The sequence below is a fragment of the Neisseria macacae ATCC 33926 genome (genome assembly GCF_022749495.1).
In the GTDB taxonomy this organism is placed as follows: Bacteria; Pseudomonadota; Gammaproteobacteria; order Burkholderiales; family Neisseriaceae; genus Neisseria; species Neisseria macacae.
Genome location: NZ_CP094241.1, coordinates 2,586,695 through 2,702,037 on the forward strand (window position 1 = coordinate 2,586,695; position 115,343 = coordinate 2,702,037).

At 50.9% G+C, this 115,343-nt stretch carries 92 protein-coding genes and 2 pseudogenes (1 of these 94 cut by a window edge); 53 read left to right on the top strand and 41 right to left on the bottom strand.

Annotated elements, in window-relative coordinates; genetic code table 11:
- The 3 genes from MON40_RS12370 to MON40_RS12380 all read right to left on the bottom strand — a co-directional run.
- Positions 1 to 1,397: the 5' portion of an acyltransferase family protein gene (locus MON40_RS12370; RefSeq protein WP_039862693.1), read on the bottom strand. The gene continues 469 nt to the left of window position 1, outside the view; 1,397 of the gene's 1,866 nt are visible here — the first part of the coding sequence; it begins with the start codon at positions 1,395 to 1,397; its stop codon lies off the left edge, out of view.
- 155 nt (positions 1,398 to 1,552) lie between these two features.
- Entirely contained in the window at positions 1,553 to 2,551 is a 999-nt protein-coding gene (locus MON40_RS12375; RefSeq protein ID WP_003776019.1) for an iron chelate uptake ABC transporter family permease subunit, read from the bottom strand.
- Positions 2,541 to 3,515, bottom strand: coding sequence for an ABC transporter permease (locus MON40_RS12380; protein ID WP_003776017.1), 975 nt, complete (start codon positions 3,513 to 3,515; stop codon positions 2,541 to 2,543). The genes MON40_RS12375 and MON40_RS12380 overlap by 11 nt, the downstream gene beginning before the upstream one ends.
- Before the next feature lie 502 nt (positions 3,516 to 4,017).
- On the opposite strand from MON40_RS12380, the gene ppk1 reads away from it, so the two are divergent.
- Positions 4,018 to 6,075 carry a polyphosphate kinase 1 gene (ppk1, locus tag MON40_RS12385; protein WP_039862692.1) on the top strand — a complete coding sequence of 686 codons (2,058 nt, stop codon included), beginning with the start codon at positions 4,018 to 4,020 and terminating at the stop codon, positions 6,073 to 6,075.
- Between the two features lie 102 nt (positions 6,076 to 6,177).
- On the opposite strand, the gene MON40_RS12390 is transcribed toward ppk1, so the two are convergent.
- The 6 genes from MON40_RS12390 to MON40_RS12415 form a co-directional block, all read right to left on the bottom strand.
- Positions 6,178 to 7,275 (bottom strand): NnrS family protein, encoded by a 1,098-nt coding sequence (locus tag MON40_RS12390; RefSeq protein WP_003776014.1) that lies wholly within the window; start codon positions 7,273 to 7,275, stop codon positions 6,178 to 6,180.
- A gap of 121 nt (positions 7,276 to 7,396) precedes the next feature.
- Positions 7,397 to 8,011: a CadD family cadmium resistance transporter gene (locus MON40_RS12395; RefSeq protein WP_003703682.1), complete on the bottom strand. Its 615-nt coding sequence runs from the start codon at positions 8,009 to 8,011 to the stop codon at positions 7,397 to 7,399.
- Between the two features lie 310 nt (positions 8,012 to 8,321).
- Entirely contained in the window at positions 8,322 to 9,014 is a 693-nt protein-coding gene (locus MON40_RS12400; protein ID WP_174263542.1) for an ATP-binding cassette domain-containing protein, read from the bottom strand.
- Complete coding sequence (locus MON40_RS12405; RefSeq protein WP_003776012.1) at positions 9,014 to 9,811, bottom strand: ABC transporter permease; 798 nt, start codon at positions 9,809 to 9,811, stop codon at positions 9,014 to 9,016. The genes MON40_RS12400 and MON40_RS12405 overlap by 1 nt, the downstream gene beginning before the upstream one ends.
- 194 nt (positions 9,812 to 10,005) lie before the next feature.
- On the bottom strand, positions 10,006 to 10,575 hold the full coding sequence (locus tag MON40_RS12410; protein WP_242925926.1) for a hypothetical protein: 570 nt from the start codon (positions 10,573 to 10,575) through the stop codon (positions 10,006 to 10,008).
- A gap of 394 nt (positions 10,576 to 10,969) precedes the next feature.
- Positions 10,970 to 11,947, bottom strand: coding sequence for an ABC transporter substrate-binding protein (locus MON40_RS12415; protein WP_003776010.1), 978 nt, complete (start codon positions 11,945 to 11,947; stop codon positions 10,970 to 10,972).
- 402 nt (positions 11,948 to 12,349) lie between these two features.
- On the opposite strand from MON40_RS12415, the gene coaD reads away from it, so the two are divergent.
- The gene (coaD, locus tag MON40_RS12420; RefSeq protein ID WP_003776009.1) at positions 12,350 to 12,880 is read left to right on the top strand and encodes a pantetheine-phosphate adenylyltransferase; all 531 of its coding nucleotides are present in this window, start codon (positions 12,350 to 12,352) and stop codon (positions 12,878 to 12,880) included.
- Positions 12,881 to 13,048: 168 nt separating this feature from the next.
- Here coaD and MON40_RS12425 read toward each other — a convergent pair whose 3' ends face one another.
- The 3 genes from MON40_RS12425 to MON40_RS12435 form a co-directional block, all read right to left on the bottom strand.
- Positions 13,049 to 13,780 carry a LytR/AlgR family response regulator transcription factor gene (locus tag MON40_RS12425; protein WP_003758320.1) on the bottom strand — a complete coding sequence of 244 codons (732 nt, stop codon included), beginning with the start codon at positions 13,778 to 13,780 and terminating at the stop codon, positions 13,049 to 13,051.
- 278 nt (positions 13,781 to 14,058) lie between these two features.
- Positions 14,059 to 14,946 carry a tRNA glutamyl-Q(34) synthetase GluQRS gene (gene gluQRS, locus MON40_RS12430; protein WP_003776008.1) on the bottom strand — a complete coding sequence of 296 codons (888 nt, stop codon included), beginning with the start codon at positions 14,944 to 14,946 and terminating at the stop codon, positions 14,059 to 14,061.
- A 254-nt stretch (positions 14,947 to 15,200) separates the two neighbouring features.
- Entirely contained in the window at positions 15,201 to 17,369 is a 2,169-nt protein-coding gene (locus tag MON40_RS12435; RefSeq protein WP_003776006.1) for a primosomal protein N', read from the bottom strand.
- A 138-nt stretch (positions 17,370 to 17,507) separates the two neighbouring features.
- Between MON40_RS12435 and MON40_RS12440 the strand changes: the two genes are divergently transcribed.
- The 9 genes from MON40_RS12440 to MON40_RS12480 all read left to right on the top strand — a co-directional run bounded on the left by MON40_RS12440 (position 17,508) and on the right by MON40_RS12480 (position 28,232).
- Positions 17,508 to 18,302, top strand: a complete 795-nt coding sequence (locus MON40_RS12440) for a DsbC family protein (RefSeq protein ID WP_003758306.1) — start codon at positions 17,508 to 17,510, stop codon at positions 18,300 to 18,302.
- Between the two features lie 262 nt (positions 18,303 to 18,564).
- Positions 18,565 to 19,887 (top strand): murein transglycosylase A, encoded by a 1,323-nt coding sequence (mltA, locus tag MON40_RS12445; protein ID WP_003776004.1) that lies wholly within the window; start codon positions 18,565 to 18,567, stop codon positions 19,885 to 19,887.
- A 454-nt stretch (positions 19,888 to 20,341) separates the two neighbouring features.
- Complete coding sequence (locus MON40_RS12450) at positions 20,342 to 21,283, top strand: hypothetical protein (RefSeq protein ID WP_003776003.1); 942 nt, start codon at positions 20,342 to 20,344, stop codon at positions 21,281 to 21,283.
- A gap of 697 nt (positions 21,284 to 21,980) precedes the next feature.
- Complete coding sequence (locus tag MON40_RS12455) at positions 21,981 to 22,448, top strand: lysozyme inhibitor LprI family protein (protein WP_242925927.1); 468 nt, start codon at positions 21,981 to 21,983, stop codon at positions 22,446 to 22,448.
- 455 nt (positions 22,449 to 22,903) lie between these two features.
- Positions 22,904 to 23,416, top strand: coding sequence for an RHS repeat-associated core domain-containing protein (locus MON40_RS12460; RefSeq protein ID WP_242926051.1), 513 nt, complete (start codon positions 22,904 to 22,906; stop codon positions 23,414 to 23,416).
- 475 nt (positions 23,417 to 23,891) lie between these two features.
- Entirely contained in the window at positions 23,892 to 24,182 is a 291-nt protein-coding gene (locus tag MON40_RS12465; protein ID WP_003780711.1) for a hypothetical protein, read from the top strand.
- 26 nt (positions 24,183 to 24,208) lie between these two features.
- Positions 24,209 to 25,321, top strand: a complete 1,113-nt coding sequence (locus MON40_RS12470) for a tetratricopeptide repeat protein (protein WP_242925928.1) — start codon at positions 24,209 to 24,211, stop codon at positions 25,319 to 25,321.
- A 929-nt stretch (positions 25,322 to 26,250) separates the two neighbouring features.
- Entirely contained in the window at positions 26,251 to 26,763 is a 513-nt protein-coding gene (locus MON40_RS12475) for a hypothetical protein (protein ID WP_003780579.1), read from the top strand.
- A gap of 704 nt (positions 26,764 to 27,467) precedes the next feature.
- Complete coding sequence (locus MON40_RS12480; protein WP_242925929.1) at positions 27,468 to 28,232, top strand: hypothetical protein; 765 nt, start codon at positions 27,468 to 27,470, stop codon at positions 28,230 to 28,232.
- Positions 28,233 to 28,384: 152 nt separating this feature from the next.
- Here the strand turns inward: MON40_RS12480 and MON40_RS12485 are convergent, their stop codons facing one another.
- The 6 genes from MON40_RS12485 to MON40_RS12510 all read right to left on the bottom strand — a co-directional run bounded on the left by MON40_RS12485 (position 28,385) and on the right by MON40_RS12510 (position 33,146).
- Entirely contained in the window at positions 28,385 to 29,389 is a 1,005-nt protein-coding gene (locus MON40_RS12485; RefSeq protein ID WP_003775994.1) for a quinone-dependent dihydroorotate dehydrogenase, read from the bottom strand.
- A gap of 131 nt (positions 29,390 to 29,520) precedes the next feature.
- A complete protein-coding gene (locus MON40_RS12490; RefSeq protein WP_003775992.1) occupies positions 29,521 to 30,051 on the bottom strand; it encodes an alpha/beta hydrolase in 531 nt (176 codons plus the stop codon).
- A 10-nt stretch (positions 30,052 to 30,061) separates the two neighbouring features.
- Positions 30,062 to 30,406, bottom strand: a complete 345-nt coding sequence (locus MON40_RS12495) for a hypothetical protein (RefSeq protein WP_003768688.1) — start codon at positions 30,404 to 30,406, stop codon at positions 30,062 to 30,064.
- Positions 30,393 to 31,172, bottom strand: a complete 780-nt coding sequence (locus tag MON40_RS12500; protein ID WP_003758273.1) for an exodeoxyribonuclease III — start codon at positions 31,170 to 31,172, stop codon at positions 30,393 to 30,395. Before MON40_RS12500 ends, MON40_RS12495 begins: the two co-directional genes overlap by 14 nt.
- A gap of 382 nt (positions 31,173 to 31,554) precedes the next feature.
- Positions 31,555 to 32,328 carry a transferrin-binding protein-like solute binding protein gene (locus MON40_RS12505; protein ID WP_242925930.1) on the bottom strand — a complete coding sequence of 258 codons (774 nt, stop codon included), beginning with the start codon at positions 32,326 to 32,328 and terminating at the stop codon, positions 31,555 to 31,557.
- Positions 32,329 to 32,507: 179 nt separating this feature from the next.
- Entirely contained in the window at positions 32,508 to 33,146 is a 639-nt protein-coding gene (locus MON40_RS12510; protein ID WP_003775986.1) for a DUF2961 domain-containing protein, read from the bottom strand.
- Between the two features lie 128 nt (positions 33,147 to 33,274).
- Between MON40_RS12510 and hrpA the strand changes: the two genes are divergently transcribed.
- From hrpA to prfB, 9 genes and pseudogenes are all read left to right on the top strand, one after another.
- Positions 33,275 to 34,669 (top strand): ATP-dependent RNA helicase HrpA, encoded by a 1,395-nt coding sequence (gene hrpA / locus MON40_RS12515; RefSeq protein WP_003775984.1) that lies wholly within the window; start codon positions 33,275 to 33,277, stop codon positions 34,667 to 34,669.
- Positions 34,670 to 34,769: 100 nt separating this feature from the next.
- Positions 34,770 to 35,897 (top strand): PIN domain-containing protein, encoded by a 1,128-nt coding sequence (locus tag MON40_RS12520; RefSeq protein WP_003775982.1) that lies wholly within the window; start codon positions 34,770 to 34,772, stop codon positions 35,895 to 35,897.
- Positions 35,898 to 35,988: 91 nt separating this feature from the next.
- Positions 35,989 to 36,261: pseudogene (locus MON40_RS12525) on the top strand (phosphoethanolamine transferase); the annotation flags it as partial.
- A 69-nt stretch (positions 36,262 to 36,330) separates the two neighbouring features.
- Positions 36,331 to 40,509, top strand: a complete 4,179-nt coding sequence (locus MON40_RS12530) for a GNAT family N-acetyltransferase (RefSeq protein ID WP_242925931.1) — start codon at positions 36,331 to 36,333, stop codon at positions 40,507 to 40,509.
- Between the two features lie 263 nt (positions 40,510 to 40,772).
- Positions 40,773 to 42,515 carry an AAA family ATPase gene (locus MON40_RS12535; RefSeq protein ID WP_242925932.1) on the top strand — a complete coding sequence of 581 codons (1,743 nt, stop codon included), beginning with the start codon at positions 40,773 to 40,775 and terminating at the stop codon, positions 42,513 to 42,515.
- A 55-nt stretch (positions 42,516 to 42,570) separates the two neighbouring features.
- Entirely contained in the window at positions 42,571 to 43,422 is an 852-nt protein-coding gene (locus MON40_RS12540; protein ID WP_003767418.1) for a DNA adenine methylase, read from the top strand.
- A gap of 209 nt (positions 43,423 to 43,631) precedes the next feature.
- Positions 43,632 to 45,137 (top strand): SWIM zinc finger family protein, encoded by a 1,506-nt coding sequence (locus MON40_RS12545; protein WP_003775967.1) that lies wholly within the window; start codon positions 43,632 to 43,634, stop codon positions 45,135 to 45,137.
- A gap of 499 nt (positions 45,138 to 45,636) precedes the next feature.
- Positions 45,637 to 46,305, top strand: coding sequence for an XAC2610-related protein (locus MON40_RS12550; RefSeq protein ID WP_003775964.1), 669 nt, complete (start codon positions 45,637 to 45,639; stop codon positions 46,303 to 46,305).
- A gap of 164 nt (positions 46,306 to 46,469) precedes the next feature.
- On the top strand, positions 46,470 to 47,573 hold the full coding sequence (gene prfB / locus MON40_RS12555) for a peptide chain release factor 2 (protein WP_003743167.1): 1,104 nt from the start codon (positions 46,470 to 46,472) through the stop codon (positions 47,571 to 47,573).
- An 88-nt stretch (positions 47,574 to 47,661) separates the two neighbouring features.
- Here the strand turns inward: prfB and MON40_RS12560 are convergent, their stop codons facing one another.
- Positions 47,662 to 48,144 carry a TlpA disulfide reductase family protein gene (locus MON40_RS12560; protein WP_003775962.1) on the bottom strand — a complete coding sequence of 161 codons (483 nt, stop codon included), beginning with the start codon at positions 48,142 to 48,144 and terminating at the stop codon, positions 47,662 to 47,664.
- A 188-nt stretch (positions 48,145 to 48,332) separates the two neighbouring features.
- Between MON40_RS12560 and arsC the strand changes: the two genes are divergently transcribed.
- The 3 genes from arsC (at position 48,333) to gltX (ending at position 50,891) form a co-directional block, all read left to right on the top strand.
- The gene (gene arsC, locus MON40_RS12565; RefSeq protein WP_003775959.1) at positions 48,333 to 48,692 is read left to right on the top strand and encodes an arsenate reductase (glutaredoxin); all 360 of its coding nucleotides are present in this window, start codon (positions 48,333 to 48,335) and stop codon (positions 48,690 to 48,692) included.
- Positions 48,693 to 48,714: 22 nt separating this feature from the next.
- Complete coding sequence (locus MON40_RS12570) at positions 48,715 to 49,386, top strand: YdcF family protein (RefSeq protein WP_003768329.1); 672 nt, start codon at positions 48,715 to 48,717, stop codon at positions 49,384 to 49,386.
- Positions 49,387 to 49,496: 110 nt separating this feature from the next.
- A complete protein-coding gene (gene gltX, locus MON40_RS12575) occupies positions 49,497 to 50,891 on the top strand; it encodes a glutamate--tRNA ligase (RefSeq protein ID WP_003761051.1) in 1,395 nt (464 codons plus the stop codon).
- A gap of 57 nt (positions 50,892 to 50,948) precedes the next feature.
- Here gltX and MON40_RS12580 read toward each other — a convergent pair whose 3' ends face one another.
- From MON40_RS12580 to MON40_RS12590, 3 genes are all read right to left on the bottom strand, one after another.
- Positions 50,949 to 51,899, bottom strand: coding sequence for a DUF2167 domain-containing protein (locus tag MON40_RS12580; protein WP_003775956.1), 951 nt, complete (start codon positions 51,897 to 51,899; stop codon positions 50,949 to 50,951).
- A 332-nt stretch (positions 51,900 to 52,231) separates the two neighbouring features.
- On the bottom strand, positions 52,232 to 54,622 hold the full coding sequence (gene gyrB, locus MON40_RS12585) for a DNA topoisomerase (ATP-hydrolyzing) subunit B (RefSeq protein WP_003775954.1): 2,391 nt from the start codon (positions 54,620 to 54,622) through the stop codon (positions 52,232 to 52,234).
- Positions 54,623 to 54,825: 203 nt separating this feature from the next.
- Positions 54,826 to 55,404: a UbiX family flavin prenyltransferase gene (locus MON40_RS12590; RefSeq protein WP_003775953.1), complete on the bottom strand. Its 579-nt coding sequence runs from the start codon at positions 55,402 to 55,404 to the stop codon at positions 54,826 to 54,828.
- 159 nt (positions 55,405 to 55,563) lie between these two features.
- On the opposite strand from MON40_RS12590, the gene MON40_RS12595 reads away from it, so the two are divergent.
- The gene (locus tag MON40_RS12595) at positions 55,564 to 56,421 is read left to right on the top strand and encodes a ParB/RepB/Spo0J family partition protein (RefSeq protein ID WP_003775951.1); all 858 of its coding nucleotides are present in this window, start codon (positions 55,564 to 55,566) and stop codon (positions 56,419 to 56,421) included.
- A gap of 176 nt (positions 56,422 to 56,597) precedes the next feature.
- Here MON40_RS12595 and fabF read toward each other — a convergent pair whose 3' ends face one another.
- From fabF to MON40_RS12625, 6 genes are all read right to left on the bottom strand, one after another.
- The gene (fabF, locus tag MON40_RS12600) at positions 56,598 to 57,845 is read right to left on the bottom strand and encodes a beta-ketoacyl-ACP synthase II (RefSeq protein WP_003768942.1); all 1,248 of its coding nucleotides are present in this window, start codon (positions 57,843 to 57,845) and stop codon (positions 56,598 to 56,600) included.
- A gap of 174 nt (positions 57,846 to 58,019) precedes the next feature.
- A complete protein-coding gene (gene acpP, locus MON40_RS12605) occupies positions 58,020 to 58,256 on the bottom strand; it encodes an acyl carrier protein (protein ID WP_003742600.1) in 237 nt (78 codons plus the stop codon).
- Between the two features lie 236 nt (positions 58,257 to 58,492).
- Positions 58,493 to 58,858, bottom strand: coding sequence for a cupin domain-containing protein (locus MON40_RS12610; protein WP_039862687.1), 366 nt, complete (start codon positions 58,856 to 58,858; stop codon positions 58,493 to 58,495).
- Positions 58,859 to 60,412: 1,554 nt separating this feature from the next.
- On the bottom strand, positions 60,413 to 62,593 hold the full coding sequence (gene tdfF, locus MON40_RS12615) for a TonB-dependent iron piracy receptor TdfF (RefSeq protein WP_003775942.1): 2,181 nt from the start codon (positions 62,591 to 62,593) through the stop codon (positions 60,413 to 60,415).
- Between the two features lie 109 nt (positions 62,594 to 62,702).
- Positions 62,703 to 63,026 (bottom strand): cupin domain-containing protein, encoded by a 324-nt coding sequence (locus MON40_RS12620; protein WP_003775941.1) that lies wholly within the window; start codon positions 63,024 to 63,026, stop codon positions 62,703 to 62,705.
- A 701-nt stretch (positions 63,027 to 63,727) separates the two neighbouring features.
- Positions 63,728 to 64,699, bottom strand: coding sequence for a siderophore ABC transporter substrate-binding protein (locus MON40_RS12625; RefSeq protein WP_003775939.1), 972 nt, complete (start codon positions 64,697 to 64,699; stop codon positions 63,728 to 63,730).
- A gap of 236 nt (positions 64,700 to 64,935) precedes the next feature.
- Here MON40_RS12625 and MON40_RS12630 point away from each other — a divergent pair, with 236 nt between their 5' ends.
- Positions 64,936 to 65,892 carry a helix-turn-helix transcriptional regulator gene (locus MON40_RS12630; RefSeq protein WP_003775936.1) on the top strand — a complete coding sequence of 319 codons (957 nt, stop codon included), beginning with the start codon at positions 64,936 to 64,938 and terminating at the stop codon, positions 65,890 to 65,892.
- Between the two features lie 112 nt (positions 65,893 to 66,004).
- Here MON40_RS12630 and MON40_RS12635 read toward each other — a convergent pair whose 3' ends face one another.
- The gene (locus MON40_RS12635) at positions 66,005 to 68,020 is read right to left on the bottom strand and encodes a prolyl oligopeptidase family serine peptidase (protein ID WP_003775934.1); all 2,016 of its coding nucleotides are present in this window, start codon (positions 68,018 to 68,020) and stop codon (positions 66,005 to 66,007) included.
- 130 nt (positions 68,021 to 68,150) lie between these two features.
- Positions 68,151 to 69,284 (bottom strand): molecular chaperone DnaJ, encoded by a 1,134-nt coding sequence (gene dnaJ, locus MON40_RS12640; protein WP_003775932.1) that lies wholly within the window; start codon positions 69,282 to 69,284, stop codon positions 68,151 to 68,153.
- 200 nt (positions 69,285 to 69,484) lie between these two features.
- On the opposite strand from dnaJ, the gene leuS reads away from it, so the two are divergent.
- The 6 genes and pseudogenes from leuS to MON40_RS12665 all read left to right on the top strand — a co-directional run bounded on the left by leuS (position 69,485) and on the right by MON40_RS12665 (position 76,180).
- Positions 69,485 to 72,295, top strand: coding sequence for a leucine--tRNA ligase (gene leuS / locus MON40_RS12645; RefSeq protein ID WP_039862826.1), 2,811 nt, complete (start codon positions 69,485 to 69,487; stop codon positions 72,293 to 72,295).
- A 138-nt stretch (positions 72,296 to 72,433) separates the two neighbouring features.
- Positions 72,434 to 73,225 (top strand): DpnI domain-containing protein, encoded by a 792-nt coding sequence (locus MON40_RS12650; RefSeq protein WP_003775926.1) that lies wholly within the window; start codon positions 72,434 to 72,436, stop codon positions 73,223 to 73,225.
- A gap of 466 nt (positions 73,226 to 73,691) precedes the next feature.
- Positions 73,692 to 74,180, top strand: coding sequence for a hypothetical protein (locus MON40_RS12655; protein WP_039863357.1), 489 nt, complete (start codon positions 73,692 to 73,694; stop codon positions 74,178 to 74,180).
- 99 nt (positions 74,181 to 74,279) lie between these two features.
- A pseudogene (locus tag MON40_RS13615) lies at positions 74,280 to 74,387 on the top strand (IS5/IS1182 family transposase); the annotation flags it as partial.
- 642 nt (positions 74,388 to 75,029) lie between these two features.
- Positions 75,030 to 75,380: a helix-turn-helix domain-containing protein gene (locus MON40_RS12660; protein WP_003756620.1), complete on the top strand. Its 351-nt coding sequence runs from the start codon at positions 75,030 to 75,032 to the stop codon at positions 75,378 to 75,380.
- Positions 75,284 to 76,180 carry an IS3 family transposase gene (locus tag MON40_RS12665; protein ID WP_242925933.1) on the top strand — a complete coding sequence of 299 codons (897 nt, stop codon included), beginning with the start codon at positions 75,284 to 75,286 and terminating at the stop codon, positions 76,178 to 76,180. The genes MON40_RS12660 and MON40_RS12665 overlap by 97 nt, the downstream gene beginning before the upstream one ends.
- A gap of 513 nt (positions 76,181 to 76,693) precedes the next feature.
- On the opposite strand, the gene argJ is transcribed toward MON40_RS12665, so the two are convergent.
- From argJ to MON40_RS12695, 6 genes are all read right to left on the bottom strand, one after another.
- On the bottom strand, positions 76,694 to 77,914 hold the full coding sequence (gene argJ / locus MON40_RS12670; protein ID WP_003775922.1) for a bifunctional glutamate N-acetyltransferase/amino-acid acetyltransferase ArgJ: 1,221 nt from the start codon (positions 77,912 to 77,914) through the stop codon (positions 76,694 to 76,696).
- Positions 77,915 to 77,996: 82 nt separating this feature from the next.
- Positions 77,997 to 78,698 (bottom strand): LrgB family protein, encoded by a 702-nt coding sequence (locus tag MON40_RS12675; protein WP_003775917.1) that lies wholly within the window; start codon positions 78,696 to 78,698, stop codon positions 77,997 to 77,999.
- Positions 78,698 to 79,042, bottom strand: coding sequence for a CidA/LrgA family protein (locus tag MON40_RS12680; RefSeq protein WP_003775916.1), 345 nt, complete (start codon positions 79,040 to 79,042; stop codon positions 78,698 to 78,700). The genes MON40_RS12675 and MON40_RS12680 overlap by 1 nt, the downstream gene beginning before the upstream one ends.
- A 226-nt stretch (positions 79,043 to 79,268) precedes the next feature.
- Entirely contained in the window at positions 79,269 to 79,445 is a 177-nt protein-coding gene (locus MON40_RS12685; RefSeq protein WP_167317425.1) for a hypothetical protein, read from the bottom strand.
- A 29-nt stretch (positions 79,446 to 79,474) separates the two neighbouring features.
- Positions 79,475 to 79,693, bottom strand: a complete 219-nt coding sequence (locus tag MON40_RS12690) for a hypothetical protein (protein ID WP_003775913.1) — start codon at positions 79,691 to 79,693, stop codon at positions 79,475 to 79,477.
- A gap of 18 nt (positions 79,694 to 79,711) precedes the next feature.
- Positions 79,712 to 80,344: a C40 family peptidase gene (locus MON40_RS12695; protein WP_003761092.1), complete on the bottom strand. Its 633-nt coding sequence runs from the start codon at positions 80,342 to 80,344 to the stop codon at positions 79,712 to 79,714.
- Between the two features lie 170 nt (positions 80,345 to 80,514).
- Between MON40_RS12695 and MON40_RS12700 the strand changes: the two genes are divergently transcribed.
- A complete protein-coding gene (locus MON40_RS12700) occupies positions 80,515 to 82,158 on the top strand; it encodes an ABC1 kinase family protein (protein ID WP_003775911.1) in 1,644 nt (547 codons plus the stop codon).
- Between the two features lie 75 nt (positions 82,159 to 82,233).
- Here the strand turns inward: MON40_RS12700 and trpC are convergent, their stop codons facing one another.
- Positions 82,234 to 83,016, bottom strand: coding sequence for an indole-3-glycerol phosphate synthase TrpC (gene trpC / locus MON40_RS12705; RefSeq protein WP_003775910.1), 783 nt, complete (start codon positions 83,014 to 83,016; stop codon positions 82,234 to 82,236).
- 316 nt (positions 83,017 to 83,332) lie between these two features.
- Between trpC and MON40_RS12710 the strand changes: the two genes are divergently transcribed.
- Both MON40_RS12710 and MON40_RS12715 read left to right on the top strand, forming a co-directional pair.
- Positions 83,333 to 83,920 (top strand): YdcF family protein, encoded by a 588-nt coding sequence (locus tag MON40_RS12710; RefSeq protein WP_003775906.1) that lies wholly within the window; start codon positions 83,333 to 83,335, stop codon positions 83,918 to 83,920.
- 281 nt (positions 83,921 to 84,201) lie between these two features.
- Positions 84,202 to 85,245 (top strand): sulfate ABC transporter substrate-binding protein, encoded by a 1,044-nt coding sequence (locus MON40_RS12715; RefSeq protein ID WP_003775904.1) that lies wholly within the window; start codon positions 84,202 to 84,204, stop codon positions 85,243 to 85,245.
- 243 nt (positions 85,246 to 85,488) lie between these two features.
- On the opposite strand, the gene pilC is transcribed toward MON40_RS12715, so the two are convergent.
- On the bottom strand, positions 85,489 to 88,758 hold the full coding sequence (gene pilC, locus MON40_RS12720; protein ID WP_242925934.1) for a PilC family type IV pilus tip adhesin: 3,270 nt from the start codon (positions 88,756 to 88,758) through the stop codon (positions 85,489 to 85,491).
- 388 nt (positions 88,759 to 89,146) lie between these two features.
- Here pilC and carA point away from each other — a divergent pair, with 388 nt between their 5' ends.
- From carA to MON40_RS12770, 11 genes are all read left to right on the top strand, one after another.
- Entirely contained in the window at positions 89,147 to 90,277 is a 1,131-nt protein-coding gene (carA, locus tag MON40_RS12725; protein WP_003775897.1) for a glutamine-hydrolyzing carbamoyl-phosphate synthase small subunit, read from the top strand.
- A gap of 75 nt (positions 90,278 to 90,352) precedes the next feature.
- Positions 90,353 to 90,610, top strand: a complete 258-nt coding sequence (locus MON40_RS12730; protein WP_003765608.1) for a SemiSWEET family transporter — start codon at positions 90,353 to 90,355, stop codon at positions 90,608 to 90,610.
- 73 nt (positions 90,611 to 90,683) lie between these two features.
- Positions 90,684 to 90,818 carry a hypothetical protein gene (locus MON40_RS13395; RefSeq protein ID WP_003775895.1) on the top strand — a complete coding sequence of 45 codons (135 nt, stop codon included), beginning with the start codon at positions 90,684 to 90,686 and terminating at the stop codon, positions 90,816 to 90,818.
- Positions 90,819 to 90,889: 71 nt separating this feature from the next.
- Complete coding sequence (locus MON40_RS12735; RefSeq protein ID WP_003775893.1) at positions 90,890 to 91,264, top strand: hypothetical protein; 375 nt, start codon at positions 90,890 to 90,892, stop codon at positions 91,262 to 91,264.
- Positions 91,265 to 91,518: 254 nt separating this feature from the next.
- On the top strand, positions 91,519 to 91,908 hold the full coding sequence (locus MON40_RS12740) for an endonuclease domain-containing protein (protein ID WP_039862824.1): 390 nt from the start codon (positions 91,519 to 91,521) through the stop codon (positions 91,906 to 91,908).
- Between the two features lie 228 nt (positions 91,909 to 92,136).
- Complete coding sequence (locus MON40_RS12745; protein WP_242925935.1) at positions 92,137 to 92,457, top strand: hypothetical protein; 321 nt, start codon at positions 92,137 to 92,139, stop codon at positions 92,455 to 92,457.
- Positions 92,458 to 92,963: 506 nt separating this feature from the next.
- The gene (locus tag MON40_RS12750) at positions 92,964 to 93,833 is read left to right on the top strand and encodes a DUF4238 domain-containing protein (RefSeq protein WP_242925936.1); all 870 of its coding nucleotides are present in this window, start codon (positions 92,964 to 92,966) and stop codon (positions 93,831 to 93,833) included.
- Positions 93,834 to 93,856: 23 nt separating this feature from the next.
- Positions 93,857 to 97,072 (top strand): carbamoyl-phosphate synthase large subunit, encoded by a 3,216-nt coding sequence (gene carB, locus MON40_RS12755; protein ID WP_003775891.1) that lies wholly within the window; start codon positions 93,857 to 93,859, stop codon positions 97,070 to 97,072.
- 216 nt (positions 97,073 to 97,288) lie between these two features.
- Positions 97,289 to 100,837: an AAA domain-containing protein gene (locus tag MON40_RS12760; protein WP_242925937.1), complete on the top strand. Its 3,549-nt coding sequence runs from the start codon at positions 97,289 to 97,291 to the stop codon at positions 100,835 to 100,837.
- 92 nt (positions 100,838 to 100,929) lie between these two features.
- Complete coding sequence (locus MON40_RS12765; protein ID WP_003756443.1) at positions 100,930 to 101,280, top strand: helix-turn-helix domain-containing protein; 351 nt, start codon at positions 100,930 to 100,932, stop codon at positions 101,278 to 101,280.
- Positions 101,184 to 102,080: an IS3 family transposase gene (locus MON40_RS12770; protein WP_242925938.1), complete on the top strand. Its 897-nt coding sequence runs from the start codon at positions 101,184 to 101,186 to the stop codon at positions 102,078 to 102,080. The genes MON40_RS12765 and MON40_RS12770 overlap by 97 nt, the downstream gene beginning before the upstream one ends.
- 76 nt (positions 102,081 to 102,156) lie before the next feature.
- Here the strand turns inward: MON40_RS12770 and lysS are convergent, their stop codons facing one another.
- Positions 102,157 to 103,668 (bottom strand): lysine--tRNA ligase, encoded by a 1,512-nt coding sequence (gene lysS / locus MON40_RS12775; RefSeq protein ID WP_003775886.1) that lies wholly within the window; start codon positions 103,666 to 103,668, stop codon positions 102,157 to 102,159.
- A gap of 254 nt (positions 103,669 to 103,922) precedes the next feature.
- On the opposite strand from lysS, the gene MON40_RS12780 reads away from it, so the two are divergent.
- Positions 103,923 to 105,068 (top strand): hypothetical protein, encoded by a 1,146-nt coding sequence (locus MON40_RS12780; RefSeq protein WP_039862685.1) that lies wholly within the window; start codon positions 103,923 to 103,925, stop codon positions 105,066 to 105,068.
- A 401-nt stretch (positions 105,069 to 105,469) separates the two neighbouring features.
- On the opposite strand, the gene MON40_RS12785 is transcribed toward MON40_RS12780, so the two are convergent.
- Positions 105,470 to 107,494, bottom strand: coding sequence for an OPT family oligopeptide transporter (locus MON40_RS12785; RefSeq protein ID WP_242925939.1), 2,025 nt, complete (start codon positions 107,492 to 107,494; stop codon positions 105,470 to 105,472).
- On the opposite strand from MON40_RS12785, the gene MON40_RS12790 reads away from it, so the two are divergent.
- The 5 genes from MON40_RS12790 (at position 107,481) to MON40_RS12810 (ending at position 111,041) form a co-directional block, all read left to right on the top strand.
- The gene (locus MON40_RS12790; protein ID WP_167317427.1) at positions 107,481 to 107,648 is read left to right on the top strand and encodes a hypothetical protein; all 168 of its coding nucleotides are present in this window, start codon (positions 107,481 to 107,483) and stop codon (positions 107,646 to 107,648) included. The two genes, MON40_RS12785 and MON40_RS12790, sit on opposite strands and share 14 nt — an antisense overlap.
- 639 nt (positions 107,649 to 108,287) lie before the next feature.
- Positions 108,288 to 108,992 carry a septum site-determining protein MinC gene (gene minC / locus MON40_RS12795; RefSeq protein ID WP_003762201.1) on the top strand — a complete coding sequence of 235 codons (705 nt, stop codon included), beginning with the start codon at positions 108,288 to 108,290 and terminating at the stop codon, positions 108,990 to 108,992.
- A 30-nt stretch (positions 108,993 to 109,022) separates the two neighbouring features.
- Entirely contained in the window at positions 109,023 to 109,838 is an 816-nt protein-coding gene (minD, locus tag MON40_RS12800) for a septum site-determining protein MinD (RefSeq protein WP_003762203.1), read from the top strand.
- A gap of 3 nt (positions 109,839 to 109,841) precedes the next feature.
- On the top strand, positions 109,842 to 110,117 hold the full coding sequence (minE, locus tag MON40_RS12805; protein WP_003765670.1) for a cell division topological specificity factor MinE: 276 nt from the start codon (positions 109,842 to 109,844) through the stop codon (positions 110,115 to 110,117).
- A gap of 3 nt (positions 110,118 to 110,120) precedes the next feature.
- Positions 110,121 to 111,041: a hydrogen peroxide-inducible genes activator gene (locus tag MON40_RS12810; protein WP_003762207.1), complete on the top strand. Its 921-nt coding sequence runs from the start codon at positions 110,121 to 110,123 to the stop codon at positions 111,039 to 111,041.
- A gap of 303 nt (positions 111,042 to 111,344) precedes the next feature.
- Here MON40_RS12810 and tldD read toward each other — a convergent pair whose 3' ends face one another.
- Positions 111,345 to 112,841, bottom strand: coding sequence for a metalloprotease TldD (tldD, locus tag MON40_RS12815; RefSeq protein WP_003775875.1), 1,497 nt, complete (start codon positions 112,839 to 112,841; stop codon positions 111,345 to 111,347).
- 836 nt (positions 112,842 to 113,677) lie between these two features.
- Between tldD and MON40_RS12825 the strand changes: the two genes are divergently transcribed.
- Complete coding sequence (locus MON40_RS12825) at positions 113,678 to 115,051, top strand: Na+/H+ antiporter family protein (protein ID WP_003775871.1); 1,374 nt, start codon at positions 113,678 to 113,680, stop codon at positions 115,049 to 115,051.
- Positions 115,052 to 115,279: a SlyX family protein gene (locus MON40_RS12830; protein ID WP_003742919.1), complete on the top strand. Its 228-nt coding sequence runs from the start codon at positions 115,052 to 115,054 to the stop codon at positions 115,277 to 115,279.
- The last annotated feature ends 64 nt before the right edge of the window (positions 115,280 to 115,343 follow it).

Here is a 115,343-nt window from a genome sequence, read left to right on the forward strand (position 1 = left end):
TTACAGCGGTCGGCGCGGCGGTCGCTGTCGGGCAGGACAAATCCGAACGCGGTGGCGCAGCTGTTGGACGTGATAACGTCTGCTGACCAGCCTTCTTTTTTGCCGACGATGTCGAGGAACGGGCTCAAATGGGCGGCATGCGAATCGCCGATGACCAAAACTTCAGGTTTTTGGTTTGCCGCGCCGACGGCGCAGTCGGTTTTGGTCAGCGTGTCCGCGCAAATTTTGCTTTCATCGGCCTTGTACAAACTGCTTTCAAACGCGGCGGGTTTGGCGGTCATCAGGTAGGTTGCCGCAGGAATCAGCAGCGCGAAATAAGCCGCCATGCTCCATTTGAATTTCGCCGTCGTAAAATTCTTCGCCTTCCGCGCCGGCGTTTCCACAAAATAATAAGACAACACCGACAACAGCAGCATGATGATGACTGCCAGCGCCGATGCGGCAAGCGGAAGCTGCGCGTCCATATAAATGTAGCGCATGAGCGCCAACACCACCCAGTGCCACAAATACAGCGAATACGAAATCAACCCGATAAACACCACCGGCTTGAGGCTCAACAGTTTGGACGTATTGAAACCTTCCTGCATCTGCAATGATTTGCCCGAATAAATCAAACCGCCGACCGCCAGACAGCAAAGCAGCCGTTCGATATTTCCCGCGCCGGGCAGGACGCCGTAGGGCAGCACCAGCGTGGCGGCGATGACCGCCATCATCAGCCATCCGAATAGCGGCGTACTGGCTTTATCGTTTTGTTCGGCAGGCGGAATGAAGGCAAAAAGCGAACCGACAAGCAGCTCATAAGCACGCACATGCGGCAGGAAATACGCCTCCATGCCCAAAGTCGGCAACAGCGCGGAAAACAGGCTGATGACAATCAGCAAAAGGATAAACGTCCGCACATTGCGCCGTTTGCTGATACGGAAAAACAAAATCAGCAACGCGGGGAAAATAAAGTAAAACTGTTCTTCCAACGACAGCGACCAAATGTGCTGCAACGGCTTTTCCGTCGCATCCGCATCAAAATAGCCGCCGCGGCGGGCAAAGAACAGGTTGGCGGCAAACAGCAAGGCATAGACGGCGGATTTGACGTATTGGCGCAAATCGAAAGACAAAAAGAAAATGGCGGCAACGACCGTCGTGCAAAGCAATACACAGGCAAAGACAGGCAAAATGCGTTTGGCGCGGCGTTTGTAAAACTCAAGAAACGAAAAACTGCCGTCGCGAATCTCGCGGCTGATAATGGTCGTGATCAAATATCCCGACAACACGAAAAACATATCCACGCCCAAAAAACCACCCGGCAGCCATTGGGGATCGATATGAAATATGATGACGGATAAAACGGCCAATGCCCGTATCCCGTCCAAATCAGGACGGTATTTCAACACTTTACTCATAGCACGCACCTTGATAGTGATGCTTAATATGAGTAAGAACCCGATATTTAGTTTCATTCACGCCGTCAAATCTAAGGACGTGCAAAACGAAATATCCCGTTTGGAAATAGTGGTTTACGCCATTCGAATTCAGGCTGGGAAAGTTTTCAGACGACCTATCGCTTGCGTTTCAGCACCAAATATAAAAACACCAGCCCGCCCGCAAATTCAACCACTACGCTCAACACCGCCTTCATGCCGAGCAGGTGTTCGAACACGGTTTGCCCGCCGACCAGCAGGATGCCGCCGACGCACACCGTCATCGGCAGCCGCACGCTATGGCGCACGCTCGGGGCAAAATGGTTGGCAAGCGCAGCAGCCAGAAGGCCGAAGAAGCTGACCGGCCCGACCACCGCCGTCGCCGTCGCCACGAGCGCGGCAATCCAAAGCAGCAGCCACAAAGTATTGCGCGTGTAGTTTATGCCCAAATTAATCGTTTGGTCGCGCCCCAAAAGATGGACGTCCAGACGGTGCCGCTCGCGCCAAACCACCACTGCGCTCGCCAGCAGAATCAGCGCGCCCACGCCCAAAAGCTCGCTGTGGATGGTATTGAAGTTCGCAAACATATTCGCCTGCGCCGCCGTAAATTCCTCCGGATCAATCATGCGCGTCAGCAGCGAAGAGAGGCTGCGGAACAAAATCCCGAAAATCACACCGATCAAAATCATGCGCGACAAATCGCGTCCGCTCTGCCGGATGAGCGTGTAAAACAAAAGCAGCGAGCCGCCCATCATCATCACCAGCTCAAAGCCGAACTTGCCCGTCAGCGGCAGCGACGTATAGCCCACCCCGCCCAAAGCAAACAGCAAAAGCGTTTGCAAAAACACATACAGCGAGTCGAAGCCCAAAATCGAAGGTGTAAGGATCGGGTTGTTCGTCAACGTTTGGAAAAGCTGGGTCGAAACCCCGACCGCATACGCCACCAGCAGCAAAGCCGCCAGCTTGGTCAGCCGCAACTGCAACACAAAATCCCAATCGCCTTGGATGTTCAAAGTCAGGAACAAGGTGCAACAAGCGAGCAGCAAGACAAACGCCGCCCACAGCGGACGGGAAGAACCCTGCATAAACGCAACCTTGTTCGAGCGAAGCGCGCTACGCTTGTTTTCAGACGACATGGGCAGGCTTCCTCAACAAAATCCACAAGAACAACACCGTACCCAACACACCGAACACGGTTGAGACCGGAATCTCAAACGGGAACACAATCACGCGTCCCAAAATATCGCACAAAAGCACCAGCGACGCGCCGAGCAAAGCCACCGCAGGCAGGCTTTGGCGCAGCTTGTCGCCCATTAGGCGGCTGATGATGTTCGGCACGACCAGCCCGATAAACGGAATATTGCCGACCGTTACCAACACCAGCGACGTAATCATCGCAATAATCACCAAGCCTACCCACAACACCACCGTCCGGTTCAGACCCAGATTCACGCTCACCGTCTCGCCCAAGCCCAAAATCGTCAGCTGGTCGGCAATCAAATACGCCGCCAACGCCAAGCCGCCCGTCAGCCACAGCAATTCGTAACGCCCCAACAGCACGCCCGAAAAATCGCCCTGCTGCCACACGCTCAACAACTGCATCATCTCAAACTCATACGCGATAAACGTCGTCACCGCCTCGATAACGCCGCCAAAAATAATCCCCACCAGCGGCACCATCAACTGCGCCGTCGGCGGCAAACGGCGTATCAGCATCATAAACACCAGCATGCCCGCCAACGCCGCCACGGCAGCAAATGCCATATTTACCCTTATGTCGGCGTTCGAAAACATCAACCTCATCGCCAACATGCCCAACGCCGCGCTCTGACTCGCCCCCACCATAGACGGCTCGACAAAACGGTTGCGCATCAAAATCTGCATAATCATCCCCGCCACCGCCATCGACGCTCCCGCCAGCACAATCGCAAACGTGCGCGGCAGGCGGCTGACCAGCATCAATTCCGTGCTGTCAGACAATGTCCAGTGAAACACATCCGCCCAGCGGAAATTGCCGACGCCCACAGACAGGCTGACGACAAACAGCACCACCAGCACAAAGCAGTTGATTAAATTTAAAGATAAAGGTTTGACGGACATAAGGGAAAAATAATTCAGATGGAAAAACAAACGCCATAAAGACGATATAGTGGATTAACTTTAAACCGGTACGGCGTTGCCTCGCCTTAGCTCAAAGAGAACGATTCTCTAAGGTGCTGAAGCACCAAGTGAATCGGTTCCGTACTATCTGTACTGCCTGCGGCTTCGTCGCCTTGTCCTGATTTAAAGTTAATCCACTACAACAAGGTCGTCTGAAAACAGACAGGGGCAGTTCGGGCAAAATTCAGACCGGCTTTCGCCCTAAAAAATCGTGCTAACGATACCATTTACTATAAAAATAAACAATATTTGCACAAATAATAACCATTCTTATACACCTCGTCTGAAAACACTTGCCCCATACAAAAAACGCCCCGACAGCCTTTTCAGACGACCTCCCACCCTGCCAACCACCCGCCCATCCAGCACCACTGCCCCGCCCGTCCGAAACGCGTTATACTTCCCAATTGACTGTCCGACCCACCCGCTTCAGGAGAACACCATGCCCGAACAAAACCGCATCCTCTGCCGCGAACTGAGCCTGCTCGCTTTCAATCGCCGCGTTTTGGCGCAGGCGCAGGATGAAAACGTACCGCTTTTGGAACGTTTGCGGTTTTTGTGCATCGTCTCTTCCAATCTCGACGAATTTTTCGAGGTACGCATGGCGTGGCTCAAACGTGCTCAAAAAATGAATCCGCACGAGCGTTTGGACAACGGCACCACGCCGTCCGAAACCATCGCCGCCGTCGCCGCCGAAGCACACGCGCTGATACAGGAGCAATACCGCCTGTTCAACGAAGTCTTGCAGCCCGAGTTGAGCAAACAAGGCATCCATTTTTACCGCCGCCGCAACTGGACGGCAGGACAACAGAAATGGATCGAGCAGTATTTCGACGCCGAACTGCTGCCCATCCTCACCCCCATCGGACTCGACCCGTCGCACCCCTTCCCGCGCCCGTTGAACAAATCGCTCAACTTCGCCGTCGAATTGGAAGGTACGGACGCGTTCGGCCGCCCTTCCGGCATGGCGATTGTGCAAGCCCCGCGCATCCTGCCGCGCGTCGTCCCCCTGCCCGCCGAATTGTGCGACGGCGGCAGCGGCTTCGTTTTCCTTTCCTCCATCCTGCACGCCCACGTCGGCAAACTCTTCCCAGGCATGACGGTCAAAGGCTGCCACCAGTTCCGCCTCACCCGCGACAGCGATCTGACCGTCGATGAAGAAGACCTTAAAAACCTGCGCGCCGCGATTCAAAACGAATTGCACGACCGCGAATACGGCGACGGCGTGCGCCTCGAAGTCGCCGACACCTGCCCGCCCCACATCCACGACTTCCTGCTCGCCCAGTTCAAACTCACCTCCGCCGAGCTTTACCAAGTCAAAGGCCCGGTCAACCTCGTGCGCCTCAATGCCGTGCCCGATTTGGTTGACCGTCCCGACCTCAAGTTTCCCGCACGCGGGGCAGGTCGTCTGAAAGCATTGCGCAAGAACGGCTCCATTTTCAAACTGGCGAAACAGTCGCCCATCCTGCTGCACCATCCGTATCAGTCCTTCGACCCCGTCGTCCACATGATACGCGAAGCCGCCGCCGACCCCGCCGTCCTCGCCGTCAAAATGACCATCTACCGCACCGGCAGCAATTCCGAACTCGTCCGCGCCCTGATGAAAGCCGCCCTTGCCGGTAAACAAGTAACCGTCGTCGTCGAACTCATGGCGCGTTTTGACGAAGCCAACAACGTCAATTGGGCGCAACAGCTTGAAAACGCAGGCGCACACGTCGTTTACGGCGTATTCGGCTACAAAATCCACGCCAAGATGGCACTCGTCATCCGCCGCGAAAACGGCGCGCTCAAACGCTACGCCCACCTCGGCACCGGCAACTACCATCAAGGCACATCGCGCATCTACACCGACTTCGGCATCATCACCGCCGACGACCAAATCACCGCCGACGTGAACACCCTCTTTATGGAAATCACAGGTTTGGGCAAACCGGGTCGTCTGAACAAGCTCTACCAAAGCCCGTTCACCCTGCACAAAATGGTCATCGACCGCATCGAGCGCGAAATCCAACACGCCAAAGCAGGCAAGCCCGCCCGCATCCGCGCCAAAATGAATTCGCTGATCGAACCGAGCATCATCGACGCCCTCTACCGCGCCAGCAGCGCAGGCGTGCAAATCGACCTCATCGTGCGCGGCATGTGTACCCTGCGCCCCGGTGTCAAAGGTCTGTCCGAAAACATCCGCGTCCGCTCCATCATCGGCAGACAGCTCGAACACTCCCGCGTGTACTGCTTCCACAACAACGGCGCAGACGACACCTTCATCTCCAGCGCAGACTGGATGGGGCGCAACTTCTTCCGCCGCATCGAAGTCGCCACCCCCATCACCACGCCCGAACTCAAAGCCCGCGTCATCCATGAAGGCATCGAAATGGCGCTGCAAGACAACACCCGCGCATGGCTGATGCAGCCCGACGGCAGCTACACCCGCGCCCAACCCGAAAACGGCGAACCCGCCTTCAGCCTGCAAGAAAGCTTGTGGGAAATGTACGGCAGATAAAGCGCGGCAACACAAAAGGTCGTCTGAAATTAGTTTTCAGACGACCTTTTGACTTAAGGCGACACAGGGCTTGCGATTAAATAGGGAATGAAACGAAAACGCTCACTCCGGATCGTCCGTAAACGCATTCGCCCGAAATATTGGTACAAACGTCAACAGATAAAGCACGAACACGGCAGCGGTCAGAATCGCGGGAACGGTGATGAAGAATATCGGATTCACGTTCATTAAAACAGCGCGCGAGACGGCGGCGGCGAAGAGGATGGGGACGGCGATGCGGCAGAGTTTGGGGTAGTCGAGTTTGGTAAAGCCGCTGTGCCACAGTCCGGCGGTCAGCCACACCATCATCACGCCGCCCATCATGCCGCCGAGGGTAATCAGGTGCAGGGGCGCGGAGGCGGGCAGGTTTTGCAGTTTCGCCGCGCCTGTCCACAGATAGCCTGCGGCGGCAAAAAGCTGGAGCAGGTAATAGGTACGGACGTAGTGTTTGCGCAAGAGTTCGTGATGGTGCAGTTCGCGCAGCTTGGCAAGCAGGATGAAACCGACGGCGAGCGCGGTAAAACCGGCGGTTTGCGCGGGCAGCCAAAGTTCGGCGGCGGCGTGCAGCAGCAGGAAGGTGATGGCGATGTTTTTATAGACGACGTTGGGAATGAATACGGGGTCTTTCAGACGGCATTCTTTAAGGGCTTCCGCACCCAGAAGGACGCTGACGCGGACGGATACGAACATGACCGCCGCCATGTTCAGATGCACTTGCGCGCGCAACAGGTTCAAATCGCCGCTGACGGCATAGGCCGTCTGAAAAACGGTGAACGCGGCAAGCAACATTAGCAGGGCAAAGTTGTCAGTATTGCGGTCGAGCCAAATCAGCCAAGCGCAGAACAGCAGCAACACCAGCCAATAGGCGGCAACGAAAAACGAAGCGGTTTGCGGCGCAAACGGCAGCAGGACGGATGCGGCAAGCAACAGCGCCGCCAAGACGGTGGCAACGGGTTTCAGACGACCTTTATAGCCCGTCCATTCGAGCATCGCAGCAGTCAGAAAACCGCCGTATGCCGCAGGCAGCATGAGTTCTAAGAAGATTTGGCGGTGCAGGACGATGGCGCCGGGGCTGATGAAAAACACCAACGCGCCGAGTATGGCAAGCACCGCCGCGCCGACGAAAAACGGCCGCATGGGGTGGGTGAAAAATTTATTCATGGCTTGGCTTGATTCTGCATGAAGATGCTTTCGGATATGGATTTATTGGGTGGACAGGGCTGTATCTTTTGCCAAAGAGGCAAGCCGCAAGGTTTGTCAGATACTCAAATGCCCGTATCATTCATATTATTGATATTATTGTTCGAATTGTATTATTTTCAATAATAATAAATAACCCTAAACCAATATAAATAACAGCCATTATCCAACGACTAAACTTCTCTACAATTTCACCAACACCTGAAATATTAGCCAATCTTTGTGCTGTATATACTAAAACAAAAATCAATATTAAAAATACAAGAAGAGTAACTAATAAGTCGACAAGATCTAAAGTCACAAAGTAAGGAACAAAAAGTCCAATATTATCTGCACCACAACTAGCAACTGTAACCAAAGCAACAATACCGACTAATTTTGACAACCCTTTTTCATCCAATTCTTTTTTAGCTCTTTTTTCGCCCTCACAATCGTCGTAAATAGCAACTTTAATACCTAAGTAAATCGGTATTAAACCTAATAAACCCAACACCCATTTTTCCGGAACATAATTCAAAACAAAAGCTAGAAATAAACTAACTAATATTAAAATTACAGAACCTAAATATTGTCCGATATAAATATCTCGATATTCTTTTCTAGTATTTGCTCTAGCAAAAAATATTAATAGTATTACCAACAAATCTACTGCTGTAGCAATATATAAAACAGCAGCAGTAATCACAGTCGAAAACATAAAGCACCTCATAATGAATCCCCTGCCCCTTGGCACCACGGCTTTTTCAAAAACCGAATCGCGTTCGGATAACAGATTCGTATCTTTCGCTAAAGAAGCAAGCCTGCGGCTTGCTTACCCTCTCCCTAGCCCTCTCCCACGGGGAGAGGGAATCGGGCTGCCAAACCCTAACATTTTCAGGTTTACCTGACATCTGATTCCCAATCCTGCACTCTCTGATTTTCAGCAACCTAATCCCCTCTCCCCGTGGGAGAGGGTTAGGGAGAGGGCAACGAACCGCAAGGTTCGTCAGATATTCAAATCCCCCTCATCACTCATAATAATGAATCCCCTGAAACTCCCTTGCCACCACAGCTTCTTCAAAAGCCGAATCGCGTTCAGATAGCGGCGTGGGCAGGGTCATCACGTTTTGTACGTTCATGCCCTTAGTGGAAAGCAGCATGATTTCATGGCTCAGGCGCGCGGCTTCGAAGCGGTCGTGCGTTACCAGCATACACGCCATGCCCTGCCGCTCGATTTTTTCCACCAGCATGGCGACCAAAATATCGCGCAAATCGCGGTCCAAACCGACAAACGGCTCGTCCAGCAAGGCAAGATCGCAGCCGCACAGCAGCAGGCGCAAAAACGCCACCCGTTTCGCCATACCGCCGGACAATTCGGTCGGATATTTGTTCAAATCGCCCGCCGTCAGCCCGACTTTCGCCGCCAGCGCGATGATTTCGCCTTCATCGGGTTTGTCCATAAAAATCGCGATATTCTGCATCGCGGTCAGGTTTTCCGGTAGGCGGTTTTCCTGAAACAGAAAACCCGTTTTGCGGAAAGTATTGCGTATCATGCCCGATTTCGGCGTTTCCAAGCCTGCAATCAGCCGCAAAACCGTCGTCTTGCCGCAGCCGCTCGGCCCGAACAAGGCTTTCACTTCGCCATGTTGCAGGTTCAAACTGAAATCGCGCACGATGGGGTCGCGGAGAATTTCAAAACGCACGTTTTCAAGACAGAGCATCATCTTCTCCACGGCATAAACAAAATTTCCAAAGGCTTGGTAATCAGGTATTCAAACAGCGACACAAACACGATAACTAACACCACATAAGCCATCACCGTCGAAGTTTCCAGCATCGCCCTCGCGTCCGCAATCCGCGCTCCCACGCCTTCGCTCGCGCCCAAGAGTTCCGCCATAATCACCACTTTCACCCCCATCGCCACCGCCACGCCGATGCTGGAAATCACATAGCCCGTCAGATGCGGGATATACAGATAACGGATTTTTTTCAGACGGCCTAATTTATAAGCATCAAACAATTCCTCATGCTGCTTGTTCACGCTCGCCATCCCGACCGCCGCACTCGCAAACGTCAGCGGCGCAACCAACACAATGATGGTAAATAACACGCTCGGATTGCCGAAACCGAACCAAAACAGAGCCATCACCACCCAAATAATCGGCGGCATCGCCAACAAAATCGTAATCACAGGCTTGAACAACGCCATCGCCGTCTTAAAACTGCCCGCCACCAGCCCCGCCGCCAATCCCGCTACCAGCGCAACCGAAATGCCCACCACCGACCGCCACAGCGAAATCCCGATTTCGTTTTCCTGAAAATGTTTCAATAAATCAAACGACTTTTGAAACACTTCCACCGGCGCAGGCAGCATAAACTCGCCGAACACGGCACTACCCCACGCCCACAACGCCACCACCACCATCGCCACGCTCAAACCGGCAAAGCCGCTCCAAAGGTAGTCGATGATGTAAAACACCGCAGACTGCGGTTTGCGGATTTTGTCGGTTTTAATCATGGTTTAGGTGTTGGTTAGAGGGAATGGTTTGGGGACGATAGGTCGTCTGAAAAAGGGGCGGTTAGGTTAGCGGAACGATAACCTAACCGAAACGGCTTAGTTTCCCCAAATGGTGTTTTTCAGACGACCTTGGTTTGGGATTTTGGTGTTTTGTTTAGTCATGAGCAGTGGCTAATCAATCTACACTAAACTTATCATTTCCCACTTTTAGCCCTATCCCATTCACCTTTTAGATATTGTCTCATATTGTTCCTAAATGGCTTTATCCCTTTATAGTAGAACTGTTTTTCCTTCATCCCATTTACTTTATAATGGAAATTTTTCACTTCCTCTCTTAAATTTTCGGCAGATTTAATAATTGTATCATTTGAAATTTTATTAAATTTATCAGTTTTTTCTCCTTCATTAAAATAGAGCAAAAATAAATTATATGTATAGAGAAATTCAGTCCATTTTTCACCCATCTTAGATTTAGTTTCTCCTTCTATTGGTTTATCTATAAATATAATATTTTTCTCCTTATCTATTTTAATGTATTCATCCATCAAACCCTTATATTCGTAAGAAACTCTTATAAAATCAGCTGATAATTTCCTAACATTTTGAATCCATTCAACCCTAGACTTCGCTTTTAAATTAGCATCAATACTTTTTTTGTTATTAAATATCTGCATTATTACCATTATAATGGTTGATAACAACGCAACAAAGGCGGCAATACTACTCCACTGAAAATTACCATTAACATCCCAAAAAATACTCATAGTATTACTCCGTGTTGTTAAATAAACTTATGACTAAATAACCAAACCATCCCTTTTCTCAGGTTTATCTGATAAGCTGGTGGTTAGATTATGATTCTATAGCAAGCGTAGGTTGGGACATGACCCAACATTTCAGGTAACTCGACGGTTTTGTTGGTTTGAACAACCCAACCTACGGTTACTACCTGCCGTCATTCCCGCGCAGGCGGGAATCCAGAGGTTTAACGTTGCTGCAATTTTAAAACATTCCTGCAATATCAGAGACTGGATTCCCGCCTGCGCGGGAATGACGGCTCTTTGTGTACTGTTCGAACTATTATCTGATAGGCCGCCTGAAAATGACAAGGCAGATTTCATGGCTACTCCATTATTTTCAGACGGCCTCTCTCCTCTTTTAAGCCAAGAAGAATCCGTTATCCGGCAGCTTGCCGCCCAAGAGTTTCGGGTTGAACTGCATCAGGATTTCGTAAAACTTCAAAATCTCGTTCTTGACTTCGCTGCCTTTGGTTACCGTCAGCCGCGCACCGTCTAAGCCCATGACTAGGGCGGGTTCGGGGGCGGGGAGATAGTTTTTGCCGATTTTCGCCGCGCTTTGACGGTTGGCCAGTATCCAGTTGAGCGCGTTTTTCAAATCCTGATGGAAGATGTCGAACTGCGCCTTGTGCGCGTGGAAATATTCTTCGTTGGCAATGATGCCCGCCATCGGAATCAGTGGTTTGGTGTCAAACGCCTGCCCCCATGCCTTCACCAAATCAAAGCCGCGCACGACGTTTACACCCATGGTTTTGCCTTTGAGCATACCCGCGCTCGCCATCGGTTCCGGCAAGATGGCGGCGTGGTAGTCCTTGCTCAAAAACAGCCCCACCGCTTCGGGCGGCGTGGCGGTATAAGTGATGCCGACTTTATGCGCGTCGATTTTCAGTTTTTTCAACAAGGCTTGCAGCACGATGTCGGGCATGTCGTTTTTAAACGGCACGAGGATTTTTTTGCCGGCCAAATCCTGCGGCGAGGCAATCGCGCTGCCTTTGCAGACCAACTGCGTGATGCCGTTGGTCAAAATATTGACCATGCCGACTTTCTGCCCTTGGTTGCGCAGGTTTACGCCGACATTGCTCGGACTCATCATCACTTTAAATTGCCCGCTCGCCACGCCCGCACGAAGCTGGTCGGGCGAGCGCCAAACCTTCAGCGACACATCCGCCTGCTTCGCCAGCTTACCCTGCAACGCCGCTACGGCAATGGTTACGCTGGGCATCGCCGGCGCGCCGTACACGGTAAATTGCTCTTTACCGGCTGCCAGCAGCGAAGGCGAAACCCCTGCCGCTGCCAGCGCGGCGGTCATTTTTAAGAAATCACGTCTTTTCAGTTCCATTTTCCAATCTCCATATCGAATCCGTCTGAAATATGGCGGATTAACTTTAAACCAGTACGGCGTTGCCTCGCCTTGTTCTGATTTAAATTTAATCCACTATACAAATGCACTTTCGCCCATTTGCCTAATACGGATAAATTTTGATAATAATTTCTATTTATTATGCTATTAAAGGATTTCGAAGTAAAGGAAGGCTAATCCGGTGTCGCCGCGTTATTGCTTTAAACCGTCTGAAGCAAATCTTCATGCGTTTGATTTCATATCAATCATGTTTTAATGAATGGGTCGTCTGAAAACCCGGTTTCGCCCCAATACGGACTGATTGTGTATTTCAGACGACCTTTTTGACATTCCCGCCCCCGCCCGCTATGCTGACGGCTGCCATCACTCATTCTACTTTCCATGAAAACGATTCCCCCGCGCCGCGCTGTTTACGCAGGCAGTTTCGACCCGCCGACACTCGGTCATCTTTGGATGATAAAAGAAGCGCAGGCGCTTTTTGACGAACTCGTCGTCGCCATCGGCATCAATCCTGAAAAACGCAACACCTACACCATAGACGAACGCCGCGCCATGCTCGAAGCGATTACGGGCGACTTTCCCAATGTCCGCATCTGCGTATTTGAAAACCGCTTCCTTGTCCGCTACGCGCGCGAAATCGGCGCGGGATTTATCGTTCGCGGCATCCGTTCTGCCGCCGACTACGAATACGAACGCTCCATGCGCTATATCAACAGCGACCTTGCGCCCGAAATTTCGACGGTCTTTCTGATGCCGCCGCGCGAAATCGCCGAAGTATCTTCCACCATGGTCAAAGGCTTGGTCGGCCCCGACGGCTGGCGCGACATGATACGCCGCTACCTGCCCGAAGCCGTGTACGACAAAATCGTGCGGGATCACGATAAAACGGCGAATGACGGCGCATCGCAATAAGGTTCGGACAACAGAAAAATGTGTTGCCCCGCCTTATCCTAATCTTATCTATCCGCTACTCTGCCGCCTTGTTACGACTACCGTGCCGGCTCACGACAAGGGGTCGTCTGAAAAACAAAAACCCTGCCAAAAGGCAGGGTTTTTGTTGATGATGGGGCAAATCCGCCATCAGATTTGTTTTTTCAGAATTTTGCGCAGGGTCGCCAATTGGCGGCGGCTGACGGGAAGCGGTTTGGGTACGTCCAAAACCTTCGCGCCCCAAATGGCATTGCTCTCGTCTTCCTCTTCATCCAAGCGGATAAGGCAGTCTAAGGTGTGTCGGAACACGATGGCGTTGCGGTGGATGCGGATTACTTTGTCCCCGAGCAGCTCTTCCCAAGAAACCAGCGTTTTGGGCAATTCGTATCGCTGCCCGTCGCCGGTAATCAGGAATACGGTTTTGTGTTCCGCCAATAAATAACGCGCCTGCTGCCATGGGATTTCAATCATCAGATCACGGCTAAAGACGGTGAAATGGGTGAAATCGTCGGCTTTTTCGCGGTATTTTTCGCCAACACGGTCAAGCGCAGCTTGCAGACGGGTCATTCTGATGGGCTTGAGCAGGTAGTCGGCGGCAGCCAATTCGAAGGCACGCAGGGCGTGTTCTTCATAGGCGGTGGTGAAAATAATTTCGGGCTGGCGTTTGGCACCGCGCTTGATGCGCTCGACAAACTCCAAACCGTTGATTTCAGGCAGGCCGATATCGGCGAATACGATATCTGCTTCATGTATGCTCAACCAATCCAATGCCGGCTGGGCATGGTGGAATACATTAAGCAAGACGACATTGCATTCTTCAAGTAAGACCCGTAAACGCTCTGCTGCCAGCACTTCGTCTTCAACAATAATGGCACTTAACATAATCTTTTTTTCTTTGTTATTTTAAATACGAATGTGAATTTTAAATCAATACACAACGTTCCCGCGTGTTTTCGGTATGTTGAAACATTTTTCTCATACGGTTGCCTCTTTCTGCCGTTTTGGCAGACAGGCCAAACATTCATCTGAAATGAAAGTGGTCTTGAGGTGTTTAGGAATATACCTTAATTCTGTTAACTTTATCCAAAAAACAAGCGATTACTTACAAAAATTAAAAAATTTAAGTAATACCTCAAGTAATTTGTTGCAAATTTACAAATTTACTCCGTGACTATGTCATTACACGGTATCGTCCGTATCTCCCAATGTAAAACCGCCCACGCCAACAATTCTTCGGGTCGGTCAACCTCGGGCGCGTCGGGAAGATTGAGATAACGCATCACTTGCCGCAAAAGCGCTTCGCGCCGGTTCAAATCCAAGGCGGGAGCAAGCGTTTGTTTGGACCATTTCTGCCCCAGCGAATTCACCAGCAAAGGCAGGTGCGCATAATGCGGCGTGTTTGCGCCGAGACATTGCTGCAAATAAATCTGACGCGGCGTGGACACCAGCAAATCCTGTCCGCGCACGATATGTGTGATTCCTTGTTCGGCATCGTCCGCGACCACGGCAAGTTGATACGCCCAAAAACCGTCCGCACGCAGAAGGACGAAATCGCCGATATCGTGTGCCAGATTTTGGGCGTAATAGCCGACAATTTCATCCTGAAAACCGATTATCCTGTCGGGAACGGCAATCCGCCAAGCAGGCGTTTTCCCATTCGCTTCAGGCCTTTGCGCCGGAACACGGCAACGCCCGTTGTACACAAATCCGTCTGCCCCCGCCGTTGCCGCCGCCTGCCAGTCTTTACGGCTGCAATAACAAGGATATACCAGCCCCTCACTTTTCAGACGACCCAATGCCTCTTGATACAACCCGTTCCGTCGGCTTTGGTAGGCGACTTCGCCGTCCCATTCAAAGCCGAACGCTTCCAATGTGTGCAAAATATGCGCGTCAGCGCCCGCCATTTCCCTGGGCGGGTCCAAGTCTTCCATACGCACCAGCCACTTGCCGCCGTTGGCGCGCGCATCGGCATAAGAAGCCAAAGCGGTCAGCAGCGAGCCTATGTGCAGCAAACCCGTAGGGCTGGGGGCGAAGCGTCCTATATACATGCAAACTCCGTATGGAACTCAAAATGGGCGATATGTCGGCAAAGCCTGAACTGCCAACTGCGGCGCAGCATCAGGCTTTCATGCCGCGTATTTTATCGTAGGGCTTTTGTGAAGGCTCAAATGTTTTTCAATGCAGGCGCAACCCTGCCCATCCCGGCCTTGCCGCGTTTCACAAACCAGAAAGATGGTTTAAACAAAAAGGTCGTCTGAAAATGCCTCTTCCGCTTTTGCAGACGACCCCTTCCCTATTCCGCTTACGCTTCCTGCGCGTCCACATCCACCGACCATCTGATTTTGCCGTCGCGGTTTTGCTGCAACACCTGCACCCACAAACTCACGGAGCGGTGCAAATCCTGTCGGGATGTTGATTCAAGGAAGATTTGCGCGCGTTCGCGTTCGGCGAGGCGTACCATCAGCATGGGGGCGGCGCCGAACTGGGAGACGCTTTCGGGCAACAGCGGGGCGAGGGTTTCTTTGGCAGCGTTGAGAAACTCCATCGCATCGGCAACGCGCGGTGCGTCGGCGCGGACGGCGGTCTGGAAACCGAAGGGCGGCATGGCGAACATTTGCCGCTCGTTCAATTCGTTTTCGGCAAACACGGCGTAGTCCTGCGCTTTGACGGCGGCGAAGACGGGATGTTCAGGCAGTTGGGTCTGTATCAACACCTTGCCGGGTTTGTCGGCGCGCCCCGCCCTGCCGGACACTTGCATCAGCTCGGCGAACAGCCTTTCCGGCGCGCGGAAATCCGCGCTGTACAGGCTGCCGTCGGCGTTCAACACGATAACAAGGTTGAGCCGCGCGAAATCATGGCCTTTGGCAAGCATCTGCGTGCCGACCAGAATGTCGATTTCGTTGTCGGCGATGCGGCGGTACAAATCCGCCCAGTCGTTTTTGTGCGCGGTGCTGTCCCTATCGACGCGGACGACGGCGGCCTTGGGCAGGAAGGCGCGCAGGGTTTCTTCGACGCGCTGCGTGCCGTGCCCGACGGCGGTCAGGTCTTGGTTGCCGCAGTCGGGGCATTTGAACGGGATGGGTTCGCGGTGGTCGCAGTGGTGGCAGCGCAGTTGGCGGGCGCGTTGGTGCAGCACCATTTTGGCGGAGCAGTTCGGGCAGCCGAAGGTATGGCCGCAGTCGCCGCAAAACAGCGCGGGCGCGAAACCGCGACGGTTGAGGTACACCAGCGACATGCCGCCCGCTTCAAAATTCTGTTTCAAAAGCTGCAAGGCTTGCGGCGAGAAGCCGTTGTCGAGTTTCAGACGGCCTACGTTGAGGATCTCCACTTGCGGCAGTTGCGCGGCGGTATGGGCGCGTTCGGTCAGTTGCAGCAGGCGGTACGCGCCGCTTTGCGCCTTGTGCCAACTCTCCAAGCTGGGCGTGGCGCTGCCCAACACGACAGGGCAGCCGCTCTGCTTCGCACGCCACACCGCCAAATCGCGGGCATGGTAGCGCAATTCGTTGTCCTGTTTGAACGAGCCGTCATGTTCCTCATCGACCACAATCAGCCCGACATTATCCATCGGCGTGAACACCGCCAGCCGCGTGCCGATGACCAACTTCGCCTGCCCCAACATTGCGCGCAGATAATCCTGCGTGCGCCTGCCTGCCGCCATCTGGCTGTGCAACACGGCAGTCGGCACGTCAGCAAACCGGTTTTCCACCCGCTTCAAAAGCTGCGGCGTGAGGTTGATTTCCGGCAACAGAAACAACACCTGCCGCCCCTGTACCAACACTTTCGCCATCGCATCGAAATACACCTCGGTCTTGCCGCTGCCGGTGATGCCGTACAGTAGAAACGGTTGAAAGCTGCCGAAGGTCGTCTGAATTTCATCGGAAGCCTTCTGTTGGTCGGTATTCAACACAAATTCAGACGGCCTTAAAACGGGTTTCGCCGCTTCCGTCGTTTCAATCCAACCCTGCTCCGCCCAATCTTCGATTAATTTCGCTGCCTGTACATTCACCTGCTTCAACGCCGCCATCGTCATCCCGCCCGACAGCAGCGCGTCCCACAAAGCCGCTTTTTTATTGAACCGAGCCGGCGGCGGCGTTTGCGCCCTGCCCACTTCGTTCAGCGCGTAAAACAACGGCGGCTGCGGCATTTCCACCGCGCGCGTTTCCTTCAAACCCTGCGGCAGCGCGGCAAACACAGCCTGCCCCGTCGGATAGTGGTAATAACGCGACGTAAACGAGAGCAAATCACGCCAGCTTTCGGGCAGCGGCGGCTCGTCCGAAAAGGTCGTCTGAACGCTCAAAATCCGCGCCGCATCCATATCCGGCGCAATATCCGTTTCCCACACAATCCCGACCACGGTTTTGTTGCGGAAAGGCACAAGCACCCGCGTTCCCTGCGGCAGCGGCTCGGAATAGGAATAAGTCAAAAGGCCGTCTGAAAGCGGCACGTTTACGGCGATGCGGTGGTAGATCATACAGGCAAGCAAATCGTTTTTTTGCGTATTTTAACAGCCGAAAGCTATTTTCAGACGATAAATTGAGCCTCAATACAATGCAGGCATGACAGAGGTTTGATACAATGCGGTTTTCTTGACACACGCCTATACTTAAAAATGAAAACCAAATTAATCAAAATCTTAGCCCCCATCGCTCTGATCTCACTGACCGCGTGCGGGCAAACGCCCGTTTCACAGGCAAATGCAGCGCCCTCTTCAGCCGCCAAGCCCGCCGCCCCCGTACAAGGCAAAGTCGGCGAAGCCTTGAAAGCCCGCCTCGAAAAAATTTACGAATCCCAAGGCCTGAAAGTCATCAGCGTCAGCGAAACCCCTATTCAAGGCATTTATGAAGTCGTCGTCAGCGGCAAACAAATCATTTACACCGATGCCAAAGGCGACTATATGTTCGTCGGCGACCTCATCGACGTCAACACGCGCAAAAGCCTGACCGACGAACGCGCCGCCGATTTGAACAAAATCGACTTCGCCTCCCTGCCTTTGGACAAAGCGATTAAAGAAGTACGCGGCAACGGCAAGCTGAAAGTCGCCGTCTTCTCCGACCCCGACTGCCCATACTGCAAACGCTTGGAACACGAGTTTGAAAAAATGACCGACATCACGATCTACAACTTCATGATGCCGATTCCGAGCCTGCACCCCGATGCCGCGCGCAAAGCCGAAATCCTGTGGTGCCAGCCCAACCCGACCCAAGCCTGGACCGACTGGATGCGCAAAGGCCAATTCCCGAGCGGCAAAGCCAATTGCGACAATCCCGTTGCCGAAACCACTTCTTTGGGCGAACAATTCGGCTTCAACGGCACACCTACCCTCGTCTTCCCGAACGGCCGCAGCCAAAGCGGATACAGCCCCATGCCGCACCTCAAAAAAATCATCGAAGACAATCAGAAATAAGATTGGCTTCAAGATACGGCAAAGGTCGTCTGAAAACCGATATACAAGGTTTTCAGACGACCTTTTTCATACCGCCGAAGCAGGCAGGCAAACTGTGTTAAAATCCCAAGCTCTTGAATAAACGGACCAAATATCCCGTCTGCAAATCTGTCCATCCGATGCGAACCGATTTTCTGAGTACATCCCAAGCAAGTCGGCGCAGCCGCTTGATACGTTTCACCCTATCCGGCGGCAGATTTCAGACGACCTTTAAGACAGCATTATGAAAAAACACCTATACCGCATCACACTCCTCACCATCGCCGCAGCCGTCCTCTCCGCCTGCCCGAGCAAACGCATCAAAAACCTTCCCGAAGTCGACACCACCACCGTCAAAGGCCCGGACCGCCCCACCGGCACGCCCGACCCCGCCGGTACCACCGTCAGCGGCGGCGGCGCGACCTACACCGTCGTGTCCCACCAAGAACTGCCGCACTGGAGCACCCAACACTTCGTCAAAAGCCTCCAATCCTTCCGCTTAGGCTGCGAGAAACTGAAAAACCGCACAGGCTGGCAAGATGTCTGCGCCCAAGCCATGCAGACGCCCCTCCACCATTTCCAAGCCAAACATTTCTTCGAACGCTATTTCACCCCTTGGCAGGTCAACAACAACGGCAACCCCGCCGGCACCATCACCGGCTACTACGAGCCCGTCCTGCTCGGCGATGACAAAGCCACAAGCAAAGCCCGCTTCCCCATCTACGGCATCCCCAACGACTTCGTTTCCGTCCCCCTGTCCGCCAATTTGAGGGGCAGCAAAGCCACCGTCCGCATCCGCCAAACCGGTGCCAACAGCGGCGTTATCGACAACAGCGGCACACATACCGCCGACCTGTCCCAATTCCCCATTACCGCCCGCAGCACCGCCCTCAAAGGCAGATTTGAAGGCAGCCGCTTCGTTCCTTATTACACCCGCAACCAAATCAACGGCGGCGCGCTCAACGGCAAAGCCCCCATCCTCGGTTACGCAGAAGACCCCGTCGAACTCTTCTTCATGCACATCCAAGGTTCGGGTCGTCTGAAAACCCCGTCCGGCAAATACATCCGCGTCGGATTTGCCGACAAAAACGAACACCCCTACGTCTCCATCGGACGCTACATGGCAGACAAAGGCTACCTCCCCCTCGCACAAACCAGCATGCAGGGCATCAAAGCCTACATGAAGCAAAACCCCGGCCGCCTCGCCGAAGTCTTGGGACAAAACCCCAGCTACGTCTTCTTCCGCGAACTGACCGGCAGCAGCGAAGCCGGCCCGGTCGGCGCATTGGGCACCCCGCTCTTGGGTGAATACGCAGGCGCCATCGACCGCCACTACATCACCTTAGGCGCGCCGCTGTTTGTCGCCACCGCCCATCCGACCACCAAAAAAGCCCTCAACCGCCTCATCATGGCGCAAGATACAGGCAGCGCCATCAAAGGCGCCGTCCGTGTGGACTACTTCTGGGGCTACGGCGACGAAGCAGGCGAAGTTGCCGGCAAAATGAAAACCACAGGCTACGTCTGGCAACTCCTGCCCAACGGCATGAAACCCAGTTATCAGCCTTAACATCGGCTAAAAAGTCAAAAGGTCGTCTGAAAACCAGTTTTCAGACGACCTTTTCCATATCCAAACCATCCATACCCGCTCTTATAGTGGATTAAATTTAAATCAGGACAAGGCGACGAAGCCGCAGGCAGTACAGATAGTACGGAACCGATTCACTTGGTGCTTCAGCACCTTAGAGAATCGTTCTCTTTGAGCTAAGGCGAGGCAGCGCCGTACTGGTTTAAAGTTAATCCACTATACCAACCATTCACACGACATCTTTACCACTCATCATCACCCATTTGTCCTTTTGGGCTTTTTGATTTATGTTCAGACTTTCATCTAGCAGTATTTAAAAAAATAGACGCCAACCCAAAGATAAGCAAAAAATGAAAAAATTATTATTGGCAGTTGCCTTATTGTCTTTGCGCCTACCTTTAATACAGATTTAAATCGCAAAAAACGGACGATAATCATGCCTAAAAATTGGATAAATAAAATCATTTCATTCACCGCCATCGTCTTCTTATCGGGAGGCCGCATCCCTTTCTCAAAAGAGACACCCAAAGACAACCTGCCCGACACGGTGTCCATTACCCTGCCAGAATCCAGCAAACATTTTGTTAACAAATTTCCTGAAAATTATGCAGGACCTTCTGACGACTCAGAATTTTTTAATGTCAATCAATATGAAATAGACTTTAATCAGGAAAAAACCGTTGTTTTTGAACATGGCAAACATACTTTTAAAATACCTCATGTAAGCAGTATTACCGCATATGAAAATCGAAGTCATAACCCGTTCTTAGGTGTTAATCAATTTGACATGTTTTCTGACCTTGGCAAAAGCAGCAACGTCAGTGACGAAGAAGCAAGACAGAATTTCTATAATCTGATCAGGCAGATGCATCAAGCCGGTTGGACAGATTTGATTTCTCGCAGCGCACCAAGGATTAAGCACGACCGTAAAAATGCTGCCGCCTTTTTTGAAGTGGAAAACAGTAGAATTAAAGCAAAACCGATAACCGGCATTCCCACCGCTATTGAACTAACCCCTGAGGAATGGAAGAAACTGCCCAACTTAGCTCAGATAGGGACTCTATATGCGGAGGGTGTGCTTGTGGAGTTTATGCTTGGTAAGGATAACTCAGAACAATATCGAGACCAATACGGCAACGGTCAGTATGCTCTGAGAATTACTATAAGTGCATATTGGGATTTCCTCCGGTTATATGCACAAGAAGAATTTGGCAAACCAAGCTACCGCGAAGCCTTGGATAAACAGTTCCGCTTACTGGCAAAGGAAAGGAAAAAAATGGAAGACAAAGCCCGCGCAGAAGGCTTTGAGATCGACGAAAGCTATCAAGACCCGCCTGTTCCTCCTTTAATAGCACTCCCGCGCGACGGTTCACGCTGATTGAAACGGGAAAAAGCAAGCGTAGATTGGCTTCAAAAACCCATATTTCGACGATTTGACGGTTTTGCAGAAGTACCCGGCCTATTTACCCTATCGATATAAAAAGTTTTATATATTGGTGATTTAAATGAATTCAAAAACTAAACAGTGGCTTTCAATTTTATTAATGCCACATATACTTACCGCTCTACTCCTAGGGCCGGGCATGCTGATTTATTTTATGGGCGGGATTTTTGGAGTCTACTTGATCTTTCCATATTTAGGCCAAGGCAGATATTTTGACAATTTAATATATATCGGCTTACCAATTGTTTTCATTACTTTAATTTTAGGATTTGTTTTACGGAATAAACTTATCGGACGCCGTTTGGTTTCCTTAGCCATATATCTATGGTTCGTAATCGGTTTTCTCTGTCTTTCTGCTCATTATTAGCAAATAATATAGTGGATTAAATTTAGATCAGGACAAGGCGACGAAGCCGCAGACAGTACAGATAGTACGGAACCGATTCACTTGGTGCTTCAGCACCTTAGAGAATCGTTCTCTTTGAGCTAAGGCGAGGCAACGCCGTACTGGTTTAAAGTTAATCCACTATAATTGTATTGTTAACCCATTTTAGTAAGTGTAGGCTTAGATGGAAACCAAATATTTTAAATAACTGTTTGCCACTATATATATTAAAGGAAGGATTGCGTTGTGATCGCTTTAAATAATAGAGCTTTATTTATTACAATTTGCCTCGCCCCAACTTTTACACTTGGAGATTTACCTGAAACAGTTATTGATAAAGATGCATTAAACAAACCATGCCATGTAAACAGTATAATACAAGAGGATATTCTTGTATGTTTTTCTAAGTCATATTTATTGGCACAGAAAGAATTAAATAATAATTATTCAATTGCTCAAAAGCAGAAAAATGTAAATATAAGAAATTATTTAATTCATCAACAAAGGCAATGGAATAAAAACAAATTTGATAAATGCTTGATATTGCCAGAGAAAGAGGTTGGGAGAGAGGGGATATTTGAATATTTGCAATGTGCTACAGATGCCATTTTAAAGCGAAATAGCTATTTAAAAGAAATTTATGTATGTGGCAACGAACCTTGCCAATTTGAAGAACCATATTTCTTTCAAACTATTGGGCATGATAAGGATTAACAACCCATCCACCCTCAAATTATAAAATAACATTTTTCTTTTTAAATTAATCTATAAAATCTGAATTAGAACCTGGCATTTATCAAGGTCGTCTGAAACTCAACTTTCAGACGACCTTCTTTAGTCCCAAATCTATTCACCCATCACTTTCAGAAACCATCCATACGACATTTTTACCGTTTGTCATTATTTTTTGTCTTACCTATCTTTTTGATTTATTTTTTAATATTTCATCATAAATCATCCAGATCGAGACCTTTTCCAAAATCCCCTAGAGATCTTGGTAGGAATTTAGAGGAATTTGACAAAGATCTCCACCTACAACAGCTCAAGCTCAGACAAGGCACAAGAAATCCTGTATTACCACAACGATCAAATCGGTATAAGGTCATCTGAAACTGGATATACATCAACCCTTCCGTCTGCAGAATCAGCATTATGATGAAGAAACTGGGCTGCATTACAACTTCTTCCGCTACTATGATCCGGAGATTGGGCGGTTTACGCAGCAGGACCCGATTGGGTTAGCAGGCGGGGAGAGCCTGTATATTTATGCGCAAAATACAAAAAGTTGGATTGACCCTTTGGGCTTGGATAAATACGATTGCATAGCTAATGAACAAGCTGGCGGAGGCAGACATGGATATTATCCACCAGGGACTACACAACACAAAAAGTGTGAATATAGATGCGACAACCTAACTACAAAGAAAACAATTTTTGTAATTTCACACTCTGATGAAGCAAGTGAGGGTAGTGTAGGATCAGACTCACGTTCTTGCAAGGGTACTCAGTATTCCCCTGTGCCAGTCACGAATCTTAAAGGTAACGGTTCTACGACTATTATGCATCCTATTGGCTATGAACATTTTAATATTTATACATATGGATTTTGGGGACTTTACGATAGCATGGGAAGCACTAGTGATATTTACAATCAGTTAAAGAAACATGATGGAGTCAAATAATATAACTAAATATTTCAATACGGAAAGCTATTATAAAATATTATTATTACAAATAATATTTACAATACCAGCCTTGATAATATTTATACAATTTATCACTTCAAAACTTATTTTAGGAATATATGGCATATTTTTTTTATATTTTATAGAAATACTAAGCGGAATAATTGGATTATTTTGTTGCATCCTCATCTTATTTTGCAAGAGAAAAAATATTATTGTTATACTAACAAGTATAATTATATGCGAATTCAATATATTTTCCATTCTAAGATTTAATCCTAATGGTATATATAATTATTATTGTCATATATGTGAATATATATTTCAAATTGCATCCTAAAAAAATCCTAAAATTATTTACAATGATTCATTTGAAAAAGCTGTTGGTCTTTCCTCTGTAGTATCAGCAGCCAACCAAGCCAAGGAAGGTAAGTTTAGTGCTTGTGTATACGCAGTAGATGTGACGTCTGGTATGGCAGGAATACGCTTCTCACAATTAAGTTCAAAACTTAAATTAACCGCTGGTGTGGGATTAGCTGCTAGTTCTGGAGCCTTCTCTGACTATATTTGTCAAGGTAAATCAGCAAGTGAAACTCTTAAAGGAGTGCCTGGCAATATTGCAGGTGCAGTAACAGGCGACCGCCTAGGAAAAATAGGTATGGGAGATTTTAGGCAAACTATAGGTTTAGAGATAAAAAAAGAATTTACAAATAGGAGCATAAATCAAGCAGAAAAACTGGGGACACCAAGTAAAAAACGGTAATCTAGAATTGAAATGAGAGATTATTAATGAAAAATAAATTTTTTCTAACAATTTATATTGTATCAATTGCTTTAGCTCTTTCTTCTTGCAATTACTTTGAACAAAAAAAGGTCGTAACTTGTGAGCCAATGGACAGCTTACCTAAGTTAGAACAGTGTGCCCAAAATAATGATATACAGAGCCAATATAACCTAGGAGCGCGATATTTGAATGGCGTGGAAGCACCCAAAGATTTAGAAAAAGCATTTTATTGGACCGAAAAAGCGGCCAAACAAGGTTATACCGCAGCAGAATCTAATTTGGGATGGCTATATTCCATTGGTGGAGGGGGCAAAAAAGATGAAAAAAAAGCAATTGAATGGACACAAAAAGCAATCAAAAAAGGGGATGTAATCGCCTATTCAAATTTAGGTTATTTTTACAGTCATGGGATAGGAGTACCTATTGATTTCAAAAAAAGTGTGGAATATTACCAGATTGCTGCAAATCAAGGAGTAGCAGAAGCCTATCAGAATTTAGGAGTGGCTTACTTAAATGGCAAAGGTGTGCCAAAAAATACCCAAAAAGCTTTAGACATGATGAAGAAAGCTATCGATGGGGGTAGCCAAACTGCTATTTACAATTTGGGAAACATTTATTCTTCAATAGGAAAAAATGAGGAGGCAATTTTGTGGCTTCGGAAGGCAGCTGAATTAAATCTTGTCTTTGCTCAGGCTGATTTAGCAGGAAAGTTGGCTGAAAGCGCCAAAACAGAAGCTGAAAAACAGGAAGCTAAGCAATGGTTAGAAAAAGCTCTGGCTCAAAATGAACCCTACGCTTATGCCGCAGCCGGCGTATTGTACTCTGAAAAAAATAATGTCTTCCCCATCAATGAGAAAAAAGCTTATGAGTATTATATGAAGGCAGCTGAATTAGGAGAAGAACAGGCCCAAACTCTCTTGGCATTGTGGTATTGGGAAGGAAGATATGTACCAAAAGACGAAATAAAAGCAGTGGAATGGTTTGAACGTGCAGCCAATAACGGTGAAATCAAAGCTGCTAGAAAATTAATAGAAATATATGAGCAAGGTAGCAAAAATATTCCAAAAAATAAAGCCAGAAAGCAATATTGGGAAAGCAAACTGACCGTCATTGAGTGAGTAAGCGTAGATTAGGTAAAAAACCTAACTTTCACAAAGGTCTTCCGAAAACTTTTAGACGACCTAATTTAGGTACTTACAGTTGCACCAAAATTGCCACGAAGAAAATGGTTAGTTTGTTATCTAATTCAGATACTGAAATACAAAATTCTCATTTTCGTTTAGGTGTAAAGGTAGGAATGACTTACTTCCCTATGGGCATGGCGCCGCATCATACAAGTTATAAATCATACAGTTGGTTTTTCATACTATTAGAATAGCTAGGGGTAAACTAAAGATATTCATGATCAAATTGGGAATATTAAAAAAATGAAGCAAAAAAATTACTTCTTACTGATTGCTCAAATTTTGCTAAATCTTCCGTCATTGATATTTTTGACCGTATGGCTCATAAAAATAACAATAGTGATGGATGCAGAATTATTTTCATATTTACTTACATTTATTAAATTATCAAGCTATATTGCAAGTCTGTTTTCAGTAGCTACTCTGATAAATTTACTCTTTATAAGAAATATGAAAACCTTACCAATTTCGGTACCCATAAGTATATTTACATTATTATTCAGTGCATATACCTTAAGTTCATATGCCTGCAATTCTTTTTATGGATATTACATGTGTTTGGTTCGTGATTATATTTTTAAAATCATTCACTAAATAACAAGCATAATCCAAATAAGCAAGTGTAAGTTAGATTTAAATAAAGGTCGTCTGAAAAACTTTCAGACGACCTATCAAATACAGATTAAAAAGTAGGCTACTACTCTGGTAATAACGCCTGCAACAAACTGTTTCGATGAGCTATTTAGCTCGTACGAGCTTAGAGGCTTTTCCTCATAGTAATAAGTCTGCTTTGAACTGAATTTCCTTAGTTATCCGTGACAGTCCTTTGATTAAAACTGCAATTCGCCTTAAAAAGTGCATCCATGAAGAAATTTATTAAATTAGCTTTAATCTCTTTAGGCACGCTATCTGCAATCATAGTTATACCATTAATAATATTAATGTTCAGCCATGATCAACATGATGATTTCCATTACAAAACTCCTGATGAGTTTTTAAATTCCAAGTCATTTTCTTGGTACATTGATATTTTTCCCAAAAGCAGTCGCAATATATTCTTGAGGACTTTTATTGAAACAAATGAAATGATCGTTATTTTTGAAACAAATAAAGCGGATGAAATACCCTTTTCTCAACTTTATCCTATAACTTCTAAAGGAATAGACTATTTAAACGACTTCAATATTCCTGCTTCCCAAAAACAACCTTTTTTGGATAATGGTAAATTATATTGTTATTTTTATTCAAACAACTCTCCTTATTTGGTCAGTAAATACTATTCAAACAATCCTGATCTAGTACATTATATGTTTACATCACTCCGATCCGAGGAAGCTTTAGAGCTTTGTCCTTCAAATACCGTTAAAACACATTAGATCAATCCTGATTCAAATACCATCTCAGGTTTAGGTTTCAAAAAACCATTATATTTTCTTCATATACTGAAACATGGGCATCAATTCTATTATTAATATCTACTTGCCAAGTATTGCTTTATTCATTCTTTTTATTTTTCTTGTTATTGAGTGGAAAAACGACGTAGAACTGAGAAAAAGAATGAAAGATATGAATTTCTTTGAAAGAAATTATATTTTCCCTAATTATTTTTATATATATACTGCAATATGGACAATAACTCTATTGATGCTACTTATTCATGAACCATTTTTTTATTTTATGTTTTTATTTTGTTTATTATTCTCTGGAGGATTTATTCATACCGAAAGAAAAACAAGTCAATTGAGAAGTTTTATGTATGGAATGTATTACGGAACTCTATTTGTTCTCATAATCTGGTTGATTAATTTAAAACTGAATATAATTTCTTTACCTGATTAACAGGCAAGTGGAAGTTGTGCTGGAAATCCGACATTTTTAGGTAATTTGATGACCTTACTCCAAACTGCTTGTTTTTTTTATGAGAATATACTTGAATAAACATCGTAATGCTTTATGTAAAGACCCCGTCCTGATGGTAAAAAACTGGGACAGGCATTACGGATAAAGTTTAATGCGGAGAAATCTTGTATGACTCAACCTCAGGTTATTTCAAGCAATTCTCCTTTGAAAAGGAAATATTATGTTTAAAAAATGCATAATATTCATACTTATTATCATATCTTTTTTATTAATCTTTTTATCCAATAATTATTGGACCGACCAAAAACCATATACTTACTGGTTGTACAATACAGTAACTCCGGAACAGTATGACTTGGCTAATAATGTAGGTTATGAATATACTAAACAAAACAATGAAACTGTAAAGCAATTTATATCTGAAAATATTAATTTATTAAGCAATTTAAAAAGATTAGAAGATTTTGAAGAGGACTCATTGTTTTATGTTCAACGGAATGTTCCTAAAGAAACTGACGTACCTGTAACCAGTGCAACGCTCCATTATACTTATGTAATCAAAAAGCCAAATAATGCTGAACGCGGCATATTTGCATACTATTACAGTTATCTATTTAGAAATGATGAGAAGTCATTATGGAATAAGGTATGGATTTATGTTGATATGGAAAATATTTTTTCTTTTACGCCTAAAGACTTTCAAGACGTAGGCTTAAATTTTAAAAGAAAATATTATTTGCAGGACTTACCTCGTGAAGAACAAATCAAATATGATCTTACGCTGACAGTATTTGATGATATGACTGATCAAAAAGTCTATGACCATATAGCACCTACTAATTATGCTTTCTATGAATTTGAGACAGTTAGAAATGGACATAAGCTGAAAGCAACATTTGTTGTCAGTATGAAAAAAGAGTTTGAGAATAAGGCATCAGGTTTACCATTGTCTTGGCATACGCTTTATATAACCCGTGAATCATAAATAGGTAAGTTTTAAAGACGATTAAACTACCTTAATAGTAAATTGTATTAATGGGTTATTGAGATCTGAATTTCCGTTAAAAAGGTCGTCTGAAAACCGTTTAAATCCAGCTAAACCGGTTTTCAGACGACCTCTTATGTTGGAAATCGTGTTTACTTCAACGCTGCCAGACAATCCTTCACTAATGCCGGGCCTTTATAAATCATGCCGCTGTACACTTGGACGGCGGTTGCGCCGAGGCGGATTTTTTCTGTGGCGTCCTTGCCGTTCATGATGCCGCCGACGCCAATAATCGGCAGCTTGCCGTCGATGTGTTCCGCCAATATTTTCAGCACTTGGTTGCTTTTTTCGCGCACGGGCAGACCGCTTAAACCGCCCTGCTCATTTGCGAGCGGATGGCTGCCGAGACTTGATTTGTCGATGGTGGTATTGGTGGCGATGATGCCGTCCATTTCGACGGATTGGACAACGTGGGCGATGTCTTCGATTTGTGCTTCATCTAAATCGGGAGCGATTTTGACGGCGAGTGGGACGTATTTTCCGTGCGCGGCGGCAAGCTGCGCCTGTTTATTTTTCAGGGCTTCGAGCAGCGCGCTCAGTTCGTCGCCGCCTTGCAGTGCGCGGAGGTTTTTGGTGTTGGGTGAGGAAATATTGACGGTAATGTAACTTGCGTGTGCGTAGGCTTTTTCGAGGCAGATTAAATAGTCGTCGGCGGCGTTTTCGATGGGGGTTACGGCGTTTTTGCCGATGTTGATGCCCAATACGCCTTGATAACGGCTTTTTTCGATGTTTTGAATCATGGCATCTATGCCGTGGTTGTTGAAGCCCATGCGGTTGATGATGCCTTGGTGTTCGGGAACGCGGAAGAGGCGCGGCTGCGGGTTACCGGACTGTGGTTTGGGCGTGACCGTGCCAATTTCGAGGAAGCCGAAGCCGAGTGCGCCCAATGCGTCTATGTATTCGCCGTTTTTGTCAAGTCCGGCAGCCAGTCCGACGGGATTGGGCAGGGTGATACCCATGAGTTTGACGGGCTTGGTGCGGTTGTCGAGAATCGGAAGCAAACCGAGTTTGTATACTTTGTTGAGCGCGTCGAGGGTGAAATGGTGGGCTTTTTCGGCATCGAGTTTGAACAGCAGGCTGCGGGCTAAGGAATACATGGGATTCTTTCGGATAATTGGCGAACCGCCGTATTTTACCCGAAACTGTTACTTGCCTGCGAAAAGGTCGTCTGAAACCTGATTTCCAGTTTCAGACGACCTTTTCTGTTTTATCCTTGCAAGTGTTTTGTTCAACTCAAGAGCATTTCCTGCATCAGCTTCATGCCCCATTGCCAGCCGCCGAGAGCGCCGTTGAGCGTGCCGGAGTGCGGCGACAGGAGGAGGCGGGCGTTCCACAGGTTTGCCCGTTCTTCCGCCCAGTTGCGCAGCGTGCCGTTTTGTTCGGCGATGACAAGCGCGGTGCGGCAGGGGCAACGGACGCGCTGGAAGGTGTGTATTTCATCGTCGGGGAAGGCTTCTGGACGCGGCGACACAAGGATGATGTTGACGATTTTTTTCTGTGTCAGGATGTCGGTTTGGTAGAGCCACGCCAGAAAAGCGGATACGCCTGCGCCGTGTGCGACGACGGCGATGTGTTCGCCGCTGATGCCTTCAAACGCCGACTGAAGGTTTGCCTGCCATTGGGTGACGCTTTGGCTGGCGGAAGCGGCAGCGGTTTGGACGACGGGATAGCTGACCGCCCAGCGGTCTATCCACATTTCTGCTTCGTCCGCGTCGCGTATCAAGAAAAGCGTCAGGTCTTCGAGTTCGAAAGTTCGCATTTCAGACGACCTATTTGAGCAAATCTTTGAGCGTAAAGGTAATCAAGAGCACGGCGGGGACACTTAAAACGGCGCAGGTGGCGAGGCAGATCAGGATGTTGGCAATCAACCGCCAGCCTTTCCAGCCGAAACACTTGGCGGCAATCATGAGGCAGGGCAGCGAAAACAGCAGCCACACCAACGCCCAAAGCGGATTGGCGCGGGTCATTTCAACCCAGCCGGACATCCGCGCCAGCATGAATATCGTCCACACCAGCATAGGCAATACAAACGCGGCGACCACCCATGCCGCGCCTATGCCGGTTTTACCGTTCACATTCCAATCGTATTTGCCGAAAACTTTATTGGGCAGCATAGTCGTACTCCACGACCAAAGGTGCATGGTCGGAAAATTTCTCGTCTTTATAAACATGCGCGGACACCGCTTTGGCGGCGAGTTCGGGTGTAACCATCTGATAGTCGATGCGCCACCCGACATCTTTCGCATACGCCTGTCCGCGGTTGCTCCACCAAGTATAGCCGGGATTGTCGGGATAGAGCGTGCGCCACATATCCGTCCAGCCAAGCGTATGGATGACTTTGCCTATCCATTCGCGCTCTTCAGGCAGGAAGCCTGAGTTTTTCTGATTGCCTTTCCAGTTTTTCAGGTCGATGTTTTGGTGGGCGATGTTCCAGTCGCCGCAGACGACAATGTCGCGCCCCTCCGCCTTCATGGCTTCAAGCATGGGATAGAACGCGTCTAAAAAGCGGTATTTCAATTCCTGCCGCTCCGGCGCGCTGGTGCCGCTGGGCAGGTAAAGCGAAATCACCGACAGCTTGCCGAAATCGCAGCGCACAAACCGCCCTTCCCTGTCGAATTCTTCAATGCCCATACCGATTTGCACATTGTCAGGCGCGCGTTTGCTGTACACCGCCACGCCGCTGTAACCGCGTTTTTCGGCGCAATGCCAATGGCCGTGCATCCCGTGCGGATTCTTCATTTCGTCGGACAAATCGGCTTCCTGCGCTTTGAGTTCCTGCACGCAGACGATGTCCGCGCCCGATGCGGCAATGTATTCGTAAAACCCTTTTTTGTAGGCGGAGCGGATGCCGTTGACGTTGGCAGAGATGATTTTCAGCATAATTTTGTGCTTTGGAATATTGGTTTAAGGAAAAAAACGGATTGTAACCGATATAGAGGAATCGCTACAAAACTGCTCTTTCTTTTCGCTGCAACTGTTTTTGTGAACACTTCAACATTGTCTTTGCGAGAGCCGACCATAAAAATAGGTCGTCTGAAAACGGATAACCAAACCGTTTTCAGACGACCTTTCCCCTTGGGGTGGTTCGACGATTCAAAATTTTGTGCTTTTTTCGTTTTTAAATACTTTCTGCTTGAGTAACAAGGCACGTAAGATGACCAACTTTACCGTGCCGTTGCTACACATTTGATATTTATGCCGAAAGTCGTGAAATTTTGAGTGTCTGCACCCCTTGTAAAAAAGTAAATGCAACTTTCACTTTTTATTGTTTTTGGCCGGCAAACGTCCCTACGATTTTACCGACCTGATAAACACCTGCTGTCTCTGCGGCTGCGGAACCGAAGAAACCGCCGTGTATTTCTGCCGTCGGGGTGACGGAAGAAAATCTGTTGCCGTTGATATCCGCATCAACGGTGAGCGTTTTGTTGAAATAGCCGAGGCTGCCACTGACTTTTTTGCTTTCGAAATCGGCAGTCAGACGGCCTGTACCGTATGCCTGCGCCAGAGTACCGCGCACGCTGACGGTCGATACGTCGTAAACCGCCTGTCCGATTTTCGGCATTTCTGCTTCACGGGTAAAATTACCGTTGAAGAAAGCGTAATTGTTTTGCGATTCGGTCTTCACGATGCCGGCAACCGCATCGGGTGTGCTGTGGTGCAGGACGTAATTGCCACCAAAATTGGCAAGGCGTTTATTCTCCGAACCGCCGACACTGTCCCGCCAGCCGTTTTTAAAACTCTCACCTTGTACGGCTGCAAGATCGACCTCTACGCCTTCGACGGTAATCTTGTTCCAATCGGCATGATTGAATGCCACTGCGGAATCAGAAGAATTGGTTCCGCTGAAAAATTGTTTGCCGGACTCCGGTTTTTCCGACTTCGCAGCTACCGGCAATGCGGAAGCTGCGTCTGCCGAGGGCAGGGCTTGGGCAGATTTTGGAGCCTGTGTCGGCGTGGATTGCGTACTGGGGGAAGAGCTGCCGCCACCGCAGGCAGATAGGGCTGCAACACACATCAAAGCAAGATATTTTTTCATAATTTTGTTCTTAAAATTGTTATCTGACGAAGACAGGAACGCATTCTAAGCACAAACAATATGACTTTGTAATAAATATGCCAAACGAGCATTTTTTGCGACCAACGGCAATAATAAAGGTCGTCATAAAGTACACATTTACTTTTCAGACGACCTTCTAGCAACCTTTTTATCAGTGTTCAGCTACATTGTTGGCGCAAAGCTTTGTCACGCTCCATCTGCACATTAATCTTATTCACCAAGTCCTTATCCAACAATTGGCTCTCATAATGATCCTGCACCGCATCCAAAGTTTGGATACAGGCGGCTTTGTTGTTTGCCTGACGGTAAGCATCGGCGGCATCGTTGGCGGCAGTCACTGTTTCAATCGGATTGAGGAAGTCGCCGCACTGTTTCAGATAATTTTGTTTGATGTCCGCAGCCTGTTCGAATTTTCCTGAACGTAAGGTCGTCTGAAAACGGTTTTCCATCTTTTTGACACTTTGTTGCGAACAAACCTGCGGCAACTTGTAATACTCCGACGGGAAAGATACACCCGCGCCGCAATAATTTTCGCAGCCCTCGGCATCCACTTTCACCTCATCCCCCTTGAATTGAAAAGATATTTGGCAGCCTTCCCCATCTTTCCAAACCTTATTCTTATCCATTTTCCCTTGCGCGCCACATATATGCCCGCGTTCGTTGGCAGATTCAATATTGAACTGATTGCCGTTGATTTTCAGCCAGTCGTGGGCAATGGGTTGTTTCGTTCTGTACTCCGCGGCAAATGCCACGCTGCCCATACTCATCGCCAAAACCAAACATAAAATCTTTTTCATAGATATTCCTTTTCATTAAACAATACAGCCTGCCTGCAAAAGGGGGCTAAATAGTACCCATACCGATTAGGCAAAGCCAGTTTGCTATAATACTACCATTTTTATTCTCACCGACATCCGCCCGTACCATGCCCCATCCCGATTTCTCCCAAACCCTCTCCAAAGACCGCCACTTCCTGCAATCCGCCTTCAAAAATCCCAACAAATACGGCGGCTTGTCCAAAGTCGAAGAAAAATACCGAAAATCGCACGAAATCTTTTTGAAACGTTTGGCCACATTGCCCAAACCCGAGTTCGACAACACCCTGCCCGTTCACGAAAAGCTCGAGGAAATCAAAAAAGCCATTGCCGAAAATCAGGTAACGATTATTTGCGGCGAAACCGGTTCGGGCAAAACCACGCAGTTGCCCAAGATTTGTTTGGAACTCGGGCGCGGGGCGGCAGGTTTGATTGGACATACCCAGCCGCGCCGTTTGGCCGCGCGCTCGGTGGCGGAGCGGATTGCCGAAGAGCTGAAATCGGAAATCGGCAACGCGGTCGGCTATAAAGTACGCTTTACCGACCACACCTCGCGGGATGCCTGCGTCAAGCTGATGACCGACGGCATTCTGCTGGCAGAAACCCAGACCGACCGTTATCTCGCCGCCTACGACACGATTATCATCGACGAAGCGCACGAACGCAGCCTGAACATCGACTTCCTCTTGGGCTACCTGAAACAGCTCCTGCCGCGCCGCCCCGATTTGAAAGTCATCATCACCTCGGCAACGATAGACGCAGAACGCTTCTCCCAACACTTCAACGGCGCGCCCGTGCTGGAAGTGAGCGGGCGCACCTATCCCGTCGAAATCCTATGCCGCCCGCTGACCAGCAAAGACGAAGACGACGCGGAAGTAGAGCTGACCGACGCGATTGTCGATGCGGCGGACGAATTAGCGCGATATGGTGAAGGCGATATTTTGGTGTTCCTGCCGGGCGAACGCGAAATCCGCGAAGCCGCCGAAGCCCTGCGCAAATCCACGCTGCGCCGCAACGACGAAATCCTGCCCCTGTTCGCACGCCTATCACACGCCGAACAGCACAAAATCTTCCACCCCACAGGCGCGAAACGCCGCATCGTACTGGCAACCAACGTCGCCGAAACCTCGCTCACCGTGCCGGGCATCAAATACGTCATCGACACCGGCCTCGCGCGCGTCAAACGCTATTCCGCACGGGCAAAAGTGGAGCAGCTTCATGTCGAAAAAATCTCCCAAGCCGCCGCCCGCCAACGCTCCGGCCGCTGCGGACGCGTCTCCGCAGGCGTGTGTATCCGACTGTTTTCAGAAGAAGATTTCAACAGCCGCCCCGAATTCACCGATCCCGAAATCGTCCGCAGCAACCTAGCCGCCGTCATCCTGCGCATGGCGGCATTGAAACTCGGCGATGTAGCGGCATTCCCGTTTTTAGAAATGCCCGATTCGCGGTATATCAATGATGGGTTTCAGGTGTTGCTAGAATTGGGGGCTGTGGAGGTCGTCTGAAAACAAGTAGGATATACACTTCTACCTGACAAAAACCAACAAACAATAAAACTACCGCGCATCTAGATGCCCGACCTACAACATTGCATACGGTAAAAACATGAAACACTTACTCATAGATTTTGAAAACGTCCAGCCACAAAACTTAGACAAATTACCAACTGAAAATACCCATATTTGGCTATTTATAGGTGTATTACACAAAATGTTGCCTATTAGTCTGGTGAAATCCCTGTTGCGTTTCGGCGAACGCGCCCATCTTGTCCAATTGCAAAAAACGGGTAAAAACGCATTGGATTTTTACCTGTCCTATTATCTCGGACAAATTACCGCCACCGACCCCGAAGCCCAAATCGGCATACTTTCGCGCGACGGCGGATATGATGTCCTGGTCGAACATATTTTGGAAACCCAACAAGCCCAAGGGATTGTGCGCCTGGCCAATATAGACGAAGTGCAACATCAGAAAATCACGGCCGCACCGCCGCCGGCATTGTTGGAAAACAGTCTGCAGCCTGAAACCGAGCCCAAACCGCAACAATCGTTGGCACCTTATTTCCAGGCCGCCCTAGTCGCGCTGCGCCGCCCCAACGCTTTCCGTCCCTGCCGCCTGCATAATTTGCAAAAATACCTGAATAAATATGTTTTATGTGATTTGTTTGTCGATAAAACCGAAGAAGAATGCGATATAACGACTATCAAGGTTATCAACAAACTGAAAACACAAGGTTTTATCAACCTTGATGAACAAGAAACCGTGTCCTACCACATCAGCGACAGCGATTTGCTGCAAAAAATCCAACGCTATATTTTGACTCTGCGCCCCAAAACCTATGCCGATTTTCAGGCCGCCGTGCAAAGCCGCGCGGATGCGCTCTGCCTGACGGTCAGCCCCAATGATATTCAGGCCTTCGCTCGGCATTTGCGCGAACAAAACCTGATCCGCCAAGAAAACGGGAAAATCGAATACGCGCCGTTTGCCGAACCTAAACCGCAGCCCGCGCCCAAGCAGCCTAAAAAAATCGTGTGGGAACCTGATGAAACTATTTGGAAAAAAGTAATTGCCGCGTTATCGTTAAAGAACCGTCCCAACAAAACCAAAACTTTACGCAATACAATCCATGCACTCACAAAATCCAATGCACAAGAAACCGACAAACTGCTACAACATTTACAAGACACCCAAATCCTACGTATTGACGGTACTAAAATTGTGTATATCAAGTAGGATGGGAATTTATGTCTGCCCCCTAATCAACCACACAAACCATTTTCAGACGACCTCGTTTGAGAAAAACAATCTGTAACAGATAAACACCTTCAACCAAGATACGGTACATCCCAACAGCTACATCATACCGCTGGTGCTATACAGCCCTGATGCCGCCGTGCAGCAATCCGCCAACCAAGCCTTCGCACCTTGCGAAATTGCCTTCCACCAGCAGCTTTCAACTTTCCTGATTCACACGCTGGGCTACGATATGAAGGTTTCAGGCTGCACCGAAGGCTCGGTAACGGGCAACCTGATTACAGGCGATGCAGGCAGCCTGAAAATCAAAAACGGCAAAGCGGAATATGTTTATCCGCAATAAGGCTGTGCAAAACCTATAAACGATATAAATTGAGACCATGTCGGACACGAACGCCCGACCTACAAGACTATGCAAAACACTAAAAATCAAGCACGCGGCTCAGGCATTCATGCCCGACACAATCCGACAAACGACAAAACCGTTTCAGACGACCGTCAAAACGCTTCAGGCAATATCGTCGCCCCTCCCCGATACCGCCTGACCAAACTCGGCGAACAAATGGCACGTCTGCCCATCGATCCGAAAATCGCGCGCATTTTGTTAGCGGCGAAGAAACACGACTGCATGGCGGAAATATTGGTGATTGCGTCCGCGCTGTCGATTCAAGACCCGCGCGAGCGGCCGCTGGAAGCGCGCGATGCCGCGGCCAAGGCGCATGAGCGTTTTACCGACAAGCAGTCCGATTTTCTTGCCTATCTGAACATTTGGGACAGCTTCCAGCGCGAGCGCGACAAAGGCTTGTCCAACAAGCAGCTGGTGCAGTGGTGCCGCCAATATTTCCTGTCGCACCTGCGGATGCGCGAATGGCGCGAGCTGCACCACCAGCTTGCCCAAACCGCGATTGAAATGGGTTTGACCACCAAGGAAGCCGCTTTCAGACGGCCTCCCGAAGTCAGGCAGCTCACGTCGTCTGAAAATGCGGGCGACCAAGACCTATCCGCCAAACTCAAACAAAAACAACTGGATAAAAAGCAACACCGCGCCCAAATCCGCGCCGCCAAAGAAGCGGGCTACGAACAAATCCACCGCGCCCTGCTCACCGGCCTTATCGCCAACGTCGGCATGAAATCGCCCGACGGCAACGACTACACCGGCGCGCGCGGCAGCCGCTTCCACCTTTTCCCCGCCTCCGCCCTGTTCAAAGCCAAACCCAAATGGGTGATGGCGGCAGAACTCGTTGAAACGACAAAACTTTATGCGCGCGACGTAGCCGCCATCCAGCCCGAATGGATCGAGCAGGAAGCGCCGCACCTCGTCCGCTACCACTATTTCGAGCCGCACTGGGAACAAAAACGCGGCGAAGTCATCGCCAGCGAACGCGTTACGCTCTACGGCCTGACCGTCTTGCCGCGCCGCCCCGTGTCCTACGGCAGAATCGCCCCCGAAGAAGCGCGCGAAATCTTTATCCGCAGCGCGCTGGTGGCGCAGGAATGCGATTTGAAAGCGGACTTTTTTGTCCACAACAAAAAGCTGATTAAGGAAATTACCGAACTCGAACACAAATCGCGCAAGCAAGACGTGCTGGTCGATGACGAAGCCCTGTTTGCGTTTTATCACGAACGGCTGCCCGATTTTTATACGGCGGACGCGGTTTCAGACGGCCTGCATCCTACAAATCCGCAGCAAACCACCCCCTCCCCCGTGGGGGAGGGCTGGGGAGAGGGCAAAACAATTGCCGCACAAACCAACTTTTCCGCAACCTCAGCAAGCCCTCTCCCTAACCCTCTCCCGCAGGAGAGGGAACAGAGTGCCGCCGTTTCAACGGTTTCAGGCAGCCTGAAATCATCCGCAACAACATTCCGCATACGCCCCGCCACACATAATGATGCAGCCCAAATTGCCGAACTGTTCCGCCGCGCCGTCCTGCACATTGAAACAAGCCATTATAGCGACAGCGAAAAAGCCGCATGGATACAGGGCGCGGACAATGCCGCCTTTTGGCAAAAACGGATTGGACGCGGCTGTATCCGATTGGCAGCGCAAAATGACCGCATACTCGGCTTTATCGAATACCTGCCCGAGCAAAATCATTTGGACTGCCTATTTACCGACCCTGCCCACCAGCGGCAAGGCATCGCTTCCGCGCTGTTGTCTGCCGTTTTACCGCAGGCGGATGCAGATAAAACGGTAACGACAGATGTGTCCGCAGCCGCGTTGCCCTTTTTTAAGAAACAGGGATTTATACTGCAACACCAAAACCAAATTCAGCGAAACGGCTCGGTTTTAATCAATTACCGCATGATTTTGCAAACCGACAGCATTGATGCGGCCGCACAAACTACCCCCTCCCCCGTGGGGGAGGGCTGGGGAGAGGGCAAAACAGTTGCCGCACAAACCAACTTTTCCGCAACCGCAGCAACCCCTCTCCCTAACCCTCTCCCGCAGGAGAGGGAACAGGGTACCGCAGCTTCAACGGTTTCAGGCAGCCTGCATCCTACAAATCCGCAGCAACCCTCCCCCTCCCCCGTGGGGGAGGGCTGGGGAGAGGGCAAAACAGTTGCCGCCCAAACCAACTTTTCTGCAACCTCAGCAAACCCTCTCCCTAACCCTCTCCCACAGGAGAGGGGACAGAGTACCGCAATTTCAACGGTTTCAGACGACCCCAAAGCCCAAAGGCTACCTGAAAACTCCCTATGCTACGCCAACGGTCAACCGATACTGCTTGGTGACCGTGTAACGATCGACAGCAGACAATGGCACGGCAAAATCGTTGCCTTGATTGCCGAGCAGCAATGCGACCCGTCCATCGGTTCCGCCGAAAAATGGGCAACATTACAAAGTGGCGTAATGGCGCGATTTGACGAAGCCGGCTTGGTGCATTATCCCGATGCTGAGACTGCCGGCGAACTCATCTTATTGGCACGCGCGGATGCAGCAGATGTCCTAAAATCTCAAAAGCACAACGTAGAATGTGTGGCGCAAGCCACGCACGCGGATTCTAAAGATACGGACAACCGCGTGCGTGAACCGAGTTCACCCACCCTACAAAACTTTTCAGACGACCCCAAACCCAAAACCCCAAAAAATCGTCTGAAACCCCTCCCCCTCGCCGACATCCGCACCTTCCAAGCCTGGCTCAAAACCGCCGAGCGCGACAACCCGCGCCTGTTGTTCCTCAGCCGCGACGACCTCATGCAGCACGCCGCCGCGCACATTACCGAAGAACAATTCCCCAAACACTGGCAAACCGCAGACGGCAAATTCAAACTCAGCTACCGCTTCGAGCCGCACCACCCGCTCGACGGCGTTACCCTCACCCTGCCGCTCACCGTCCTCAACCGCATCAGCCCCGCTTCCCTCGAATGGCTCGTGCCCGGCATGATACGCGAAAAAATCCAGCTACAAATCAAAGCACTGCCCAAACAAATCCGCCGCATCTGCGTGCCCGTGCCCGAATTCATCACCCAATTTTTAAGCCAAAACCCCGACCGCAACGCCCCCATCCTGCCCCAACTCGCCCAAGCCATCGCCAAAACCGCAGGCGACATCCGCATACTGGAGCAAATCAACCAAGACGAATGGGCCGCGTTCAGGCTGCCCGAACACTGCTATTTCAACCTCCGCATCATCGACGACGGCGGACAAGAATTAGCCATGGGGCGTGATTTAATCCAAATCCAACAACAACTTGGCAAAGCCGCCGCCACCACCTTCCGCGACAACACCCAAGAATTCGAGCGCGACAACGTTACCGCATGGGACATCGGCACCCTGCCCGAATCCATCAAATTCGCCCGCGGCAAACAACAGCTCACCGGCTACCTCGGCCTGCAAAAAGAAAAAGACGGCCGCATCGCCCTGCGCCTGTTCGACACGTCCGACGCCGCCGAACAAGCCCACAGATTAGGCGTGATAGAACTCATGAAACTACAACTAAAAGAACAAGTTAAAGACCTGAACAAAGGCATCCAAGGCTTCACCCAAGCCGCCATGCTGCTCAAACACATCAACGCCGACACCCTGCGCGACGACCTTACCCAAGCCGTCTGCGACCGCGCCTTTATCGGCGAAGACGAACTGCCGCGCAACGAAAAAGCCTTCAAAGAACAAATCAAACGCGCCCGCAGCCGCCTGCCCGCCGTCAAAGAAACCCTCAGCCGCTACTTGCAGGAAACCGCCGCCGCCTACGCCGAACTCAACGGCAAACTTGGCAAACACCCGCTCACCCACCTCCTAAGACTACGCCTGCAAACCCTGCTCGCCGCCGGCTTCGCCTCCCGCACCCCGTGGGCGCAATGGCCACGCCTCCCCATCTACCTCAAAGCCATGACCCTGCGCCTCGAAAAATACAGCGGCAACCCCGCCCGCGACGCAGCCCGCGAAGCCGATATTCAAGAGCTGGAACAAATGTGGCAGGAAAAAACCGACGGCTTGGTGAAACAAGGACAACCCGTTTCAGACGATCTCGCCGCGTTTAGATGGATGATTGAAGAATTGAGAGTGTCGCTGTTCGCGCAGGAATTGAAGACGCCGTATCCGGTGTCGGTGAAGAGACTGTTGAAGGTGTGGGAAACGAAGGAGAAATGAATAAAAATGACCCACAAATTTTCGGGCTGCTTGCAAAATGAACAACCTTGCCAACCATCTTAATCAATTACAGAATAAATTTTTACTACCCTTATTCATTATTTAGTACATAATGGAATCAAAAAACAATTTTCTGATACACTTAGGAATAGATAATGCATAAATAAGCATTATTTACCGTAATTTTCACATCAATATAAAACTACAATTACTCTTGTTGTTTTATTAAAAATAGTCTTTGTATCTAAAAAGGCAGCCTAAATATGATTAAACGTATTACCTTTACACAATATCGACGCTTAAAAGCCCCCTTAGAATTAGAATTTTGCAATCATATCAATATTATTTCAGGATTAAACGGGACGTGTAAATCATCTATCCTATATCTCATCAGCAATGCATTCCAAGCAGAAAAATCCACTAATACTCAATTAGTACCCGCAAGTGAATTGAAAGTGATTAACAATATTTCTGCTCAAGTCAATGCAAAAATCGAATTGTTGACAAAAGGTGATAAGGAATACAACGACCCTGCCCCTGGACAGCGTGGTGAATTATTTAAAGTATATTATAGCGATGGGCAGTCTATTGAATTTAGAAGGCACAATAATGCGGACAATGCCCACTCACGCTTTCGGCTCATTCCTCAATATTCATCTTCCCAAAACCAAAGCTTGCCAACCTTACGTACAGTTTATTTAAGTTTAGCTAGATTGCTACCTTTCGGGGAAATGAAGAACGATACTCCTGTCAAAGGGGTAAGAAAAGAGTTGCCTGAAGAATATAATGTAATTTTCTATCAGTTAGTCCAGCATATAACTGGCATCAAAATAATTGAATCAACCCCTCAGATTATCGCAAATATTAAAACTCGAACTGAATATTTGACCGATACTGAAGGCATCGACTCCAATACAGCATCAGTTGGTGAAGATAATGCGATTATTATCTTAAAAAATTTGGTACTGCTTCGCTATTACTACGAAAATGCTCCAAGTCTGCATAATATCGACCAACCTGCGTCCATTTTGTTAATTGACGAAATGGACGCAACGCTTCACCCTGCTATGCAATTGCGTCTGCTTCATACCTTAATTGAATATTCTGAAAGATATAAGATTCAGATTTTCTTTACTACGCATAGCTTATACTTGCTAGAGAAAGCATTAACCCCTACTTATCGCAACCATATCAAATTAAATTATCTTACTCACCAAGGTGATCATGTAACCTTATTACCTGACCCATCTATTCATAAAATTGAGCGTCACTTACAGGAAATTCAAACTGTAAGTTATAGCGCGTCACCTAAAATCCCTATATTTACCGAAGATAATGAAGCGCGTGTCATTTTAAATGCGATTTTTGGCTACTTTGACAGCAGATGCAGATATTTTAGAGATTTAAGAGACAAGTTTCACTTTGTTAATGCCAGTATCGGTTGCGAAATATTGAAAGAAATTTTCAAAGACCAGTATTTAAATCAAAACACCATGAATGCCATTTGTATATTAGATGGTGACAATAACGGTCAGAAAGCAATGAAACATAATATTATTGTATTGCCTGGCAACAAAAATCCCGAACAATTGATTTTTGATTACTACGACGAATTAGCTAACGAACAAAATTTCGAAATGTATCAGACTCAGATTTTTTGGAATACTGATACAGCCTTAAGCAACGGTTTGACCAAGCACCGGTATATTAACTCAATTAAACCGCAAATATCAGCGATTGAAGAAAGAATTAATCAATTGAGACAAGATGGTAAATCTGCATCAGGTGTAAGAAGAGAAAGCAATAAAACTGTTTTTAATGACAATCTCGAAGAATTTAAAATAGTTTTCGATTTTTGGTTGGATAACCATTACACAGAAATAGAACAATTCTACCGGGACTTGCGCCATTGTTTCCGCCAAGTAGCATTGTTGCACAAATTAGACCCAGAACTTTGGCCGAAAAGTGCTCGTTTAAGTGAAAATAGAATACCAGACAATTCTTAATGATGCTGACTTTTTTAGTTTATTATTAAGAATAAAAAATTATTGAGTAAAAAATATGGCAGGCAACCCCAAACCCCTAACACCTTTACGCTATCCTGGCGGTAAAGGGGCTTTTGCTCCTTTTGTAAAATCAGTCATTGAAACAAATCATCTCAAAGGCGGTCATTATATGGAACCGTTTGCAGGTGGAGCAGGAGTAGCATTGGATTTACTCTTTAACGGCTATGTTTCCGATATCCATATTAATGATGCAGATTTGGCCATCTATCACTTTTGGCATGCTATCGTTACTAATACAGATGATTTTCTAGCACTACTACAACAAGCTCCCTTAACTATTGAAGAATGGGAGAAGCAAAAGCTGATTTTAAAACATCCTGAAAACCATTCTGATTTAGAGCATGGTTTTGCAACTTTTTATTTAAATCGCACCAATCACTCTGGTATTTTAAAAGCGGGCGTAATTGGTGGCAAAGCCCAAAATGGTACATACAAATTGGATGCTCGGTTTAATAAAGTCCGTTTATCTAGCCTAATTAAACGTATTGCTAATTATGCCAATAATATTCATGTGTATAACCTTGATGCGCTTGAACTATTAGGTAAAGCAGACAAAATATTACCTTCCCCTGCTTTAATCTATCTTGACCCACCTTACTATATTAAAGGTCATCGTTTGTACCGTAATTTCTATAATCACGATGACCACGTTCAGATTTGTGATGCTTTAGGTACAATTAAAACACCTTGGATTGTTTCATATGATAATTGTAATGAGATTAAGTCTATTTATAAAAATTATTATCAAGAAGAATACATCTTATCCTACTGCGCATATAAAAGAATTAAGGGTTCCGAAGTCATGATTTATGGGAAAAATGTATTGAGACCTAACAGCAAGTTGTAGTCTACACATGATTATGTGTGCGCTTTAGGTACATATTCCATCGGTCTTCCAAACTACTCCCCCTTTCCACTCAAACCAAAGGTCGTCTGAAACCCATTTTCAGACGACCTTTTGCCACTTTGCAAAGCAAAGATTCCGACTACCCTCTCCCCAAACGCCGCCCGAACCAGTAAACTCCCCATATTTCAACAACTTCTTGGAAACCAACCATGCCCCGTATCCACCCGCTCCACCTGTTCCCGCCCCACATCGCCGAACGCGGCCTGCTGTATTTTCAGCAGGGCAAAGTTGGTGCTGTCCAAAAAACTTCTGCAGGGCGTTATCGGGCGGAGGTGTGCGGTTCGGAAAACTATTCGGTATGGCTGAAGCTGGATAGTGATTTGTACATTAAGGACGGGGGCTGCGATTGCCCTTATGGCGGGGCGTGCAAGCATATGGCGGCGTTGTGGTATGCGGTGCGCTCCCAAACGCCGGACGGGCAGCCGGACGAAACCGACGCGCAGCAGCCTAAACAGGGCGGCAATCTGTATCGCCAGCAGCTCTCCCGAATCTTTTCCCGAACCCGATATTATGATTACCACGAAGCCGCCGATTTGGGTATCAGGCTGCAAGACTGGTTGGAAGATGTGGCGCAAGAGGGGACGGCGGCGTTGGCGCAGGCTTTGCCTCTGTTGATACCGCGTTTGCAGGATGCTTTTGAAAAGGCGGACGATTCGGACGGTATGTTGGGCGATGCCATGTATATGGCAATCGACCTGCTGGAAGAGGCGGTCATGGAAAATGTCCCAAAGCGTTTGATCAATTTTTTGGACAAATGTTTGGACGACAGCCGCTATTTTGATTTCTCGGAGGCAGGCAATAAAATCTACCAAATCCGCGCCCGAATCTGGCGGCTGCGCGGCGAATGGCAGGCGTGGCAAGATTATGTGGCTAAACGTTTGGCTGTTACCAAGTCGGGTTGGGAACATGAATTTTGGGCAATCGAGGGCTGGCAGGTTTTGCAGGCGAAAGGCGATACTGCTGCCGCGCAGGATTATTTCAGACGACATCTGCGCCTGCCGAAATTCAGACAAATTGCGGTAGAACAAGCAGTCGGGCAGCAAGATTGGACGGAAGCGGAACGCCTCTTGCGCGAAGGCATCAGCATTGCCGAAGATGAAGGAACACTCGGCACAGCGCACAAATGGAAGCTGCAACTTTTCGATGTATTGAAGGAAACCGGTAAAAATGTACGCGAAATCGCAGCGGATTTGGCGTTTTCCACCAGCCTTTCGTTGCCGCATTACGAAGCGTGGAAAGCCACGTTTTCCGCCGCCGAATGGCCGCATGAATTCAACCGCCTGCTTGCGCGCTTATCGGGTCAATATTCGCTGCGGGCTGAAATATTGGAGCATGAACAGGAATTCGACCGGCTGCTCGCCCTATTGCAGCAACACCTTTCGTTGTACATGATGGAACGTTTTGCCCCGTCTTTCCCCGAGCCGTATCACGACCAAATCGTAGCTTGCTACCTGAAAATCTTTGCGGCTGAAATCAATAAGGCAAGCAACCGTAAGCAATACCGTCAGCTCTTTAACCAATTAAAGATTCTCCGCCGCCAATATTCCGCACAACGGCAGGCAATGGAAGACTTCGCCGACGAAATCAGGGAACGATATAGCGACAAACCGCGCCGGCCTGCGTTGCTGGAAGAATTAGATCGGGCGGGGTTTTAGGGTGCGGGCTGTCTAATTTGGCAGCGTCTCACATTCACACACCAGCACATCACACAAACCTGGAATCTGCGTGCAGCCTTTCTAAACTCCTCCTTCCCTACCAAACCAAAGGTCGTCTGAAATCCGTTTTCAGACGACCTTTACGTCCGTAGGCAATGCTTCCCCGTATGCCGCGCTCCAATCGGTTATAGTGGATTAACTTTAAACCGGTACGGCGTTGCCTCGCCTTGTCGTACTATCTGTACTGTCTGCGGCTTCGTCGCCTTGTCCTGATTTAAATTTAATCCACTATAAATTATGTACACAACGCTTTCCCGCCTATCTATAAACCTTTCCTGCTTTCAGACGACCTTTTGTCATTTTGTAAAGCAAGGATAAGAAAATTATGGAAGAATACCTGTTTGGCTTAATTGCCCTTGCTGCCTGACATGAAGAGGGTTACTCTTCTGCATAATTTTGATTTCATTACCCGGTCGGGGTTAAACGTAAAGGAACTTTGATGAAAAAATACCTCATGCTATTTGCTCTTTTCGCCGCTGCCGGCGCTCAGGCAAAAGAATTTTTCCGTGTGACCGATCTGCCCGACGGCTGGCAGGCGCATATTTCTGTCGAGGGCTGCAAAGACAATCATTGCGGCGGCAAAGGCGCGGTGTTTTTGTATCACCCTAAGAAGGAAACCACAAATGTTTTTAAGAGTGACGACCTGATATTTGAACGCGGCGAAGGCAGCAAAATCTCTGCGGCAAAAAGCCCTTTGATTATGAAAGACTTTACCTTTGACGGACTCAAAGATATTGCCGTTGCGACAGGCAATAAAGGCCCTAAAAACTCTCCTACATACGATATCTACGAGCAAGGCGAGTATGGTGATTTTAGCCAAAGTTATTCACTGACTGAATTGACCAAGAATTACATGGGGATGTTCCGCGTCGACAACAAACAAAAAGCCCTGATTGTGACGAATGAAGTCGACTGCTGCACCCGTATCGAAGAACGCTACCGTTACAACCACGATGAGTATAGTCTGGTGCCGTTCTACTCCCGTTCAGTCGATACCTCTGACGAGGACAAGGTCGTGGTAACTGAAACCCGAACCGACCGTCGTGGCAACGAGAAAACCACTACCCGAACCTACACCCCCGCACAATGGCAGCGTCTGAATAAATAATCCGGTCAGACCGGATATGAATCCGCCACATAGCTGGCGGATAATGCAAACGCAAAGGTCGTCTGAAAACTTGAGATTCAGGTTTTCAGACGACCTTTATCATAGAAAAAAGCCCGCAAATCCCTTACAATACGCCCCTAAAATTTTGAAAGAACACAAGAATCATGGAAGCCGAAGTAATCAACCAGCTCAACAACACCCTGAACGATTTGGAAAAGCGCAGCGAAGACATCCGCGTCTATATGGACTATCAGGGCAAGAAAGACCGATTGGAAGAAGTCATCGGCCTTTCCGAAGACCCTGAGCTGTGGAATGACCCCAAACGCGCCCAAGAAATCGGCAAAGAGCGCAAAATCCTCGAAGGCATCGTGTTGACGCTCGACAACATCGCGTCGGGCATCGAAGACAACCGAATGCTGATTGAAATGACCGTCGAAGAAAACGACGAAGAAGGTTTCGCCGCCGTGCAGGAAGACGTGGCGGGACTGGAAAAACAGATGGCGGATTTGGAGTTCAAACGGATGTTCAACCAGCCCGCCGACCCGAACAACTGCTTTATCGACATCACCGCAGGCGCGGGCGGTACGGAAGCGGAAGACTGGGCGGGCATGCTGTTCCGCATGTACAGCCGCTACGCCGAGCGCAAAGGCTTCAAAATCGAAATCCTCGAAGAAGACGACGGCGAAATCGCGGGCATCAACCGCGCCACCATCCGCGTGGAAGGCGAATACGCCTACGGTTTGCTGCGCACGGAAACCGGCGTTCACCGCCTGGTGCGCTACTCGCCGTTTGACTCGAACAACAAACGCCATACGTCGTTCTCATCCGTGTTCGTCTATCCCGAAATCGACGATTCCATCGAAATCGAAATCAACCCCGCCGATTTGCGTATCGACACTTATCGCGCATCGGGCGCGGGCGGTCAGCACATCAATAAAACCGATTCCGCCGTGCGCATTACCCACGAGCCGACGGGGATTGTGGTGCAGTGTCAAAACGACCGTTCGCAACACGCCAACAAAGCCGCTGCGATGGAAATGTTGAAATCCAAACTGTATGAATTGGAGATGCGCAAACGTAATGAAGAGAAACAAGCGTTGGAAGAAGGCAAGTCCGATGTGGGTTGGGGCAGCCAAATCCGCTCATACGTCTTGGACTCCTCGCGCATCAAAGACTTGCGCACGGGCTACGAAGTCGGCAACACCAAAGCCGTATTGGACGGCGATTTGGACGGCTTCATCGAAGCCAGCTTGAAACAGGGCGTATAAACCTCAAAAGATAAAAAGGTCGTCTGAAAACCAGAGATTTCGGTTTTCAGACGACCTTTTTGTTTTCTCAGTTCGCTTTCAGCCTGGCTTATTTACATTTCTCTTTAGCTGCATTGACGGCGGCGGTCAGGCTTTTTTCGTTGACTTCGCCGGTGATGGTTTGTTTGTAACCGCATTTCGGGGCTTCGACGACGGTGAACGGCAGGACGCCGACGTTGTTGCCGTAAGACTTCATGAAATTGCGGCTGTCCGCGCCGGTATAACGCCAAACATGATAGCTGACGGGGGTTTGTTTCAAGAATTTGCCGATGTTGTCGGAAGTATCCAACGCGATACCGACCATATCGACACTGCCTTTTTTCTGCGCTTTGTACCAAGCGGACATGGCGGGCATTTCCTTACGGCACGGACCGCACCAGGTCGCCCACAGGTTCACCACGCGCACAGGCGCTTTGAGCGATTGCAGGCTTTGCGGTTTGTTGTCGTTCCAGCCTGCCAGCGGGTCGGCGGCAAACGCAGGGGCAGACAGGGCGGCGGTCATCAAAACAGAGGCAAGCAATAATTTTTTCATAAGTTCCATCCTTTGCATCAATCAGATGAACGCATTGTAACCCCTTTCAGCGTGCTGTCTATGGAGAAAATGAAGATGTTGGATTTTAGCGGTAAAAAATGACGATTATTGGGTGATAAGTTGAGGAAATCGCCAAGGCAGCCGATAATAAAGCCCATCAGCAAAATCTAAAAACATTGGAGAACCCTATGTCGTCTGAATTCACGCTCTACCACAATCCCCGTTGCAGCAAATCGCGCGCCGCTTTCGACCTGCTCGAAGCGCGCGGCATCAAAGCCGAAGTCGTCAAATACCTCGACACCCCGCCCGACTTGGCGACACTGAAAGACATTTTCGCTAAGCTGGGCTTGGCGTCCGTACGCGGCATGATGCGCGTCAAAGACGACTTGTACAAAGAACTCGGTTTGGACAAGCCTGACCTCGACAACCAAGCCCTGCTCGAAGCCATCGCAGCCCACCCTGCCCTGCTCGAACGCCCCATCCTGACCACACAGGACAAAGCCGCCATCGGCAGACCGCTCGAAAACATCGAAGCCCTGTTGGACTGAAGCGCGGGAAGGCCGTCCCTACATGATTTCCCTGTTCCGCAGCCGCAACGGCTTGCGCTACTACCTCTTTCGCGGCATAGGCCTGAGTATCCTGTTGGTACTCGGCATATTCGGCGAGGGCGCATGGCAGGTGTACCACACCGGCTCGCAGCCCCTGCCCGGTCATATCCGCGCCGATGCCGCCCTCGTGCTCGGCGCCGCCGCGTGGGACAAACGGCCTTCGCCCATCTTCCGCGAACGCATCAACCACGCCATCACCCTCTACCAAAGCCACCGCGTCGAAAAAATCGTTTTCACCGGCGGAACACCCAAAAAAGGCTACATGACCGAAGCCGAAGTCGGTCGGCGCTACGCCCTCAAACAAGGCATACCTGCGCACAACATCCTCTTTGAAAACACCTCGCGCAACACCTACGAAAATATCCGCAACATCCGCCCGATATTGCGCGCCGAAGGCATCGGAAGCATCATCATCGTCAGCGACCCCTACCACCTCGCCCGCGCCCTCGAAATCGCCTCCGACCTCGACATCGAAGCCTACATCTCCGCCACGCCGACCACGCGGTTCGACCAAAGCAAGGAAAAAAACAAATTCCTGCTTCAAGAAAGCTACGCCCTCTTCCTCTACCGCATCGGCAAATGGAGCGAAAACTTTTGGGACTGGCTGACGATGAGTAAAACAGAAGACGAATAAAGGAAAAAAGGTCGTCTGAAAACCGAATTTTCAGGTTTCAGACGACCTTTCATTGTCCGATTCCGTCTAAAAACAGTAAAATACCCGTTTTAAAAGATTCTGGAGCCATCATGACCGTCAAAACCCGTTTCGCCCCCAGCCCCACCGGCTACCTGCACATCGGCGGCGTGCGCACCGCCTTGTTTTCATGGGCGTTTGCCCGCCATCACAAAGGCGAGTTCTTATTGCGTATCGAAGACACCGACTTGGCGCGTTCTACCGCCGAATCCGTCAACATCATCCTCGACGGCATGAAATGGGTCGGTCTCGATTACGACAACGCCGACAACGTCGTGTACCAAACCCGCCGTTTCGACCGCTATAAAGAAGTCATCGCCGAACTCTTGGAAAAAGGCGCCGCCTACTACTGCTATTGCAGCAAAGAAGAGCTGGAGGCCATGCGCGAGAAAGCCGAAAAAGAAGGCACGGCGACTTACGACCGCCGCTGGCGTCCCGAAGCAGGCAAAACCCTGCCCGAAATCCCTGCCGACGTGCAACCCGTCGTCCGCTTCAAAACGCCTTTAGACGGCGTTACCAAGTGGACGGATTTGGTCAAAGGCGAAATCTCCATTCCCAACGAAGCACTCGACGACCTGATTATCGCCCGCGCCGACGGTACGCCGACCTACAACTTCTGCGTCGTCGTGGACGACTACGACATGGGCGTTACCCACGTTATCCGCGGCGACGACCATGTGAACAACACCCCAAAACAAATCAACATCTTAAAAGCCATCGGCGCGAACCTGCCCGAATACGGCCACCTGCCCATGATTCTCAACGAACAAGGCAAAAAAATCTCCAAACGCAGCGGCGATACCGTCGCCATTACCGATTTCGGCGCGATGGGCATCCTGCCCGAAGCCATGCTCAACTATCTGGCGCGTTTGGGCTGGGCGCACGGCGACGACGAATTTTTCACGATGGAACAATTCATCGAATGGTTTGATTTGAAAGACGTTTCCCCGTCTCCAAGCCGCATGGACTTGAAAAAGCTCTACTGGATAAACGGCGAACACATCAAAATCACGCCCAACGAGAAACTTGCCGAACTCGTCAAACCCCGCCTCGCCCTGCGCGACATTTACGACACGGCAAAACCCGCGTTGGAAGACGTGTTGGCATTGGTCAAAGACCGCGCACAAGACCTGAACACCCTCGCCGACGAGTGCCTCTACTTCTACGTCAAACAAACGCCCGCCGAAGCGGACGTGCAGAAACATTGGGACGACGAAGCCGCCGCCCGTATGCTGCGCTTCGCCGAACGCCTCGAAGGGCTGGAAGACTGGAACGCCGAAGCCATCCACGACCTGTTCAAACCCTTCTGCGACGAAGAAGGCATCAAAATGGGCAAACTCGGCATGCCCCTGCGCCTCGCCGTCTGCGGCACGGCGAAAACCCCCAGCGTCGATGCCGTGTTGGCATTAATCGGTAAGGAAGAAGTGTTGAAACGGATTCGTTCTTAAAACGTTGAAAAGGTCGTCTGAAAATTTTCAGACGACCTTTTTTAGTTTCGCAGAAACTTATTCTTCGCTTTGATTTTTATCTTTTTTGCGCCATAAGCCTTTAAACAGCGCGCCTGCCCCAATCACGCCGACAGCAATCAATTTGCCGAATTTGGCGAGCAATGCGCCTGCAAGAGCCAACAAGCCCAGTTTTTTCGCAGCCAATCCGCCGACTAAGGCAGCCAATCCGTATTCCGCCACTTTGTCGGTCGCGGCATTGAAATCGCTGTAACGCTTGCCTTCGTTGAATTCGATATTGCCCAATAATTCCCGTGCGATAGGTTTGTATTGGTCTACGCTGTTCAAATCGGTGACCATGGTCAGTTGGATAAAGCCTTCGCGGCCGAGCTGGTAAGTGTTGTAGTTGATGGCAGGATTTTGGTCGGGTTTGTTTTTCTCCCAAACGTCAATCGACCAAATCAGGCGATGGGTAGCCGCATCATATTGCGGTTTTTCCACCCAGCCGCGCGTTTCCAATTCAGGCAGGTTGCGGGCGGCACGTTCTTTGTTTTGCTCCTCAGAACCTTCTTTCAGCTGCTTGAGCATGCCTTCGACATCCCATTCTTTGGCATCGTCGTCTTTGATGTAACCTGAATCATTGAAATTCAAATCGACCCACCAAGGGGCTGCGCTGTCTTTATTTTTTTGCTCCGGAATAATCAGCCCGTAGCGGTCGGGATTTGTGCCATTACCCCATTCTTCCATCAAGCTATTGGCGGCATCTTTTTTAATAAAGACCATTTTGGCGGGCAGTTTCAGTTTTGCCTGGTTGCCCAAGTCGATAACTGCCGGGCCGGTGATTGTTTGTTTGGCGATCTCGTCCTCTGAAACAGTTGAAGCATTTTTCGAGTTTGGCGCAGATGCTTCGACGGCTGAAGCAGTATCCGGTTTGGCGGCATACGCAGGCAAGGTTTGGAGGGATAACAAGGCTGCCAAAACAGCGCAGGCAAGACGGTTGCTTTTCATCATGGGGTTTCCATAAAAATGAGTTAAAAAATGCGGACAGCCGAAACACCATACGCTCCAGCGTGACCCAAGAAGGAAGTTTGCAATAATAAAACTACATTTGCATATTAATATGCCTATGATTTGAAAAAAATGCGGATAAAATTTCCGATTGGTCGCAATTTGTTACCCAAAGGTACAGACAGTGGCGTTTTATAGTGGATTATCAGGGCAACAAACCACATGATTCAAATATTTCATGTGGCATGACGCCGCAACGTTCCCACCAATCAAAAAGGTCGTCTGAAAACCGGAAATCCCCATTTTCAGACGACCTTTTCATGCTTCACCCCCTATCAAGCGTCGATATTTTGCGCAATCAAGGCATTGTTTTCGATGAAGGCGCGGCGCGGTTCGACTTCGTCGCCCATCAGGGTAACGAACACTTCGTCGGCGGCGATGGCGTCTTCGATGCGCACTTTCAACAAACGGCGCACGGCGGGGTCCATCGTGGTTTCCCAAAGCTGCTCGGGGTTCATCTCGCCCAATCCTTTGTATCGCTGGATGGACATGCCTTTTTGGGCGTTTTGGAGCAGGATGTTCAGCGCGGTTTCAAAGCTGTCCACGTCGTACTCGTTCTCGCCTTTATAAAGCTTGGCACCCTCGCCGACCAAGCCTTTGAGCGCGGCGGCGGTTTGGGTGAGGGTTTGGTAGGCTTTGCTGTTGAGGAACTTGGGTTCGATGTAGCTGACCATGACGTTGCCGTGCAGCTTGCGGGTGATTTTGATGAAGCGGTTGCTTTCGTGGCCTTCGATGCGTTCGAGGGCGACTTCTTTTTCGTCGAGCAAGCCGGAAAGTTCGGTAACGGCTTTATCGGCGTTTTCAGACGACGTCAAATCAATGGGCGACGCGTGCAGCATGGCGCGCAGGACGAGTTCGTCCACGAAGCGGCTTTCCTGTTCGATAACGGTTTTCGCCAACAGGAATTGTTTGGCGGTATCGGCAAGTTCTGCGCCTTCGATGGTGCGGCCGTCTGAAACGATTTTGGCTTTTTCCAAGGCAAGGCCGAGCAGCCATTGGTCTTTTTCAAGCTCATCTTTGAGGTAACGCTCCTGCTTGCCGTATTTGGCTTTGTAGAGCGGCGGCTGGGCGATGTAGATGTAGCCGCGTTCGACCAGTTCGGGCATTTGGCGGTAGAAGAAGGTCAGGAGCAGGGTACGGATGTGCGCGCCGTCCACGTCGGCATCGGTCATGATGATGATGCGGTGGTAACGCAGTTTTTCGGGGTTGAACTCTTCTTTGCCGATGCCTGCGCCCAGCGCGGTAATCAGGGTGGCGACCTCTTGGCTGGCGAGCATTTTTTCAAAACGGGCTTTTTCGACGTTCAGGATTTTGCCTTTGAGCGGCAAAATGGCTTGGAATTTACGGTCGCGGCCTTGTTTGGCAGAACCGCCGGCGGAATCGCCCTCGACCAGATAAAGCTCTGACAAGGCAGGGTCTTTTTCTTGGCAGTCGGCGAGTTTGCCGGGCAGCCCCAAGCCGTCCATCACGCCTTTGCGGCGGGTAATTTCGCGGGCTTTGCGGGCGGCTTCGCGCGCGCGCGCGGCATCAACGATTTTGCTGGTGATGATTTTGGCTTCGTTCGGATTTTCTTCGAGGAAGTCGGTCAGGGCTTGGTTGATGACTTCGTTGACGACGGGGCCGATTTCGCTGGAAACCAGTTTGTCTTTGGTTTGCGACGAGAATTTGGGGTCGGGCAGTTTGACGGACAACACGCAGGTCAAACCTTCGCGCATATCGTCGCCGGCGGTTTCAACTTTGGCTTTTTTGGCGACTTCGTTGGCTTCAATGTAGCTGTTGATGGTGCGCGTCATCACTTGGCGCAATGCGGTTAAGTGCGTACCGCCGTCGCGCTGCGGGATGTTGTTGGTGAAGCACTGCACGCTTTCCTGATAGCTGTCGTTCCACTGCATCGCACATTCGACGCTCATGCCGTCTTTTTCACCGAACGCGTAGAAGATTTTTTCGTGCAACGGCGTTTTTTTGCGGTTCATGTATTGCACGAAACCTGCCACGCCGCCGGAAAGGGCGAAGCTTTCGTGTTTGCCGTCGCGCTCGTCAATCAATTCGATGTCCACGCCGTTGTTCAGGAAGGAAAGTTCGCGGATGCGTTTGGCGAGGATGTCGAAGCTGTATTCGACGTTGCCGAAGGTTTCCGCGCTGGCGAGGAAGCGCACGGTCGTGCCTTTTTTGTCGGAATCGCCGACAACTTTCAACGGCTCTTCGGTTTCGCCGCGCACGAAGCGGACGAAGTGTTCCTTGCCGTCGCGGTAGATGGTCAGCGTTACCCAATCGGACAGTGCGTTGACGACGGACACGCCCACGCCGTGCAGGCCGCCGGAGATTTTGTAGCTGTTGTTGTCGAACTTGCCGCCCGCGTGCAATACGGTCATGATGACTTCGGCGGCGGAGCGTCCTTCTTTCGGGTGGATGCCGGTGGGCATACCGCGCCCGTTGTCGGCCACGCTGACGGAATTGTCGGCATGGATGGTTACGGTGATTTTGTCGCAATGTCCCGCCAGTGCTTCGTCGATGGCGTTGTCCAATACTTCGAACACCATGTGGTGCAGGCCGCTGCCGTCCTGCGTGTCGCCGATATACATACCGGGGCGTTTGCGTACCGCTTCCAAGCCTTCCAGCACTTGTATGCTGTCGGCGCCGTATTCTTCGTGTTTTTGGTCAGTCATGGTCTTTATCTGTAAGATTTTTTTAAAAGAATTTCTGCTGAGGTCGTCTGAACGACAGTTGGGCGCGCCACCCGGACGGTCAAGCTGTCCGACGGACGGAAATAGACCGCCATTATACCTGATTCTGCTGGAAAATTCAGCAGCTTAGCACGTTTGCGGCGAGCTTCGGGACGGCAAATTGCCGTTATCAAACTGCATCGTCTTCAGTCTGCTTCGGTTTGTCCGCCGTTCCATCTGGGCACGCCCTCGGTCTCGATGCCGAACATGTCCAAAGCATGTGCCACACTGTGGGTAATGATGTCGTCAATGGTTTGCGGCTGCTGATACATGGCAGGGATGGGCGGGAAAATAATGCCGCCCATTTCGGTCACTCGGCGCATGTTTTCAATATGGGCAAGGTTTAACGGCGCTTCACGCACCATCAACACCAACCGCCGGCGTTCTTTCAAAACCACATCGGCAGCGCGGGTCAAAAGATTGTCGCCGAATCCGTGTGCGACGGATGCCAGCGTCCGCATGGAGCAAGGCGCAATCAACATCCCGTCTGTTTTAAACGAGCCGCTGGCAATGCGTTCGCCGATGTGGTTGACGGAATACACGACATCGGCGAGCGCATAGACTTCTTCTTTGGTGTAGCCCGTTTCCAAAGCGCGTGTCATTTCCGCACCTTTGGAAACCACCAAATGCGTTTCGACGTCGTGTGCGCGCAAAAGCTGTAAGGCTTTGACTCCATATTGGAAACCGCTGGCACCGCTGATGCCGATAATCAGGCGTCGGGTCATAAATAATCTTTCTGTGGGTCGTCTGAAAAATAACCGAGGGGGTTCATTATAGTAAAAATCGCCACTTGGAATAACACAGCAATACAAATTGTCGGCGCTTGTGAATATCCGATAGAATACTGTTTTTTCATCCTTAGGGTCGTCTGAAAGGGACACGATATGGCAAAAGCAAAAGGCGGTTTGGGCCGCGGTTTAGATTCCCTGATTTCCAACGGCGTGGACAACAGCAGCAGCGACCGCCTGACTACCGTCGCCATCAACGACATCCAACCCGGCCGCTATCAGGCGCGGGTACAGATGGACGACGAAGCCTTGCAGGAGCTGGCGGATTCGATTAAGGCGCAAGGCGTTATCCAGCCGGTCATCGTGCGCGAACACGGCCTTTCCCAATATGAACTGATCGCCGGCGAACGCCGCTGGCGCGCATCCCAACTCGCCGGACTGACCGAGATTCCGGTCGTCATCAAAACCATCAGCGACGAAACTGCGCTGGCAATGGGTTTGATTGAAAACCTGCAACGCGAAAACTTAAACCCGATTGAAGAAGCGCAAGGTTTGAAACGCCTCGCCGACGAGTTCGGACTGACTCATGAAACCATCGCCAAGGCGGTCGGCAAAAGCCGCAGCGCCATTTCCAACAGCCTGCGCCTGTTGAGCCTGCCCGAGCCGGTCCAAGAAATGCTCTACCACCGCCATCTTGAAATGGGACACGCCCGCGCCCTGCTGACCCTGCCCGTGGTCGAGCAGCTTGAATTGGCGCAAAAAGCGGTGAAAAACGGTTGGTCGGTACGCGAAGTCGAACGCCGCAGCCAAGCCGCCCATCAGGCAAAACAGGAAATCAAAAAAACCATCAGCCCCGATATACGTCGTCTGAACGACGTTTTGACCGAAAGACTGGGTGTTAACGCCGAAGTCAAAACCACCAATCACAAAAAAGGCAAAATCGTCCTCCACTTCGATACGCCGGAAACATTTGAATATCTGCTGAAACAGTTGGGTATCGATTATCAGGCATAAGACGAAAATCAGATATCGATAAAAGCCTTTTCAACCACTTTCCAAGCCGGATTTTGCATGATGCGAAATTCGGTTTTTTCAATGCAGACCAACGTTTAACATGATAAAAAAGGTCGTCTGAAAACCCTTGTTTCAGGTTTTCAGACGACCTTTTGTCTTGTTTCAAACCGCTTCAATCAGTCTTTGAAACGTTTGAACACCAGTGTACCGTTGGTACCGCCGAAGCCGAAGGAATTGGAGATGGCAACGTCGATTTTCGCGTCGCGCGCTTCGTTGGCGCAGTAGTCCAAATCGCAGCCCGCTTCGATGTCTTGTTCGAAGATGTTGATGGTTGGCGGGGATTTTTGCTCGTGTACTGCCAACACGCTGTACAACGCTTCCACGCCGCCTGCCGCGCCGAGCAAGTGGCCGGTCATGGATTTGGTGGAGTTGACAATAACTTTACGGGCATGGTCGCCCAGCGCGCGTTTGAGCGCTTTGGTTTCGTTGGCATCGCCCAACGGAGTGGATGTACCGTGTGCGTTGACGTAATCGACGTCTTCGGGATTCAGTCCGGCATCTTTCAACGCGCGGGTAACCGCCAATGCAGGGCCTTCTTCGTTCGGAGCGGTGATGTGGTAGGCATCGGAACTCATGCCGAAGCCGACGATTTCGGCGTAGATTTTCGCGCCGCGTTTTTTGGCGTGTTCCAATTCTTCCAACACCAGCACGCCCGCGCCTTCGCCGATAACGAAGCCGTCGCGGCCTTTGTCCCACGGACGGGAAGCGGTGGCGGGATCGTCGTTGCGGGTGGAAAGGGCTTTCATCGCAGCAAAGCCGCCGACGCCCAAAGTGCTGATCGCGCCTTCGGCACCGCCTGCAATCATCACGTCCGCGTCGCCGTATTTGATCAGTCGGGCGGAGTCGCCGATGGAGTGCGCGCCGGTGGTACAGGCGGAAACCATGCCGTAGCTGGGGCCGCGGTAGCCTTTGAGGATGGTAACGTGACCCGCAATCAGGTTGATCAACGAACCGGGGATAAAGAAAGGATTGATTTTACGCGCGCCGCCTTCGATAACGGCTTTACCGGTGGCTTCGATGCTGGGCAGACCGCCGATGCCGGAGCCGATGTTCACGCCGACACGGTCTTTGTCGAGGCTTTCCAATTCGTCCAAACCGGCATCGCTGATGGCTTGCAGCGCGGCGGCGATGCCGTAGTGGATGAACACGTCCATGCGGCGGGCTTCTTTCGCGCTGATGTATTGACCGATGTCGAAATCGCGCACTTCGCCGGCGATTTGGCTGTTGATGTCGGATGCGTCAAAGCGGGTAATCCGGCCGATGCCGCTTTTGCCTGCGAGCAGGTTGCTCCATGCGGTGGCGACGTCGTTGCCGACCGGTGATACTTGGCCGAGGCCTGTGATGACTACTCTTCTCTGACTCATGATAATCTCGCTGTTGGTTTTCGGTGGGATGCGGCAAGATGCCGTCTGAAAATGATAATAGCGGTTCGGAATCGGATTCCGGGCGGCTATTATAACGGATTTTTCCCCACATATATAAGGTAACAGCCTCTATTGCGCTAACGCAGCAGAGGCTGGGGTGTTTGGTGCGGCCGATTAGCCGTTGTGGGCGTTGATGTAGTCGATAGCCAGTTGTACGGTAGTGATTTTCTCGGCTTCTTCATCGGGGATTTCGCAACCGAAAGCTTCTTCCAAAGCCATAACCAATTCTACGGTGTCCAAAGAATCTGCGCCCAGGTCGTCTTGGAAGGAAGATTCGTTTTTGACTTCGGCTTCGTTTACGCCCAGTTGTTCAGCAACAATTTTCTTAACTTGTTGTTCGATGTTTGACATATCAGTCGTTCCTTTTGCCTTGCGGCGGGTTGTTTAAGAGAAATAAATTTGTCGGTATTGTACCGAGTTCGGATAGAGTTTTCCATCTAAGTCTGCATTCTAACACAGATTATTCTGGGAAAACCTGTTGTTGTGCATATTAGCATAGCCTGATTTTAACCTACAAGCGGGAATTTGTTTTTGTTTGTCGTCAGACGGTTAGTATTTTTTGCCACCCACCCCGGCTTTTACGGATGTCATTTTCCGTTCCGACCGTTCTCTGTGTCCTTCACCAGCACAATCACCAATTCGCTGTCGTCGGTGGTTTTGATGGCGACATATTCGCTGCCGTCCGCCTTCAGGACGCTGCCCTGCCGCAATTCCTGCCTTTTTCCGCTGTCAAACAAAAATACCGAGCGGCCTTTGGTTTGGGTAACCAGCAGGGTGTGGCCGGGGTGGTTGTGGCGGGGGATTTCCTTGCCTTTGGGCAGGGTTTCACGGATGACGGTGTAGTTGGCGCCTTCAAAGACTTTGCCCGTGCTTTGGGCGATTTCGGCGGCAGGCGCGGCTGCGGCGGAGAGACCGATGAGGATGGCGAAAAGTTGGGTTTTGATGTTTTTCATGATGGTTTTCCTTTGGTTGCAGACAAAATTTATGGCGGACTAAAATCGCAATGATATGGCGTTGCCAACGCCCTTATGTATTCTAGCTGTACACAGCAGGCATTACCGTCTTGTCTCTTATTTTAATCCACTATATGTTTCGGGTGGTTTGGGTCGTCTGAAAGCGGAATATGGCCGCGTTATTTGTTTTCGTAACCGGTTTGATTAGACTCCGTGCGGCGGTTTTCGTTTCGTTCCGAATGCAAGCCTGCGGCTTACTGCCCTCTCCCTAACCCTCTCCCACGGAGAGAGGGGACGGGTTGCCGTAGCCTCGCTGTTTGCCGCATAAACTCGAGTGCGGACTGCCATCGGTCTGAATCTTTGATTCAGCCGCTCGATGCGTGTGCCTGTGGTGCTTCAAAAGGTCGTCTGAAAACGGAGCTTCAACGAAGTGAAAATTTGCCTGAACCCTAAAAGCAGCCTGCAACCCAATCCCCTCTCCCCGTGGGAGAGGGCTAGGGAGAGGGCGGCAAACCAAAGGTTTGCTTGGGCGGTATTTTCAACGTGCAGGCTGCTTTTCGATTTTTTGCAGCTTCGGTTTCAGCTTCGCAGAAACTCTACTTCCTTCAGAAGCTCCGTTTTCAGACGACCTTTCAGTTTTCAGCGCACAGGCTTTGTGAAAGCGTTATCGGCTTTGATGCAAGCCTGCGACTTACTGCCCTCTCCCTAACCCTCTCCCACGGGGAGAGGGGACGGGTTGCCGTAGCCTTGCTGTTTACCGCATAAACTCGGGTGCGGACTGCCATCGGTCTGAATCTTTGATTTAGCCGCTCGATGCGTGTGCCTGTGGTACTCCACGAGGTCGTCTGAAAATGGAGCTTCAACGAAGTGAAAATTTGCCTGAACCTTAAAAGCAGCCTGCAACCCAACCCCCTCTCCCCGCGGGAGAGGGCCAGGGAGAGGGCAGCAAACCAAAGGTTTGCTTGGGCGGTATTTCCAACGTGCAGGCTGCTTTTTGCTTCTTTTGCAGCTTCGGTTTTAGCTTCACAGAAACCCCGCTTCCTTCAGAAGCTCCGTTTTCAGACGACCTTTCAGTTTTCAGCGCACAGGCTTTGTGAAAGCGTTATCGGCTTTGATGCAAGCCTGCGGCTTCACTGCCCTAACCCTCTCCCACGGGGAGAGGGTTAGGGTTGCCGCAGCTTCGCTGTTTACCACATAAACTCGGGTGCGGACTGCCATCGGTCTGAATCTTTGATTCTGCCGCTCAATGCGTGTGCCTATGGTGTTCCAAAAGGTCGTCTGAAAACGAGGTTTCCGAAGGAAGTCAAGTTTCTGCGAAGTTAAAACGAAGTTTTAACGAAGTGAAAAGCAGCCTGCACGTTGGAAATACCGTCCAAGCAAACCTGCAGTTTGCCGCCCTCTCCCTGTCCCTCTCCCACGGGGAGAGGGGATTGGGTTGCAGGCTGCTTTTAAGGTTCAGGCAATTTTTAACTCTTGTTGAAGCTGTACTTTCAAAAGTTGCACTTTAGCTTCGCAGAAACTCCGTTTCCGTCGGAAACTCCGTTTCAGACGACCTTATTTAAACCGATAGGTAAACGCTGCGTTCACTGTCCGCAGTGCGCCGTAGCTGTGGCGGTCGGGCTGGGTGCGGTAGTGTTTGTTGAACAGGTTGTCCACGTTCAGCGACAGTTCGGCATGCGGATTGAAGCGGTAACGCGCCATGATGTCAGCGACGGCGTAGGCTTTTTGGCGGCTGTTGGCGGCGGCGCGGACTTTGGCGGCGGGATTGGGGATGCGGAGCGTGGCAGGGTCGGTGTGGGTTTCGCTCTGCCAGCGCACGCCTGCGCCGATGGTCCAGCCGCTGGGGGCTTCGGGGGTGAAGTGGTAGGCGGTGAAGAGTTTGAAGCTGCGTTCGGGCACGCTGTCGGGGTTCAGGCGGCTGCCATCTTGGTCGCGGGTTTTGCTTTGGCTGTAGCCTGCCTGTATCTGCCATTCGGGCGTGATGCGGCCGCCGACTTCAATTTCCCAGCCGTGGGTTTTGGCTTGGTTGGCGGCGCGGTAGTAGGTGTTGCCGCTCGGGTCGCGTCCCGCTGCGGTGGCGAGGTTGTTTTTACGGGCGCGGTACACGGCGGCGGATGCGTTCAGACGGCCTTCAAGCCATTCGCCTTTGATGCCGGCTTCCAGATTGTTGCCGGTTACGGGTTTCAGGTAGCTGCCGTGTTCGTCTTTTTGCGATTGTGGGACGAACAGGCTGCTGTACGAGCCGTAAAGCGACAGATTGTCGGTCAGGTCGAACACGATGCCTGTGTAGGGGGTGAAACGGTTGGTGCGGATGGTGGGCGTGCCGCCGGTATGGCTGTCGTAGCTGCCGCCGGTGCGGTAACGGGTGTATCGTCCGCCCAAAATCAGCGAAAGGTTGTCGGCGGCGCGGAAGCGGGTGGCGAGATAGCCGCCGATTTGCCGCCTGGTGCCGTATTGCGGGATGGTTTGGGCAAACGATGATGGCTGCGGGTAGGCGCCCGTGCGGGAAAATTCGTAGGCGTTGGGGATGGCGTTGGGGATGATGCTGCGTTCGCCGTATTTGTTGCTGGCGTATTTGTAGCCGTTGATACCCGCGATTAAATCGTGTTCGCGGCCGAACAGGCGGTATTTGCCGGTCAATGACACGCTGGCGCTGTGGGTGCGCGGGTCGGCGTGCCAATAACCGGGAATCAGGTCGGTGGCGGCGGTGCTGTGGTCGATGGAAAGCACGCCTGCCACGCCGTAGGGCTGGCGGAAGCGGCTGCGGGTGTAGTCGTATTCGGCTTTGAGTTTCCAGTCTTGGTTGAAGCGGTGTTCGATGCCGGCGAACAGGTTGAGCGCACGGTGGCGGCTGTTCGACCAATTTGTGGCGGGGTTGTCTTTCGGACCGAAGGCGGTGGCATAACCTTGGCTGTCATACACGGCGTAGCTGAGCGGCGCGTCGGCGGTTTCTTTCGCCTGCTGGTAGTCCATGCCTGCGTGGACGCGGGTTTGCGGTGCGATGTCGTATTCCAAAATGCCGTAGAGTTCGGCATCGCGGCTGCGTTCGCGCTGCCGCCACGAGTCGCCGCGTCCGAAGGTGGAAACCAGGCGGCCGCGCAGCGTGCCTTCGGCGTTCAGGCTGCCCGATACGTCCGCGCCCAGCCCGAAATGTTTGCGGTTGCCCGCTTCGGCGCGGACTTCAAACAATGGCTTGCGGGTCGGGCGTTTGCGCACCAGATTGACGGTGGCGGAAGGCTCGCCCGTGCCGTCCAGCAGCCCTGCCACGCCGCGCACGACTTCCACGCGCTCATAGGCGGCGGTGTTGGCATTGCCCGTATCGGCCAGCGCGTCGGCAACGGGGATGCCGTTGATTTGGTAGTTGGCGATGCGGCTGCCGCGCGCGAACAGGTAGTTGTAGCCCGCGCGGTCGGAGCCGTAAATCTGGCGGCTGGTACCGGTCGCCTGCAATAGGGCGTGGTCGAGCGTTTTGATGTTTTGGTCGCGCATTTGTTGCGATGTGATGACGCTGACGCTCTGCGGGATTTCGCGCAGGGTCATGGGCAGCCCGAGCGGGGTGTGCGTGCCGGAAACGGTGTAGCCGTCGTTGGAACTCGCGGTGCGGTCGGCGGTAACGGTGATGGTCGGCAATTCGGTGCTTTCCTGCGGTTTGGGGTCGTCTGAAACAGAAACATCGGCCTGCGCGTACACGGGCAGCAGGGCGGCAAACAGCAGGGAATATTTGAAGCGTGTCATGGGATTTCCTTTGTGTGTTGGTGTGCGGTGGGGTTGTGCTTTCGGCATATTGAAGGTGCAGGCTGCTTTTAGCTTCGCAAAAACTCAGCTCCCTTCGGAAACTTCGTTTTCAGACGGCCTCGGACGGGTCGGGCAGCTCAATCAGCACCACCGAGCAGCCGTTTTCCGAACGCGGGCGGTGCGACACCAACTTTGGCACGACCGCCATCTCGCCTTCGCGTATCGTCATGCTGCCGCCGTCGGCGAAGTCCACCGCCATGTCGCCCTCCACAGCAAACAGCACTTTGTCGCTGTATCCGTGCGTATGCCAGCCGTAATCGCCCAAAAGTTTGACCAGGCGGAATTGGAACCCGTGGCGGTTGATGATTTCGGGCTGCCAGTATTCTTTGATGGCGGCAAGGCACTGTTTCAGGTTGATGGTTTCGTTTTGCATGGGGTTCTCCTATGGGTTGGGTGGTTTACGATGCGGTTTGTCATTTTGGCTTCGTTGCAGGCTGCTTTCAGTGGGCGGGGTTGTAACGGAAGCGTTATCGGCTTTGATGTAAGCCTGCGGCTTACTGCCCTCTCCCTAACCCTCTCCCACGGGGAGAAGGGACGGGTTGCCGCAGCCTCGCTGTTTGCCGCATAAACTCGGGTGCGGACTGCCATTGGTCTGAATCTTTGACTCAGCCGCTCAATGCGTGTGCCTATGGTGTTCCAAAAGGTCGTCTGAAAACGAGGTTTCCGAAGGAAGTCGAGTTTCTGCGAAGCTAAAGTACAGCTTCAACAAGCGTTAAAAATTGCCTGAACCTTAAAAGCAGCCTGCAACCCCATCCCCTCTCCCCGTGGGAGAGGGCTAGGGAGAGGGCAGCAAACCGAAGGTTTGCTTGGGTGGCATTTTCAACGTGCAGGCTGCTTTTCACTTCGTTGAAACCGCGCTTTAGCTTCAACAAGAGTTAAAATTTGCCTGAACCTTAAAAGCAGCCTGCAACCCCATCCCCTCTCCCCGTGGGAGAGGGTTAGGGAGAGGGCGGCAAACCGTAGGTTTGCTTGGGTGGCATTTTCAACGTGCAGGCTGCTTTTCACTTCGTTGAAACCACGATTTAGCTTCGCAGAAACTCCGCTTTCTTCGGAAGCTCCGTTTTCAGACGACCCCTATTCTTTCCCCGCTGCAACGGGTTCGGCCTTTTCAAACGCCGCCTTCAACTGCTCCGCCGCCTGAATCAACTGCCGCGCGCCGCCCGCGACAATGTAGTTCGCGGCAGGCATGACGATGATTTGCTTGCGCTTCCAAGCGTTCGTGCCGCGTACCAGCGCGTTATCCAACACTTCGACAGCCGCCGGCCCTTCCTGTCCGATGGCGGCGGTACGGTCGATGATGAAAATCCAGTCGGGGTTTTTCTCTTTGATGTATTCGAAGGAAACAGGCTGTCCGTGCCCCTCGTTGCGTAAAGATTCATCCACGGGCGGCAGGCCGATGTCGCCGTGTATCCAGCTTGCCAACCGCGACTGTGTGCCGAAGGCGGACACCTTGTTGCCCGTAACCGACAGCACCAGCCCGCGCCCTTTGCCTTTGGCGGCTTCGCGCGTTTGGGCGAACAGCGCGTCAATCTGCGCCTTCAATTCCGCCGCGCGCGCTTCTTTGCCGAAAATCCGCGCCAGGGTTTCCATCTGCTTCTCGCCGCTGGTGCGGATATTGCCGTTGTCCACCGTCAGGTCTATGGTGGTCGCGTTTTTCGCCAACTGTTCATACGCTTCCGCGCCCGGCCCGCCGGTAATGACAAGCTGCGGATTGTAGCGGTGCAGGGCTTCGTAATCAGGCTCAAACAGCGTCCCCACCGTTGCCGCCTTGTCAAATGCAGGCTGCAAATAATCCACGCGCACCGGCGCGGTGGTTGCGCCCACGTTCACGCCCAATTCGGTCAGCGTATCCAATGCCGCCCAGTCGTACACGGCGACGCGTTCGGGATTCTTCGGCACAACGGCATCGCCCCGCGCGGTCGGCACGGTCAGTGTGGTGGCAGATGTGGCTTGGGATGCGGCGGATACAGTTTTTTCGGCGGCAGGTTCGGGCGAACAGGCGGACAGCAGCACGGCGCAGGCTGCAAGGCAAAAACTCGGTTTCACGGTGTGCGGTTCCTTTGTTGTGCGAATAGGAATGTTTATTATTAAATAAATAATTCGCAGAAACCATGCTGCCGAACGCAAAATTCCCGAAACGGCAAAACAAATTCCCGAAACGGGAAAGGTCGTCTGAAACACGCTTTCAGACGACCTTTCCCGTTTCAACCAATCCCTGCGCTTGATTATTAGCAATAATTCCTATTTAATCCACTTATCAGACAACCCATTCCCATCCGACCATGAACACCGCCGCCATCTACCGCCAGTACCAAACCTATGTCCGCTCCGATAAATCCGGCTGGGCGCTGGACGGCTGCTCCGACAGCGCGCTCATGGCGCAGGCAAAACAGCCCGGTTTGCATCTGGAAATGTGCATCAACCGCTTCGACTCAGGCATCACCCTGTCGCGGATGCGCGGCAGTGGAACGGGTGCGTTTCCCACCGAAATCCACAATTTCAGCCACAACTGCGCCCTGTTCGTCATGGTGTCGGGGCAGAACCGGTTACAAATGGGCGGCAGGGAATACCGCCCGTCTGCCGGCGAAATCTGGCTGGTGCGCGGCGAGTTGGCGGACGTATCCGAAACCCTGCTGCCCGACAACGGCGGCATGTGCGCGCTGCATTTGGATTTTTCGCTGGAAAAACTACGCCGCTGGCACGACGAAGGCTTGCTGGACGAACGCCTGTTTTCGCCGCAAACGATAGGCCGATTCGCCCTGCAACGGCTGGCGCAAAACGCGGCGGCACTGACGGCGGCGGCCTGCCCACTGCTGCAACGCCCGTTCGAATCGGACGGCTTCGGCCTGCTCGCCGACGAAGCCGCCGCGCTGGAACTCTCCGCCCGATTATTGCGCTTCACCTTCCGCCGCCACGACAACGGCTACCGCCGCCGGCGCATAGACGAAGCCGCCGACATCCTGCAAAACGAATTCGCCCGCCCGCTGACCATCGCCGAAATCGCCCGCCGCGTCGGATTGAACGAATGCTACCTGAAACGCTATTTCAAAGCGCAAACCGGCGAAACCGTCGCCGGACGCCTGCGCCGCCTGCGGCTGGAACACGCGCTCGCCCTCATCGAATCCGGCAGCACCGTCCAAGCCGCCATGCACTTTTGCGGCTACCGACACGCGGGACGGTTCAACGAAGCATTCAGGCGGCATTACGGATTTTTGCCTTCGGATGCGAAGAAGTGCTGATGGGGCCGGCGGCATAGATATTTTGATTTGAAACAACCATTAAAAAAGGTCGTCTGAAAAAGCAGTTTCAGACGACCTTTTTTCATTCGCGGCAGCAGTGTCGCTCCCGCCCTTACTCCAAAAATTCTTTCAAAAACAGCAACACGCAGGCGAGTTCGTCGGCGGATTCGCGTTGCGTGCCGTTGCCGGTATGGCCGCCGCCGTCGGGAGCGTAGAGCCACGATTGTGCGGAGGTTTCGCGCAATTTGGCGTAGAACTTGAGCGCGTGGGCGGGATGGACGCGGTCGTCGCTGAGGCTGGTGGTAATAAGCGCGGGCGGGTATGGCACGTCGTCTGAAAGATTGTGATACGGCGACAATTCGCCCAGCCAGCGTTTGCAGACTTCGTATTTCTGCGGGTTGCCGTATTCGTCCGTCCAGCTTGCGCCGGCGGAGAGCAGCGGATAGCGGATCATGTCGGTCAGCGGCACTTCGCACACCAGCGCGCCTATGCTTTGCGGTTCGCGCACGAAGGCGGCGGCGGTAATCAGGCCGCCGTTGCTGCCGCCCTGCAAACCGATGTGTTTGGGCGAACTCATGCCGCGTTCGGACAAATCGCGCACGACGGCAAGCAAATCATCGACGCTTTTGTGTTTGCTGATTCCCTGCGCCGCCTGATGCCAGCGCGGGCCGAACTCGCCGCCGCCGCGTATGTTCGCCAACACGAAGGCGTTGCCCTCTTCCAGCCAGTATTTGCCGATGCTGCCCAGATAATGCGGCAGCTCGGGTACGCCGAAACCGCCGTAGGCATAAACCAGCGTCGGCGTGTCAGGCGCGGCGTTTTTGCCAACGTGGAAATAAGGGATGCGCTCGCCGTCGGACGAAGCCGCCCAAAACTGCCGCACTTCGATGCCGTCTGAAACAAACTGCTGCGGCTGGCGGCGCATGACGGTCAGTTCCATCACGTTCAAATCCAGCGCAAACAGCGTCAGCGGCGTGGTGAAATCGCTGGTGGCAAGGTAAACCACATCGCCGCCCCAAGGCTGGTCGGTCATTTCCAACGCGCCCGAAGGCAGGCGCGGCAGTTCAGCCTCCTGCCATTTGCCGTCGGCAAACCGCCACGCTTTCAGACGACCCTGTACGTTTTCCAGCAGGCTCGCCACCACAAAACGTTTGGTCGTTTCCACGCTTTCCAATGCCTGCGTTTCATCGGGCGCAAACAAAAGCTGCGCCGCCCCGAGTTCGCCCCGATTCAGCTTCACCGCCACCAGCGCGCCGCTCGGATAGCTTCGGTTCGCGCGGTGCCAGTCCTTGCGCAGCGTCAGCAAAAGATGCCCCGCCAGATAGCCGACCACGTCGCAATCGGCGGGCAGGTTCAACGGTTTCGCCTCGCCTTCGGACGACACCTGCAAATACGTCTTGGTGTAAAAACCGTCCGACGCTTCAATCAAATCAATCGGCGAACCCTGCGGATCAAGGTAACGCCACGCGTTCACCATCATCCCGTCTTCGCCGATTTGATACACAGGCAGGCTTTCCTCGAAACTCTTGCCGCGCTCCACCAGCCATACCTCGCGCGGATAGCCCGATTCGGTCAACTGCCGCTCGTCCCAAGCCGGACACACCCACACGCTGTTTTCATCGCGCCACGACACATGGTTTTTCCCCGCCGGAAAATGAAAGCCGCCCTCGACCAACTCGCCCGCCTCCAAATCCACTTCCAGCGTATAAGCCGTATCGCCGCCCGACTTGCTTAAAGTTAACAGCGCGCGGTTGGGCTGCTCCACCAAGTGCGACACCCCGCCCAAATACACATCATCGCCGAGCAGCTCGTCGAAATCCGCCACCGAAAACAGGATTTTCCACTCGGGATAGCCCGAACGGTAGGTCGCCGCCGTACACACGCGGTACACGCCCTTCGGATACTCCGCGTCCTGATGGAAATGGTACATCCGCGCGCGGTGTTCCTGACAAAACGGAATCTGCCGCGTGTCCTGCATCTGCGCCAAAATCCCGTCCGACAGCGCGCGCGCTTTATCGTTTTCCAAAAAACGCGCGCGCGTTTCGGCATGTGCTTCAGCGGCAAAGTTTTGCGTTTCGGGGGCGTCGAGGTTTTCGAAATGGAGATAGGAATCGGGGTAGGATTTCATAGAAGGGAGGTCGTCTGAAAATAACGAAAGCGGGAATTATAACGGGAAAGCCTTGCAGACAGATGAAAAGGTCGTCTGAAAGCCGACGATATCAGCTTTCAGACGACCTTTTACTGTTTTCAAACCCGAATCAGTCAAACAGTTCGCCCACTTTGTCCCAGAACGATTTTTTGCGCGGGGTTTGGCTGCGGTCGAGGCCGGTGGAGATTTTTTCGAACTCTTCCAGCAACTCTTTCTGGCGGTCGGTCAGGTTGACCGGCGTTTCCACCACAACGTGGCAGTACAAATCGCCCGTCGCGCTGGAGCGCAGGGATTTGATGCCTTTGCCTTTAACGCGCATACGGCGGCCGGTTTGCGTTTCTTTCGGGATGCTCAGTTTGACTTTGCCGTCCAAGGTCGGGACTTCGACTTCGCCGCCCAAGGCTGCGACGGCGAAGCTGATGGGCAGCTCGCAATGTAAATCCAAGCCGTTGCGCTCGAAGATTTTGTGTTCTTTGACGCGGACGTTGACGTACAAATCGCCTGCGGGCGCGCCGTGCGTACCCGGTTCGCCTTCGCCGCTCAAGCGGATGCGTTGACCGTCGTCGATGCCGGCGGGAATGTTGACTTCAACGGTTTTGCTGGTTTTGGTGCGGCCTTCGCCACGGCATTTGACGCACGGATCTTTGATTTCCTTGCCTGTGCCGTGGCAGGTCGGACAAGTCTGCTGCATTTGGAAAATGGCTTGGCGGACGTGTACCGTACCGGAGCCGTGACAGGTCGAACAAGTCGATGCGGACGTGCCGGGTTTTGCGCCGCTGCCGTGGCAGACATCGCATTCTTCGTAGGTCGGGATGTTGATGCGTTTTTTGATGCCTTTGGCGGCATCTTCCAACGTGATTTCGACGCCGACCTGCAAATCCGCGCCTTGATAGTTTTGCTGACGGCCACCGCCACCTCCGCCGAACATTTGGCTGAAGATGTCGGAAAAATCGAAGCCCTGCGCGCCGCCGAATCCGCCAAAACCGCCGAATCCGCCTGCGCCGCCGCCCATACCCTGCTCAAACGCGGCATGGCCGTATTGGTCGTACATGGCGCGTTTTTCTTTGTCGGACAAGGTGTCGTAGGCTTTTTGAACTTCTTTAAATTTCTCTTCCGCTTCTTTATTGTCGGGATTGCGGTCGGGGTGGTATTTCATCGCCAGCTTGCGGTAGGCTTTTTTGATTTCGTCGTCGCTCGCACCGCGCGCCACGCCGAGTGTTGCATAAAAATCTTGGTTGCTCATGATAGTGATGGTTGTTGATATGTGTAAAAACTAGGCTGGATATATGGGTGGGGCTGCAAAAACTCAAGAGTCTGAATGCGAGGTCGTCTGAAAAATACCGTTCTGTTTTCAGACGACCTTTGTCAAACCGACCTAACGACAACCTGCTATAATCCATCCTTTATTTTTCCTAACGTTTTCAAGCGAAAAACAGAATGACCATGCAAGAACATTACCAGCCCGCCGCCATCGAGCCTGCGGCGCAGAAAAAATGGGACGACGCCCGTATTTTCAACGTCTCCGAAGACGCTTCCAAACCCAAATACTACTGCCTCTCCATGTTTCCCTACCCCAGCGGCAAGCTGCACATGGGGCATGTGCGCAACTACACCATCGGCGACGTATTAAGCCGCTTCAAACGCTTAAACGGCTTCAACGTCATGCAGCCTATGGGTTGGGACGCGTTCGGTATGCCTGCGGAAAACGCGGCGATGAAAAACAACGTCGCCCCCGCCGCTTGGACCTACGACAACATCGAATACATGAAAACCCAGCTCAAAAGCCTGGGTTTTGCGATTGACTGGGAGCGCGAAGTCGCTACCTGCAAACCCGAATACTACCGCTGGGAACAATGGCTGTTTACCAAGCTGTTTGAAAAAGGCATCGTGTACCGCAAAAACGGCACGGTAAACTGGGACCCGGTCGACCAAACCGTTCTTGCCAACGAGCAAGTCATCGACGGACGCGGCTGGCGTTCGGGCGCGTTGATCGAAAAACGCGAAATCCCGATGTATTACTTCAAAATCACGGATTACGCCGAAGAGCTGCTCAACGATTTGGATAAGCTGGAACACTGGCCGGAACAAGTCAAAACCATGCAGCGCAACTGGATCGGCAAATCACGCGGTATGACCGTGCGCTTTGCCGTTTCAGACGACAGCAAGCAAGGCTTGGAAGGCGATTACGCAAAATTTCTGCAAGTTTATACCACCCGTCCCGACACGTTGATGGGCGCGACTTATGTCGCCGTTGCCGCCGAGCATCCGCTGGCAACCGCCGCAGCCGCCGACAAACCCGAATTGCAGGCATTTATCGCCGAATGCAAAGCCGGTTCGGTTGCCGAAGCCGATATGGCGACGATGGAGAAAAAAGGCGTGCCGACCGGCCGCTACGTCGTCAACCCGCTCAACGGCGACAAGCTGGAAGTGTGGATTGCCAACTATGTATTGTGGGGCTACGGCGACGGCGCAGTGATGGCGGTGCCGGCGCACGACGAACGCGATTTCGAGTTCGCGTGCAAATATGGTTTGCCGATTAAATGGGTTGTCAGCAATAAAGTGATTGATGGCGCGGTAGCACGATTACAAAAAATTGCGGCTAAAAATAACTTACCGTTTGATATTGAATATATTTTTGATTATTCAAAGAATCCAACGCAACGTTTTGCAGATAGAGTATTAGAACAAGTCAATAAGGCAGGCCTTGACGATGAACCGTATTTGAGTGAAATCTTCGGGGCATTGGAAACCATCAGATTAAATTGGAATATGCAGTTCCAAAACAATGAAGATAACTTCCTAGTAAACAGCAACGAATTCAACGGCATGAATTTTCAGACGGCCTTTGACGCCATCGCCGCCAAACTGCAAAGCCAAGACGCGGGCGAACCGAAAACCCAATACCGCCTGCGCGACTGGGGCATTTCGCGCCAACGCTACTGGGGCTGCCCGATTCCCATCGTCCATTGCGAAAAATGTGGCGACGTACCCGTCCCAGCCGACCAACTGCCCGTCGTTTTGCCTGAAAACGTCGTACCCGACGGCATGGGTTCGCCTTTGGCAAAAATGCCCGAATTTTACGAAACCACCTGCCCATGCTGCGGCGAGGCGGCGAAACGCGAAACCGACACCATGGACACCTTCATGGAATCGAGCTGGTATTTCTTCCGTTACATGTCGCCCAAGTTCGCAGAAGGCATGGTATCGACTGAAGCCGCGAAATACTGGGGCGCGGTCGACCAATACATCGGCGGTATCGAACATGCGATTCTGCACCTCTTATACGCGCGCTTCTTCACCAAACTGATGCGCGACGAAGGCTTGGTCAGCGTGGACGAACCGTTCGAACGCCTGCTCACGCAAGGCATGGTTGTCTGCGAAACCTACTACCGCGAAAACGACAAAGGCGGCAAAGACTGGATCAACCCCGCCGATGTCGAGCTGACCTTTGACGACAAAGGCCGCCCCGTTTCCGCCGTCCTCAAAGCCGACGGACTGCCCGTCGTCATCAGCGGCACGGAAAAAATGTCCAAGTCCAAAAATAACGGCGTCGATCCGCAAGAACTGATTAACGCCTACGGCGCGGACACCGCCCGTCTGTTCATGATGTTCGCCGCACCGCCCGAACAGTCCCTCGAATGGAGCGACAGCGGCGTCGAAGGCGCGCACCGCTTCCTGCGCCGCCTGTGGCGCACCGTTTACGAATACCTGAAACAAGGCGGCGCGGTCAAAGCGTTTGCAGGCAACCAAGACGGTTTGTCCAAAGAACTCAAAGACCTGCGCCACAAACTGCACGCCACCACCGCCAAAGTCAGCGACGACTACGGCCGCCGCCAGCAGTTCAACACCGCCATCGCCGCCGTGATGGAACTGCTCAACCAATACGACAAAACCGACACCGGCAGCGAACAAGGCCGCGCCGTCGCCCAAGAAGTATTGGAAACCGCCGTACGCCTGTTGTGGCCCATCGTGCCGCACATTTGCGAAACCCTGTGGAGCGAATTGAACGGCGCTAAACTGTGGAAAGCAGGCTGGCCGACAGTCGATGAAGCCGCCTTGGTCAAATCCGAAATCGAAGTCATGGTTCAAGTCAACGGCAAACTGCGCGGCAAAATCACCGTCGCCGCCGACGCATCCAAAGCCGACCTCGAATCCGCCGCACTCGCCACCGAAGGCGCGGTGAAATTCATGGAAGGCAAACCTGCGAAGAAAATCATCGTCGTACCGGGCAGACTGGTGAACATCGTAGTGTAAAGCCGATCGGCATTGATTGCTGTAATTAAAAAAGGTCGTCTGAAAACTTGGAAACAGGGTTTTCAGACGACCTTTTTAAGGTAGATTGGGTTGTCTACATTACAGACCTCAAATAACTTAAATCTCAAAATCCAAAACATGAATTTATTTTTCGATACCGAATTGGGAAAGCAACAAAATAAAGCAACCCACAAAATCCGTGTAATGAGCGAGACTTGGCTAGAAAAAAACGGCTACTGCCCCTGTTGCGGAAGCAAGCCGATGCAGAGATTTACCAATAACAAACCTGTTGCAGACCTCTTTTGTCCAAACTGTCACGAGCAATATGAATTAAAGAGTAAAAATCAAAAAACTATAGGTAACAGTGTGCCTGACGGTGCATATCACACCATGTTGGAGCGCATCCAGTCAGATACCAACCCCAACTTTTTCTTTCTTGCATATAAGAAAGCAGATTACTCCATACAGCAATTGGTGCTTGTACCTAAACATTTCATAACACCGGACATGATTATTCCCAGAAATAAAGGTATTAAAAACCGACCACACCACATCATGTGCTCCATTAATCTTGTACCTTTACCTGAAAGCGGCAAAATATTCTTAATAGACAATTCCCGCATTATCGAACCCGAAATCGTTCTGAAAAAATGGCAATCCAATCTATTTTTACGCAACCAAAATGCGGAGCGCAAAGGCTGGCTTTTAGCTATTATGAAATGTATCGACCAACTCCCCAAAGAATTCACATTGTCGCAAATGTATGAATTTGAAAACAAACTATCTATCCAATTTCCCCAAAACAACCATATCAAAGACAAAATCCGCCAACAGTTGCAAATTTTGCGTGATCAAAATATGATCGAATTCATTGGTCGCGGACTTTACAAAAAAATCAACAAATTGCACCCAACTCCCAAGGCGTTTTGATTTCAAATCATGATACTGAATTCACAAGGGATATTTATAGTGGATTAACTTTAAACCAGTACGGCGTTGCCTCGCCTTAGCTCAAAGAGAACGATTCTCTAAGGTGCTGAAGCACCAAGTGAATCGGTTCCGTACTATCTGTACTGTCTGCGGCTTCGTCTCCTTGTCCTGATTTAAATTTAATCCACTATAAATACCATATTTAAAACACAACCGGCCGTAGCGTGGGCTTTGCCCACGGATTGTTTTTTAAAAAACAAAGGTCGTCTGAAAGCCTGCATACAGGTTTCAGACGACCTTTTTGCACAGTATGTTTTCGCAGACCAAGCCCGCATCACGAGTTAAGAGAGCTCTTTAAAAGACAGCGGAAAAATGTAGTCCGATATATTAGAATAACCCTCTTTTCCAGACCGACTGGAAATACGTGTTAAAAAATCCCAACAAAGCTGATAATCAAGGAAAAAACATGAAGAAATTTACACTCGCTGCCTTATTAAGTGCTACCCTGCTTGCAGGCTGCTACAGCCTGCCCAAACCCACGATCATAACGATGGAGCAAATCCGCAACCTCGACTACGGACGTTATCCGAGCGACTACGAACAAATCGTCAAACGCCATCTCGCGCGTACCCTCATCGACCCCAATTCCTTGATGCTGGATGGTATTTCCAAGCCGCGCAAATTTGTACGTCTCGAGCGGACCTCCCTTCCGGTAAAAACCGACACACCCATCCGTGACATCCGCGGTTACATTGTATGCGCCCGTATCAATGCCAAAAACAGATACGGCGGCTATACCGGCTGGCAAGAACATGCCTACATAATTTATAACGGGCAACTGTATGAAGATGTGCTCGGCGCCCAGTGTTTCAACCAAGACGAACTTATGGTATCCGTCGAAGCAGGGGCTTACATCAAAGTAACAGAAAATGGTAACGAAATCCAAGTATACTAATAAGCCATACCCTTTACTTACCATCTTGCCAAACCATGAGCGGGCTATTTATATCCGGCCCGCTCTCATTACAAACACGCATTTCCAAAAGTGGAAATTTATAGTGGATTAAATTTAAATCAGGACAAGGCGACGAAGCCGCAGACAGTACAGATAGTACGGCAAGGCGAGGCAACGCCGTACTGGTTTAAATTTAATCCACTATATCCCTCGAACAACAGCCAAGACATCAAAAAATATTCAACAAACCGTAGCGTGGGCTTTGCCCACGAACAGGGTTTGACGACACGCCGGTGTAAAAATAACCGCTTTATTTATAGTGGATTAAATTTAAATCAGGACAAGGCGACGAAGCCGCAGACAGTACAGATAGTACGGAACCGATTCACTTGGTGCTTCAGCACCTTAGAGAATCGTTCTCTTTGAGCTAAGGCGAGGCAACGCCGTAATGGTTTAAAGTTAATCCACTATACATCACAAAGGTCGTCTGAAAACCTTGTTTTTACGGGCGGCAGTGAAACATAGAGCCTGCTCTAAAGGGTGTTTTTTCGCTATCTTCATCCGCGGGCAAAGCCCACGCTACGCTGTAAGTCTGAGATCAAATGTTTGCAAAACGGCTGCCGAGATTCAAAAATGGATTCCCGCCTGCGCGGGAATGACGGCATAGGGGAATTTTTGTTTAATTGATGGGCTGTTTTCGCAGGCAAAGCCGTATTACAGGTTGAAAGCTAACCGTAGCGTGGGCTTTGCCCACGGGTTGTTTTTTTTGGAAAAGCAAAGGTCGTCTGAAAGCTGAACTGCACCCCAAAAGTTGGACATCCCCTCCAACTCACAAGGTGCAGTTTTTTTATGAGCAAATATACATTACACTTCAAATACCAAGCCGTACTCCACTACCTGCATATACGCAGCCAACAACGTACCGCAGACCACTACGGCATTTCCCGAACCCACCTGAGACGATGGATACGCGCCTATCAAGAAGGCGGTATCGGCGCACTCGAACATCCCCAATCCAAAACCATGCCCCAACACCGCAAAAACCCCTTCATCGCAGATAAACCCGACCAAGAAAAAACGCAGGCAGAGCTTATCGAAGAGTTGTGCTATATGCGCGCAGAGGTCGCCTACCTAAAGGAGTTAAAAGCCCTCAGCCAAAAGCAGACCGCAAAGGACAAAGCCAAACCGTCCAAACACTGAGGGCGCAACACCCGCTCAAATACCTGCTGCACATCGCAAACCTGCCCAAAAGCAGCTTTTACTACCACAACCAAGACCGACCCGACCCCGACGAAGCCGACAAAGCCCTCCTTGTCGAAACCTACCGGCGGCATAAAGGACGCTACGGGCAAAGGCGCATTGCCGCCGCATTGGGTTGGAACCGCAAAAAAGTGGCGCGGTTGATGAAGCAGTTGGAACTGAAAGCCCTCATACGGGCGAAAAAAGCCTACCGCCATCCCGCCATGGGCGAGATATCGGAACACCTCCTCAAACGCCGGTTCAAAGCCCGAAAGCCCAACGAAAAATGGCTGACCGACGTTACCGAACTCAAAGGGAAGGACGGCAAACTGTACCTCTCGCCAATCTTGGACTTGTTCAACCGGGAAATCGTCGCCTACGCCATGAGCCGCAGAGCCGACAGCGAAATGGTGAAGGAAATGCTCGAAAAAGCCGCCCCCCGTCTGACTGATAAAGGAACGATGCTTCATTCGGACCAAGGTGTGCCGTACCGTACGGCGGGGTATAGGGAATTGCTTGCGGAGTATTCCATGGTTCAAAGCATGTCGCGAAAGGCGAACTGTTGGGACAATGCGCCGATGGAAAGCTTCTTTGCGGTGTTGAAGACGGAGTGTTTCTATAACGCAGGTGAATTGACGGTAGATGAATTGATGAAGCAGATAGATGACTATATGGATTACTACAACCGGGAGCGTTGCAGTTTGAAATTGAAAAAGCTGAGTCCTGTCGCATACAGAACCCAGCTTGCACAGAGCGCCTGAATAGGCTTTTATGAGTGTCCAAGATTTGGGGGCCAGTTCAAGCCTGCGTACAGGTTTCAGACGACCTTTTATATTTTCGCGGGCATAGCCCGCGCTACCAGTTGAACACTGCTGGAAATATCTTTCTTTTCGATCGTGTTTCCCTTGATGTGGCGCAGTAAACCGTAGCCTGAATCTCTACTAACTGTGTGCGTGGCTACGCCACTCACCCTACCTGCGGGCGGCACAAACTTTAAAACCGACATGTAGGGTGTATGCGGTACGCACGCACGCGTTTTTTTGCCGTTCTCAAACCATTGTTTCAAACTTTCAGACGACCTCAAACGTCGTCTGAAAACCCAAAACTTATAGTGGATTAACTTTAAACCAGTACGGCGTTGCCTCGCCTTAGCTCAAAGAGAACGATTCTCTAAGGTGCTGAAGCACCAAGTGAATCGGTTCCATACTATCTGTACTGTCTGCGGCTTCGTCGCCTTGTCCTGATTTAAATTTAACCCACTATACAATCTGTCCTTACGAGCGGTAGGCTGCGTTGATGGAGACGTAGTCGTGCGACAGGTCGCAGGTATAGACGGTGGCGGCGGCTTGTCCGCGGTGGAGTTTGATGCGGACGGTGATTTCGTCTTTCGCCATCACTGCCTGCCCTTGTTCTTCGGTGTAGCTTGCGGCGCGGCCGCCGTTTTCGGCAACCAATACGTCGTCCAGATACATTTTGAGGATGTCGGTGTCCAAATCGGCGATGCCGGCGTAGCCGATGGCGGCGAGCAGTCTGCCGAGGTTGGGGTCGGAGGCGAAGAAGGCGGTTTTAACGAGGGGCGAGTGGGCGACGGCGTAGGCGACTTGGCGGGCTTCGTCGCGGGTTTTGGCGTTTTCGACGCGGACGGTGATGAATTTGGTCGCGCCTTCGCCGTCGCGGACGATGGCTTGGGCAAGTTCGAGGGCGAGGCTGCCGAGCAGGTCTTTGAGCTGTTTGTAACGCGGGTCGGCGATGTTGTCGATTTCGCTTTGGCTGTTTTTGCCGGTGGCGATGATGACGAAGCTGTCGTTGGTGCTGGTGTCGCCGTCAACGGTGATGGTGTTGAAGGTTTCGTCGGCGATTTCTTGGGTCATCAGCTGGAGGACGGGTTGGGAAACTTTGGCATCGGTGGCGATGAAGGAGAGCATGGTCGCCATGTTGGGATGAATCATGCCGGAGCCTTTGGCGATGCCGGTGGCGCGGACGGTGTGTTTTTCGCCGACGCTGCCTTCGCGCGAGGCGGATTTGGGCACGGTGTCGGTGGTCATGATGGCGCGTGCGGCATCCGCCCAGTCGGCAGGCTGCATTTTGGGCAGGGCGGCGGTGATTTTGCCGACGGGCAGGGGTTCGAGGATGACGCCTGTGGAGAAGGGAAGGACTTGTGAGGGTTTGCAGCCGGTTTGTTCGGCGGTGGCGGCGCAGGTTTCGATGGCGTCGATCCTGCCTTGCGCGCCTGTACCGGCGTTGGCGTTGCCGGTGTTGATGATGATGGCGCGCACGCCGTCTTCGTCGAAGAGATGTGATTTGGCGATGTGGACGGGGGCAGCACAGAAGCGGTTGGTGGTGAAGACGGCACCGACGGTGTTGCCGCCGGAAAGTACCATCAGGGTGAGGTCGGCACGGTCGGTTTGTTTGATGCCTGCGCGGGCGGTGAAGAGTTGGATGCCGTCGATGTTCAGCAGTTGGTCTGCGGTTTTTTCTGTGAGGTTGACTGCCATTTTGCTGCTCCTTTGTTTGGGGTTGCTATGAGTTTGGGTTTCAGACGACCTTTTTGGTTCATCGGGGTCGTCTGAAAAGTGTTCAGAATCCTAATACGGGGATGATAATCGGGGCGATGGCGGCGGTCAGTACGCCGTTGAGGGTCAGCCCCAGCCCTGCGTATGCTGCCATGCGCCGGCTGCGTTCGAGCGAGGCGGCGATGCCCATGGCGTGTGAGGCGGTGCCGAGCGACATGCCGACCGACGAGGGCATGCCGACGGTGTTTTTAAGCACGGTATAACCGGCTATCTGCCCGACCAGCCCGGCGACGATGACGGTGGCGGCGGTAATGGCGGGGATGCCGCCTATGGTGCGGGTGATTTCGATGGCGATGGGGTTGGTCACGGATTTGGCGGCGAGCGAGAGGACGACTTCGCGTTCCGCGCCCAGCCATTTGGCGAAATACATGCCCGTGATGATGCCGGTCACGCTGCCGGCGAGCTGCGAGACGATGACAGGCAGCCACTGGCTGAAGATTTTTTGGCGGTTTTGATAGAGCGGGACGGCAAGCGCGACGACGGCGGGCTTAAGCCAGAAGTCGATAAACTGCGCGGCATCGTGGTACACGGCGTAATCGATGTCGAGGATTTTGAGGTAGGCAATCAGGGTAACGGTGCTGATTAAGACGGGGTTGAGCAGCAGATAGCCCGTCCGCGCGCGGAGGATGAGTGCCAGCGCGTAAACCGCCAGCGTCAGGAAAAGCAGGACGCTGGGCTGCTGCCACAGGGAAAGGATGCCGTCCATCAGATTTTCTCCCGTATCCATTGATGCACCTTGCCCGTTACCAACAGGACGCACACGGTACTGGCGGCGGCGGAAACGAGTATCGACAGCCAACTGTCGGCAATCAAATCCAAATAACTGATGACGGCGACGCAAGGCGGCACAAGGAAAAGCGTCAGGTTTGCCATCAGCGCGTCGGTAAGCTGCTGCAACCACTCGGCTTTCAACCACCCCGCCTGAAGCATGGCAAACAGAATGCCCATGCCGATGATGCTTCCGGGCAATTTGATGCCCGTAAGGTAGGCGGCGGTTTCGCCGAGCGCGAGGCAGCCGAGCAGGACGAGCAAGGCGCGGATGGTGTGCATGGGTCGGGTTTCCTCTATGGTTTGCCACTTTGCAGACGGGCGGTTTATGAATCTTTGTTAATAATTGAATCATAACGCCCTTGGGGTCGTCTGAAAAGTGTGGCTCAGCCCGAATATAGTGGATTAAATTTAAATCAGGACAAGGCGACGAAGCCGCAGACAGTACAGATAGTACGGAACCGATTCACTTGGTGCTTCAGCACCTTAGAGAATCGTTCTCTTTGAACTAAGGCGAGGCAACGCCGTACTGGTTTAAAGTTAATCCACTATACAACATCGATTTGCCGTTTTCGCGCTTATCTGAATCAATCAATGCTGAAACCCAACAAGGTCGTCTGAAAGCATCTTGCCGGCTTTCAGACGACCTTGTCGGGTTGTCGCCCATAAAAAACGGCATGGTCAAAAGCCACGCCGTCGGATAGGGATTTCCGCCTAGGATTTCCGGTAGGGATTTTCCACACCTTCAATCAAGGCTCGCAGGTATTCGCGCAACTGCTTCTCGCTGCATCCCATCAGGAGCGCGTCTTCGAATGCGTCTTGCGCCGCCTGATAAAGCTCGGTCATGTTTTCGGTCATGACTTTCACTTTTTCAGTGCAGGATACGATTTGCCCGTCGTCGTCATACCATTTGGGCATTTCAGGCATACTCACGTTGGTACTTTCCTAGACTTAATTGAGGAAACGGGACGGATCGTTTTTCTTCACGCGGCGGGCGAAGGCGTATTTGGCATTCCAGTATTTGTTGCTGAGGCTGGTAACTTCGATACGTTTGCCGGTACGCGGCGCGTGGATGAAACGGTTGTTGCCGATGTAGAGGCCGACGTGGGAGATTCTGCCGCGACCCATCGTGCGGAAGAACACCATGTCGCCCGGCTGCAATTCGCTACGCGATACGCCGACACCCATTTTTGCCTGTGCGGCGGAAGTGCGCGGGAGGTTTACGCCCATCGAGCGTTTGAAGATATGCTGCATGAAACCGCTGCAGTCGAAACCTGTGGACGCGGATGTGCCGCCGTAGCGGTAGGCTACGCCCAAAAGCCCCATCGCGCTGCTGATGAGTTCGTCTGCATTGTCTGATGACTGTACAGAACTTACGGGTTGGCGGGGAGCGATCGCGGCAGTGATTGCGCGTCCGGGTTGGAGGAGTGCCGGGGAAGCAGGTTGTCTTGCATCTTCAAATTGGTTTAAAACCTGCTGTCTGCTTCTGACGAACGAATCGAGATCGTCGGCGTTTGCAAAATGAATGCCGGACAGCACATAGACCGAAGCCAATAGTGCCGCCAGCCTGGATAAGGCTTTCATGTTTGACTGATTCCATTTTCAGACGACCTGTCTGCCGCCTGCTATTATGTTATTCTGTATCTGGGATATTCAGGCGATTGTATATAAAAAACAGGATGTTTGGCAAAAAAGCATCTGTTATATTGCGTTAAAGCGTTGTTTATAAAAAATTTTGCGAAGATACCCGACCAATGATGATACCTACTCTGCTCGCTATGCGCGACTTTTCCAGAATGCGCGAAATTATTACCGTGCTGACGAAATACGGCTTGGGCGGCTTTGTGCAGCGCATCCGTTTGGGCGCGGCGGGCGGGGACGAAGTGCATCCCGACAGCCGTTATATGAGTACGCCGCGACGCTTCCGCAAAGCGTTTGAGGAGCTGGGTCCGACCTTCGTCAAACTCGGTCAGGTATTGTCCACGCGGGTCGATATTTTCGGGGCGGAGTGGATTGAAGAGTTCGAACAACTGCAAAGCAACGTCGCGCCGATACCATCGTCTGAAATCTATACTTTGGTCGAAGCCTATCTGGGCAAACCCGTTTCCGAAGTGTTTCGCAGCATAGACCCGAAACCCGCCGGCAGCGCGTCGGTGGCGCAGGTACACCGTGCCGAACTTTTAGACGGAACCGCCGTCGCCGTCAAAGTCAAACGCCCCGACATCGAGCCGGTCATTCAGGCGGATTTGCGGATTTTGAACCACCTCGCCAGACTGATGGAATCCGAAATCCCCGAAGTGCGCCGTTACCAGCCCGTATTGATGGTCGCCTATTTTGCCAAGAGTCTGGCGAAAGAAACCGACTTATCGGTGGAGCTGCGCTATATGCAGCGTTTCGGTCAGACCTTTTCAGACGACCCCTTGGTCCGCATCCCCGCCGTCTATCCCGACATTTCCAACCGGCACATCCTCGTACAAGACTACATCGACGGCACACTCCTGAAAGACGCCGACCTCGAAACCATGCCCCACACCTTGCGCAACGGGCTTGCCGGACGGATTACCGACACCCTCTTCACCATGATGCTGCGGCAAGGCTTTTTCCATGCCGACCCCCATCCGGGCAACATCTTCATCAACGACAACGGCGGTATCACCTTCATCGACTTCGGGCTGGTCGGACACCTCGGCAACACCCGCCGCCGCGAAATCCTCAACCTCATCAACGCCCTAACCAACAACGACGCGCTGCTCATCCAATACGTCCTCAGCGACTGGGCGCAGGGCGATTTGCCCGATGAAAACCTGCTCGGCGCCGATGTTTTGGAAATGCTGCTCAACTACGAACACACGCCCATCCGCGACCTGCGCGTCAGCCAAGTCATCAACGACATCACCTCCATCATGCGCCGCCACGGGCTGACCCTGCCCGGCGACCTCGTGATGCTCTTCAAAACCCTCATCACCCTCGAAGGCGTCGTCAAACGGCTCGACGGCAGTATCGAACTGCTCGAACGCGCCAAACCCATCACCGAAGCCGCCGTCAAAGAACAAGCCTCCGCCGCCCACATCGCCCGCAACGCCAAAACGCAACTGCGCACCCTGTTGCAAATGGCGGAGTCGCTGCCGCAAGACTTCTTCAGGCTGACCAGAATGCTGCAAAAAGGCAAATTCGGCATCACCCTAGACCTCAAGCAGTCAGACCGCATCAGCCATCAAATCGACAGCGCCGCCAACCGCCTGACCATGGGCATCGTCACCGCTGCCCTGATTATTGGTTCGTCCATCGTCATGAGTATAGACACCGGCCCCAAGTTTATCGGCTTCGTCGGCTACCTTATCGCCTTCGCCAACAGCCTGTGGATTATCTGGTCGGTGTGGCGGTCGGGGAAACACTAAACTGCCTGCTTCCGAAGCAGACCGCCTCAAAAGCAGGCAAGAAATTTTGTGCTTTGCACACCTTGCGGCACGATATTAAAACAACTTACGCACTTCGGCTTCGATATCCGCCGCCCGCATAAAAGTTTCGCCGATTAAGAACGTATGCACGCCATGGCCGCGCATAAAGTCCACATCGTCTTTGTTTCGGATACCGCTTTCCGTAACGACCGTTTTGCCCGACAGCTCAGGCAGCAGGTCTAAAGTCTGCTGGAGCGTGACTTCAAAAGTCCGCAGATTGCGGTTGTTCACGCCCCACAGCGGCGTGGTCATGCTGCGGCATTTTTCCAATTCGGATTGATCGTGCAATTCCAGCAGCACGGTCAAGCCCAAATCGTGGGCAACGGCTTCAAAATGCGTCAACTGCTCGGCATCCAAGGCCGCCGCAATCAATAAAATCGCATCAGCGCCCCATGTGCGCGCCTGATAAATCTGATAGTCGTCGATAATGAAATCCTTGCGCAACACCGGCAGGCTGACCGCCGAACGCGCCTGTTTCAAATACTCGGGCGAACCTTGGAAATACACTTCGTCGGTCAACACAGACAAACAAGCCGCCCCCGCGCGTTCATAAGCGCGCGCAATATCCGCAGGGTGAAAATCAGGCCGTATCAGCCCTTTGCTGGGACTGGCTTTTTTGATTTCCGCGATAATGGCAGGCAAGTTTTGAGCGTGTTTATTGCGGATGGAAGCAAAAAAGTCACGCACGGGTTCGGCATCGCGCAACTGCGCTTTGACTTCCGCAAGCGGCACCGCCGCTTTTTGTGCGGCCACTTCTTGAGCCTTGGTGGCAAGGATTTTATTGAGGATATCGGTCATAAATGGCTTTCGGTCAATACATGGCGGAACCACGCAAAACAGCAGGCAACCCGATGCCGCCGCTTTTTGCGTCCTTCCATACCGTAAAGGGAAAAATGGTTTATCTTAACATTTACGAGGTCGTCTGAAAAACAGAAGATGGTTTCAGACGACCTCCCGCGATAACAACACAACATACCCGTCCCGTCCGCAACCGAAATCTACCGCCCATCCCGTCTCGCCGGTCAGACAATCTGCATATGCTATGATGTTTCACTGCCGCGCCATCCAACCGATATCCCGCCGCACACACCCGATACACCCAAAGGAATCATTTATGAAAAGATGGATAATATGGGGCTTCCTCCCGCTTCTCCTCATCTGGGCGACCAGCGTGGCTTGGCTGCATTACCAAGCCGTCCAAGCAGAAAAAGCATCCCAAAACATCAAACCCGCCGACATCGCCGTCATCTTGGGCAATTCCGTCAACAGGCGTGGCAAACCCAATCCCTGCCTGCGCTCCCGAGTGGAAGCAGGCGTCGCCCTCTACCGCCAAAACAAAGTCAGCGGATTGCTGATGAGCGGCGGCACGGACGGCGACGGCAGCAATGAAGCGGCAGCCATGCAATCTATGGCGATAGACATGGGCATCCCGCCCGAACACATCCGCATCGAAAACAAATCGGAAAGCACCTTTGAAAACATCGCCCTAAGCGCACCGCTGTTGCAAGACGTATCCAACGTCATCATCGTCAGCGACGCCTTCCATCTCGCACGCGCCGAGTGGCTCGTCAACCGTCATTTGAAAGACAAAAACGTCCAGTTTTACGCTTCCGATTCCTGCGGCGACTCCACGCCCAATTACCTGCGCAAACTCTCTCGCGAAATACCCGCGTGGATTAAAGCCATGATTATGCACCGCTGAATCCTGTCCGTCCGAAGCAGACGGCTTTCGGTTTGGCAAGCAGCGTTCACAGCTAGGCGTTGTCTGCATGGTTCATCATTGACAAAAGGTCGTCTGAAAACCGAAATCCGTTTTCAGACGACCTTTCCGTTATTCATCCCTTCAAACGCCATAACTGAAAACACCAAGCCACATATCGCCGCAAACGCATTTCCGTTATATCCAAAGAAGCAAACAATATTTCCCGCGCGATTCCCACCTTGTTATATTCCCCGCTCAAGTATTTGTCTGATAAGGAAAATATGATGGGACTCAAATCATGGCTGGGCATTATCTTCATCGGCGCGACGGTGTGGCTCGCCTCATGCGGGCAGTCCGGCGGCACGTCGGGCAAAGGCAAACCCGAGCGCGTCGTCATGTTGAATGTATCGTACGACCCGACACGCGAGTTCTACCGCGAATACAACCCGTTTTTCCAACACTACTGGCAAAAAACACACGGACAGGAAGCAGATATCCGCCTCTCCAACGGCGGTTCGGGCAAGCAATCATTGACCGTGCAAAACGGCTTGAAAGCCGATGTCGTAACGCTTGCGCTGGCATCCGATATCGACGCGCTCCATCACAGCAAATCAGGCAGGCAACTCTTGTCGGCAGATTGGCAAAAAGCCCTGCCGCACAACAGCACGCCCTACACTTCGACCATCGTGTTCCTCGTACGCAAAGGCAACCCCAAGCAGATTCATGACTGGGACGACTTGGTCAAAGGCGACGTACAAATCATCACGGCAAACCCAAAAACCTCAGGCGGCGCACGCTGGAATTTCCTATCGGCTTGGGCATACGCACAAGAAAAAGGCGGGGATGCGGCGGCAGAACAGTTTGTCTCCGAACTCTACCGCCGCGTGCCGGTCATGGACGCAGGCGCGCGCGGTTCGACCATTACCTTTACACGGCGCGGATTAGGCGATGTTTTGCTGGTATGGGAAAACGAAGCGCACCTCGCCTTGCAGGAGAATCCGAACCAATTTGAAATCATCACGCCGTCAATATCCATGCTGTGCGAACCACCCGTCGCCGTGGTCAGCGAAGTAGCAAAAGAAAAAGGCACGGAACAAATCGCCAAAACCTATTTGGAAATGCTGTATAGCAAAGAAGCGCAACGAATGGCAGCACGCCATTTCTACCGCCCCACCGACGAAGCCGTACGCGCCGAATTTAAAACACGCTTCCCCAATTTGAAACTGGTCGGCATCGACGAAACCTTCGGCGGCTGGCGCAAAGCACAAGCACGATTTTTCAACGACGGCGGCGTATTCGATAAGATTTACCGACCGCAAAGCTGATTGCATTCAGATATAGTGGATTAAATCTAAATCAGGACAAGGCGACGAAGCCGCAGACAGTACAGATAGTACGGAACCGATTCACTTGGTGCTTCAGCGCCTTAGAGAATCATTCTCTTTGAGCTAAGGCGAGGCAACGCCGTACTGGTTTAAAGTTAATCCACTATAAAACAAAGGTCGTCTGAAAACCTGTTTCCAAGTTTTCAGACGACCTCTTGGTCTTCATACGCTTACACGAATCAATCAGAAAAACAGCTCGCGCCAGCTGATACGTTGCAGACCACAGATACGGCCTTCTACTGTCAGAGACTCCCCCTTATTTAACAGCAGGCTGCGAGTTGCTTTATTGGAGAAGCATTTATTATTTGGCGTACTCGACGTAACTGATAGCTCTTTATCCGTACCCGTACCTCCTGAGTCCCCGTCTGCGGTCACAGGGGAATCATCCAATTTGCTCGGATTGAGGAAGGTAAAGCTGATAACCCCATCCCGAGTCAAACCATTGGCGTATTGCATACCGAAGCCGTCCAATTTTCGGATAACATTATCAGGTGTAAAGCGTGCGTTGCGTGCGTTCAATGCACCTCCATTATCAGCATTCACACCAATGAACGAAGTTTTTGCCACAGTTTTTACACTTGTACTGGTTGGCAAACAAACATCGGCACCAGCAGATTTTTCTTCTGTAACAGAATCATAGCGACGCACAGTCACAACAGCAGTACGCAAGATCATAGTCGGTTTGACGTTTACCCGTTCACCATCACGCAAATCGATTTTCCAACCTTTTTGGGTTTTGGCAACCTGGTTGTTAGTTAGATAAATATAACCTTCTTTTCCTTTTTCTTCAGGACGAAACTCTTGTTGTTGCAAATCACTTTCGGAAGCAGCGGTTACGGTCTGATTCGGTGTCAAATCTTCATAAATACCGTAAATAGACTGCTTGTCTTTATTGGTCAGATCATTTTGATAAATCTCACTGCCCGTACCGAAAATCACGACATATTCGTTTGCTCTGCGGCGGGAAACGGCGGGCGCGGAGGTAATCGGTTTGCTGGGCGAACCCGTAAAGATTTTAACAGCCTTCCAGTTGTCTGGTTTTTCGCCGCGCAGGTCGAAACGATACATATTGCCGCCACGGTCGCCCGCATAGGCAACATCAATTACACCGTCAAAATCGGTGTCCACAAGGGTCGGCGTGGACAGACCGCCTACACCGCCTTCGACTTCGATTTTTTTCAACAATTCGCCCGGTGCTTTACCTGTACCGCTACCGCGTTTATCGCCCGTACCTACTTCCTTGCCTAACATTTCATATATGTATAATGCAGTTTCGTTTTTCGCATCGGTTTTATCTTCAACACGATAACCGCTGGCAAGAAAACCCGCATAGCGAATGTTTTCTTTTGTATCTACACGCCCGTTATCAGCAGGTCTGTTAACTGAGACGCGTCCGATTTGCGGCGTACCGATGGTATAGCCCAATGTGTTTTTCTCACCTTTAATGGTTTCAAACAATGGAACTGTTTTATTCCATTCGGTATCGGCGACATCCAAACCTGTTTTGGTAGCTTTATCTACATTACCACCGATATTCAGGGCATACGCACCACGACCACCTTGCCCCATCGCACCGAACATAAATACGCGCTGAGTATCATTTTCCGGAGTCTGACGCAAGGTAAATCCGCCGTTAATCATATATTCATGATTGGTAATAGACGATGTATAGCTGTCTTTGGCAATATTTTTCAAAACCTTTGCCAAAGTAACTGTTTTCACATTATTGCCGTCTGCGACATCCCGCTCCATTGTCGAAGGAATGTAACTGACTTTCAGCTCATACGGATGATTTGCATCTGACGAGGTTTGGAACAAATGCACCATGCCGTCATTCGCAGCCGCAACCATATATTTCTGACGCTCGATAGTATCGCTGCCAACTTTATATTTGGTCTTATTACCGACAGCAGCAACCGAACCGTCCAAAATATCGCCTAAATCGCGCTGATCACCTTCCCGAATACGGTAAACCTGACTGTACGGTGTGTTTTTCGACTTATCTTGTATTGACTTATCATCACCAACACGACCCGTCCAATTCAGCAAATCACGCCACTCACCCGAATTTTTACCATTATCTGCAACATCAAAATAGGCATTGTTTAAAGTATTATTGGGAATATTATTAATAAAATAAGTACCGGAATCCGTATTAATCAGGGTTTTACGGTTTGCAAACGACGGGTACTGCTTCAACTCTTCACTGCGTCGGCCATCCTTCCCTAATCTTTGGAAAATAATCTGGCTGCTCCAAGAGTTCGTTTTCAAACCGATAACTGCCGACATCCCAGGCAGGCTGCTGCTGGTCGTTGCAGGCGCGGTCGCACCCACATCGTCATAACCCACATTTTTCGTATCAGATTTAATCTGCTCTATAATGTCGTTAAATGCCTTCGACAAACTTTCAGGTTTATCTGCCTCATAATAATACTCGGGGCGGCTGGCAGCCAGCTGTAAATATCTCTTGCCTGAAGGCGTAATACCTTGCCCGAAGCCTACGGTAAAGGTCTGCACCAGTTGTTTGCTGTAATCCGCAGGATCTTTAGGATCGCCGTTCCAGCTTTTACCTGCATCATCCGTTCCTTCGGTTTTAAAATCCTTTTCCGCAAGTTTTTTGCTAAAGAAGGCTAAGCCATCATTTCTATCCCAAGAGGTATCGTACGCTCCCCCTTTTTCATATTTGCAGAAGCCATGAGGTCTAGCACCAAAATAATTATATGCCTCATTGTATAGAATGCTATCCTTATCAAATGGGTTACTTATATATATATTTCTATTGTAATATTTCGAGTAACGATCATAACCATACCCAAAATCAGGTCCTCCTAAATTTTCTCCACTCCTCCTATCCCATAAATTGCAACTAAGGTTAGCATCACCATCCGACATCAAAACCACATATGATTTCTGACAACGGTATTTCACATTCGGCATAACAATTCGACTGACCAACTCGAAATAACGTGAGGTAGTCGGCGTACCTCTATCGGGATTAATACTTTTTACCCTCTTTGCAATTTCAGTCGCTGGAACAGCAAATCCCTCCCTATCCGTAGTATCTGCTCGTCCTGAGTTATTCAACGTTTGCAACGCCCAATTAAACTCTCCACCATGCTTACTTAACACTTGGCTCAAAGCATCTTTTGCAACTGCCATTCGTGATGCATGAGATATATTGCCATTCTCTACTGAAATACGTTTGCCGTTGATAGAGCTCCGCGCCATACTACCTGAATCATCAATAAACAGCATAATATTATGCTTAACTTCAGGCTGTTTATCGATTTTGGTTTCATTTTGCAGATACAGCGGGACTTTGGCGAACTCGCTTGTCGCGGCATTTGCCGCCCCGTTCATCAGGGCGAGCGCGGAGGCGATGCTGTAAATCATCGGACGGATGGAGCCGGGGCAACGTGAAGATTTGTTTTTCATAATGCGTTCTTTTTTCATAAAATCGTCGGTTGACGGATGATGACGTTGTTTTTATTTTCTCGGAATGAGATTCTAACATTTACGATGTCATTTATGTGGGGTTCGGGCTGTTTTTTTTATCTGACGCGGCGAACAATGGCGAAAATGAAACAGGCGGCGCGATTGTAAAGGCAAAATCCGTTGCCACGTCACGGCTTGAACGATATGGCTTTTTGACGTAGAATGCATTGCTTCTACGGTATAGGCAGCTATGCCTGAAAAAGCACGTTACGCAGCAAAATCAAGGCTGCGGGGCGTGTTTTTTTTTAGCCGATATTTTCTCAGGCGGTCTTTTTTGTAAACAATTTTCAGACGACCCCTGCCCGTTTCTGCAAACCGACCATCATCAGGCAAACAGGATTCCATCATGACCACTCCGGCTCTTCTCGTTCTCGCTGACGGCAGCGTATTTCACGGCACATCAATCGGTTACGAAGGTTCGACTTCCGGCGAAGTCGTGTTCAACACTTCCATGACCGGCTATCAGGAAATCCTGACCGACCCGTCCTACTGCAAACAAATCGTTACCCTTACCTACCCCCACATCGGCAATACCGGCACCAACGCCGAAGACGAAGAAAGCCGCAGCGTTTATGCCGCAGGCTTGATTATCCGCGACCTGCCGCTCTTGCACAGCAACTTCCGCGCCTCCGAAAGCCTGCATGACTATCTGGTGCGCAACAAAACCGTTGCCATCGCCGACATCGACACCCGCCGCCTGACCACGCTGCTGCGTGAAAAAGGCGCACAAGGCGGCGCGATTCTGGCCGGCGCGGACGCTACAGTTGAAAAAGCGCAAGAACTCATCGCCGCGTTCGGCAGCATGGTCGGCAAAGATTTGGCAAAAGAAGTTTCCTGCAAAGAAGCCTACGAATGGACCGAAGGCGAATGGGCGTTGGGCAAAGGTTTCGTTACTCCTGCCGAACAACCGTTCCACGTCGTCGCTTACGATTTCGGCGTAAAAACCAACATCCTGCGTATGCTTGCCGCACGCGGCTGCCGCCTGACCGTCGTCCCCGCCCAAACCAGCGCGGAAGACGTGTTGGCACTCAACCCCGACGGCGTATTCCTGTCCAACGGCCCCGGCGACCCCGAGCCTTGCGACTACGCCATCGAAGCCGTGCAAAAACTGATGGCAAGCGGCAAACCCATCTTCGGCATCTGCTTGGGACACCAGCTCATCAGCCTAGCCATCGGCGCAAAAACCCTGAAAATGCACTTCAGCCACCACGGTGCAAACCACCCCGTGCAAGACTTAGACAGCGGCAAAGTCGTCATCACCAGCCAAAACCACGGCTTCGCCGTCGATGCCGACACCCTGCCCGCCAACGCAAGAATTACCCACAAATCCTTGTTCGACAACACCTTGCAAGGCATCGAACTGACCGACAAATCCGTGTTCTGCTTCCAAGGCCACCCCGAAGCCAGCCCCGGCCCGCAGGATGTCAGCTATCTGTTTGACAAATTCATTGACAATATGAAAGCGGCAAAACAATAAGCCGCCTTTTCAGACGACCTCTCAACTCAACAAGGTCGTCTGAAAAATCCCCCCTCAAGTCAGAAAGGAAACCCCATGACTGAAAAACAAATGCGCGTACTCTCCGTCGTCGCCACCCTGACCGCAGTAGGCATGTACGTTTCCTACATCCCGCAAATCCAAAACAACCTTGCGGGCAACCCCGGCTCGCCGCTGCAACCCCTCGTCGCCGCCATCAACTGCACATTATGGGTTGCCTACGGCTTTTTGAAAGAAAAACGCGACTACCCCGTCGTACTGGCAAACGCCCCCGGCATCATTTTGGGCTTGATTACCTTTATCACCAGCTTTTAAAAACCATACCGATTTCATGCCGGTCAAACGCTGACCGGCCTTACTCACCACCATCAACATAAGGATTCACCCTATGAAAAAAGCAGCCCTGTTTATCGCATTAATCGGCGCATTATCCGCGTGCAACACCATCCACTCCGTCGCACGCGACGCCAATACAGCCGTGCAAGCATGGAATGACGACTACCAAAAACAAAACAATCGCTAACACATTACACCAAACCACAAGGCGGTTTGCCGTCAAACCGCCTGAAGAAAACCCATCCATAAAGGCATTTCATGAAAAAAACGGCTTTACTCCTCTGCCTGCTTATGAGCGCCCCCGCATTCGCAGGTGACAAAACCATCGACCTGAAAAAAATCAGCCAACTCGGTGCGGACATCTTCGATTCCGCCACCCAGGGCGTATACAAAACCATCTCTGAAAGTAGCAAAACCATAGCCAACTCAGAATGCGCCATCCCGACAACCGCCGCAGAATTGGAGCAATTTTCCGTAGACCACTGCCTGAAAGAACCCGCCATGGCAGGCAGCATCTACATGGATCAGGCACTCAAGCAAAAAGGGGCGAGGGTCGATGAAGGTGCAAGAAGCCTAGAAAACCTATCCAATAAAATATTAGAAGGCGTGCAAACCATCATAGACATAGAATAAAACCATATTCGACAACTCAGCACCCACCACTCAATACACCATAACAAACTAACGTTCTCAACATTACTGGAAAGCAACCTACCAAGACCTACATACAAAACGCCAAGATTTTTTCAGACGACCTCAAGGATAGGTTGAATTGGCAAGCCCAACGTTTTTGTATGATTACGCGTGCTATGCTGTTTTTTAAGCTAATCTACACTTACTGAAAAAAGATGGTCATCAAGGCGTTTTCCACACCCAATAATAAAAAAATGAACCCGCCCGAAAAACTATTGACCGCCGACAACCCCGCCCTGCATCAACGCGCCAAAGCCATGCGTCAAGAAATGAGCGAGGCGGAAGCAAAATTGTGGCAGCACCTGCGGGCAGGTCGTCTGAACGGCTATAAATTCCGCCGCCAGCAGCCGATGGGAAACTATATTGTTGATTTTATGTGCGTAACGCCCAAGCTGATTGTCGAAGCAGACGGCGGGCAGCACACAGAACAAGCCGCGTACGACCACGTGCGGACGGCATATCTCAACAGCTTGGGCTTTACCGTGCTGCGTTTTTGGAATCACGAAATTTTGCAGCAAACAAACGATGTACTGGCAGAAATCCTGCGTGTGTTACAGGAATTGGAAAAGCAGCCTGCACGGTAGCAGATGGCTGATTTTGATTAAATTATTGAAAATAATAGGGTGCAAGCCGACTGAATTGAGCATTTATAAAGGTCGTCTGAAAAGTAAAAAGCAGTCTGCACAACCTGTTTTCCTTGCAGAACCCTTAACCCCAACAGCCACCCCATCCTCTCTCCCCGTGGGAGAGAGCTAGAGAGAGGGCAACAAGCCGCAAGGCTTGTATTTGGGGGATTTAGGTATTGGGAAAGATTGCCGCCATTTTGGGAATGCCCTCTCCCCAGCCCTCCCCCACGGGGGAGGGAGCGGGTTACAGCGGATTCAGGCGTTGCGGGTCGTCTGAAAAAGAATGCCCGAAACCTCAACGGCAGGAATTTTCCAGGTAGCCTTTTATCGCAAGGCAGATGGAACAAACGCCGCGAGCGTTTTTTCAGACGACCTTTGAACCCATCGGTAGGATGTGTGCCGCAAGGCACGCACGCGGTGGGTTGGGGTTGCAGGGAAAATGGGGAACGCGTGCGTACCACACACGCCCCACATGCGTGGCGACAGCTTGCTGAATTGAGCGTTTAACAGGTCGTCTGAAAAGCAAAAAAGCAGCCTACACAACCTGTTTTCCTTGCAGAACCCTTAATCCCGACCGCCGCCCGGTCCTCTCTCCCGTGGGAGAGAGTTAGAGAGAGGGCAACAAGCCGCAAGGCTTGTATTTTGAGTGGTAGGATATTGGGAAAGATTGCCGCTATTCGGGAGAATGCCCTCTCCCCAGCCCTCCCCCACGGGGGAGGGAGCGGATTGCAGCAAATTCAGGCGTTGCAGGTCGTCTGAAAAAGAATGCCCGAAACATCAACGGCAGGAATTTTCAGGTAGCCTTTTATCGCAAGGCAGATGGAACAAACGTTGCGAACATTTTTTCAGACGGCCTTTGAACCCCTCGGTAGTGTGTGTGCCGCAAGGCACGCACGCGGTGGGTTGGGGTTGTAGAGAAAATGGAGAACGCGTGCTTGCGTACCGCACACACCCTAACATGCGGGCTACGGCTTGCTAAATTTAGGATTATCTAGGAGTCTAGGAGAGTAACCATGAATAAACCACCCGCGAGGCATCATTACGTTCCTCAATTCTTTTTAAAAGCTTGGGGAAATGACCCACATGCTTACAATGTTTCTCAAAAAAGATGGTTTCAAACATCCACTGCAAATATTGCATTAGAAAATAATCTTTACGTCCTAAGTGATGAAATAGAATCCAGTTTTATTACGCCATATATAGATGGGTTCAACTCGGATATTAAATTTGCACAAAATAATCAATGGAAAGATCTTTCTGTTATTCAAAAAGATTATATATACAAATTTATTATATTGCTTGATGCAAGAAACCCAAACTCGATAAAACAAATGAAAGATGGCTGTAAGTCTTTTATTCCACAACTAGAAAAAATACTAAATACCAATAATAGTTTTGAAAAAAACATCCTGAATGGTGCAAAAAATGGAGTTCTTATTCTTGTTCTTACAGCAATTCATGAATTAGGTCTGAATAACTTCATACAATCAGGAAAATCAGCTTCAACTTTTGAAAAATTACAAACATTAATGAAATTTCTTCAACAGAATAATAATTGGCCTTTAAGTTACTTATCTTCTCTGAAAAATAAAAGCGTTTTCTTTGATGAATTTATTATTTCTGATGAAAGTCTTCTATGTTCAAATTCACCTGTTTTTAGACATGGGGAGTATGATAAAAAGTTCACAGTAGCTATTAATTTATCTCCTTCTAAAGCTTATTTTATCAGCAATGAAGATAATTTGATTGAAAAATATAATAATATGAATTATATTGAAAAAATTAATTTTTTCAATATAATGACAATAAAAAAATCTTCATTTGTTTTCTCCAAGAAAAAAAATGAAGAAATATCATTATTTATAGAAAAAGTATTACTTTAAAATATTGAAAGAAAGACCCACCCATGCCCAAACGTACCGACCTAAAATCCATCCTTATCATCGGCGCCGGCCCTATCGTTATCGGTCAGGCCTGCGAATTTGACTATTCGGGCGCACAGGCCTGCAAGGCTTTGCGTGAAGAAGGCTATAAAGTCATTCTGGTGAATTCCAACCCCGCCACGATTATGACCGACCCCGAAATGGCGGATGTTACCTACATCGAGCCGATTATGTGGCAGACGGTGGAGAAGATTATCGCCAAGGAGCGGCCTGATGCGATTCTGCCGACGATGGGCGGTCAGACCGCGCTGAACTGTGCGCTGGATTTGGCGCGCAACGGCGTGTTGGCGAAATACAATGTCGAGCTGATCGGCGCGACGGAAGACGCGATCGACAAGGCGGAAGACCGCGGCCGCTTTAAGGAGGCGATGGAGAAAATCGGCCTCTCCTGCCCGAAATCTTTTGTCTGCCACACGATGAACGAAGCCTTGACGGCGCAGGAACAGGTCGGCTTCCCGACGCTGATTCGTCCGTCTTTCACGATGGGCGGTTCGGGCGGCGGCATTGCCTACAATAAAGACGAGTTTATGGCGATTTGCGAACGCGGTTTCGATGCGTCGCCCACACATGAGCTGTTGATTGAGCAGTCCGTCCTCGGCTGGAAAGAGTACGAGATGGAGGTGGTGCGCGATAAGGCAGACAACTGCATCATCATTTGTTCGATTGAAAACTTCGACCCGATGGGCGTGCATACGGGCGACTCGATTACGGTTGCGCCGGCTCAAACGCTGACGGACAAAGAATACCAAATCATGCGCAACGCAAGCTTGGCGGTATTGCGCGAAATCGGCGTGGACACGGGCGGCTCGAACGTTCAGTTTGCGGTGAACCCTGAAAACGGCGAGATGATTGTGATTGAGATGAACCCGCGCGTGAGCCGTTCGTCCGCGCTGGCTTCCAAAGCGACGGGTTTCCCGATTGCGAAAGTGGCGGCGAAACTGGCTGTCGGCTTTACGCTGGACGAGTTGCGCAACGACATCACCGGTGGCCGTACGCCCGCGTCGTTCGAGCCTTCCATCGACTATGTGGTAACCAAAATCCCGCGTTTCGCGTTTGAAAAATTCCCCGCCGCAGACGACCGCCTGACCACGCAGATGAAATCGGTGGGCGAAGTAATGGCGATGGGCCGCACCATTCAGGAAAGCTTCCAAAAAGCCCTGCGCGGCTTGGAAACGGGCTTATGCGGCTTCAATCCGAGAAGCTCCGACAAAGCGGAAATCCGCCGCGAACTGGCGAACCCCGGCCCCGAACGTATGCTGTTTGTGGCAGACGCGTTCCGCGCGGGCTTCACGCTGGACGAAATTCATGAAATCTGCGCCATCGACCCTTGGTTCTTGGCGCAAATCGAAGACTTGGTGAAAGAAGAGCAGCAGGTAAGTGCAGGCTGCCTGCAAGATTTGGATTTCGCCGGCTTACGTCGTCTGAAACGCAAAGGCTTCTCCGACAAACGCATCGCGCAACTTTTAGGCGTAAAAGAAAAAGAAGTGCGCGAACACCGCTACGCGCTGAAGCTGCATCCCGTCTATAAACGCGTCGATACCTGCGCCGCCGAGTTCGCCACCGAAACCGCCTACCTCTACTCTACTTACGAAGAGAAATGCGAAGCGCGTCCTTCCGACCGTAAAAAAGTGATGATTCTCGGCGGCGGCCCGAACCGTATCGGTCAGGGCATCGAGTTTGACTATTGCTGCGTTCACGCCGCGCTCGCCCTGCGCGAATCGGGCTTTGAAACCATCATGGTCAACTGCAACCCCGAAACCGTGTCCACCGACTTCGACACCAGCGACCGCCTGTATTTCGAGCCGCTGACGCTGGAAGACGTGTTGGAAATCGTCCGCACCGAAAACCCGTGGGGCGTGATTGTGCATTACGGCGGTCAAACCCCGCTCAAACTCGCCAACGCGCTGGTTGAAAACGGCGTAAACATCATCGGCACATCCGCCGACAGCATCGACGCCGCCGAAGACCGCGAACGCTTCCAAAAAGTATTGAACGACTTAGGCCTGCGCCAACCGCCCAACCGCATCGCCCACAACGAAGAAGAAGCGCTCGTCAAAGCCGAAGAAATCGGCTATCCGCTGGTCGTGCGCCCGTCTTACGTCCTCGGCGGCCGCGCCATGCAGGTCGTCCACTCCGCCGAAGAGCTGCAAAAATACATGCGCGAAGCCGTGCAGGTATCCGAAGACAGCCCCGTGTTGCTCGACTTCTTCCTGAACAACGCGATTGAAGTCGATGTGGACTGCGTTTCAGACGGCAAAGACGTCGTTATCGGCGGCATCATGCAGCACGTCGAACAGGCAGGCATCCACTCCGGCGACTCCGGCTGCTCGCTGCCGCCCTACTCGCTCAGCGAAGAAATCCAAGACGAAATCCGCCGCCAAACCAAAGCCATGGCCTACGCGCTGAGCGTGGTCGGCCTGATGAACGTACAGTTTGCCGTGCAGGACGGCGTGGTGTTCGTGTTGGAAGTGAACCCGCGCGCCAGCCGTACCGTCCCCTTCGTCTCCAAAGCCACCGGCGTGCCGCTCGCCAAAGTCGGCGCGCGCTGCATGGCAGGCATTTCCCTGCAAGAGCAAGGCGTGGAAAAAGAAGTCGTTCCCGATTTCTATGCCGTTAAAGAAGCCGTGTTCCCCTTCATCAAATTCCCCGGCGTGGACACCATCCTCGGCCCGGAAATGCGCTCCACCGGCGAAGTGATGGGCGTGGGCGCAAGCTTCGGCGAAGCCTACTACAAAGCCCAACTCGGCGCAGGCGAACGCCTGAACCCGACCGGCAAAATCTTCCTCGCCGTGCGCGACGAAGACAAACCGCTCATCGTCAAAACCGCGCAAAACTTCCAAGCACTCGGCTACGGCGTCTGCGCCACACGCGGCACCGCCGAATACCTGAAAGAGCACGGCATCATCGTGCAGGCGGTAAACAAAGTGCAGGAAGGCCGCCCGCACATCGTGGACGCGATCAAAAACGGCGAAATCGCGCTGGTAGTGAACACCGTCAGCAGCTCGGCGCAGTCCATCGCCGACAGCCACAGTATCCGCCGCACCTCCCTCACCCAACGCGTGCCGCAATACACCACCGTCGCCGGCGGCGAAGCCATGAGCGAAGGCGCAAAAAGCCGCGACCACCTGGGCGTGTACAGCGTGCAGGAGTTGCACGGACGGTTGAAAAACAGAGGCTGAATCTGAATCGGGTTTAGCTTGAACAAAAGGTCGTCTGAAAATAAGGCTTATCTTTCAGACGACCTTATATATTGCCTGCCGAAAGAGACAGTTTCCTTATGAAGCATATTTATCGATATAGCGTATTAAGGCTAAATTAGGCAAGGTGGCGAGGGTACTGGTTTAAACTTAAACCACTTCGTTCAAAATTAGCGTATTCATTAGAAAGAAACCGCCATGCTACAAAACTGGCTGAGATATTGGAAAAGCACCCTGCTTTACTCAGATATCCGACCCATAGAAATTTCACACAACCCTTTTAAGGTGGAAAGCTACAAGGATATAGACACTATTGGAAAAAACCTCGCTAATGAACTATGGTTGGAAAGTGGAAAAGGGAAAAGCACCTCAAAAATCGAAATTCTCCTATGTCCGGCACAATCTCCGCTTACTGTAGAAATGCAGCAACAGAAAAATGAATCAATTTGCTTATTTTGGATTCCTGCGCTGATAGACAGGGAAGGTAGGCTTTCTATATCCATGAATTGGAACAATCGTCCTAAAACACCTTTTTTCATACGGGACTGTTTGACCCCAAATCCATCTAATTTTTATGCCATAGGTTCAGAAAGAAATGCGACTAAAGCGTTAGAACAAGAAAAATTTGATACAAATTCTTGGTCTGAATATTGGGAAAAATGTGAAAGAGTTTTCAAAGAAGTATCAGAAAAATCATTTGAAGAATTTAACAGTTTTTCCGAAAAATCAGTTTACGTAGAGCTGATGCCTTTACGTAATCTCAGCAACAATATTTTAAAATTGTATGATTTTTTGACTGACAAAGACGAGCTTACCAATAATCATCCACTCTTAAACAAGCTCCTTTGTCCTCAAACCGAAAAACAGCCTTACCCTGACGATCATGCTGTTTGGTTCAACACCAATCACATTGGGCAGTTCAGCGGAGAATTTCCGCTTGCCACTTCACAACGAATAGCTCTGCGTGCATTTACCGACAGCCAAACAGGGGATATTTTGGCAGTAAATGGACCACCAGGAACGGGCAAAACCACGTTGTTGCAGTCAGTTATTGCCAATCTGGCAGTGCAGAGTGTATTGAATAACGAGCCACCGCCTCTAATTTTGGCCAGTTCAACCAATAACCAAGCGATTACAAATATTTTAAACGGTTTCTCTCTACCTGAAGAATCCGATTTGCTGACCTCACACTGGCTTCCGGATGTCCCATCGCTGGGACTTTATATGTCCGGACAAAATAAAAGTAATTATCTCATGCACAGCTTAAAAGAAAAAAATCAGACAACCGGTTTTTTTGCCGATTATGAAAAAACCCCCGTGCATGAATTAGAGAAATCATTTCTCGAGAAAGCAGCAAATTATCTTGAAAACAAACCTAAAAATATCACTGAAGCCAAATCCCTACTAAAAAATAAGGTTACCTACCTATGTAACAAAACAAGAGAAGCAATAGACAACCTTGCCCTTTCCGACGAACTGACCAAACACTTGGCACAGCTTTGTACCGAATATGGAGGTAACTGTTTTAGTGATGCTGATCTTTCCCTCAAACGGTTATCTGAAAAAACAGATACAGCTATAACAAACTACAAAACATTTTTACATGAGATCTGTCTTCAAAGAAAAAATCTCCCCTGGTTTTACAAACTGATGCCGTTCTTAGCAAAAGCAAAAGACTCCCGAAAAACATTGTTCCAACGTCTCGCAGCCCAGTATAGCATTGCAGACGACCTAGTTACCAATTGGTCGGATTATCCAAATATCTGCACAAAAACCAATTTAAAACTGACCCAGCTTTTCTGCACAAAACAGGAACTGTCAGATAAACGAGAAAACTTAAATCGTTTGAACGTGGAATGCGCTAAAACAATTGATGGACACGCCGCATTTCTCACAGAATGGAATAGCAGATTCTCAGACAAACTGGAAAGCTTGCATAAAAAAACGGGAGGAGAATACCGGAACCTATCTGCTGTCGCGGACTTGAACATTCGTTTAGATATTTCCTACCGCCATCAGGCATTTTGGTTGGCACTGCATTATCGGGAAGCAGATTATTTGGAACATCTGCGGAATAGGCAGGAAAAAATTACTAAAATGAAAAAAAATGATTCCGAATTTGGCAGTCAAGCCTACAAAAACAATATGCAGCGTTTCGCTTGCCTAACACCATTATTCATTTCCACCTTCCACTCTGCCCCAAAATACAGCCAATATTTTGACAGTAAGAATGCGATAAAGGCCAAACCTTATTATGCTTTATACGACTATCTGATTATCGATGAAGCAGGACAAGTTGCTCCTGATATTGCCGTCCCAACATTTTCACTGGCAAAAACTGCCTTGGTTGTTGGTGATACAGAACAAATCGAACCCGTATGGTCGGTTACTCCCGAAATGGACGGTGTGCTATATCAATACATCCTCAAAGGCGACGAAGAATGCTGGAATTTTCATAGTGCGCAAGGGCGGCTCAGCAGTTCGGGAGCAATTATGAAAATGGCTCAAAATTCCTGCGTCTATAGAAAACAATCTTCAAACGGTATAGTGATGAACGGCCTACTACTTACTGAACACCGTCGCTGCCGGGACAGTCTGATTTCTTACAGCAACGAGTATGTCTACAAAGGAAGCCTAAAACCAATGCGTGGCGACACACCTTCTGCCAACCTAAGCTTTACCAAAACCAGCCGATGCTATATCCATATCGACTACCACTCCGAACGTTTTGGAAAAAGTTACTGTAACCGATTGGAAGCCGAAGCAATTGCCGAATGGATACACAGACATGCACAGGAACTTTGCAAAAAATATGGCAAAAACGGAGAAGACAATTCTCTAGCAGAAATTATTGCTGTCGTCACACCATACAAACCGCAGGTTGCCGCCATCAAAACAGCCTTAAGAAAACGCAACAAAGACTACGCTGAAATTACAGTCGGTACCGTTCATGCCCTACAGGGAGCAGAAAGATTTGTCGTACTGTTTTCGACCGTCCTGTCGCCAGGAAACCCGCCGTATTTCCTCAACAGGAACTACAATATGTTAAATGTCGCGGTTTCGCGTGCTAAAGATTATTTTGTCTTATTTGGCAATATGAATATGTTGCGCCAAACTCGCAATACGCCTGTAGGCAATCTGCACGCCTGGCTGACAGAGAACCCCGATTCGGAATTGGACAACAGTTTTCTTTATGATTTTTTGGGTAAGCAGAATAATGGTGACAAAAAAATATTCTATTACCATAATGCATTTTGCGAGCACATCAATACTTCACAAAGACATGATGAAATCTTAAAAGCTGCGCTTACTAGATGTGCAGCAGGAAAGGAAATCGTGATTGTTTCTCCGTTTCTCTCCATTAATGCCGTAAGTCCTTTAGCACAAAATTTCCAAGATGCAACAAGCAGAAACGTAAAGGTCATCGTCTATTGTGACCGTCGCTTTACTCATGAATACGGACAATGGAAACCCTCTGCACAAAAAGCTAGAGACAAACTGACTGAATGGAAGGTTATTGTCAGAGAAATACACGGCATTCATTCTAAAACCGTTATCTTTGAAAATAACGAAGCAGACTATGTCTTAATCGAAGGTTCATTCAACTGGCTCTCTGCCGTTCGAGATTCTGAAAATAACTACCACAGCTACGAAGCATCCATCCTATTGAAAGGGGAAAACATCAGTAGAAAATGCCGCGAATTAAAAACAATGTTCCAAAAAATGAGTATAAATACCACCCAATAAAGATGTTAAGGTCGTCTGAAAACCAGTTTTCCGGTTTGAACTGCACCCCAAAAGTTGGACATCCCCTCCAACTCACAAGGTGCAGTTTTTTTATGAGCAAATATACATTACACTTCAAATACCAAGCCGTACTCCACTACCTGCATATACGCAGCCAACAACGTACCGCAGACCACTACGGCATTTCCCGAACCCACCTGAGACGATGGATACGCGCCTATCAAGAAGGCGGTATCGGCGCACTCGAACATCCCCAATCCAAAACCATGCCCCAACACCGCAAAAACCCCTTCATCGCCGACAAACCCGACCAAGAAAAAACGCAGGCAGAGCTTATCGAAGAGTTGTGCTATATGCGCGCAGAGGTCGCCTACCTAAAGGAGTTAAAAGCCCTCAGCCAAAAACAGACCGAAAAGGACAAAGCCAAACCGTCCAAACACTGAGGGCGCAACACCCGCTCAAATACCTGCTGCACATCGCAAACCTGCCCAAAAGCAGCTTTTACTACCACCACCAAGACCAGCCCGACACCGACGCAGCCGACAAAGCCCTCCTTGTCGAAACCTACCGGCGGCATAAAGGACGCTACGGACAAAGGCGCATTGCCGCAGCATTGGGTTGGAACCGCAAAAAAGCGGCGCGGTTGATGAGGCAGCTAGGGCTGAAAGCCCTCATACGGGCGAAAAAAGCCTACCGCCATCCCGCCATGGGCGAAATATCGGAACACCTCCTCAAACGCCGGTTCAAAGCCCGAAAGCCCAACGAAAAATGGCTGACCGACGTTACCGAACTCAAAGGGAAGGACGGCAAACTGTACCTCTCGCCGATATTGGACTTGTTCAACCGAGAAATCGTCGCCTACGCCATGAGCCGCAGAGCCGACAGCGAAATGGTGAAGGAAATGCTCGAAAAAGCTGCCCCCCGTCTGACTGATAAGGGAACGATGCTTCATTCGGACCAAGGTGTGCTGTACCGTACGGCGGGGTATAGGGAATTGCTTGCGGAGCATTCCATGGTTCAAAGCATGTCGCGAAAGGCGAACTGTTGGGACAATGCGCCGATGGAAAGCTTCTTTGCGGTGTTGAAGACGGAGTGTTTCTATAACGCAGGTGAATTGACGGTAGATGAATTGATGAAGCAGATAGATGACTATATGGATTACTACAACCGGGAGCGTTGCAGTTTGAAATTGAAAAAGCTGAGTCCTGTCGCATACAGAACCCAGCTTGCACAGAGCGCCTGAATAGGCTTTTATGAGCGTCCAAGATTTGGGGGCCAGTTCAGTTTTCAGACGACCTTTTCCCTATTATTTCCCTACCTTATTCGGGACGCATCTGCGGGAACAGAATCACGTCGCGGATGGTTTGCGAATCGGTCAGCAGCATCACCAGGCGGTCGATGCCGATGCCGCAACCGCCTGTCGGCGGCAGGCCGAATTCCATCGCGCGGATGTAGTCGGCATCGTAGTGCATGGCTTCGTCGTCGCCCGCGTCTTTTTGCGCCACTTGCGCTTTGAAGCGTTCGGCTTGATCTTCGGGGTCGTTCAACTCGGAATAGCCGTTTGCCAGTTCGCGGCCGACAACGAACAATTCGAAACGCTCGGTCAGTCCTTGTTTCGTATCCGAGGCGCGTGCCAACGGGGAAACTTCGACCGGGTAATCGACGATGAAGGTCGGGTTCCACAGTTTGCCCTCGGCGCAACCTTCAAACAGGGCGAGTTGCAGGCTGCCGATGCCGGGGGACGGCGGCAGGCTTTCGCCGTGTTTGACGATTTCTTTTTTCAGCCACTCCGCATCGTTCAACTGCTCGTCGGTGTAGTGCGGATTGTATTTTTTGATGGCTTCGAGAATGGTCAGGCGCTCAAACGGGCTTTCCAAATCGACTTCTTTGCCGTTGTAGCTGATTTTCGCCGTGCCGTTTACCGTGCGCGATGCGTTGCGGATGATGTCTTCCGCCATCTGCATCATGCGTTCGTAGTCGGAGAAGGCTTCGTAGAATTCAATCATGGTGAATTCGGGGTTGTGGCGCACGGACATGCCTTCGTTGCGGAAGCTGCGGTTGATTTCAAACACGCGCTCCAAACCGCCAACCACCAAGCGTTTCAGATACAGCTCGGGGGCGATGCGCAGGTAGAGCGGGATGTCCAAGGCGTTGTGGTGGGTCACAAACGGTTTCGCCGTCGCGCCGCCGGGAATCGGGTGCATCATCGGGGTTTCGACTTCGAGATAATGCTCGTTCACCATGAAATTGCGCACGGATTGGATGATTTGGCTGCGTTTGATAAACGTATTGCGCGATTCTTCGTTGGCAATCAAATCGACGTAGCGTTGGCGGTATTTGGTTTCCTGATCGCTCAAGCCTTTGTGTTTGTCGGGCAGCGGGCGCAGGGATTTGGACAGCAGGCGGATGTCGGACACGCGCACGGTCAATTCGCCGTGGTTGGTTTTGAACAAAGTGCCTTCCGCACCGACGATGTCGCCCAAGTCCCAATGGTTGAAATCGTCCAAAACTTCCTGACTCACGCCTTTGTTGTTCAGATAAAGCTGGATTTGGCCGGTCACGTCTTGGATGGTGGCGAAGCTCGCCTTGCCCATTTGGCGTTTGAGCATCATGCGGCCGGCAATTTTGACGGGAACGGCTTGCGGGTCGAGTTCTTCTTTGCTGATTTCGCCGTATCGGGCGTGCAAATCGGCGGCAAAGCTGTCGCGCTTGAAGTCGTTGGGATAGGCAATGCGCTGTTGGCGGATGTTGTGCAGTTTTTCGCGGCGCAGGGCGATGATTTGGTTTTCATCCAACTGCGGCTCGGTTTGCGGATTGTTTTGTTCGCTCATGGTGTTTTCCGGAAAAATAAATCAGGCGCAATCTGTTTCAGACGACCTGATTGAATCACAAAATTTGCGCATATTTTACGCGATGTCGGTGTTTTTTTCTATCCGGCTCAAAAGGTCGTCTGAAAAACATCGGGCAGGGGTTTCCGGTCAATCCGTTTGGCGGGAAAAAGATACCTGAAATCAAGTTTGGAAAAACATTTGGCTTTTTTGCTGTTATACTCATTCCATTTATTTCAAATCAATATCTGAAGATTATGTACTGGTCTATTCCCGATATCCCCGATACCATCGTCGCCCGCAAAAACAGCAAGTGGAATACCCCTTGGGTATGGCTGACGGTATTGGCTTTGCTTTTCATTGCGGCGTTGATTGTTGTGTTGTGGCTGAAAATCAGCCCGTTTTATCTGTTGATACCGGTTGGCGTTTGGGGCGCGGCTTTGCTGTACCGCTTTATCTTGTCGATGAACCGCAGCGCGGCAGCAGATGCTTGGGAAACCGAAAAATCGAATATCCGCAAAAAATGGACGGATTGGGCGCAAAGAAGCATCGTATTGGTCGATTCGCATACCATCCTGCCCGACCCCTTGTCGCTGCCGGACGTCATTACCCAAGCCTCAGGCGGACGAAATGCCGATCTTTTTCTGTTTCCGCGTGATGAAGACGAAGACCTGTGGCGCAGCGGCTATCCTTACGTTGCCGAACATTTTTACCAAAAATTGAGCGAATTGGCGGAGTATCGGCAGCCTGTGACCCTGCACATCGATGCGCCGGATGAAGAAGCGTATTTGAACTGGCAGCAAAGATTTGAAGAAATCGCCGAAATGGCGGGTGTCCGCGCGACTATCAAGCCTCTGTCTGATGGCGAAAGTTTGATGGGCGATTGGGTGGAAAACCGCCAGTTTGAAGGCATCCATGTGATTTTTTCGGCATGGCTGAACGAAGACGCTTCAGATGCCGAGTTTACAGAAAACGCAACTTGGCTGGCGTTCGCCTCGCCTTATGCCGCCAAACAGAACAAATTGCCCGTCAAAGCCGTTTTGCAGCGCCCGATTGCCATCTCCCTGTCCGATGAAACGGCACAAAACAAAGCGTTCGGACATTACGCCGATTACGCTTTGAAAAACCGCACCGTCCATGCCGCCTGGTTTACCGCGCCTCCTAAAGATACGCAGCAATACGTCGGCAAACTTCGCCAAGCAGGCGTCAGCTGGAACGATAATTTCGACCTACCCCTGATACACACGCCCGAACCCTATACAGGTCAACTTCCGCGAGAAAGCCACTGGCTAACTTTGGGCTTGATGGCTGAAAACATCGACCAGCAAAACCAATTGTTCGGCTGGCAGAAAGACGGCAATCTGTATATGGGCTGCCTGATTCATCAAAATTCAGTAGCATAAGCCGACTATCTTGTCAGGGTACGAAAGGTCGTCTGAAAACTTGAAGTTTGGGTTTTCAGACGACCTTTTATTGAATCGATACATGCTCGGAACAAACCGAGCCCGTAGCGTGGGCTTTGCCCGCGATATGAATGTACGGATACCGCCCAATTTAGATGGTTAAATGGCAGATTTCGTGGGCTACGGATTGCTGCAACGGCAACCTGTTCCTTCCCCCGTCCGGCGGGGGAAGGTTAGGATGGGGGTGGTTCTATGGCTTTTAGGTAAAATCAAATTAGTTTGCTCCATAGAGTCACCCTCTCCCGCCAAACGAAAGAGGGTGAAGACCGCAGATAAAAACAAGGTCGTCTGAAAACCTGAATCCCAAGTTTTCAGACGACCTCTTTATTTTCAAACCCAACTTACTTGACGCGTCCTGCTTTCAACACGCGTTGGGCGAAGAACACCATGCCTGTGATGAAGAACGCCAGTCCCAGCCATGATGCGGTGGTTTCCCAGTTTTCTAGACCCAGCGCGAGCGGGGCGTCGGAGCCACCGTTGGTCACGGAGAAGGCGATGATGAATGCCATCACTACGCCGACCAGGCTTTCGCCGACAATCAAACCGGCGGAGAACAAGGTTCCGATACGCTCGGCGTTTTTCAGACGACCTTCACGGTTTTCCGCTTTCTTGCCGATGATGTGTTTCAACACCGCCGCCAACACTGCACCGATCACGATGGGCATAGTGACGGACGGCGGCAGGTAGATGCCCATGCCGACTGCGAGGACAGGCAGTGCGCGTTTGCCGCCGGACGATTTTTTCAACACCAAATCGACGACGATTAACACCGCGCCGATCGCGATACCGGTGAAGATGTACGCCCATTCAAGGTTGTGGGCGAAAATACCCGACGCGATGGTCGTCATCAAAGTCGCTTGCGGAGCCGCCAAAGCCTGCGCCGCGTCCATGCCTTCGCGCGGCATTGCGCCGGTAAAGCCATAAGCTTCGTAGAGCAGTTCCAACACGGGCGAGATGACGAATGCGCCGACGATACAGCCGATAATCAACGCAATCTGTTGTCTCCAAGGCGTTGCTTTGAGCAGGTAGCCGGTTTTCAAGTCTTGCAGGTTATCGTTGGAAATCGAAGCCACACAAATCACTGCCGAGCCGCAGAACAAGGTCAGAGCCAGCAAGAATTTGCGGTTGGCTTCATCCGCCATCAAGCTGCCGGATTCTCCCACGACCAACAACACCAGCGAAATGATGACGATGGAAACCATGCCCACACCGGAAATCGGGCTGGAAGACGAGCCGACCAAACCAGTCATATAACCGCAGGCGGCGGCGACCAAAAAGCCGATGACGGAAGCTAAAAGCGTACAAACGACCACCAAAAGCCAAGCCATGCCGCCCGTAATGTGCGAATCGCCGATAAAGTGATAAAACGATACGCCCAAAATCAGCATCATGGACAATACCCAAAAAATCATGGCTTTAGGTGACAAATCCTGTTCGGCGCGTTCCGCAGCGGGCGCGCCGCCGCCGAAACTCTTGAACGACATTTTCAGACCCTCGAGCATCGGCTTGAGCAGCATCAAAAGCGTCCAAACCGCCGCGATACCGATGGTACCCGCGCCGATAAAGCGTACTTTTTCCTTCCACAGCTTCATCGCAAACGCCGCCATTTCCATATCGGCAGGCTGCGGAATGTGCGATGAAAAATACGGCACGGCAATACCCCAAGCAATCGAAATGCCCAACAGGATGGCAATGCCGCCCGTCAGCCCGACCAAGTAGCCCGCGCCCAACAATGCCAGCGAAAAGCCCATCGGCAGTTGGAAAATCGCCGTGCCGCTTTTAAACCAATAACTCGCACTGTCGGCAATCACGCGCAAACCGTTGGAACAAAAACTCATAAAGCCCGCCAACGCGCCGCCAGCCGCCAGCTCTTTAATGCCGCTGCCGCCCTGACGGCCTTCCTCTTCCTCGTGGCTGCCGACTTTCAAAATCTCCGCCGCCGCCACACCTTCGGGATAAGGCAACTCGCTTTTCACCACCATCGCGTAACGCAGCGGAATGGTGAAAATCACCCCCAAAATCCCGCCGGCAATACATAAAAGCGTCGTCTGCCAAAACGGGAAACCGCTCCAGTAGCCCGCCATCAGCAAACCGGGCAGGACGAAGATGATGGTCGAAAGCGTACCCGCCGCCGAAGCCTGCGTCTGCACCATATTGTTTTCCAAAATATTGCTGCCTTTGCAAAACTTCAAAACCGCCATCGAAATCACCGCCGCCGGAATCGACGAAGCAAAGGTCAGACCGACCTTCAAGCCGAGGTAAACGTTCGACGCGGTAAAGATCACGGTAATCAGCGCACCGAGTATCATGCCCCGAAGCGTCAGCTCGCGGTAATCCGCGTAAGGATCGTGGGTGGATTGTGTCATCGTGGATAGCCTTTCGGTTGATAAAAAACACGACGGCAGGCTCGAACCGGCTGCCGAATCTGCCTTTATGTTGTTGCGGCAGCAAGGAAATGTCAAGTTAGACAAAGAATGTGCAAAGAAAGCGGAAAAGTATAGTGGATTAAAATTGCAATGATACGGCGTTGCCAACGCCCTTATGTACTACCCGTACACGGCGGGCGTTGCCGCCTTGTCTCATTTTTATTTTAATCCACTATAAAAGGTCGTCTGAAACCGGTGTCCGCATTTTCAGACGACCTTAACGGTTCAAATCGCCTCACCCAACTCTGAAAAAACCTCCGAATCTCACCATTTATAGTGGATTAAATTTAAATCAGGACAAGGCGACGAAGCCGCAGACAGTACAGATAGTACGGAACCGATTCACTTGGTGCTTCAGCACCTTAGAGAATCGTTCTCTTTGAGCTAAGGCGAGGCAACGCCTTACTGGTTTAAAGTTAATCCACTATATTCCTTCAATGACCGACCGTCCTTATATAAAAAAATCCGTTCCTCCCGTTGACGGATCGTTCAGATTCGGAGCCTGCTCCAGATTTCAGACGACCTGTTGTCGCTTTTACGCCACTTCAAACAACTTTAAAGATAACGTCATTTCATGACAAAACCTTGCAATCGGCTTGCAATCGCGTTCCAGCCGTGATTTCAACCTGATAGATACAGGAAATTTCACTTCAGACGGCCCAAACGGATTGAATAGCCAAGATTTACACGGTAAACTTATACAATTAAAAAATTTTATGATTTACTCACTATTATGAAACCCGCCTTCGACATAAAGTCAGCCCGGCTTGACGTGCTGGCTATTCACCTGCATACCGCAGACTTGACCGAGCTGGAAGAATTTTTGCGCCAACGCGCCGGTCAATACCAAGAATTGGATGTCGTCCCCTTCGTTTTGGATGTGCAGGATTTTGACCATCCCGAGTCATTGGACATCGGTTCCATGATTTCCCTTTTCGCCCGTTACGGCATGCAGATTCTGGGGCTGCGCCACGAAAGCGAATATTGGGCATCCTTCGCAGCACGTTACCATTTGGTTTTCAGCCGTAGCGACAAATCCGAGCCGCAACAGCCCAAAATCAACCAAGAGCCCGCACCCGTTCAGGCAACGGTCATCAGCAACCCGACCGTCCTCATCAGCACCCCCGTCCGCACCGGACAACAGGTTTACGCGGAAAACGGCGACCTTATCGTGACCGGCATCGTCAGCCAAGGTGCGGAACTCATTGCCGACGGAAACATTCATATTTATGCGCCCATGCGCGGCAGGGCTCTGGCAGGCGCGAAAGGCAATACCAACGCGCGCATCTTCATCCACTCCATGCAGGCGGAACTGGTCTCCGTAGCGGGTATTTACCGCAATTTCGAACAAGACCTGCCCGACCACCTGCACAAAAAAGCCGTACAGGTTTCATTGCAAGACAACCGCCTGGTTATCAGCGCAATCGACACAGATTAACCATTCCAAGCATTTGATAAAGGAAACATCGTGACAAAAATCATCGTAGTAACTTCAGGCAAAGGCGGCGTAGGCAAAACCACGACCAGCGCCAGTATCGCAACCGGACTGGCTCTGCGCGGCCACAAAACAGCCGTCATCGACTTTGACGTCGGCTTGCGCAACCTCGACTTGATTATGGGTTGCGAACGACGCGTCGTTTACGACCTGGTTAACGTTATCCAAGGCGAAGCCACGCTCACCCAGGCCCTGATTAAAGACAAAAACTGCGAAAACCTCTTCATTCTGCCTGCATCGCAAACCCGCGACAAAGACGCGCTGACCCGTGAAGGCGTTGAGAAAGTCATGCAAGAATTGAGCAGTGACAAAATGGGATTCGAATACATCATCTGCGACTCCCCCGCCGGTATCGAACAAGGCGCATTGATGGCGCTCTACTTCGCCGACGAAGCCATCGTCACCACCAACCCCGAAGTATCCAGTGTCCGCGACTCCGACCGCATCTTGGGCATCCTGCAAAGCAAATCCCGCAAAGCCGAACAAGGCGGCACGGTCAAAGAACACCTGCTGATTACCCGCTACTCGCCCGAGCGCGTCAACAAAGGCGAAATGCTGTCCGTACAAGATATTTGCGACATCTTGCGCATCCCGCTTATCGGCGTCATTCCCGAATCGCAAAACGTCCTGCAAGCGTCCAATGCCGGCGAACCCGTCATCCACCAAGACAGCGCAACTGCCGCAGAAGCCTACAAAGACGTTATCGCGCGCCTCTTGGGTGAAAACCGTGAAATGCGTTTCCTCGAAGCCGAGAAAAAAGGCTTCTTCAAACGGCTGTTCGGAGGCTAAGTCATGTCATTAATGGATATGTTGTTCGGCAGAAAACCGAAAACCGCCGCCGTTGCACGCGACCGCCTGCAAATCATCATTGCCCAAGAGCGCGCGCAAGAAGGTCAAGCGCCCGACTACCTGCCGACCCTGCGCAAAGAATTGCTGGAAGTATTGTCCAAATACGTCAACGTTTCCCTGGACGACATCCGCATTTCCCAAGAAAAGCAGGACGGTATGGACGTTCTCGAATTGAACATCACCCTGCCTGAACAAAAAACGGAACAGAAAAAGGCTTAACACATGACCTTGACCGAATTGCGTTACATCGTAGCCGTCGCGCAGGAACGTCATTTCGGACGTGCCGCGCGCCGCTGCTTTGTCAGCCAGCCCACCCTTTCCATCGCCATCAAAAAGCTGGAAGAAGAGCTGTCGGTATCCCTGTTTGACCGCAGCAGCAACGACATCATCACCACCGAAGCGGGCGAGCGCATCGTTGCCCAAGCCCGCCGCGTGTTGGAAGAAGCCGAGCTGATCAAGCACCTTGCCAGCGAAGAGCAAAACGAGTTGGAAGGCGCATTCAAACTCGGTCTGATTTTTACCGTCGCCCCCTACCTTCTGCCCAAGCTCATCATTTCCCTGCGCGAAACCGCGCCGAAAATGCCCCTGATGCTTGAAGAAAACTACACGCACATCCTGACCGAATCGCTCAAGCGCGGCGACGTCGATGCCATCGTAGTCGCAGAACCCTTCCAAGAGCCTGGCATCGTCACCGAGCCGCTGTATGACGAGCCTTTTTTCGTCATCGTCCCCAAAGGACACCATTTCGAAGAACTCGATGCCGTTACGCCGCAGATGTTGAGCGAAGAACAGGTCTTGTTGCTGACGGAAGGCAACTGTATGCGCGATCAGGTCTTATCAAGCTGCTCCGAGCTTGCCGCCAAGCAGAAAATCCAAGGTCTGACCAACACCCTGCAAGGCAGCTCCATCAACACCATCCGCCACATGGTTGCCAGCGGTCTCGCCATCAGCGTCATGCCCGCTACTGCACTGACCGAAAACGACCATTTGCTGTTCAGCATCATCCCGTTTTCAGGCTCCGTCCCGCACCGCCGCGTCGTTTTGGCATACCGTCGGAACTTCGTCCGCCCCAAAGCATTGACTGCCTTACGGACCGCCATCCTTAATTCCCATCTTCACGGCGTTACTTTTGTCCAAGAGTAAAGCGCATTGAATACCGGGCATCGATGAAATCATGCACAGGGCTTTCAATCGTGATGATATTCAACAAGCCGCCGATTTTTTCGGCGGCTTGTTTTTTGTGTCTCAGCAGATGGATAAGCCAGAAATCGTGTAGAACGTTCGATCAGATAAACTTGTGCTTTAATGCCTTAAAACATGATTCTCTTTGAACTCGAACATGACAAAGCTTCAACAGTTTCCAATCAATAAGCCAGCCATCTAATACAAAACGTCGTCTGAAAACCCCAGATACAGTTTTCAGACGACGTTTTATTTTTAATTGCCTTAAATCTCGCTACCGCCGACGGTCAGTCCCGAATCAATCCGCAGGGTCGGTTGTCCGACGCCAACAGGAACGCTTTGCCCGTCTTTACCGCACACGCCGACACCGCTGTCCAACGCAGTATCGTTACCTATCATGGAGACGTGTTTCAAAACTTCGGGGCCGTTGCCGATGATGGTCGCGCCTTTGACAGGATATTGCAGTTTGCCGCCTTCGACCCACCATGCTTCGGATGCGCTGAAGACGAATTTGCCGCTGGTGATGTCCACCTGTCCGCCGCCGAAATTGACGGCGTAAATGCCTTTATCGATGGACGCGATGATTTCGTCGGGTTCGTAGCTGCCGTTTTCCATAAAGGTATTGGTCATGCGCGGCATAGGGGCGGAGGCGTAGCTTTCGCGGCGGCCGTTGCCGGTGGATTGCGTACCCATCAGGCGGGCGTTGGTTTCGTCCTGCATATAGCCGACCAAGATGCCGTCTTCAATCAATACGGTGCGGCGTGTTTCATTGCCTTCGTCGTCGATATTGAGCGAACCGCGCCTGTCGGCAATGTCACCCTGATCAACGACGGTAACGCCTTTGGCGGCAACGCGCTCACCGATTCTGCCTGAAAAGACACTGGTTTCTTTGCGGTTGAAATCGCCTTCCAAGCCGTGTCCGACGGCTTCATGCAGCAACACGCCCGGCCAGCCGTTGCCCAAGACAACGGTCATTTCGCCTGCGGGCGCAGGGCGGGATTCGAGATTAATCAGGGCTTGTTTGACAGCGGAATCGACAAACTGCCGCACCAAAGTTTCATCAAAATAAGCCAAGTCGTAGCGTCCGCCGCCGCCCGCGCTGCCCTGTTCGCGTCGGTCGCCCTGTTTGGCGATGACGGTAACGTTCAGGCGCACCATCGGACGGATGTCGGCGGCGTGCCTGCCGTCGAGGCGGGCGATGTAAATCATGTCATATTCGCAAGTCAGCCCCGCCATCACTTGCACAATGCGCGGATCGGCGGCTTTGGCAAGCGTTTCCACTTTGTTCAATAAGGCAACTTTGGCGGCGGAATCGAGACCGATAATGGGATTCAGCACCGCATGGACGGATTTGCCGTATGCGGCGGACGGCACTTTGACAGAAGCTTCGCCGCCTGCCGCGCCGATGACGCGGACGGCTTGGGCGGAACGGTTGATCGAATCGATACACAAACTGTCCGCATAGGCAAAAGCAGTTTTTTCGCCTGAAACAGCGCGCACGCCCACCCCCTGATCGATTTGGAAGCTGCCCGATTTGACGATGCCCTCTTCCAAATGCCAGCTTTCAAAAGCAGTGCGCTGGCAATAGATGTCGGCGTAATCGACGTGATGCGCGCCGATGATGCTCAGGCTTTTGGCGAGCAGCTCAGGGGAAAGGTGATTGGCTTCGAGCAAATCGCGCTGTACGGTAGCGTAAGTTGAGTGCATGGTTTTCAGACGACCTTCAAGGCTAGGGAAACTTGGGGCTTGATTATACGGCATTTATTCTCGTTCTAGTCGAATAGATAAAAAGCGCAATCAAGTTTCCGTACTGACCTGACAGGCGGCGGACTAAGCTGCATCATGCCTTACGGTTTTCTTGAGATTGAACCGGAACACTTGGACCGCTTATGGCAGATTTCGCGGGCAAAGTCCACGCTACGGATTGCTTCAACGGTAACTTATCCCATCCCCCGTCTGGCGGGGGAAGGTTAGGATGGGGTGGCTTTGTGAGTTTAAATATAGTGGATTAACTTTAAACCAGTACAGCGTTACCTCGCCTTGCCGTACTATCTGTACTGTCTGCGGCTTCGTCGCCTTGTCCTGATTTAAATTTAATCCACTATAAAATCAAATTCGTTTGCCCCGTAGAACCCCCCTCTCCCCGACCCTCTCCCGCCGGACGGGAGAGGGGAGCAAGTTACAGATAAAAACGAGGTCGTCTGAAAACTTGAAAGTCGAGTTTTCAGACGACCTTTTATTTAATCCACGCCAGTTTGTAGCGTGGGCTTTGCCCACGAAATCTATCTTCTGACAATCTGAATTGGATGATCACGTTTTCACTCATATCGTGGGCAAAGCCGACGCTACGGTTTACTGCAACGGCAACTTATCCCTCCCCCCGTCCGGCGGGAGAAGGTTAGGATGGGGGTGGTTCTATGGCTTTAGGTAAAATCAAATATGCTTAAGGTCGTCTGAATCGGCTGCCTGCACATTCCATCCTATTCATTTGCATGAATAATCGGCTTGCCCTAGCCCGTTAAATCATGTTAGGTTATGATGTTTCTTTTTAATATGTGAACGGATGGTCTGAGGGTCGTCTGAAACGGAGAAAAGGCATGAATGCCGTAGTGGTTGCAGTAATCGTTATGCTCGTGTTGTCGCTATCGCGGGTACACGTCGTATTGAGCCTGACTGTCGGTGCGTTCGTCGGCGGCCTGGTGGCGGGAATGCCGCTGGAAAACATCGTGGATACGGCGGGCAATGTAACGCAGTCGGGGATTATTCCCGTGTTTAACGAAGGCTTGAAGGGCGGCGCGCGGATTTCTTTGTCTTATGCGATGCTCGGTGCGTTTGCGATGGCGATTACCTATTCGGGGCTGCCGCAGCAGCTTGCGGGCGGCATTATCCGCAAACTCAACAACAGTCAGGATGCCGCGAAAGGCGAAAGTTCGGTGAAATGGACGCTGCTGCTGATTATTTTGGCGATGGGCATCATGAGTCAAAACGTCGTGCCTATCCATATCGCGTTTATTCCGATGATTATTCCGCCGCTTTTGCTGGTGTTTAACCGTTTGAAAGTCGACCGCCGCCTGGTGGCGTGTGTGATTACGTTCGGTTTGGTGACGACTTATATGTTCCTGCCTTACGGCTTCGGTACGATTTTCTTGAACGACATCCTCTTGGGCAACATCAAATCTGCGGGCATGGATGTAAAAGACATCAGTGTCATGCACGCGATGGCGATTCCTGCGCTGGGTATGGTGGCGGGGCTGCTGGCGGCGTTTGTCCACTACCGCAAATCACGCATTTATCAAACCAATACTGTCGATACGGAAGACAACCGCGAAGCATCCGAACAGCCCCAGCCTTCGGCTTACCGCAGTCTGGTGGCGGCAATCGCGATCGGTGTGTGTTTTGCGATTCAGTTGATGTATAAAGATTCGCTGGTGTTGGGCGCGATGTTGGGTTTTGCCGTCTTCATGATGCTCGGTGTGATGAACCGCAATGCTGCCAGTGATGTGTTCGGCGAAGGCATCAAAATGATGGCGATGGTCGGTTTCATCATGATTGCGGCGCAAGGTTTTGCGGCAGTCATGACCGCGACAGGCGAAATCAAACCGCTGGTCGAACACAGTATGCAGCTTTTCGGCGGCAATAAAGGCATGGCGGCATTTGCCATGTTGTTTGTCGGATTGTTGGTCACCATGGGTATCGGCTCTTCTTTCTCCACCTTGCCGATTATTACCGCGATTTATGTGCCACTGTGTATCAGCCTCGGCTTCTCGCCGCTGGCAACCGTCGCCATCGTCGGTACGGCAGGTGCATTGGGCGACGCCGGTTCGCCCGCGTCCGACTCGACGCTCGGCCCGACCATGGGTTTGAACGCCGACGGGCAACACGACCACATCCGCGACTCTGTCATCCCAACCTTTATCCACTACAATATCCCGCTGATGATTGCGGGCTGGATTGCCGCGATGGTGCTGTAAATGAGCGAAATGGACGAATTGGAACACCGCATCACCGAGCTGGAAATCCAAACCGCGCTTCAGGAAGACTTAATCGGCAGCCTGAACGATACGGTGGCGAAAATGCAGCAGACGCTGGATTTACAGCAGGCGCAGTTAAGGCTGCTTTATCAGAAAATGCAGGACAAAGGCGCAAACGGAGAGCGTGAACCTTACAGCCTGCGTGATGAAATTCCGCCGCATTATTGAAGCGGAAATATAGTGGATTAACTTTAAACCAGTACGGCGTTGCCTCGCCTTAGCTCAAAGAGAA

Excerpts from the sequence above, each read along its gene's own strand:
- MON40_RS12750 (WP_242925936.1), top strand. The coding sequence starts at position 92,964 with ATGAATAAACCACCCGCGAGGCATCATTACGTTCCTCAATTCTTTTTA.
- MON40_RS12695 (WP_003761092.1), bottom strand. The coding sequence starts at position 80,344 with ATGAAAGCCTTATCCAGGCTGGCGGCACTATTGGCTTCGGTCTATGTG.
- dnaJ (WP_003775932.1), bottom strand. The coding sequence starts at position 69,284 with ATGAGCAACCAAGATTTTTATGCAACACTCGGCGTGGCGCGCGGTGCG.
- MON40_RS12545 (WP_003775967.1), top strand. The coding sequence starts at position 43,632 with ATGCCCCGTATCCACCCGCTCCACCTGTTCCCGCCCCACATCGCCGAA.
- MON40_RS12480 (WP_242925929.1), top strand. The coding sequence starts at position 27,468 with ATGTTTAAAAAATGCATAATATTCATACTTATTATCATATCTTTTTTA.
- MON40_RS12540 (WP_003767418.1), top strand. The coding sequence starts at position 42,571 with ATGGCAGGCAACCCCAAACCCCTAACACCTTTACGCTATCCTGGCGGT.
- trpC (WP_003775910.1), bottom strand. The coding sequence starts at position 83,016 with ATGACCGATATCCTCAATAAAATCCTTGCCACCAAGGCTCAAGAAGTG.
- argJ (WP_003775922.1), bottom strand. The coding sequence starts at position 77,914 with ATGGCAGTCAACCTCACAGAAAAAACCGCAGACCAACTGCTGAACATC.
- MON40_RS12590 (WP_003775953.1), bottom strand. The coding sequence starts at position 55,404 with ATGACCCGACGCCTGATTATCGGCATCAGCGGTGCCAGCGGTTTCCAA.
- gyrB (WP_003775954.1), bottom strand. The coding sequence starts at position 54,622 with ATGACTGACCAAAAACACGAAGAATACGGCGCCGACAGCATACAAGTG.
- MON40_RS12380 (WP_003776017.1), bottom strand. The coding sequence starts at position 3,515 with ATGTCCGTCAAACCTTTATCTTTAAATTTAATCAACTGCTTTGTGCTG.
- MON40_RS12375 (WP_003776019.1), bottom strand. The coding sequence starts at position 2,551 with ATGTCGTCTGAAAACAAGCGTAGCGCGCTTCGCTCGAACAAGGTTGCG.
- hrpA (WP_003775984.1), top strand. The coding sequence starts at position 33,275 with ATGCCCCATCCCGATTTCTCCCAAACCCTCTCCAAAGACCGCCACTTC.
- MON40_RS12510 (WP_003775986.1), bottom strand. The coding sequence starts at position 33,146 with ATGAAAAAGATTTTATGTTTGGTTTTGGCGATGAGTATGGGCAGCGTG.
- MON40_RS12495 (WP_003768688.1), bottom strand. The coding sequence starts at position 30,406 with ATGCTGCCCAATAAAGTTTTCGGCAAATACGATTGGAATGTGAACGGT.
- minC (WP_003762201.1), top strand. The coding sequence starts at position 108,288 with ATGAAACCCGCCTTCGACATAAAGTCAGCCCGGCTTGACGTGCTGGCT.
- MON40_RS12760 (WP_242925937.1), top strand. The coding sequence starts at position 97,289 with ATGCTACAAAACTGGCTGAGATATTGGAAAAGCACCCTGCTTTACTCA.
- gltX (WP_003761051.1), top strand. The coding sequence starts at position 49,497 with ATGACCGTCAAAACCCGTTTCGCCCCCAGCCCCACCGGCTACCTGCAC.
- pilC (WP_242925934.1), bottom strand. The coding sequence starts at position 88,758 with ATGAAAAAAGAACGCATTATGAAAAACAAATCTTCACGTTGCCCCGGC.
- MON40_RS12735 (WP_003775893.1), top strand. The coding sequence starts at position 90,890 with ATGAAAAAAACGGCTTTACTCCTCTGCCTGCTTATGAGCGCCCCCGCA.
- MON40_RS12715 (WP_003775904.1), top strand. The coding sequence starts at position 84,202 with ATGATGGGACTCAAATCATGGCTGGGCATTATCTTCATCGGCGCGACG.
- arsC (WP_003775959.1), top strand. The coding sequence starts at position 48,333 with ATGTCGTCTGAATTCACGCTCTACCACAATCCCCGTTGCAGCAAATCG.
- MON40_RS12405 (WP_003776012.1), bottom strand. The coding sequence starts at position 9,811 with ATGATTAAAACCGACAAAATCCGCAAACCGCAGTCTGCGGTGTTTTAC.
- leuS (WP_039862826.1), top strand. The coding sequence starts at position 69,485 with ATGCAAGAACATTACCAGCCCGCCGCCATCGAGCCTGCGGCGCAGAAA.
- fabF (WP_003768942.1), bottom strand. The coding sequence starts at position 57,845 with ATGAGTCAGAGAAGAGTAGTCATCACAGGCCTCGGCCAAGTATCACCG.
- carB (WP_003775891.1), top strand. The coding sequence starts at position 93,857 with ATGCCCAAACGTACCGACCTAAAATCCATCCTTATCATCGGCGCCGGC.
- MON40_RS12560 (WP_003775962.1), bottom strand. The coding sequence starts at position 48,144 with ATGAAAAAATTATTGCTTGCCTCTGTTTTGATGACCGCCGCCCTGTCT.
- MON40_RS12485 (WP_003775994.1), bottom strand. The coding sequence starts at position 29,389 with ATGTATTCCTTAGCCCGCAGCCTGCTGTTCAAACTCGATGCCGAAAAA.
- minE (WP_003765670.1), top strand. The coding sequence starts at position 109,842 with ATGTCATTAATGGATATGTTGTTCGGCAGAAAACCGAAAACCGCCGCC.
- MON40_RS12830 (WP_003742919.1), top strand. The coding sequence starts at position 115,052 with ATGAGCGAAATGGACGAATTGGAACACCGCATCACCGAGCTGGAAATC.
- tdfF (WP_003775942.1), bottom strand. The coding sequence starts at position 62,593 with ATGACACGCTTCAAATATTCCCTGCTGTTTGCCGCCCTGCTGCCCGTG.
- MON40_RS12470 (WP_242925928.1), top strand. The coding sequence starts at position 24,209 with ATGAAAAATAAATTTTTTCTAACAATTTATATTGTATCAATTGCTTTA.
- MON40_RS12450 (WP_003776003.1), top strand. The coding sequence starts at position 20,342 with ATGCCTAAAAATTGGATAAATAAAATCATTTCATTCACCGCCATCGTC.
- gluQRS (WP_003776008.1), bottom strand. The coding sequence starts at position 14,946 with ATGTATATAGGACGCTTCGCCCCCAGCCCTACGGGTTTGCTGCACATA.
- MON40_RS12410 (WP_242925926.1), bottom strand. The coding sequence starts at position 10,575 with ATGAGTATTTTTTGGGATGTTAATGGTAATTTTCAGTGGAGTAGTATT.
- MON40_RS12650 (WP_003775926.1), top strand. The coding sequence starts at position 72,434 with ATGAATTTATTTTTCGATACCGAATTGGGAAAGCAACAAAATAAAGCA.
- MON40_RS12475 (WP_003780579.1), top strand. The coding sequence starts at position 26,251 with ATGAAGAAATTTATTAAATTAGCTTTAATCTCTTTAGGCACGCTATCT.
- MON40_RS12730 (WP_003765608.1), top strand. The coding sequence starts at position 90,353 with ATGACTGAAAAACAAATGCGCGTACTCTCCGTCGTCGCCACCCTGACC.
- MON40_RS12785 (WP_242925939.1), bottom strand. The coding sequence starts at position 107,494 with ATGACACAATCCACCCACGATCCTTACGCGGATTACCGCGAGCTGACG.
- MON40_RS12700 (WP_003775911.1), top strand. The coding sequence starts at position 80,515 with ATGATGATACCTACTCTGCTCGCTATGCGCGACTTTTCCAGAATGCGC.
- MON40_RS12710 (WP_003775906.1), top strand. The coding sequence starts at position 83,333 with ATGAAAAGATGGATAATATGGGGCTTCCTCCCGCTTCTCCTCATCTGG.
- MON40_RS12630 (WP_003775936.1), top strand. The coding sequence starts at position 64,936 with ATGAACACCGCCGCCATCTACCGCCAGTACCAAACCTATGTCCGCTCC.
- MON40_RS12425 (WP_003758320.1), bottom strand. The coding sequence starts at position 13,780 with ATGTTAAGTGCCATTATTGTTGAAGACGAAGTGCTGGCAGCAGAGCGT.
- MON40_RS12435 (WP_003776006.1), bottom strand. The coding sequence starts at position 17,369 with ATGATCTACCACCGCATCGCCGTAAACGTGCCGCTTTCAGACGGCCTT.
- MON40_RS12655 (WP_039863357.1), top strand. The coding sequence starts at position 73,692 with ATGAAGAAATTTACACTCGCTGCCTTATTAAGTGCTACCCTGCTTGCA.
- MON40_RS12595 (WP_003775951.1), top strand. The coding sequence starts at position 55,564 with ATGGCAAAAGCAAAAGGCGGTTTGGGCCGCGGTTTAGATTCCCTGATT.
- MON40_RS12620 (WP_003775941.1), bottom strand. The coding sequence starts at position 63,026 with ATGCAAAACGAAACCATCAACCTGAAACAGTGCCTTGCCGCCATCAAA.
- MON40_RS12520 (WP_003775982.1), top strand. The coding sequence starts at position 34,770 with ATGAAACACTTACTCATAGATTTTGAAAACGTCCAGCCACAAAACTTA.
- MON40_RS12825 (WP_003775871.1), top strand. The coding sequence starts at position 113,678 with ATGAATGCCGTAGTGGTTGCAGTAATCGTTATGCTCGTGTTGTCGCTA.
- carA (WP_003775897.1), top strand. The coding sequence starts at position 89,147 with ATGACCACTCCGGCTCTTCTCGTTCTCGCTGACGGCAGCGTATTTCAC.
- MON40_RS12675 (WP_003775917.1), bottom strand. The coding sequence starts at position 78,698 with ATGGACGGCATCCTTTCCCTGTGGCAGCAGCCCAGCGTCCTGCTTTTC.
- coaD (WP_003776009.1), top strand. The coding sequence starts at position 12,350 with ATGAAAACGATTCCCCCGCGCCGCGCTGTTTACGCAGGCAGTTTCGAC.
- MON40_RS12635 (WP_003775934.1), bottom strand. The coding sequence starts at position 68,020 with ATGAAATCCTACCCCGATTCCTATCTCCATTTCGAAAACCTCGACGCC.
- lysS (WP_003775886.1), bottom strand. The coding sequence starts at position 103,668 with ATGAGCGAACAAAACAATCCGCAAACCGAGCCGCAGTTGGATGAAAAC.
- MON40_RS12810 (WP_003762207.1), top strand. The coding sequence starts at position 110,121 with ATGACCTTGACCGAATTGCGTTACATCGTAGCCGTCGCGCAGGAACGT.
- MON40_RS12550 (WP_003775964.1), top strand. The coding sequence starts at position 45,637 with ATGAAAAAATACCTCATGCTATTTGCTCTTTTCGCCGCTGCCGGCGCT.
- MON40_RS12490 (WP_003775992.1), bottom strand. The coding sequence starts at position 30,051 with ATGCGAACTTTCGAACTCGAAGACCTGACGCTTTTCTTGATACGCGAC.
- MON40_RS12465 (WP_003780711.1), top strand. The coding sequence starts at position 23,892 with ATGGCAGGAATACGCTTCTCACAATTAAGTTCAAAACTTAAATTAACC.
- MON40_RS12740 (WP_039862824.1), top strand. The coding sequence starts at position 91,519 with ATGAACCCGCCCGAAAAACTATTGACCGCCGACAACCCCGCCCTGCAT.
- MON40_RS12580 (WP_003775956.1), bottom strand. The coding sequence starts at position 51,899 with ATGATGAAAAGCAACCGTCTTGCCTGCGCTGTTTTGGCAGCCTTGTTA.
- acpP (WP_003742600.1), bottom strand. The coding sequence starts at position 58,256 with ATGTCAAACATCGAACAACAAGTTAAGAAAATTGTTGCTGAACAACTG.
- MON40_RS12440 (WP_003758306.1), top strand. The coding sequence starts at position 17,508 with ATGAAAACCAAATTAATCAAAATCTTAGCCCCCATCGCTCTGATCTCA.
- MON40_RS12395 (WP_003703682.1), bottom strand. The coding sequence starts at position 8,011 with ATGTTTTCGACTGTGATTACTGCTGCTGTTTTATATATTGCTACAGCA.
- MON40_RS12500 (WP_003758273.1), bottom strand. The coding sequence starts at position 31,172 with ATGCTGAAAATCATCTCTGCCAACGTCAACGGCATCCGCTCCGCCTAC.
- tldD (WP_003775875.1), bottom strand. The coding sequence starts at position 112,841 with ATGCCGTATAATCAAGCCCCAAGTTTCCCTAGCCTTGAAGGTCGTCTG.
- MON40_RS13395 (WP_003775895.1), top strand. The coding sequence starts at position 90,684 with ATGAAAAAAGCAGCCCTGTTTATCGCATTAATCGGCGCATTATCCGCG.
- MON40_RS12570 (WP_003768329.1), top strand. The coding sequence starts at position 48,715 with ATGATTTCCCTGTTCCGCAGCCGCAACGGCTTGCGCTACTACCTCTTT.
- MON40_RS12505 (WP_242925930.1), bottom strand. The coding sequence starts at position 32,328 with ATGAAAAAATATCTTGCTTTGATGTGTGTTGCAGCCCTATCTGCCTGC.
- MON40_RS12680 (WP_003775916.1), bottom strand. The coding sequence starts at position 79,042 with ATGCACACCATCCGCGCCTTGCTCGTCCTGCTCGGCTGCCTCGCGCTC.
- MON40_RS12765 (WP_003756443.1), top strand. The coding sequence starts at position 100,930 with ATGAGCAAATATACATTACACTTCAAATACCAAGCCGTACTCCACTAC.
- MON40_RS12415 (WP_003776010.1), bottom strand. The coding sequence starts at position 11,947 with ATGGAACTGAAAAGACGTGATTTCTTAAAAATGACCGCCGCGCTGGCA.
- MON40_RS12780 (WP_039862685.1), top strand. The coding sequence starts at position 103,923 with ATGTACTGGTCTATTCCCGATATCCCCGATACCATCGTCGCCCGCAAA.
- MON40_RS12530 (WP_242925931.1), top strand. The coding sequence starts at position 36,331 with ATGCAAAACACTAAAAATCAAGCACGCGGCTCAGGCATTCATGCCCGA.
- MON40_RS12390 (WP_003776014.1), bottom strand. The coding sequence starts at position 7,275 with ATGAATAAATTTTTCACCCACCCCATGCGGCCGTTTTTCGTCGGCGCG.
- ppk1 (WP_039862692.1), top strand. The coding sequence starts at position 4,018 with ATGCCCGAACAAAACCGCATCCTCTGCCGCGAACTGAGCCTGCTCGCT.
- MON40_RS12400 (WP_174263542.1), bottom strand. The coding sequence starts at position 9,014 with ATGCTCTGTCTTGAAAACGTGCGTTTTGAAATTCTCCGCGACCCCATC.
- prfB (WP_003743167.1), top strand. The coding sequence starts at position 46,470 with ATGGAAGCCGAAGTAATCAACCAGCTCAACAACACCCTGAACGATTTG.
- MON40_RS12535 (WP_242925932.1), top strand. The coding sequence starts at position 40,773 with ATGATTAAACGTATTACCTTTACACAATATCGACGCTTAAAAGCCCCC.
- MON40_RS12610 (WP_039862687.1), bottom strand. The coding sequence starts at position 58,858 with ATGAAAAACATCAAAACCCAACTTTTCGCCATCCTCATCGGTCTCTCC.
- MON40_RS12660 (WP_003756620.1), top strand. The coding sequence starts at position 75,030 with ATGAGCAAATATACATTACACTTCAAATACCAAGCCGTACTCCACTAC.
- mltA (WP_003776004.1), top strand. The coding sequence starts at position 18,565 with ATGAAAAAACACCTATACCGCATCACACTCCTCACCATCGCCGCAGCC.